This window comes from Sphingobium rhizovicinum (assembly GCF_042647625.1).
Taxonomy (GTDB): Bacteria; Pseudomonadota; Alphaproteobacteria; order Sphingomonadales; family Sphingomonadaceae; genus Sphingobium; species Sphingobium rhizovicinum.
In genome coordinates this window covers 3,492,492-3,606,055 of record NZ_JBHRVU010000004.1, presented here as the reverse complement: position 1 = coordinate 3,606,055, position 113,564 = coordinate 3,492,492, and the positions used below count along the sequence as shown (strand labels likewise).

Sequence of the window (113,564 nt, the reverse complement as noted above, 5' to 3'; positions counted from 1 at the left end):
TTGACGATGCCGCCCAGCAGATAGCCGCCGACCAGCAACAGCCGGGCGATGAACCATGTCGGCTTCCAGTCGAGGATAGCGTCGACAAAGCGGGGGTCGCGGACCGGGGCATGTCAGTTCGCCACGGAGCATGGACTTCGGCGATGTAACCGCCGGGAAGCGCAGGATCGCGCTCTGGCGGCCAGCGACGGTCTGCGGCGCGACCAGCGTTTCGACGCCGGCGCCTGTGCCTTGAGCAGAGTGGCATCAAGGTCGGCCACTTCATAGCCGGTCATGTCGCGGCCATAGGGCCAGGGCAATTGCCGTCCGAAACGAAGACGGTCATCTTGCCATAGCCGCTGTCGATGGCGACGCGGCGGATGGCCTTGCCGGGCTGGCCGATTTCTCGCCCTTGGCGGCGTGGTCGTCGGAGACGATCTTGCCATGGGCAAAGCCGGTCCAGTCGTGGATGAAGCGGTCGGCGACGTTGCGGTCAGGTAGATGCGATTTTCCGGCACCGTGCCGAGCGCGGGATAGTTGGGCTTGGCGGTGTGCCAGTAAAGCTGCATGTTCACGCCGCGGCCCATTGCACCACCACGTCGCGGCCGATGGGATCGGGGAAGGTGGCGATGCGGCGCACCGCGCCATGCTTCACGCCGAAGCGACGGCGGCGTCCATGTCGCTGACCAGATAGCCGGTGCGTTCATCGCCAAAGGGATAGGGGATCGGCGTCTTGAAGCCGAAGACCGAGACGGTGCCGGCCGGGGTCAGCGCCAGTTGCGATTTGGTCAAGCTGGGGGTGGGCGTCACCTGAAATTCGCCCTGTTTGGACGTCTTGCCGCCGAAGGTCGCGACGAAGCTGGCGACGAAGGCGTCGAACTGGCCTTCGGGCACATAGACATGGGTGGTGTCATATTGCGGACCGACGGAATAATCGGCGGTGGCGGCCGGCTTTGCGGTTACCGGCGCGGCGATCGGGGTGGCAGCGACCATCAGGGTCGCGAGGATCATGGTGAAGCGGGTCATGTCTGTGGCTCAATTGGTCAGGGGGCAAGACGGTTTTTAGGCGGGCCGCCATCGCTCGATCGATCCGAATAAAATCGACCGTCATGTTCGAAATAATGGAATAGATGGAAACCGGCCCCTTCGGTGAGGAAGGGGCCGGAACCGATCAGACAGCCAGCAACCGCAGCCCAGCGATCCCAGAAGGTCTGGACATCAGCGGGGGGACATTTGCGCCCAGGCAGCCGCATGGTCATGGCCATGGACGCCGCAAGCCGAATGGCAACCGCAGGCCGACGCCAGTTGCGCGCGGGCTTCGCGGGTCTTGTGGTATCCGCCAAAGGTGGCGACCGGCGACCAGTCGGGCATGGGCTTGGCAGGTCGGGGGCGAGCGGGGCGTAATCCCCCTCACCATGGACCACTTTGCCGCCAGAAGGGTCAGGACCGACCGGATATGGACGATCTGATCCTCCGCACGGCGAAATAGTCGGCGGACAGCAGGGCAAGATCGGCCAGCTGCCCGGCTTGATCTGGCCCTTCTTGCCGATCTCGTTGGAGAACCATGTGTTCTCATGGGTCCACATGGCCAGCGCTTTCTCGCGGCTAACGCGATTGTCGCCGCGATACAGCGCAAAGCCGCCAACGGTGCGCCGGTGACGAGCCAGCTCAAGGATACCCACGGATTATAGCTGGCGACGCGGGTCGCGTCGGTGCCCGCTCCACGGGTATGCCCGCGCGATCATACGGGCGATCGGCGGGGTGCGCTCGGCCGCCTTGGCGCCATAGCGTTCGACGAAATATTCGCCCTGATAGGCCATGCGATGCTGCACGCGATGCCGCCGCCCAGCGCCGCGATCCGGTCGATATTGCGGTCGTGATCGTTTCGGCATGGTCGAAGAACCAGTTGATGCCCTGAAGCGGGGTATCCCGGTTCACTTTCTCATAGACATCGAGCGCGCGGCCGATCGTTTCGTCATAGGTGGCGTGGAGACGCCAGGGCCATTTATGTTCGGCGAGCAGACGGATGACGGGTTCGAGGTCGCCTTCCATGCTCGGCGCATACCGGGCGAGGCTGGCGGAAATCCTCGAAATCCGCCGCCGAATAGACCAGCATTTCACCTGCGCCATTGTGGCGATAGTGTCGTCGCCCTGCCCCGGCGTCACCTGCTTCACCAGCCGGAGAAATCGGCAGCTCTTCCTTTGGCTTTTGGGTGAAGAGATTATAGCTGATGCGGACGGTCAGCTGATCGTCCTGATGCAGCTTCTCGATAATCTCATAATCGTCGGATAATTCTGGAAGCCGCCGCCTGCGTCGATCACGCGGTCACGCCAGCGATTGACGTCGCGCATGAAGTGGCGGGTGGAATTGAGCTGATAGTCCTGCGGCACTTCGGCCCCTTGGCTAGCGTCGAATAGAGGATCGTCGCATTGGGCTGCGCCAGCAGCAGGCCGGTCGGGTTGCCGGCGGCGTCGCGGACGATCTCACCGCCGGCGGGTTGGGTGTATCCTTGGTATAGCCCACCACGCGCAGCGCGGCGGCGTTGAGCAAAGCGCGGTCATAGAGGTGCAGGATGAAGACGGGGGTGTCGGGCGCAACGGCGTTGAGTTCGGCGATGGTCGGAGGCGCTTTTCGGCGAACTGATGTTCGGTGAAGCCGCCGACCACGCGCACCCATTGCGGTGTGGGGTGCGATCGACCTGGGCCTTCAGCATATCCATCGCTTCAGCCAGCGTCGGCACGCCGTCCCAGCGCAGCTCCATGTTGAAATTAAGGCCGCCACGGATGATGTGCATATGGCTGTCGATCAGGCGGGAATCAGGCGATGGCCCATGGCGTCGATGATGGTCGCGCGGGGGCTGCGGCGCGGACTTCGCTTCGCTGCCCACGGCAAGAAACCTGCCGTCGCGGATGGCGACCGCTTCCGCCACGGGATTGCTCCGGTCCAGCGTCGTCACCTTGGCATTGACGATGATCGTGTCGGTCATGGGGCGTTCTTGGCGTTGGCGGAGAAGGGGAGATGAGGGCGGAAGCGGCCACCCAGCCATGGCGTCGCGGCGGGTGATCATGCGTCGCCTTTTGATTGTTGGGCAAGCGACCCAGCACATGATCGCGGCATTCATTGCGCACGAAGCGGGCCAGTTCATGACCATCGGCCAGCGCTTGGCGAGTGGGACGACCTGTTCGCCCACAAGGATGCAAGCAGGCCGATCAGGGCCACCACGGGGGCGCGGGCGAGCGCACCCCCAGCAGCGAATAAACGATGGACCAGAAGACGGCGCCCAGAGAGAGAAGATAGACTTTCATCGCCGGTCTCCTGTTCAATGCATCAGTTCTGGATGAAGGCGAGGATGTCGGCGTTCAGCACGTCGGCATTCACCGTCAGCATGCCATGCGAATAATCTTCATAAATCTTCAGCGTCGCATTGGGCAGGATTTCCGCCTGCAACACGCCGGCATTCTTGTACGGTACGACCTGATCATCGTCGCCATGCAGCACCAGAGTCGGCACAGTGATGGCGACCAGATCGTCGGTCTGGTCGGTTTCGGAGAAGGCCTTGATGCCGTCATAATGGGCTTGGCGCTGCCATCATGCCCTGACGCCACAATTGTCGATAACGGCGGGCTTCACGTCGGCGCCTTCGCGGTTGAAGCCGTAGAAGGGGGCCGGCGACATCGCGGAAAAATTGCGCGCGGTTGGCGGCGAGGCCGGCGCGCAGGCCGTCGAAACATCCATCGGCAGGCCACCGGGATAGCGTTCGGTCGCCAGCATGATCGGCGGCACAGCGCTGACCAGCACGGCCTTGGCGACGCGGCCTTCGGGCAGGCCGTAAGGGCGACATAGGCCGCGACTTCACCGCCGCCGGTCGAATGGCCGATATGGAGGCGTTTTTGAGGTCGAGATGGCGGGCGACGGCAGCGGCGTCGGCAGCATAATGGGCCATGTCATGGCCTTCGCTCACCTGGCCGATCGGCCATGGCCGCGCGGTCATGGGCGATGACGCGATAGCCCTTGCCAAGAAGAACAGCATCTGCGCGTCCCAGTGTCGGACGAGAGCGGCCAGCCATGGTGGAACATGATCGGTTGGGCATCCTTGCTGCCCCAGTCCTTGTAGAAAATGTCGACGCCATCGTCGGTGGTCACGAAGCTCATGGGGATGATCCTTTTTGCGAGAAGCGGGGGAGGAGGCAGAGAGAAAACGGACGCGGTTAGGGGAGAGAGGGGGAGAAGCGCCGGCCCGACGCCAGACTTAGTGCCGCCTTCGGAGGCGCCGAACATGGTCTTGGCGTATTTGATGCCCAGGCCGTAAGCGCCCCACTGCTTGCGATACCGGTGGTCGAGTCGTAGGTTTCGGTGCGCGCCCAGTCGCGCTGCAGTTCCAGCATATATTGGAGCGAGGTCATCGGCTTGGCGCCAGTTGGATCATGCGCTGCACGGCGCGTTCATGGGCTTCTTCGCTGATGTCGCCGCAGGCGTCGGCGATGAAATAGGCGTCGAAACCCTGATCAATTGCGGAGGCGACGGGCGACGATGCAGACGCTGGTCCAAAGACCGGCGACACGATGCGTTCTTTGCCGATGCGGTTCACTTCTTCGATCACGCGGCATCTTCCAGGTGTTCATGCTGGTGCGATCCAGCAACGGCTGGTCGGGAAGCATCGGTAATTTCATCGAACATCGGGCCGGAAAAGCTTTTTTCGGCAACCGTGGTCAGGATGGTCGACACGCCGAACGACTTGGCGGCGCGGCTGATGAGGGCGGCATTGTTGCGCAGCAATTCGGGCGAGATCGACTTGGTCGCAAAGCTCATCTGCGACTGGAAATCGATCAGGATGAGGGTGTGGTCGGTCGGCGAGATCAGGGACTTGCCAGGGGTCGGGGTGGCGGTGATCGTCATGGGTCGGCTCCTTGGATGAGGCAGCGTCTCGCTGCTGTGGTTGCAGTGTTAGTCCGCATGAATGATCCGAAACATTCTGATAAAATCTGTCGGATCATTCTATAAAATAGAAATGTCGGAATTGCCGGCCCGGCGCATCGCATGCAGCATGGCAATGACGCGCGGAACCGGGTGCCCGACGCGCGCAATTCTATCGCTGGCCTGTGGCGGCGTATTGGATGGGGCTGATGCGATTGCGATCAATCGAACGCAAAACGGGCAAGCGCCCTTGCGATCAGGTGGGGTCAAAGGTCGATCAGGCCGCGCTTGATCGCCAGCGTCACCGATGAGTGCGGTCGGTCGCGTCCAGCTTGGCGAAGATGGACTTCATATGACCTTGACCGTTTCCTCGCTGATGTCGAGCCGGGCGGCGACCTGCTTGTTGCTGTTGCCCAGGCGGCGAGCGAGAGGACGGCGATTTCGCGATCGGTCAGGGGTCTTCCAGCACATGCAGCGCGATTGCGGTGGCGACGCTGGGTCCAGATGCTTGCCGCCCAGATGCACGGACCGGATCGCGTCGAGCAGTGCTTGCGCAGGCTGGCCTTGAGCAGATAGCCCGCGCGCCCGCCCGCAGCGCCTTGATCGCGCGGCCATCGCCGAATAAGTGGTGAGGACGATGATCCGCGCGTCCGGGTGCCGATTGCGGATCGCAGCAATCGCGTCCAGCCTGGCATGTCGGCCATTTGCAGGTCCATCAGCACGATGTCGGGACGCAGCCGGTCATAGAGGTCGACCGCCAGCCGACCATTGTCCGCCTCCCCACGATGCGCATATCGTCCTGCGTGGACAATACGGCGCGCACGCCTTCGCGCAGCAACGCATGATCGTCCACCACCAGCACCGATATGGGCGCCGCGGCGGGCTGCATATTGTGACTGAAGGCCGAGTCCGATTGCATCGGCGCAGCTAAGGCCGATCCCGCGCGAAGTCCATTGTCAATCCGGCCAATGATGCAGGATATGCGCGGATGCCGGGTCGGCCCGCTTTGCATCGGCCGCGCGCAGATCAAACAACCATTGCATGCCGACAAAGCGGGCGGGATCGGGATGCGCGTCCATCGCGCGCAGGACGCCGGCCATCATCGCCGGGCGGCCTGATCGATGCGGTCCGTCGGCCCTTCGGGCGCGGGAAAGCCAAGCAGACACGCGACCGAACAACAGTCCAGTTGCAACGCCACCCGCATGGCCACGCCGCCAGCAGGCCCAGTTGCGCAGGCCTATCGCCGCCCCATCGCCCATGCCGACGATCAGCAGCGACGCGCACCGGACGGGCGCCGGCGGCCGGGCCAGCACCAGCGTCTCGCCAAAGGCCCCGTCGAACAGCCCCCGGCCCGCAGACGCGACAAGGCGCCCTGCAAGGCCCGGTCCAGCGTAGAGTTTTCCATGATCGGCGCGGCCTTCCGACGATGCGGCATGCCACGATCAGCAGGTCGGCATCGACAGTGACCGGATCAACCTGCCCGCCCTGAAGCGCAGTCCGCGATAGACGCCCAGATCCCGCGCGTCCGTTCCTTCCATCAGCGCTTGTCCCTCCATCGGCGCATGCCAATTCGGTGCGCGCGCCGTGCTTGTAGGAGCATAGGACGAAGCTGCCCGACGTCGCGGCGAGGCCGACGGCTTTTGGACAATCCTGCGATATTCGAAGAGGCGGACAGGAGGTCGCCACCCGCAAGGCAAAAGAAAACGGCAAGAAAAACAGCGCAACACGCTCTTTTCCTTGCCGTTCTTTTTCTTCCGCAAGGGAAGAAAAATGGTGCCAGAAGAGGACTCGAACCTCCACGACCTTGCGATCGCCAGCACCTGAAGCTGGTGCGTCTACCAATTCCGCCATCTGGGCACGGGGTAGGAGTGCGCCTCTAACGGCGGCCTCCTATGCTGTCAACGCATTGTCCGCATTATTTTTTGGGTTTCGCAAAAAAGGGCGTTTTGGGGCAAAGGTGACGTCTTTTGCAGGATGAGCAAGCGCATGACCAATCCCTCCCTCACCTCGCCACCCCCACCCAGCTTCCTCGCCCGGCCGATGGGTTGCGGCTGGCCTATCGCCGCAGCGACGGGATCGGGCCGACGCTGGTCTTCCTGCGGGCTATATGTCCGACATGGAGGGCAGCAAGGCCGTGGCCCTGCATGACTGGGCATTGGCGCAAGGGCGCGCGATGCTGCGGCTCGACTATGCCGGCAATGGCGCGAGCGAGGGACGCTTTGCCGATGGCACGCTGGCCGTTGGCGCGACGATGCGCTGCTGGCGATGGATGCGCTGACGCAAGGGCCGGTGATTCTGGTCGGATCGTCGATGGGCGGGTGGCTGGCGCTGCTGGTCGCGCTGGCCCGGCCTGATCGCGTGGTCGGCCTGGTGGGCATCGCCGCCGCGCCGGATTTTACCGAATGGGCTTTACCGATGCGGACAAGGCGCTGCTGGCGACGAAGGCCGGATCGAGGAGCCGACCCCTATAGCGACGATCCCTATGTGACGACGCTGGGTTCTGGCAGTCGGGCCAGCGATTGCGCCTGCTGACGGGGGAGATCGCGATCGACTGCCCGGTGCGGCTGCTGCATGGTCAGGCGATGCCGACGTGCCGTGGGAGATCGCCGTGCAGACGGCGGCGCGGCTGCGTTCATCCGATGTGCAGACGCTGCTGATTAAGGACGGCGACCATCGCCTGTCGCGCGATCAGGACATCGCCCTGCTGATCCGCACCGTCGCCAGCCTGTTGGACCTTTTCTGATGCCCTTTTTCCTGCGATCCTGCTCAGACTCGATCCGAGATCGAGGCGGTGATGAAGCGCAGCCAGCAGCGCAAGCGGAGGAGCGCGCCGCCGCAGCAGCAGCAGCCGCAGCGCCCCGCCGCCGCCGCAAACGCCCGGTGCGGGAAGATGGCGCATCCCGGTGCCGGCCAAATTCGCCGCCCCTTTCCAGGTGCCTGATCAGGCGATGGAATCGCCCGACGCCGGGGTCGCCTTCGCCCAGAAATGGCGGATCGATGGCGGCAGCTTCTATGCCCGCCATTGCATGGGGTTCGCCTATGCCCGCGCCGAACGCTGGACGCGGCCATCGTCGCCTTCGAACAGCGGCGGAGGAGGCCGAGGCGGCAATGAATGGCGCAGAGTGCGCGGCTGTGGGCGCAGGCGGGCAATGCCGCGCTGGCAGGCGGCGACGCGCCAAGGCGCGCACCGATTTCGACGCAGCGCTGGCGCGTGGCCTGCCCGACGGCATGGAGAAGGGCGAGGTGCATCTGGACCGGGCGCGGGCGCTGGTCGCGCTGGGCGAGGTTGACGCCGCGCGCGATTCGATCGACATCGCACTGGCGCAGGCGCCCAAGGATCCGCTGGGCTGGCTGCTGTCCGCCACGCTGGCCGGCGATCGGGCGACATGCGGCTGGCGCAGGCGCACATCGCCCGCGCGGTGCAATTGTCGCCGACGATGCGTCGGTCGCGCTGGAGGAAGGCATGTCGCGATCCTGACCGATCATGCCGATATTGCGCGATCCGCTTGGGAACGGGCGGTCAGGCTGTCGCCGGAATCACCGGGGGAGGCGGCGGCGGACAATCTGACGCGCCTGCCAGCGGACAAGCCGGCGGGCTGACCTCCAGCAAGACTTTGTCACGGAACCCCTGCCCCCTGCGGCCGGTTCGCTTATCTGCGGCGGGCTGACAGGAGATAGCGACATCATGGACAGTAGAATCAAGAACGCGCTCGCCATCGGCTGCTGGTCGTCGGCGCGGCGGCACCAGCGCCTGTTCGCGCGGCGCGACGCGCGGCGGCCTGATCGGCGGCGCGGGCGGCGCGGTGGTTGGCAGCGCGACGGCCTTGGCACCGCCGAGGGGGCGATCATCGGCGGCGCGGCTGGCGCGATCATCGGCGACAAGGATCGCTGCACCCGCAAGGAGCGTCGCCGCGGCGGTGTTGAGCCGAGCGAAAGATCGACGGATTACTTCAGTAGAAGTCGACGGTCGTGACGACGCGCACCTTTTTGTAGGGGTGTCGCTGCCGCCGTCGCCGCCCCCTTCGCCATCGCGGGCGTCGATCGAGAAATAACCTGGGTCGCGCTCTTGATGCCGCCCACGCCTGCGCCTGAATCCTTGGCGAATTGTTCCGCCGCCGCGCGGGCATCCTTGGTGGCGGCGGCCACATCTGCGGTTGACGTCGTTCAGCTTCGTGAAGCTGTAGCGCATGCCGACTTCCTGAAGCGTGACCGCGCCGGACGAGATCGAACTGCTGCGCCACCGCCCGTTGCGCGCGGGCAATGTCGGTAGTGCGCAGCAACATCCGCTGGGTGATGGTGATGGTGTTGACGCCATTGTTGAGCCATTGGTTGACGCCGCGCCTACAGGTTTCAGGTCATCGGCGGGAAACCCAGACTTTTGAAATCCCTGCAATTCTTCGTATTGGCGTCGATTTCGCTGCGCACGGTGGGCAGGTGAAGCCGGTCGCGAGTAACTGATCGACCAGGTGGCAAGATCCTTGCCGGGATGCTGCCGCTCGATCAGCCGGAAATCACGCCACATCGCGAAAGGCGCGCTTGAGCAGGCTCGACTGTTGACCCATCGACAAATTCATGGTCCAATATGTCGGCGGAAAAGAGGCTGGCGGATCGTCACGGCTTCATGCCATAGACGGCCAGCGATAGTCGTTGGACACGAAGCCCAGCGGCATCAGCCCCTGACTTTCCATGGCCGGGTCAGCAACATGCCAGCGACTGGTGCGCATTCCAGCCTTCGAAACTGTAGCAGACCAGATAGTGCCGCCCCTCATGCGGGAAAGTCTCGATCAGCAGCTGGCCAGGCTGGGGCAGGGCGGAGCGCAGCTTCTGCATTTTAGCCATTCGCGCACATCGGCGGGGAAACGATGCCATTTGCGGTTCGGCAAGAAAGTGGGACCGGTCGGGAGCCGCGTCGACATGGCCATGCGGGTGCCGCCCCAACTGGGGATGCGCGCCTGTTTCGTGGTGGCGCGCACCACCAGATCGCTCGTGTCCATCCGCACCACCTCCAGCGCCATGCCGGAGAAGAAAAAACTGTCGCCCGGCCGCAGCGTGGCGGCGAACCCTTCCTCCACCGTGCCGAGTTTACGGCCATTGGCGAAGCGCACGGCGAGGGCGGGCTGATCGACGATGATGCCGGCGTTCAGTCGATGCTGCTGAATGAAGCGGGGATGGGAGACGCGCCAAAGCGTATTTCCCTGGCCATCCGCCTCCTGCGTCAGTCGCTTGAAACGATCATAGGCGCGCAGGGCGTAGCCGCCGCCCTCGATAAAGTGCAGCACGGCATCGAACGCTTCTGCCGTCAGCGCGCTATAGGGCGTTGCCGACCGCACCTCTTCCAGCAATTCTTCCGCCCGAAACGGCCCGGCGCAGGCAAGGCCCATGATATGCTGGGCCAGCACGTCGAGGCTGCCGGGGCGGAAATCATCGGCGTCCCGTTCGCCTGCCTCGACGGCATCCAGCGCCGCGCGCGCCTCCAGATATTCAAAGCGATTGCCGGGAATCAGGATCGCTTCGGACGCCATGTCGAGCCGGTGATTGGCGCGGCCGATGCGCTGGAGCAGGCGGGACGATCCCTTGGGCGCGCCCATCTGGATCACGCAATCGACATTGCCCCAGTCGACGCCCAGATCGAGCGAAGCCGTCGCCACCAGCGCACGCAGCTTGCCCGCCGCCATCGCCGATTCCACCTTGCGCCTCGCCTCGATCGACAGGCTGCCATGGTGGATGGCGATCGGCAGGTTAGCGTCATTGGCCGACCAGAGTTCCTGAAAGATGAGTTCGGCAAGGCCCCGCGTGTTGCAGAAGACCAGAGTCGTCTGCCGCGCCTCGATTTCCGCCATCACCTGTGCCGAGGCATATTTGCCCGAATGGCCCGACCAGGGGACGCGCCCTTCGGGAATGAGGATCGCGACATTGGGGTCCGCGCCCGCTTCGCCCAGCACTGGCGTCACCATGTCAATATCGCCATCGGGTGCCAGCCAGGCGCGATAGGCGTCGACATCGGCCACCGTGGCGGAGAGCGCCACCCGGCGCAGCGCGGGATTGATCGCCTGCAATCGCGCCATTGAAAGGTTGAGCAGATCCCCGCGCTTCTGCGTGGCGAAGGCATGGACTTCATCGACGATCACCGTGCGGAGACGATCGAACATCAGCGCCGCGTCGGGATAGCTGAGCAGCAGCGACAGGGATTCGGGCGTGGTCAGCAATATCTGCGGCGGCCGGCGCGCTGGCGCGCCTTCCGATCGGACGGAGTGTCGCCAGTGCGCGTCTCCACCCGGATCGGCAGCCCATTTCCTCGATCGGCGTCAGCAAATTGCGCCGCACATCGACCGCCAGCGCCTTCAGGGGCGAGACATAGAGGGTATGCAATCCGTCGACCGGCGCGTCGATCAGGTCCGCCAGCGTCGGCAGGAAGCCGGCCAGCGTCTTGCCCGCCCCGGTCGGCGCGACCAGCAAAGCATGCGCGCCCGCCTGCGCCGCCGCCAGCATATCCATCTGATGCCGGCGCGGCCGCCAGCCCCGCGCCGCGAACCAGCTTTCGATAGGATCGGGAAGGGCGGCCGGCATGCATCCGATGTAGGATGCCCTGTCGCCGCTGTCACGGCCCCCGCGCCTTAGGGCAATCCCCATGTTGGTGCCGCCGCTGCGTTCATGATAGAAATCGTCATTCCCCTCGCCCCGCGCAACCCCTGACGGAGTCGGGCGTAGTAGCCGTGGCAATGCAGGCGGGGCCGACATATGGAGAGGAAATACGGCCGATGAACGAGAAACAGGACATGCTGCCCCTGCCAGCATCGATGTTTGACGCCTGGTTCCTGCCCTTCGCCTTCTGGAGCGAGTGGTGGAATTTCTATGCTGAAACGCTGAATGTCGCTCATGCATGCCCGGTGCATGAGGGCCCCACACCGAATGACGCCAAAGTCCATGTCGAGGATGAAGAAGGGCTGGTCGCCTGACCCCAGCGGACAGGCTGCGGAATAATCATACAGGGCTGAGAAATATTGTTGCTCAGCCCTCTGGCTCTTTTCGGCAAGGCTGCGTTACACTCCTGCCCATGACAGCGACGCATCAGACGCCGCAAATAGCCAGGAGAAAAAAGATGACCGGCGAAACCCCGCCCCCGTCACCGAAGCCGAACTGACCGGGGTGGAAGCGCCCGGCAACCGCCGTCGCCCCAAGGCGCCGATCATGGAAATTGACGGCCGCAAGCTGAAGCCCGCCACCTTGATGATGGGCCATGGCTATGATCCGACCCTGTCCGAAGGATCATTGAAACCGCCTATCTTCCTCACCTCCACCTTCGCCTTCGAAAGCGCGGCTGCGGGCAAGCGCCATTTTGAAGGCGTGACCGGCATCCGGCCCGGCGGCGCAGAGGGGCTGGTCTATTCCCGCTTCAACGGTCCCAATCAGGAAATTTGCGAGGACCGGCTGTCCGTGTGGGAGGAGGCGGAAGATGCGCTGCTCTTTTCCAGCGGCATGTCGGCCATCGCCACCACCCTGCTGGCGCTGGTCCAGCCGGGCGACGTAATCGTCCATTCCGCCCCCTCTATGCCGCGACCGAATCGCTGATCGGGCGCATATTGGGCCGCTTTGGCGTGCAATGGCTCGATTTCCCGGCCGGCGCGACCGAGGCGGAGATTGGCGCGGTGATCGAAAAGGCCAGGGAGCTGGGCCGGGTCGCCCTGCTCTATCTGGAAAGCCCGGCCAACCCGACCAACGTGCTGGTCGATCTGGAGGCGGTGGTTGCGCGGCGCGACTCGCTGTTCGCAGGGGAGGCGCATGTGCCGCCGATCGCGATCGACAACACCTTCCTTGGCCCATTGTGGCACCGGCCAATCAAGCATGGCGCGGATCTCGTCATCTACAGCCTGACCAAATATGCCGGCGGGCATAGCGATCTGGTCGCGGGCGGGGTGCTGGGCAGCAATGCGCTGATCAACGCCATTCGCCTGATGCGCAACACGATCGGCACCATCCTCGATCCGCACAGCGCCTGGATGCTGCTGCGGTCGCTGGAGACGCTGGAACTGCGGATGAGCCGGGCGGGGGAGAATGCGGCGAAGGTCTGCGCCTGGCTGAAGGATCAGCCGCAAGTGGAGAAGGTCGTCTATCTGGGCTTCCCCGAAACGGAGCGACAGGCGGACATTTATCGCCGCCACTGCACCGGCGCGGGATCGACCTTCTCCCTCTATCTGAAGGGCGGGGAGGCGGAAGCCTTCGCCTTTCTCGACGCGCTCAAGATCGCCAAGCTGGCGGTCAGCCTGGGCGGCACGGAGACGCTGGCCAGCCATCCGGCGGCGATGACCCATTTGTCGGTGCCGGCCGAGCGCAAGAAGGCGCTGGCGATCGGCGACAATATGGTCCGCATCTCGATCGGGTGCGAAGACGCGGACGATCTGATCGCCGACTTCGCGCAGGCGCTGAGGCAGATCGGATGAGCGAAGCGCGCCCGGTCGTCCTGATCGCCCAGCCGCATCTGGCGCCCCTGCTGGCGGCGCTGGCGGCGGATTATGACGTCATGCCATTGTGGGAGGAGGCCGGGCGCATGCGCACAGCCGACACACAGGCGCTGGTGACGGCCGGGAGTTCCGGCTCGATCCGTCGCTGCTGGCGGCGATGCCGCGCCTTGGCCTGATCGCCTGCTTCACCGTTGGTTATGACGGGGTCGATCTGGACCGGGCGCGGGCGCGCAATATCGCCGTGAGCCATGCCGGGGACGCCAATGCGCAGGATGTGGCGGATCATGCGATCGGCCTGATTCTCGCGCATCGGCGCGGAATCGTGGCGGGCGACCGGCAGGTGCGGGCCGGTCAGTGGGTGGCGGGGGCCAAGACGATCACCCGGTCGCTGTCCGGCGCGCGGCTGGGCATCGTCGGCATGGGCGCGATCGGTCTTGCCACCGCCCAGCGAGCCGAAGTGATGCGGATGCCGGTGAACTGGTGGGGACCGCGCGCCAAGCCGGAATTGCGCTCGCCCCGCGCCGACAGCCTGATCGCGCTGGCGCAGGAAAGCGACATTTTGGTGGTGGCGGCGAAGGCCGATGACAGCAATCGTGGCATGATCGATAGGGCGGTGATCGACGCGCTGGGCGCGGGCGGTCTGCTGGTCAATGTCGCGCGCGGGCAATTGGTCGATGAAGACGCTTTGATTGCCGCCTTGCAGGACGGGCGGCTGGGCGGCGCGGCGCTGGATGTGTTCGCGCAGGAACCAACCGATGCGGCGCGCTGGGTCGATGTTCCCAATGTCGTGCTGACCCCGCACACCGGCGGCGCGACCGATGCCGCCGTGGCGCAGATGCTGGAGATGCTGCGCGCCAATCTGCGCGCCTATTTTGCTGGCGAAGCCTTGCCTTCGCCCGTGCCGGGCTTTGGATAAGCGATCAGACTGAGATGCGCCTACCTTCAACCGTTCGCCCTGAGCTTGTCGAAGCGCGAACGGAAATTGAAAATATCTGATTTAAAGCAAGATGCTCAAATCGATCAGAATTTGAAGATGGTGCCCAGATAGACGGCCTGGCTGTCCTGCCGTTCGTCGGTCATCGGCGTCAGGCGACCCGCAACGCTGTTATTATAGCGTAGGCCCGCCGTCACGTTCAGATTGCGCGTCAGCGAATAGGAGCTGGCGAGATCCAGCGAATAATCCTTGTCCGCGGACGGATTGCGCACCGTAGCGCCCGTACCGGCTTCGCGATGGCTCTCGATCAGCATCTTTGTGCTGAACCGATCCTTCTTGCCGTCATCCAGCGAGAAATTCTTGGCGTCGACCATCGTTTCGACCGGCACCGGGTCCAGCGCCTTGCGGCCGACCGAGTCGGGCAGGGCGAACTTGCGCCAGTTGTGCACGCCGTTCAGGCTGAAGGCGACCGGCTTGATGTCCACCGGCGTCAGCGTGCGGTTGACCGCAACGCGATCGTCCGCCGCGCGGACCATCACCGTGACCGAACGCTGGCCGCTCAATGAACCGCTGGTCGGCGTGAAGCGGAAGCCTTCGCTGCTCGCCTTGGCCGCGATGCGCGCATAAGCGGCGGCGAGGCGCGGATCCTTGATCGTCGGCGTAAAGGAGGAGATGCTGCCCAGTGCGCCGAGCGACACGGGCGCCTCCGCGCGCAGCCGAGCCAGTTCGGACACCGCGCCGATCGCAGGAGACAGCATAAAGCCAGCCACGGCAACCGCCGCGCTCGCCAATGCCAGATGTCCCCTATTCACGCGCATGATCCGACTCTGTCCCCACCGACTGATATTTAGAAACGCATTACACCCAGAAAACCGCCACAGGCTAGTGGTAGAACGCCTTTTTGTCGGAGCTGTTGCATCGAATACACAGGGTCGGATGGCCTGCGCGCGATCACCCCGTCGCGTGCGCGCGTCGCGCCCCCTTGCCCCATGGCGCATGACCACTATAGAAGCGGGCAGTTTCTCGTCTTTTTAAGCTAGGACATGCCCTGATGGTCCGCCTTCCCGTCTCCCTTTCTTCCGGCCTGTTGCTGGCTGCCCTCCTGCCGCTCGCGGCATGTGGCGGCGGCTCCAAGGACCGGCCCAAGGCGGACCTCGCCGCGTCGAAGGTGACGACCATCGGCGTCAACGCCTATCTGTGGCGCGCCTCGCTCGACACCCTGTCCTTCATGCCGATGGTGCAGACCGATTCTAACGGCGGCGTGATCGTGACCGACTGGTATGCCAATCCCAACAGCCCCAATGAACGGATGAAGCTGACCGTGTCGATCCTGGATCAGGATCTGCGCGCCGACGCGCTGCGCGTCGCCGCCAGCCGTCAGGTCAACCAGAATGGCCAGTGGGTCGACGCCCCGGTCAAGGCGGCGACCACGCAGAAGCTGGAAGAAGTGATCCTGACCAAGGCGCGCGACCTGCGCCGCATGGCGATCTCCGGCTAAAGCCCTCCCTTCGGGCGTGGATAACGTCCTGTTTTCACACCATTGGGGCTGGGCTTGTGACAAGCCCAGCCCGATCGCATTTGTAAGGAAGAAAGATGCAGAGGCGCTTCAACCCGCTGGAGGCCGACGCCCGCTGGCAGGCGACCTGGGACGAGCAGCAGAGCTTCAGGGCGGATGACGCCTCGACCAAGCCGCGCTCTTATGTGCTGGAAATGTTCCCCTATCCTTCGGGGCGCATCCATATCGGCCATGTCCGCAATTATTCGATGGGCGATGTGCTGGCGCGATTCCGCCGAATGACCGGCCATGAAGTGCTGCATCCGATGGGCTGGGACGCCTTCGGCATGCCAGCCGAAAATGCGGCGATGGAAAAGAAGGTCCATCCCGGCAGCTGGACCCGCGACAATATCGCCAATATGCGCGCGCAGCTGAAAAAGCTGGGCTTCGCGATCGACTGGAGCCGCGAACTCGCCACCTGCGAACCGGACTATTATGGGCAGGAACAGGCGCTGTTCCTGGACATGCTGGAAGCGGGTCTGGTCTATCGCAAGGAATCGGCGGTCAACTGGGATCCGGTCGACATGACCGTGCTGGCGAACGAACAGGTGATCGACGGGCGCGGATGGCGTTCGGGCGCACTGGTGGAGAAGCGCAAGCTGTCCCAGTGGTTCCTGAAAATCACCCAGTTTGCCGACGACCTGCTGGAAGGGCTGAAGACGCTCGACCAGTGGCCCGACAAGGTGCGCACGATGCAGGAAAACTGGATCGGCAAGTCGGTCGGCCTGCAATTCCGCTTCCGGCCGGTTGCGCCGTTTGACACGGACATCGAAGTCTATTCGACCCGCCCGGACACGATTTTCGGGGCGAGCTTCGTCGCGATTGCTGCCGACCATCCGGTGGCGCAGGCGGTGGCGGCGAACAACCCCGACGCGGTCGCCTTCATCGAAAAGTGCAAGGAAGGCGGCACCACGGCCGCCGAACTGGAAACGGCCGAGAAGCTGGGCTTCGACACCGGCCTGACGGTCGCGCACCCCTTCGATCCGGAATGGCATCTGCCGGTCTTCATCGCGAATTTCGTGCTGATGGACTATGGCACCGGCGCCGTCATGGGCGTGCCCGCGCATGACCAGCGCGACCTCGATTTCGCGCGCAAATATATGCTTCCCGTAGAGCGCGTCGTCGCGCTGGAGGGCGAGGCCGACAAGCCGATCCACAACGAAGCCTATACCGGCCCCGGCAATCTGGTGAACAGCCGCTTCCTCAATGGCATGGCCGTGGAAGAGGCCAAGGCCGCCGTCATCGCGCGCGCCGAATCCGAAGGCTGGGGCGCAGGCAAGACCGTGTTCCGCCTGCGCGACTGGGGCGTGTCGCGCCAGCGTTACTGGGGCACGCCGATCCCGGTCATCCATTGCCAGGGCTGCGGCGTGGTGCCGGTGCCCAAGGATCAGCTGCCGGTCGTGCTGCCCGAAGATGTCAGCTTCGACATTCCCGGCAACCCGCTCGATCGCCATGCGACATGGAAGCATGTCGATTGCCCGTCCTGCGGCAAGCCCGCCGTGCGTGAGACGGACACGCTGGACACGTTCGCCGATTCCAGCTGGTATTTCATCCGCTTCGCCAGCCAGCCCAAGGACAAGCCGTTCGATCGCGCCACGGTCGAGCAATGGCTGCCGGTCGGCCAATATATTGGCGGCGTGGAACATGCGATCCTGCATCTGCTCTATGCCCGTTTCTGGACCCGCGCGCTTCAGCATATGGGGCAGCTGGGCTTTGCCGAGCCGTTCACCGGCCTGTTCACGCAGGGCATGGTGACGCACGAAACCTATAGCCGCGAACAGGGCGAGGGGTTGCCCCCCGTCTATTTCGCGCCCGGCGAGATCGACCGGACGTCCGATGGCGCGACGCTGATCGCCGACAACGCCCCGGTCGAGGTCGGCCGGGTCATCAAAATGTCCAAGTCCAAGAAGAATGTCGTCGATCCCGACGACATCATCGGCCAATATGGCGCGGACGCGGTGCGCTGGTTCATGTTGTCGGACAGCCCGCCCGAGCGTGACCTGCCCTGGACCGAGGCTGGGATCGAAGGATCGTGGCGCTTCGTCAACCGCGTCTGGCGTCTGTTCGGCGAAGCCGATGCGTCAGCCGAGGGGCAGGACAAGGCGCTGGACCGCAAGCTGCACCAGACCGTCGATGGCGTGGCCAGGGATATTGAAGGACTGGGCTTCAACAAGGCCGTCGCCAAGATTTACGAGCTGGTGAACGCGATCGAGAAGGCCAAGCCTTCGGCCAGCCGCACCGCCGCGATCCGCGGCCTTGCGCTGCTGGTCGCGCCCATGACGCCGCATCTGGCCGAAGAAGGCTGGGCGGAAATGGGCGGAGAGGGGCTGATCGCCAATGCGGCCTGGCCGGTGGTCGATCCGGCGCTGCTGGTGGACGATGAAGTCACCATCGCCTGCCAGGTGATGGGCAAGCTGCGCGACACCATCACCGTGCCCAAGGGGACGCCGAAGGACGAACTGGAAAAGCTGGCGCTCGCCGCACCCAATGTCATTCGCACGCTGGATGGCGCGACGCCCAAGAAGGTGATCGTGGTGCCGGACCGGCTGGTCAACCTAGTGATCTGACAACATCCGTTCGCCCCTTCGACAAGCAAGGGGCGAACGGTTATGGAGGTCCGCATGAAGCGCATCCTTCCCCTGCTCGCCGTCCCCTTGCTCCTTGCCGGCTGCGGCCTGCGCCCGGTCTTTGGCGGGGGCGGGCATGGCGCGGTCGCGCAGGCGCTGGGCAATGTCGAAGTCGCCCCGATCGAGGGCAAGAATGGCTGGCTGGTGCGCAATGCGCTCAACGACCGGCTGGCCGCCATGCGGGGCGGCGATGGTCCGCGCTACAAGCTGGTGGTGAAGCTGGACGACAATATCAGCGGTTTCGGCCTGCGCTCCGACGCCGCCATCACACGCGAACGGCGCACCCTGCGCGCCCGCTATCAACTGGTCGATCAGGCCACCGGCGCGCAGGTGCTGGACGATACCGCCGGGTCCGACGCGGGCATTGACGTCACGTCGAGCGAATATGCCACGATCGCGGCCGAAGACACGGCGCTGGAACGGCTGTCGCAGACGGTGGCGGATCAGATCGTCACCCGGCTGGCCCTGTTTTCGCGCAAGGCCGCCCATCCTTGAAGGCCAATCGCGGCCAGATGGAAAGGGCGTTGGACGCGCCACCGACCGACATCCGCTTCTTCCTGCTCTATGGTCCCGATGAGGCCGGGAGTCAGGCGCTGGCGAAGCGGCTGGAGCGCGCCATGGGGCCGCAGGCGGAACGGATCGACCTGGACGGCGCCACGCTGAAGGATGATCCGGCCCGCCTGTCGGACGAAGCCGCATCCTTTTCCATGTTCGGCGATCGGCGCTGGGTGCGCATCAGCGGCATGGGCGAGGAATCCGTACCTGCGCTGACCGCCCTGCTGGAGGCGGAGGCGGCGGGCAATCCCGTGATCGCGGTCGCCGGCGCGCTCAAGGCGACGTCGAAGCTGGTCAAGCTGGCGCTGGATCACAAGGCGGCGATGGCGCTGATTTCCTATCAGCCCGACCCGCGCGAGGCGGAGCAGATCGCGATCGGCATCGCGCGCGAAAGCGGCCTGCGCCTGCCGACCGATCTTGCCCGCCGGATCGTGGACCTGGCCAATGGCGACCGCGCATTGATGGCGGGGGAGGTGGAGAAGCTGATCCTCTATCTCGACGCCGCGCCGGATCGCCCGCGTGAGGCCACGCAGGAAGCGCTCGACGCCCTGTCCGCCGACAATCCCGACACGGAGATCGGCCCGCTGGTCAACGCCGTGCTGGGCGGCGACCTGAAAGGGATGCACCGCGAACTGACCAGCCTGACCGAAACCGGCGCGGCCATGGCGTCGGTCATACGGCCGCTGCTGACCCGCGCCATGCTGATCGCCGCGATCCGCGACGCCTTCGACGCCAGCGGCAGGCTGGAAGCCGCCGTTGAATCGGCCGGCAAGGCGGTGTTCTGGAAGGAGAAGGGGCTGGTGACGCGGCAGGTACGCCTGTGGGACGCCACCGGCATCGCCCGCGTCATCCAGCGCCTGCTGGAGGCTGAACGCGCCAGTCGCGGCGGGCGGGGAACGGGCGACCTGATGGTGCGCCACGAATTGCTGGCAATCGCGCGACAGGCCGCGCGCGAGCGGGCTTGATAGACCCGTCCTGCGGGGCCATATTGCTCCCATGGAGAAGATCACTCTGACCGAAGCGGAATGGCGCGAGCGCCTGTCCCCCGAACAATATCATGTGCTGCGCGAAGCCGGCACGGAACGCGCCTTCACCGGCAAATATAACAGCAACAAGGCGGACGGCGTCTATTATTGCGCCGGCTGCGGCGCGGAGCTGTTCGATGCCGATGAAAAATATGACAGCGGTTCGGGCTGGCCCAGCTTCACTGCGCCGGTCGATATCGACGCGGTCGAGGAAATTCGCGACGCCAGCCATGGCATGATCCGCACCGAAGTGCGCTGTGCTGCCTGCGAAGGGCATTTGGGCCATGTCTTTCCCGACGGGCCGGGCGTGAACGGCCTGCGTTACTGCATGAACAGCGCCGGGCTGGATTTTAAGCCGCGCGAAAAGTAGTAGCGACGCCGCGTTGCCGGGCGGCCTTTTACCGGCCGGTGCATGCCAATTTCATCCGGCCTCGATCATGACTGCACACCCCTCGTTCATCGCGGGGTAAAGCGTCGTTCGCCATGGACGGCGCGACGGTCTTTTTCCGCGCCGGTTGCAGGATTTGCGCTGGCCGGGGCCGGGATTAGCGCGTATCCGGGGCGGCACAAATGGCAGGATCAAGCAAGAGCAAGAGCGCCCCGCGGGGTCGCGTGAAGACATGGGCGGTGCGCGGGCTGAAGATCGGCCTGGCGGCGGCAGTGGCTGGATTATTGGCGGTGGTCGTCGCGGTGGTGATCGCGATGCAATCGCTGCCCGACTATAACAGCCTCAAATCCTCCCCCAATGGCCAGATGATCCGCGTCCACGCCGCCGACGGCAGCGTCATCGTATCGCTCGGGCCGAGTTTCGGCCAGTGGCTGAGCTATGACCAGATTCCGCAGGTCATGGTCGATGCGATGGTGTCGACCGAGGACAGGCGTTTCTACCTGCACCCCGGCGTTGATCCGATCGGCATGGCGCGCGCCGCATGGGTCGCGGTGGAACGGCGCGGGCAGGGCCGGCGCTGGCAGGGGGCATCCACGATCACCCAGCAGGTGACGCGCAACATCTTCCTCAACAACAGTTACAGTTTCGGCCGCAAGCTGCGCGAAATGGTGCTGGCGCTGGCGCTGGAGCGGAAATTCTCCAAGCGGCAGATTCTCGAACTTTACCTCAACAAGGTGTATTTCGGCGGCGGCGCCTATGGCATTGATGCGGCCAGCCGCAAATTTTTCGGCCACCCCGCCACCAGCCTGGACCTGCCCGAAGCCGCGATCATCGCCGGTCTGGTCAAGGCGCCGTCCAGCTACTCCCCCACCGCCGACGCCGAAGCAGCCGTCGGTCGCGCCGGCGTGGTGCTGGACCTAATGCAGGAAAATGGCGCGATTTCGGCCAGTGAGCATGCCAATGCCAATCTGGCCGGCGTCCGCATGGCGCCCGAGCCGCCGCAGAACAGCGTGCGCTACTTCACCGATTGGGCGCTGCCGCAACTCGATGTGCTGATCGACGAGCCGAACGAACCGTTGGAAGTCTATACGACGATCGACCTTGGCATGCAGAATGCCGCAACCGCGGCGATCAAGGCCAATGTTCCGGCAGGCACGCAGGGCGCGCTGGTCAGCCTGGACCGCGACGGGGCGGTGCGGGCGATGGTCGGCGGCCTCGATTATGTGACGTCCAACTATAATCGCGCCACCACGGCGACGCGCCAGCCGGGGTCCGCCTGGAAGATCTTCGTCTATATGGCGGCGCTGGAGGCGGGCTATACCCCCGATACGGGCGTGACCGACGAACCAGTGACGATCAACGGCTGGTCCCCGCGCAACGCCAATGGACGCTTCGCCGGCGACATCGATGTGCGCACCGCCTTTGCCTATTCGATCAACACCATCGCCGCCAAGCTGGGCGTGGAAGTCGGCTTCCCGACCGTCGCCGACATGGCGCGCCGCTTTGGCGTGTCGACGCCGATCAACACCCATCCTTCGATGGTGCTGGGCACATCGGACGTGCGTCTGATCGACATGACGCGCGCCGCGGCCTCGATCGCGCGCAAGGGCATTGCCGTGGCGCCCTATGGCATCACCAAGGTCACGACCGCCGACGGACGCCTGCTCTACCAGCATCAGGACGATACCAGCCGCGTGCTGGTGGCCCCCTGGGTCGCCGCCGGCATGACGGACCTGATGCAGACGGCGGTCAGCACCGGAACCGGCAAGGCGGCGCAGATCGGCCGTCCGGTGGCGGGCAAGACCGGCACGACGACCAGCAACAAGGATGGCTATTTCCTGGGCTTTTCCAGCGGTATCACCACCGGCGTCTGGATGGGGCGTGACGATGCCAGGGCAGTTGGCGGGCTACAGGGTGGGCGTGCGCCGGCTCGGGCCTTTGCCGACTATATGAAAGTCGCCGTCGCCAAGCGCCCGGTCGAGCAATTCGAGACGGAAGTCACCCTACCCGAATGGCAGCTGGAGCCGGACGATGAAGCCTATTATGGCCAGCCCGACAACGGCATGCAGTCGGGCGGCATGATGGTCGATGAGAACGGCCTGCCGATTGATCGCGCCCGCCCCGGCGGATCGGATGCGGAAAGCGATGCCGACGAACAGCAGATGGAGGTAGACCCGCAGGATCGTCCCCAGCCGCCCAAGCTGGACCAGCAATGGATCGACAATGTGCTGGGCCGCGATCGGCAGCGCCAGCAACAGCCGCAGAACCGGCCGACGCAGGGGCAGTAAAACCTTATCCCTTGCCCTGATCGTTCGCGGCAAAGCGCGTCTTTTCCAGCGCGCTGGCGTCAGGCAGCAGGAAATCGACCTTGCCCCGGCCGAAATCGATCGCCACCCGATCGAATATCCGCAGCGCGCTGATCCCCAGCAGCAACGCCGGCTTGTCCTCCAGCCCCAGTTCCGCGAACGGACTGGCGTCGGCGAAGAGCACCGGCACCTCGATCAGGTTGACGCGCCCCATGCGCACCGACTTGATCCGCCCGACCTGCCCGGTCAGCGTGCCGCCAGTCACGCTGGTCAGCGTCGCTTCCATCATCGCCGGCGCGCGCTTCTTGGCGATCAGCCGGTCGCGCAGCGCCAGATTGCCGATGCTGAAATTGGTTCCGGTATCCAGCATGATATTGACCCGCATGCCGTTGACGTCGGAATCGAGCAGGATCAGCTGGCCGCGCTTGCGCCGCGCCTCCACGACGATCGTGTCGGGATCGACCGACACGCGCCGATTGGGTCCGCTATTGGCGATTTCCATCCGCCCGGTGCGGAAATTGAGCGTCACCCGCTTGGCATGCAGGCTGTCGAGGCCGAGCAGGCCCGGCGCGCCCAAATTCTCTCCCTCCAGCACCGGCGCCTGAATATCGTCGATCATGTTGCCGCCAAAGCCCAGCCGGGGCAGGGCGACGGTGTGCGCTTCCGACCGGCCAGTCATGCTGAGGATCGTGACCGTGTCCCGCGGCGGCAGCGCCAATTGCTGGGCCAGTTCGCGGGCGATGACGGTGCGCTGCGATCCGGTGTCGATGATGAAGTTCCACGGCCCCTTGCCGCCGATCGAGATGGGGATGGTGACGCGCGCATCGGGGTCCGTAGTCGTTCGGACGACCGAAGGCGGCTGGTCGGGGTCAAGCGCCGGGGCATCCTGCGCGGCCAGCGGGGATCCGCCGATCGCCAGCGCGATCCCCAGCGAGGCCCATGTCGAGACAGGGAAGCGTCCCATATCCTCGTCCTTCAAATTTTCTTATGCGCTTCTTATATCATGACAGCCGGCCATCGCGCCAGCGGCTCGACTGGCCGTCCAGGCGCGCTTTATGGCGATTTTCCGTTGAAATCCGTCATCATCCTGCCTTGACGAGACAGGCGACGGATCGCTAAACGCAAATCTATCTCTCCTCGCCCGTCCGGAGCGAGGGTTTCCGGCTTTCCTGTCCGGCTATCTCCTTCCTTTCCCATCATTTTTCTTTCCACCGCATCGGACCGACTCGCAAATGCACCTCAAGGACCTCAAAAAGACTGTTCCCGCCGACCTCGTCACCATGGCCGAGGAATTGGGCGTGGAAAGCGCATCGACGCTGCGCAAGCAGGACCTGATGTTCGCGATCCTCAAGGCCGAGGCGGAAAATGGCGAACAGATCATGGGCGAGGGCACGATCGAGGTGCTGCCGGACGGCTTCGGCTTCCTGCGCAGTCCCGAAGCCAACTTCCTGGCCGGTCCCGACGATATTTACGTCTCGCCCAATCAGGTCCGCAAATTCGGCCTGCGCACTGGCGATACGGTGGAAGGCGAAATCCGCGCGCCCAAGGATGGCGAGCGCTATTTCGCCCTGACCAAGCTGCTCTCGGTCAATTTCGACGATCCCGATGTGGTCCGTCATCGCGTCAATTTCGACAATCTGACGCCGCTCTATCCCGAACAGAAATTGCGCCTCGACACGCTGGACCCCACGGTCAAGGACAAGTCGGCCCGCGTCATCGACATCGTCAGCCCGCAGGGCAAGGGCCAGCGCACCCTGATCGTCGCGCCGCCCCGCGTCGGCAAGACCGTGATGCTCCAGAATATCGCCAAGGCGATCACCGACAACCATCCCGAAGTCTTCCTGATCGTCCTGCTGATCGACGAGCGCCCGGAAGAAGTCACCGACATGCAGCGCAGCGTGAAGGGCGAGGTCGTGTCCTCCACCTTCGACGAGCCGGCCACCCGTCACGTCCAGGTCGCCGAAATGGTGATCGAAAAGGCCAAGCGTCTGGTCGAGCACAAGAAGGACGTCGTGATCCTGCTCGATTCGATCACACGCCTCGGCCGCGCCTACAACACCGTCGTCCCTTCGTCGGGCAAGGTGCTGACCGGCGGTGTCGACGCCAACGCCCTTCAGCGCCCCAAGCGCTTCTTCGGCGCGGCGCGTAATATCGAGGAAGGCGGCTCGCTCTCCATCATCGCCACCGCGCTGATCGACACCGGCAGCCGTATGGACGAAGTCATTTTCGAAGAGTTCAAGGGCACCGGCAACTCGGAAATCGTGCTGGACCGCAAGGTCGCCGACAAGCGCATCTTCCCGGCGCTGGACGTCGGCAAGTCGGGCACCCGCAAGGAAGAATTGCTGGTGGAAAAGCCGACCCTCAGCAAGATGTGGGTGCTGCGCCGCATCCTGATGCAGATGGGCACGGTCGATGCGATGGAATTCCTGCTGGACAAGATGAAGGACAGCAAGACCAACGAAGATTTCTTCGCGACGATGAATCAGTAAAACGACCGGCGATGCTGCGGCATCGCCCGCCAACTGGTTTTTATGAAAGCCGGATCGGCCGACGCCCGCTCGTCTGCCGATCCGGCTTTTCCCTTATCGCAATGTCCGCTGTTGACGATGCCATCACATCTTCCCAGGCATCCTGGCATCCGCTCAACGCCAAAGATCTGCATCATCTCGGCTGCAATTTCTCCAGTAAACAGCGCATAGTAACCGCTTGTGATTGCTAACCTCAACGGTTAGCGTCGCCCGTCTCCAAAGGGGAAGGGGTCTCCATCAATGTCAGAATTATCGCACATCTTCGATCAGATGCGGGCCAGCCCGATGAATGATTGGGTGGGCGGGTCCGACCCCGAACTGGTGGGCGACGCATCGATCGGCATTCTCACCCGATTGCTGCCGCTACATAACCAGTCCCGGATTCTGGATTTTGGCTGCGGCATTGGCCGTGGTCTGGTGTCGCTGTGGAAGGCCGGGGTTCGCCCTGAACAGCTGATCGGCATGGACATCATGCCGCCGGTGATCGATTTCTGCGACCAGCAGATCGCGCCATATCTGCCCGGCACCAAATTCGAGCTGATCACCGGCGCCAATCATCATTATGACGCCTTCATCGATCGTCAGGCTGGCAAGTCGCAATCGGCGCTGAGCGAGCAATATCGCGACAATTTCACCGATGCCTATGCCTTTTCGGTCTTCACCCATGTCACCCAGGCCGATTTCCAGTCCTTGCTGCATTTCGTTTCGTCCATGCTGCGTCCCGGTGGGCGCTTCATGTTCACCTGCTTCGAACTGAACGACTTTTCCCGTCACATGGTCCTGTCCGGGCAAGCCCTTTTCCCGCTCGATCCCGAACGGATGCGGCGGGCGGGCGACGTCCTGACCGGTAATGACGCCGACCCCCTGGCCTTCATCGCCTTCGACCGGGCATTGATCCAGAAGATGGTGTGGAATGCAGGGATGGCGATCACCAAGGTGGATTATGGCTGCTGGATGGGCGGCGGGCTAGGCGGCGGTTTGCAGGACGCTATCGTCTGCACCAAATTGCCGCTGCTCCAGGCCGTCGACCAGATCCAGCACACGGCTCTGGTCGCGCGCGACGCGCCGGCAACCGAGCCTGCCGCCCCCATCGATCTGCCTCAGGATAGCGAGGCGCCGTCGCGTTTCCGCAAGATGATGCAGCATTGGCGCCCGCGCAAATGACATTGCGGTGGAGCGGAGGGGCAACGCTGCTCCGCTCAACCACCCCTGTCATGATGGGGCACTACCAGCACAGCAGCGAGCAGCGCCCTCATCGTCAGGGGATCAGCACCGTCGCCCCTGTCGTCTGGCGCGCCTCCAGCGCACGATGGGCCTGCGCTGCATCGGCAAGCGCGAAACGCTGGCCAATCTGCGCCTTCACCACCCCGTTCTGCATCCGGTCGAACAGCCGCCCGGCGGTGTGCGCCAGTTCATCCGCCGTCGCGATATAATCGAACAGGGTAGGGCGGGTAACGTAAAGCGATCCGCCACGGCTGAGGTCGAGCAGACTGACCGGCGGCACCGCCCCCGACGCATTGCCATAGCTGACCATCAGGCCGCGCCGCTTAAGACTGGCGAGCGAAGCGCCCCAGCTATCCTTGCCCACGCCGTCATAGACCACATCGACGCCCTTGCCCCCGGTCAGGTCGCGCACCGTTGCGGCCAGATCGTCAAACGCGCCGGACAGGCTGTGATCGGCCTCGACAGAGGCCGCCTTTGCCGCCGATCCGCAATGGGCGATCACGATCACGCCCTTGTCCCGCAGCCATGGCACCAGGATCGATCCGACACCGCCAGCGGCAGCATGGACCAGCGCCACCTGCCCGGCCTGTAGCGCGATCGTGTCTTCCGCCAGATAGCAGGCGGTCATGCCCTTGAGCATCATCGCGGCGGCGTCCTCGCTCGACACGGCGTCGGGGATTTTCACCGCCCGATCGGCCGGGACGATGCGATGCGTGGCATAAGCGCCCAGACCGCTGGCGCAGCCGACCCGATCGCCGACGGCAAAGCCGTCGACACCCGCGCCCACGGCGACGACCTGCCCGGCGCCCTCCGACCCCAGCGGGGTGGGCAGGGGGGCGGGGTAAAGGCCGGTGCGATAATAGGTGTCGATGAAGTTGAGGCCGACCGCATCCTGCGCGATCAGCACTTCGCCTTCGCCCGGTTGGCCCGGATCAAAATCCTCGCGCGCAATCACCTCCGGCCCGCCATGGCTGCGGGCCACCATCCGCCATGCGCCCGACATCAGGCAAGCGCCGCTGCGAAGAAGTCCGCGGTCCGCTGGTCCGCCAGTTGCGCGGCGTCCTCGACCCGGCGATTGCCCGTCTCGGCCGCGAAGCCATGGTCCAGCCCTTCATAATCATGCAGCGTCACATGGCGATTATCGGCCAGCCCGTCATGCATCGCCTTTTGCGTTTCGGGGGACACGAAACCATCATTGGTGGGAATATGCAGCATGGTCGGTTTGCCGATGGCATGCTGTTCCCCCAGAAGGCCATCGATGCCCACGCCATAATAGCCGACAAAGGCATCGCCATCGGTGCGGCAGGCGCTCATGAAGGCGATGCGGCCGCCCAGGCAATAGCCGACGACGCCCACCTTGCCTGCGCCGCCAAGGGCAGAGCGCGCCGCCTTGATGGTCGCCTCAATATCGCGGATGCCCTGATCCTGATTGAACTTCGGGATATAGGCCAGCGCCTGCTCCATTTCCGCCGGCACATCGGCATCCAGTTCGACATGCGGCTCCAGCCGCCAGAACAGATCGGGTGCATAGGCCAGATAGCCTGCCTTCGCCCAGCTCTCGCATTTATGGCGAATGCCTTCATTCACGCCGAAAATTTCCTGGATGACGATAATCGCCGCGCGCGCTTCGCCTTCAGGCTGCGCCACATAGGCGTCGAATTGCGCATCCCCTTCCAGAGTGTCGATCGGGGTGAAGCTGCCCATGCCATGATCCTTCCGCGGAGTGAGATTGGGTCGCATATTGGCCGATCCGGGAGTCGCGCAACCACCTGCCGCGTTTAAAATTTGCGTTGATGCGGCTATTTGCGGCATGACGGCACGACGCGATCAAACGGCCCCATGCGGCCGGCCGCCAACAGGGAAGAGCAGGGACATGAAAGTATCCGTCGACGTGGATTGCACGCCCGCCGAGGCCCGCGCCTTTCTGGGCCTGCCCGATGTCACGCCCATTCATGACAAATATGTCAAGACGATGCTCGACAGCTTTGATGGCGTCGGCAGCGTCGAGCAGATGGAAACGCTGTTCAAGAGCTTCTCGCCACTGGGCGATGCGGGCATGCGCCTGTTCCAGCAGATGATGAATGTCGGTCTGGCGGGCATCGGCGGCAAGGACGAGAAGAAATAAGGTCCGTGTCGAAGGGTCAAGACGACAGCATTTTTGCCCTGTCGAGCGGTGCGCCGCCAGCGGGGATCGCGGTTATCCGGATCAGCGGGCCACGGGCGCGCAGCGCGCTGGAGGCGCTGGCGCGGCGCATCCCCACGCCCCGCACCGCCAGCCTTGCCCTGCTGAAAGATCCGCGCGACGGCAGTCCGCTCGATCGCGCCCTGCTGCTCTGGCTGCCCGGTCCCGCAACCGTCACGGGCGAGGATATGGTCGAACTCCATTGCCATGGCGGCCGGGCCATCGTCGCGGCGGTGGAGGATGCGCTGGCCGCCATGCCTGGATTGCGCCGGGCGCAAGCGGGCGAATTCACTCGCCGCGCCTTTGCTCATGGGCGCATGGACCTGAACGCGGTCGAGGGTCTGTCCGATCTGCTCTCCGCCGAAACCCAGGGCCAGCGCCGCGCGGCGCTGCTGATGGCGGAGGGGCATTTTTCCCGCCGGATCAATGGCTGGCGCAATGAATTGCTGACCCTGTCCGCCATGGCCGAAGCGGCACTCGATTTCTCCGACGAGGATGATGTGCCCGATGACGCGATCGAGGCGCGGATAGGGCAGGGCATCGCCGCGCTGGCGCAGGATGTCGGCGCTATTCTCGCCGCGCCATCGGCCGAGCGTTTGCGCGACGGCGTTCGCGTGGTGCTGGCCGGCCCGCCAAATGCCGGCAAGTCGACCTTGCTCAATGCATTGGTCGGCCGGGACGCGGCGATCGTATCCGACATTGCCGGCACCACCCGCGACCGGATCGAAGTGCCGGCCGCGATTGGCGGCACCGCCTTTCTCTTCACCGATACCGCCGGCCTGCGGGACGAGACGAGCGACGCGATCGAGGCGATCGGCATCGACCGCGCCCATGCCGCGCTGGAGGCGGCGGACATCATCCTGTGGCTGGGCGAGGCCGATGCTTTGCCGCGCGCCGACGCGATCCTGATCGCCGCCCAGAGCGACCGCAGCGAAGCGGCGCGGCCCGGCCTATCCCTGTCGGCCCGGACGGGGGAGGGGATGGCGATCCTGATCGAAACCCTGCTCTCAAGCGCCGCCACCCTGCTGCCTGGCGAGGGGGATTATGCCCTGCATGCGCGACAGAGACAAGAAGTTGGACAGTTGTGCGCGCATCTTGATGCAGCCGCATCGACCGGCGATTTGCTGGTAGCTGCCGAGGAATTGCGCCTTTGCCGCCGCGCGATCGACGCGCTGACCGGGCAGGCCGGGACCGAGGATATGCTGGACCGGCTCTTTTCGGGATTTTGCATCGGCAAATAGATGCTGTTCCACGTGGAACAATTTTGACCACGATGCCCCAAATCTGATAAGGGCGCGTCATGCGAACAAGCTATGATGTGATCGTGGTCGGCGGCGGCCATGCCGGCTGCGAGGCAGCCGCTGCGGCGGCGCGCAAGGGCGCGTCGGTGGCGCTGCTGACTTTCGAGAAAGCGACGGTCGGCGCCATGTCCTGCAACCCGGCCATTGGCGGTCTGGGCAAGGGGCATTTGGTGCGCGAGGTCGATGCGCTCGACGGCCTGATCGCGCGCGCCGCCGATGCCGCAGCCATTCATTATCGCATGCTCAACAGCAGCAAAGGTGCGGCCGTACAGGGACCGCGCATTCAGGCCGACCGCAAACGCTATCGCGCCGCCATCCATGCGATGCTGGATGCGCAGGCTGGTCTGGATATTGTCGAAGGCGAAGCGGCGGCGCTGCTGCTGGAGGATGACGCCATTGCCGGGATCGCACTGGCGGATGGCCGTGCGCTTCAGGCGTCCTCCGTCGTTCTCGCGACCGGCACCTTTCTGGGCGGCAAGCTGTTTCGGGGCGATGAGCGCGAAACGGGTGGACGCGTCAATGAACGCGCTGCAACCGCGCTGGGCGTGCAGTTGCGCGAACTCGGCCTGCCGATCGCCCGGCTCAAGACCGGCACGCCGCCCCGGCTGGACGGGCGGACGATCGATTGGGCGCGCCTGGAAACCCAGCCATCGGACGGGGAGGGGTGGACCATGTCGCCGCTGTCCGACCATCGCCCGCTGCCGCAACTCGCCTGCGCCATCACCCGCACCAATGATCGCACGCATCAGATCATCCGCGACGGCCTTGGTCGATCGCCCCTGTTCAGCGGCGCGATCGAGGGGCAGGGGCCGCGCTACTGCCCGTCGATCGAGGACAAGGTGTTGCGCTTCGGCGATCGCGACGGGCATCAGATTTTCCTCGAACCCGAAGGGCTGGAGGATCATCTCGTCTATCCCAACGGCATCAGCACATCGCTGCCCACCGATGTTCAGATCGCTATGGTCCGGTCCATGCCCGGACTGGAGCAGGTCGACATTGTCGTGCCCGGCTATGCGGTCGAATATGACCATGTCGATCCGCGCGCGCTTGACGCTTCGCTGGAAGTGCGCGCGGTGCTCGGCCTGTTTTGCGCGGGCCAGATCAACGGCACGACCGGCTATGAGGAAGCCGCAGCGCAGGGCCTGATTGCCGGCGTCAACGCTGCCGCCCGCGCACGCGGCGAAGCGTCGATGATCCTGGACCGGGCCAGTTCCTATATCGGGGTGATGATCGACGATCTCGTCTTGCAAGGCGTGACCGAACCCTATCGCATGCTCACCGCCCGCGCCGAATATCGGCTGCGGCTGCGCGCGGACAATGCCGAAACGCGGCTCGGCCCGATTGGGCTGGCCCATGGCGTGATCGGACTCGATCGCGCGGCGCGACTGTCTGAACGGGCCGCCCTGCGCGCCACGATCGACGCGGAACTGGCGCGCGAGATGACCGCCAGTGAAATGGCCCGCGCCGGCGCGTCGGTGCGACAGGACGGCGCGCGCCGCAGCCTGTTCGACTGGGCGCGCTTCCCGGAGGTCGACCGCGCCCTGCTGCTCGATCTCGCACCGTCCCTGCGCGATGCGCCCGCCGACCTGCGCGACGAGATTTTGGAGGACGCCCATTATGCGCCCTATCTTCAGCGGCAGGACAGCGAGATTGCCGAACTGCGCCGCAATGAGCGCGTGCATATTCCGGCCGATTTCGATTATCGCGCCATTGGCGGCCTTTCGACCGAAATGATCGAGCGGCTCGACGCCGCCCGCCCCGATACGCTGGCCGCTGCCGGCCGCATTCGCGGCATCACCCCGGCGGCCCTTGCCGCCATCCTAGTCCATGTCCGGCGGGAGGCCGCGTGACCGAAGAAGAAGCCCGCGCCTGGCTCCAGGCGCAGTTCGAAGTTTCACGTGAAACATGGGACCAGCTGGAACGCTATGTCGCCATCCTGTCGTCGGCGATGGACGAACAAAATCTAATCGCGGAATCGACCCGTCCGCATATCTGGGCGCGACATATTGTCGATTCCGCGCAGTTGCTGACCATCGCCCCTAATGATGATGGGCGCGACTGGATCGACCTGGGGTCCGGGGCCGGGCTGCCCGGCATCGTCATCGCCTGTCTGGTCGATCGGCCGCTGATGATGGTGGAATCCCGCCGCAAGCGGATCGATTTTCTGAACGGCGTCATCGCCGACCTGGGCCTTGGCAATGCGCGCGTCTTTGGCGGTCGCGTCGAAAGCACGCCCGCGACCAAGGCGGCCGTCATCAGCGCGCGCGCTTATGCCCCGCTGCCCAAATTGCTCGCCTCCGCGCTGCACCTGTCCGATAAAAACACCGTCTGGGTGCTGCCAAAGGGACGAAATGCGCAAAATGAACTGGAGGCGGTGCGTCCTACATGGCAAGGTGCGTTTCACGTGGAACCGAGCGTAACGGATGCCGATAGCGCCATCATCGTCGCTCGATCCGTCACACCCGCTGGCAAGAAGAAAGGGCGCCCATGATCCGCATCGCCATCGCCAACCAGAAGGGTGGGGTGGGCAAGACCACGACCGCGATCAACCTCGCGACCGGCCTTGCCGCCACCGGCCTTCGGGTGCTGCTGGTCGATCTCGACCCGCAAGGCAATGCGTCGACCGGCCTTGGCGTGGGGCAGGCCGAACGCGCCCAGTCCAGCTATGACCTGCTGGTCGGCAATTGCGCGCTGGACGACACCATCGTCACGACCCGCGTGCCCAAGCTGGACCTGGTCCCCGCGACGCAGGATCTGTCGGGCGCGGAAATCGAACTGATCGAATATGAGGAGCGCACCCACCGTCTGGAGCGCGTCCTGTCCGAAGCGCAGTCGGGCCGCTGGGACATTTGCCTGATCGATTGCCCGCCCTCGCTGGGCCTGTTGACGATCAACGCCATGGTCGCCGCCCAATCGCTGCTGGTGCCGCTCCAGTGCGAATTTTTCGCGCTGGAAGGTCTGTCACAGCTGCTCCAGACGGTCGAGCGTATTCGCGGCCGCTTCAATCCCGGCCTGTCGATCATGGGCGTGGCGCTGACCATGTATGATCGCCGCAACCGCCTGACCGATCAGGTGGCCGACGATGTGCGCGCCTGCCTGGGCGATCTCGTCTTCTCCACCGTCATTCCCCGCAATGTCCGCCTGTCCGAAGCACCGAGCCATGGCGTGCCCGCCCTTATCTACGACTTCCGCTGCTCGGGATCGGAAGCCTATATGCGGCTCGCGCGCGAACTGATCGCGCGCCTGCCCCGACAGGAGGTTGCCGCTTGAGCGACGAAACGACTGACAAGCCCAAGATTGCCAAGCGTCCGCAGGGGCTGGGCCGGGGCCTGTCCGCCCTGCTGGGCGATGTGACCCGCGAAGAACCGATTGCCCCCAGCGCCGCGTCGGCCGCCAATGGCAAGACGGTGCAGAGCATCGAAGTCGCGCTGATCCATCCGCATCCTGAACAGCCGCGCCGCCATTTCGACGATGGCGCGTTACAGGAACTGGCCGACAGCATCGCCAAGCGCGGCGTGATTCAGCCGATCATCGTGCGTCCCCATGGCGGCGGGTTCCAGATCATTGCCGGCGAACGCCGCTGGCGCGCGGCGCAGCGGGCGCAGATGCACCGCATCCCCGCGATCGTCCGCGATTTCGATGAGCAGGAAACGCTGGAAATCGCGCTGATTGAAAATATCCAGCGCGAAGACCTCAATCCGATCGAAGAGGCGGAAGCCTATCGCAAACTGATCGCCGAATTTCATCATAGCCAGGAAGCGCTGGGCCGCATCGTCGGCAAATCGCGCAGTCATGTCGCCAATCTGATGCGCCTGCTGGAACTGCCGCAAACCGTGCAGCAACAGGTGATGCACAGCCGGATCAGCATGGGCCATGCCCGCGCGCTGATCGGCGTGCCCGATTGCGAGAAACTGGCGCAACAGGTTGAAGAAAAAGGGCTTTCGGTTCGCGATACCGAGCAGCTGGTGCGCCGGGTGAAAACCGGAGCGGAAGCGCCGGCCCCGCGCCGCGCCGCCAGCAAGCCGACGGAGAAAGACCCGGACATCGCCGCGCTGGAACAGCATTTGGCCGACATATTGGGTCTGAAAATCGAGATCGCGCATGAAAGCGCCGCCGCCGGCGGCACGCTGTCGATGCGCTATTCCAACCTCGACCAGCTCGACATGCTGTGCCAGCGCCTGTCGGGCGAGCGTATCTGAATATCGCCGAGTCTGGCGCGCAGGCGGGATGCAGGCGCGCCAGATTCCGCTGATCTTCCCATCAAGCCCACTGGCCTTTTGCCCGGCCGCTCCCTAGGTTGATCGCATGGCCGACATGCTCTCCACCACCGCCGCCGCTCCTGCCGTCATTCGCCGCGCCGACTATCGCGCGCCCGACTGGCTGATCCCGGACATCGCGCTCGATTTCGATCTCGATCCGGCGTTGACCCGGGTGGAGGCGACCCTGTCCGTCACCCGCAACGGCGACCATGATCGCCCCCTGCGGCTTGATGGCGATGGCCTTGTTCCGCTGGCGGTCAAGGTCGACGGCCGCACGCTGGAGGAGGCGGAATGGCATCTGGAGGCCGGCGCGCTGATCATCCCGCTTTCCGGCGACAGTCACCGCATTGAAACGCTGGTGGAGCTGGCGCCACAGAGCAACAGCAAGCTGATGGGCCTGTATGCCAGCGGCGGCCTGCTTTGCACCCAATGCGAAGCGGAAGGCTTCCGCCGCATCACCTTCTTCCCGGATCGGCCCGATGTCCTGTCGCGCTACAGCGTGCGGATGAGCGCGGACAAGGCGCGCTTCCCGATCCTGCTAGCCAATGGCGACCCGATTGAACAGGCTGACCTGCCCGATGGCCGCCACAGCGCGCTCTGGAACGATCCTTTCCCCAAGCCCTGCTATCTGTTCGCGCTGGTCGCCGGCGACCTCGCCTGCAACGCCGACAGCTTCGTCACGATGAGCGGGCGCGAAGTGCAGCTGGGCATCTGGGTGAAGGAAGCCGATCTGCCGCGCACCGCCCATGCGATGAAGGCGCTGAAAGACAGCATGGCCTGGGACGAGCGCGTCTATGGCCGCGAATATGATCTGGACGTGTTCAACATCGTCGCCGTGGCCGATTTCAATTTCGGCGCGATGGAGAATAAGGGCCTCAACATCTTCAATTCGCGCTACATCCTGGCCGACCCGGAAACAGCGACCGACATTGATTATGACGGCGTGGAAGGCGTGGTCGCCCACGAATATTTCCACAACTGGTCGGGCAATCGCGTCACCTGTCGCGACTGGTTCCAGCTGAGCCTGAAGGAAGGCTTCACCGTCTTCCGCGACCAGAATTTCTCCGCTGACATGGGCAGCCATGCGGTCAAGCGGATCGAGGACGTCCGCATCCTGCGCGCCGCCCAGTTTCAGGAGGATAGCGGCCCGCTCGCCCACCCGATCCGCCCTGAATCCTACATGGAAATCAGCAACTTCTACACGGCCACCATCTATAATAAGGGCGCCGAAGTCATCCGCATGATGGCGCTGATGCTCGGAGCCGAACGCTTCCGCGCCGGCAGCGACCTCTATTTCGACCGTCATGATGGCGAAGCAGCGACCTGCGAGGATTTTGTCGCGGCGATGGAGGAGGGCGGGCAGATCGACCTCGGCCAGTTCCGCCGCTGGTATGAACAGGCGGGAACGCCCCATGTCCGTGCGCTGCTGTCGCATGATCCGGTGGCGCAGAGCGTTGAACTGACGCTGGAGCAGACCGTGCCCGCCACGCCAGGCCAGCCCGACAAGCAGCCCATGGCCATCCCGCTGCGCACCGCTTTGTTCGATCCCGCCACCGGACAGCATCATGGCGACGAATTGCTGATGCTGACGGAGCCGAAGCAAAGCTTCACCTTCACTGGCTTTGCGGCCGCTCCGGTCCTGTCGATCAATCGCGGCTTTTCCGCGCCGGTGATCGTGGAAACCAACCGCAGCCAGGCCGATCTCGCCTTTTTGTCGGCGCATGATGACGATCCCTTCGCCCGTTATGAGGCGATGCAGCAGTTGATGGTCAATGTGCTGATCGGCCGTATCGCCGGGCAGGATACGGACGATGGCGCGGTGATCGACGCCATCCGCAATACGCTGACCGATCCCGCGCTCGATCCCGCCTTCGTCGCGGAAACGATCCGCCTGCCCAGCGAAGCCTATCTGGGCGACCAGATGAAGATCGTCGATCCCGATGCGATCCACGCCGCGCGCGATGCGCTCCAGACGAAAATCGGCGCCGAACTGATGCCGCTATGGCGCGACATCCATGCGAAGACGAAGGCGAACGCCTTCTCCATCTCGTCCGCGGCCAAGGGCGCGCGCAAGCTGCGCAATGCCGCGCTCCACTATCTGGTCGCCTCCGGCGCGCAGGATGGCCCCGCCATCGCCTTTGGCCAGTTCAGCGAAGCCGATAACATGACCGAGCGGCAGGCGGCGCTGGGGACGCTGGCGAACGGCAGCAGCCCGGAACGCGAAGCCGCGCTCGACATTTTCTACAACCGCTACAGCGCCGACGCGCTGACGCTGGACAAATGGTTCCAGACGCAGGCGTTCGCGCTGCATCCTGACGCGGTGGAGCAGGTGCAGGCGCTGGGCCAGCACAAGGACTTCACCCTGGCCAATCCCAACCGCGTGCGATCGCTCTACGGCGCCTTTGCGGGCAACCAGTGGGCCTTCCATCACGGGTCGGGCAAGGGCTATGCGCTGGTCGCCGATTGCATCATCGCGCTCGACAAGCTCAACCCGCAGACGGCGGCGCGTCTGGTGCCTCCGCTGGGCCGCTGGAAACGCTTCGATGAAGGGCGCGCCGCACTGATGCGGGCGCAATTGCAGCGCATCCTGGCCCAGCCCGGCCTGTCCAAGGACGTGACCGAACAGGCCAGCAAGAGTCTGGAGTGAGGCAGCCTGCTGGTTTCGTCACGAAATAGCGGGAGTTTGGTTTATAACCGTCATCCCAGCGTAGGCTGGGATCTGTCTTATCCTCAAGCTGCTTGTCATAAGAAGCGAGACGCCAGCCTTCGCTGGCATGACGTAATTTAGTCGAGACTGATCAGGGTCGTTTCAGACCCTGACCGTCATCAACTCTTTAGAGCATCATCCGATTAGATTGAATCGGATGATGCTCTAATTTTCTTTTGTTTTCCGTATTCTGCGAGCCGTCTGCTGTTCCAGCCGACTTCAGAATGCTCTAATCCTTCACCGCCGCCGCCCAGGCCGCAACGTCGCCTGCCACCTTGTTCGCCGCCGCGTTGAGCGGCGCGCCGACCGTGGTGGCGTCGATCTTGCCGGAAACCGGGGCGCTGGCGGTAAAGCGCTGCCGCGCAAGGGCCGCACCCGCTGGCGTGGTCAGCACCGCATCATAGGTCACAATCGCGCTATGGCTGGCGGCATCGATGGTGAAAGCCACCAGCTCGCCCGACAGGCGCTGCCCGCCATCGCCAGAGAATTGACCCGAATCCAGCACGACCCGATCGGTCGTCGCCGAAATCGTCTCCGCCAGCAGCCGGCGGAACAAATGGCGCGGCGTATCGGCCCATTGGACCTTGGTCACATAGGCGACCGACGTCGGCGCGGTCTGCACCGGCACGCGCACCGTGTCGAGCATGCGCGGCGCCTCCGGATCGGCGACGATCAGCGTGCGTCCGCCGCCCGCCACCCGCGCTGCGCCTGCCGGCACTTTCTGCATCGCATCCAGCGTCAGCAACTGCGCTGGCGGTTTCGCGCCGAACGACACGCATCCGGACAGCAGGAAGGCAATGCCAAGCGCGGCGATCGCGCTGCGGGGTTTCACGTGGAACATGGTCCGCATCTCTTTCTTCATGGCTTATAGTCCGGCAGCTTGGGCGATCCGACCAGCGAGCCTGCGCCCTGCTGGTCGAGCTTTTCGGCGACCCCGCGGAAGGACCGCGACATTTCGCGCAGGTCGCGCACCAGCTGGTTCACTTCGGGCATCGTCTGGGTGCTGAAGGCATGGACGCCCGGCTGGGCCTCACCGATGGTCTTGTCCAGCGTATCGATGCTGCGCGACGCCGCCTGAACGCTCTTGCGCAGGTCGGCCATCAGCGGGCGGCCTTCATCATTGATCAGCGAATCCGTCGTCGCAGCCAGCTTGCCAATCTGTTCGGCGGCAACGCCGGTGCGCTGCACGGCGATGCGCGCTTCGGCCAGCGTCGCGGCGATCTCAGGGCTGCGATCGGCCAGTGCGCCTGACACCCGCTCGACATTGGCCAGGATGCCGGCGATCGACTGCTGATTCTTGTCGTTGAGCAGCTCGGTCAGCCGCTCGGTCAGCGTCGACAGCCGCTCCAGCAGCTGCGGCGCATTGTTGAGCAACTCGCCCAGCGCGCCCGGCTTGGTCGGGATCACCGGCACGCCGTCCGGGCAGACAGCCAGCGTATTTTCCGCCGGACACACGATTTGCGGCGCGCCCTTGACCGCACCGTCCAGCACGATCTCGCTGACGCCGGTGAAGCCGACGCCCGAAATGGTCGCCGTCGTGCCCTGCAGGACGGGCGTGCCCTCCTTCACGGAAATGCGCACCTTCACGAAGCTCGGGTCGCGCTTCCACAATTCGATCTTTTCGACCTGTCCCGAAGGCACGCCGGAATAATTGACCGCCGACCCCTTCGCCAGCCCGTTGACCGACTGTTTGAAGAAGATGTCATATTCCATGCTGTCGCCCTGCGACAGGCGCGAGAACCAGAAGGCGGCGGCCATGATCGCCGCCAGCAGCAGCAGCGTCACCGTGCCCACCAGCACATGGTTGGAGCGGGTTTCCATATCCTATCGCCTTCCGTCCGACGGGGTCTGACCCGCCTTGTCCTTTTCGCGCGCGACCGCCGCCGTGGCGGCCCGGCCGCGCGGGCCGTTGAAATATTCCTGTATCCACGGATGGTCGGTGGCCAGCAATTCGTCGATCGTGCCGACCGCCGTCACCTTCCTGTCCGCCAACACCGCCACCCGGTCACAGATGGAATAGAGCGTATCGAGATCATGGGTGATGAGGAAGACGGTCAGGCCCAGCGTCTGCTGCAACTTGCGCGTCATCTCATCGAATGCCGCCGCCCCGATCGGGTCCAGACCCGCCGTCGGCTCGTCCAGAAACAGCAGGTCCGGGTCCAGCGCCAGCGCCCGGGCCAGACCGGCGCGCTTCTTCATGCCGCCCGACAGTTCGGACGGATATTTGGGTCCAGCCTCGGTCGGCAGGCCGGTCATGCGGATCTTGTAGGCGGCAATCTCATCCCGCAGTTCCGCGCCGATATTGGGATAATATTCGCGGATCGGCACTTCGACATTTTCGGCCACCGTCAGCGTCGAAAACAGCGCGCCGCCCTGGAACAGCACGCCCCAGCGCTTGCGGATCGACAGCGCCTCGTCATCCGACCGGCCGACCATGGACTCGCCAAAGACGCAGACTTCGCCCTCGTCGGGCATTTGCAGGCCGATGATCGATCGCATCAGCACCGACTTGCCGGTGCCCGATCCGCCGACCACGCCCAGAATCTCGCCCTTGCGCACATCCAGGTCCAGCCCCTCATGCACGACCTGATTGCTGAAGCTGTTCTTCAGGCCCCGCACCTTGATCGCAATGTCGCCGGACTCGATCGCCTCGTCGACGCGCCGTTCCTCGGCCTCGCGCAGTTCTTCCTCGCTCATCAGTTCCACCCCACCCAGGTGAAGAAGACGGCGAAGAAAGCGTCGATCACGATCACCAGGAAGATCGCCTGCACCACGGCGGCCGTGGTGCGCAGCCCGACTTCCTCGGCATTGGCCTTCACCTGCAATCCCTGATAGCAGCCCGACAGGGCAATGATGATGCCGAACACCGGCGCCTTGATCAGGCCGACCCACAGGTCATGGATCGGCACCACTTCGCGCAAGCGCTGAATGAAGGTGATGGGCGGGATTTCCAGCGCCACCGCGCACAGGAAGCCGCCGCCGATGATCGCCACGATGCAGGCATAAAAGGCCAACAGCGGCATCATCACCACCACGGCCAGCGTGCGGGGCAGAACCAGCGCCTCCATCGGCGACACGCCGATGGTGCGCATGGCGTCGACCTCCTCAGTCAGCTTCATCGTGCCCAATTGCGCGGCAAAGGCGGAACCGGACCGGCCCGCCACCATGATCGCCGTCATCAGCACGCCCAGTTCGCGGAAGGTGAGGCGTCCGACCAGATTGATCGTCAGCATCTCCATGCCGAACTGGCGCAACTGCACCGATCCCTGCTGGGCGATGACGATGCCGATCAGGAAACTCATCAGGCCGATAATGCCGAGCGCAGACACGCCCACCACTTCGAACCGCTGCACGACGGCATTGATGCGAAAACGGCCAGGATGGCGGATCACGCTCCAGCACGCCGCCAGCGTCGCGCCGAAGAATCCGACCAGCCCCACCAAAGTCCCGCCGGAATTGCTCACCGCCTCGCCAATCTGGCCGACCACACGGCGCAGCGGATGGACATGATCGGGGCGGATCGGCACCGGCTCGTCCAGCCCGCCGACCGCTTCGATCAGCCGGCGGCAATCGTCGCTGGCGCCAACAATATCGGCCTGCAATCGCTTGGCCGTGCGATGCACGGTCCAGGCGCCGATCGTGTCCATATGGTCCACGTCGGACAGGTCTATGGCGGCCATCGGCGGCTGCAACGCATCCAGCCGGTTGGGCAGTTCGCCCAGACAGGCGATGGCGAGCGACCCGGACAGCCGGACTACCGTTTCGCCGTCGCGCGTTTCTTCTGCAAGGTCGGCGACTTTATTCATCAAGGCGGTTTAGTGGTCCATTATCGGTTGCACGGCAAGCCGAAACGGCCCATCCGCAAGCCAGAACGAAGGGCATGGGCAAAAGTTTCGGACACGGCATGACTCAATATAGGCTGGCCATTTACGACATGGACCGCACGGTGACGTTCAGCGGCACCTATACCGGCTTCCTCATCCATGTCGCGCGGCGCATGGCCCCTTGGCGGCTGGCGCTTTTCCCCTGCGTCATCCTGCTGATGCTGGCCTATGTGCTGAAATTGCTGACGCGCAAGCGGCTGAAGGAGCTCAATCAGGCGTTGATGATCGGCGGCAATGTCGAACGCGCGAAATTATTGCCGCATATCGAAAGCTATGCCGACAAGGTGATGGCCACCAACCTGCGCGCCGGCGCGGTGGCGCAGATCGCGCAGGACCGGGCGGACGGATACAGGCTGGTGCTCGCCACCGCCTCCTACCGCCTCTATGTGGAGGCGATCGCCCGTCGGCTGGGCTTCGACGCGGTGATCGCAACCGACCATCTCAGCCAGGATCTGCGCTATGTCCGCGCGAAGATCGCCGGCGAAAATTGCTATGACACCGGTAAGCTGCGCATGATCAAGGCATGGATGGCGGCTGAAGCGATCGACCGCACCCAGGCGCATATCCGCGCCTATAGCGACCATGTGTCGGACGCGCCGATGCTGGAATATGCGGACATCGCCTTCGCCTCCAACCCCCACAAGCCGCTGGCGAAACTGGCGGCGGAACGCGGCTGGACGCGGGTGGACTGGGCATAGCATCGGTCTGCAAGAGGCCAGAGGCTGATGTCGGGTGTTCATTTTGGCCTGTCCCATAGCCGTCACCCCAGCGAAGGCTGCGGTCTCAGGCGGTAGTAGAATGAGGCCAGCCGTTTAGCGCTATCCGTTTACGCAGCGTGCGCCTGCCTGAGATCCCAGCCTTCGCTGGGATGACGGTATTTCATGCGTCCCGCTTGAAAGCAGCCAGTCCGGTCCGCCATCCGCCCGAAACTGCAATTTTACAGCATCCCACCTTTATCCCCGCCCCCTCAACTCATTAGCCCGTCGATCGCCGCCCAGCCATCCGCGCCAATCCCCCGCAGCATCCGCGCATGCGATCGTCTGACCCCGCCCAGCGCCATCACCGGCGCATCAATCCCGCCCGCCAGCATCGCAAAACGCACCCGGCCCAGCGCCGGCGCGCCCGGATGCGATCGGGTCGGGAAGAGGGGGGAGAGGAAGCACAGATCCGCGCCGCGCGCTTCGACAGCCTCACGCCGGTCATGCGCCGGGCGGCTGCGCAGCAAGGGCCGCGCCGACGCGCGCCGATCGCCGCCATGCACGCCATCGGCCTGCCACGCCGCCGCATCGCGCGCTGATCCCGCCAGCATCAGCACCAGCCTGCGCCGCCGCGCGATCGTCCGCAGCGCTTCGAACAGCACCCGCCGCTGCCGCGCCTGCGTGCGATAATGGCGAAAGACGATTCCCGCCCGCCCGCGCGGCAAGCGCGCCGCCGCCGCCAGCAGCGCGGCCTCGCTCACCCGCTCATCGGTCATCAGCCAGAGGCCGGGCAGCTTTTTGCGGTGGCGGCGGGACATGCCCCTGCCTATAGCAGCGCGCATGACGACCGCCATCACCCCTGCCAACACCCCGGACAGCATCGAAGCCGCCCAGCGTCTGGCCGCCGTGCGCGACAACATTGGCCGCGCCGCGCGCCTGACCGGCCGCACCGCCGACGATATCCGCCTGATCGCCGTATCGAAGACGCATGATGCCGACGCCATCCGCCCGTTGATACAGGCCGGCCAGCGCGTCTTCGGCGAAAATCGCGTGCAGGAAAGCCAGGACAAATGGCCGGCCCTGCGGGAGGAATATGCGGACATCGAACTGCATCTGGTCGGCCAGCTGCAATCGAACAAGGCGGCCGAGGCGGTCGCCCTGTTCGACGTCCTCCATGGCCTTGATCGCCCGTCGCTGCTGACCGCACTCGCCAAGGCGATGGACGCAGCGGGCAAGCGGCTTCCCTGTTTCATTCAGGTGAATATCGGGGCGGAGGAGCAGAAGGGCGGCTGCGCCATTGCCGATACGCCCGCGCTGATCGCCGCCGCGCGCGATGCGGACATTCCCTTGCTGGGCCTGATGTGCGTACCGCCGGCCGGCATCGAACCCGCACCCTTCTTTGCCCTGCTCGCCAAAATGGCGCGGGAAGAGGGCCTCCCGCGCCTATCGATGGGCATGTCCGGCGATTATGACACCGCCATCATGCTGGGCGCGACCGACATTCGCGTCGGCACCGCCCTGTTTGGCGATCGCACCGCGCCCGCCCGTCCCGATCCGACCAGCGGGCGCGGTATGCTCAGAAACTCCCGCGCAAGGTAATGCCGTAGGTGCGCGGCTCCGCCAGATAGGCGGAGATGAGCTGGTTCGCCATCGGCGCACCCGCCGCGAACTGGCCGGTTGTCGATGTCCCCGGGCTGCTCGACTGGAGCGGGCTGGAGAAAGCGACCTGCGTATAATTTTGGTTGAACAGATTCTGTCCCCAAAACTCCACCGACCAGCGCTTGTCGGGGCCGCGGATGCCAACGCGCGCATTGACGATGGCATAGCCGTCCTGCCGCTTTTCCGGGAACAGGTCCGACCCGGTATTATAATCGCTGGTCAAACGCCCATCGACATAGAAGAGCGCCGACAGGCCCGATGATCCGATGTCGGGCGTCCACGCCATGCTGGCGGTCGTCACCAGTTCCGGCGCGTTGGAATTGATCGATCCGGGCAGCAGGAACAGGGCCGGGTCCAGCGGCACGCTGCCGTCGCCGCTGCCGACCAGCCGGTTGGCGAATTTGGCGCGGGCATAGGTCAGGCCGCCCGATACGCGGAAATTGCGCACCGGCGTTGCCGTCAGCTCCAGTTCCACGCCCTGGCTGATCAGGCCCGGACCAACATCGCCGCTGTCGCAGGTCCGCGCGGCGGAGAGCGCGCTGTCGCATCCATTGATATTCTGCACGACGAAGCTGGTGCCGTTGAAGGTGTTCAGCTGGAAATTCTTGAACTCCTGCCGGAAGGCGGCGATGTTCGCGCTCCATTTGGGCTGCACATATTTCAGGCCGATTTCGAACGCATCGACCTTTTCGGCGGCAAAGCGCAGGCTGGCGGCATCCGCATTGGTGCGCGGAGCGAACACGGCGGGAATGGCGTTCAGCCCCGTCGATCCCAGCTGGAACCGATCCAGATTATAGCCGCCCGCCTTATAGCCTTTGGAATAGCTGCCATAGAGCAGCAGATCGTCGATCGGTTTCCACGACAGCACCGCCGTCCCGGAAAATTCGCCATCGCTGATCTTGTCGTTCAGGTTCAGCGCATTGAGCGTCGTGGACCCATTGCCCAGGCACCCCAGCGTCAGAATGCCGCCCGCCAGCGTCGCCGCACTGCCCAGCGCGGGATTGGTGGCGAGCGAGGGCAGGGACGAGGACTGAAGCGCCGCGCAGGTCGCGTTATTATTGTTCAGATCCGCCGAAAAACGCTTGCTCTCATGGGTGTAGCGCAGGCCCAAAGTCAGATCGAGCCGGTTGGTGATGTGAACGATATTATGGGTGAACAGCGCCCAATTCTCGCTCTTCTGGCGATAGAGCGATCCGACGTCGCCCGTACCGGCAGGAATGGCGGCCAGCGCCCGCAGCCCGTTGCCAAGCCCGGTGGAGATCGCCCCCGCCTGCGCCGCGGCCATCGCCGGCGGCACGCCCCGACCGATCAGCGCAGCGGTCAGCCCGGCATTCAGGTTCGCCTGCGTCCCCGTAATCAGCGCCTGCGTGGCAAGGCCGCTGCCACAGGCGGCCAGTTGCTGCGCGGAGAAATTGCTGGTCGCGCCCGCGCCGGCCATCAGGCGGCAGGCGGCAAAGCGGCCATAGTCCGCGCCGAACCGGATATTATCCTCCAGCGTCAGCCGCTCATTGGCGTAATAGCCGCCGACCAGCCAGTCCAGCTTGTCGGCAAAGGCCGATCCCTGCAGCCGCAATTCCTGCGTGAAGGTCTTGAACTGGCGATAGGTGTTGGGATCGCGATAGAGAAGGTCGGCGCGATTATAGTCATAATCGCCATAGTCGCGGGATTTATAGTCGCGATAGGCGGTGATGCTGGTCAGCTTCGCGCCGCCGAAATCATAGTTGATTTCGCCCGACACGCCCCAATCCTTGAGCTTGCTGACATAGTCGCGGCCCGGCGTGATCGCCAGTTCCCGGTCATAGGGGTCGGCCGGAATGACGCTGCCCTGACCCGCCAGGATCGCGGCGATGCGGTTGAAGGGCGCGGTGCCATAGCCGCCCCCCGCCACCGGCACGCGCTCGCGCGCCTCGATATAGGCCGCGCCGCAACAGCTTTCGTCGCGATTGGTATAATCGCCGATCAGGCGGATCGACAGGGCGTCGTTTGGCTCGATCAGCGCCTGACCACGCAGGAAATAACGGTCGCGGTCATTGGTATCACCCACCTTGGCGCCGGTGCCGTCGACCAGCTTGTAGAAGCCGTCGCGCTTGCTCCACACCCCGTCCAGCGACAAGGCGATGCCATCGGCCACCGGCCCGGTCACGCGACCCGCCAGCCGCCAATAATCATAATTGCCGTATGTCGCCTCGGTATTGAGGTGGAACGTCGTTTCCGGCGCCTTGCTAATGATGTTGATCAGGCCCGCCGACGCATTGCGCCCGAACAACGTGCCCTGCGGTCCGCGCAGCACCTCGACCCGCTCAATCTCGCCCAGTTCGTTCAGGCCCGCGCCGGTGCGCGATCGATAGACGCCGTCAATGAACACCGCGACCGAGCTTTCCAGCCCCGGATTGTCGCCCACCGTGCCGATGCCGCGGATACGGGCGGAGGCATTGGCTTCGGACCCGGTGGAGGACACCAGCAGGGACGGGGCAAGCTGGTTCAGAGTACGGATATCGCTCGCGCCGCTATTCTGCATCGCCTGCGCGCCCACGGCCGACACCGCAATCGGCACGTCGGACAGGGGGCTGGCGCGGCGGGTGGCGGTGACGATGATCTGGGCGTCATCCTGACCGGCGGCGGCCTGCGGCGCGGCATCCTCCTGCGCCAGCGCGGCGGGGGCAAACAGGCACAGCGCCAACGCGCCTACGGACGTCAGCAAGGGATTCTTGGCTGTCATGATGGCAATCCTCTCCTGGCCCGCACGACTTTTCGCCGCGTCGGGATGATCGTGATTATGCTTATGCAACAGGGTTCTGGCAAGAGAGGCACGCTTTTCTGCGCCTTTCGCCGATTCAGATGGTCGCATAATCAAGACCTGTTGCCTAATGGCAACGGCTTAAAATCCGGTTTCCGTAGCGTCCCCTTACGATAAGGGAAAGCGCAGCAAACGATCGGCGACCGGCACCATAGCGGCTGCCCCCGGTCCCACGACCCGACGAATCTCTCCATGGCCCGCATCCAGCCCCCCGGTCAGCGCCCCCAATGCCGGCAGAATCAGCTTGGTCGCCGATCCCACGAAGCAGCGTCGCGACACATGCCGGCCGCGCAAATTGAGGCGCAGCTTGGGGTGGAAATGGCCGGAAATTTCGGGCCGGGGATCATCCGCCTGCGCCTCATGCCGCAACCAGATCCCGCCCACCTCTGCCTCCGCCACGCGCCGTCCCCCCGGCATGGTCGTGACACCAACGTCATGATTGCCGGTAATCCAGGTCCAGTCCAGCCTTTCCGTAAGGGAAAGCAATCGCCCCCGCGCTTTTTGGTCCAGCCGGGCGGCGCCGTCGCTGTCATGGAAACTGTCCCCCAAAGACCAGACGGCCCGCGCGCCGGTGCGCGCCACCAGCGCCTCGATCACGTCCAGCGTCGCATCGCTGTCATGCGGGGGCAGGAACTGGCCGAAACGCGCATACCAGCTCGCTTTCTCGAAATGCAGGTCCGCGACCAGCAACGCGCCCCGGTCCGGCCAGAACAGCGCGGCTTCGGGCAGCGCCAGAAACTCATGACCTGCGAACGAAAGGGGAACCATGGCCCGGCTATGCGCCTCTACGCCCCGGCTTTCAAGAGGCGCGCGCAGCGCCTATAGGGGCGGCCATGTCCTATACCGTCGCCGCCCTCTATCATTTCACCCGCTTTGCCGATCCGCAGGCGATCGCCGCTGACTTGAAATCGCTCTGCGCCGATCTTGGCACCTGCGGCACGCTGATCGTCGCCGGGGAGGGGATTAACGGCACGGTTGCCGGCGACACCGACGCCATCGCCACTCTGGTTGCTCATATCCGCGCGCTGCCGGGCTGCGCCGATACCGACGTCAAATATGCGCAGGCTATGCAAGCCCCCTTCGCCCGGATGAAGGTGAAGGTGAAGGCGGAAATCGTGACGCTGGGCGCAGGCGATCTCGACCCGGCCAATCGCGCCGGCACGCATCTGGAACCGGCGGCATGGAACGCGCTGATCGCCGATCCCGACACCGTCGTCATCGACACGCGCAACGCCTATGAAGTCGCCTGCGGCACCTTCCAGAACGCGATCGATCCCGCGACCCGTTCCTTCCGCGACTTCCCCGACTGGTTCGACGCCTTCGCCGCCAACCTCAAGGCGCAAGGCCGCACCCCGAAGATCGCGATGTTCTGCACCGGCGGCATACGCTGCGAAAAATCCACCGCGCTGGTCAAGGCGCGCGGCTTTGACGATGTCTATCATTTGAAGGGCGGAATCCTGCGCTATCTGGAGGATATGCCGGAGGCCGACAGCCGCTGGCAGGGCGAATGCTACGTCTTTGACGAACGGGTGACGGTGGGTCATGGCCTGAAACCCGGCGACTATATCACCTGCCGCGCCTGCGGCCTGCCCCATCCGCGCGAAGCGGACCATGATTGCCCCGGCGACGAAAACGGCGTCTGGCCGCACCGGGGGTAGGGCGGCTGCAGGCGAGCCTCCCCCCTTACGTCTCCACCAGTTCCGCAATCTCGAACTGATAGCTTTTCCAGCCGCGCTTCTTCGCGCCGTCAGCGGCCGGGCCTTTCAGCTTCCTCGCTTCGGCCAGCGATTTGGTGTGGCCCCAGAACACCTCGGTCTTGCCATTGTCCAGCACGGCGACGATCCGCCAATAATGGGTGAAGGCGTCCGCCGTCGGGCCGATCGTCTTCACATAGCCGTCGGGCATGGTGGCGGTCAGATAGCGTTTGCGGCCCCGCGCCATGGCGTCAGGCCCGGTAACGGTGCAGGCCCGCGCCATGCACGCGCAGCCATTGCCGGGCAGGGCGGGGGTCCGCGCCATGGATGCGCCGGTGCGCGGCGTGGAAGGCGGGGCTATGGTCCATGTGCAGCAGATGGGCCAGTTCATGCGCCACGGTCGCCCGGCGCACCTCTGGCGGGGCCAGGATCAGCCGCCAGCTATAGCGGATCGCCCCGGAAGAAGCGCAACTGCCCCAGCGACTGCGCGTGTCGCCCACGCCCACCGACGCCACGATCAGCCCATGCTCGCGCGCCAGTTCATGACTCTCCGTCTCCAGCACCGCCCGCGCCCGGCTGACCAGCCAGCGCTGCACCCGCGCGCCCACCGATTCCGCCGCGCCGCCCAGCATCAGCCGGTCGCCCTCCAGCTTTATGGTGCGCGTCGCCCCCTCGACCCAGTGGATCTTCACATCGCGCCCCTCCAGCGGGAAGACCGCGCCATGCTCCAGCAGCGTAACGGCCGGCTGCCGCACCATCTGCGCGCGCACCCAGCCTTCATGGTCCTGCGCCCAGCCCAGCGCCTTCTTCAGGTTCGCCCGCACCGGCAGCGACAGGCGCAATTCGCCCCGCACACTGTCGATCGTCAGCCGATAGGCCCGCGCCCGCGCCGACCGGCGCACCCGCACCGGCATCGCCACGCCGTCGATCAGGATCGCCGCGTCGGGATCAGAGTTCGCGGTCGACAAGATGGTTTTCCCAGTCGCCCGCATCCGCTTCCGCCACGGTCCAGCCGCGCACGGACTCCCCGGCGCGATGCACCGCCTCCCGGTCGCCACAGATCAGATAATGCCATGCCGGCAGTGGCTGGCCTTCCTCGCGCAGGCGATAGGCGCAGGTGCGCGGCAGCCAGCTGATCTGCTTCACCTTGGCCGGGGTCAGTCGCACGCAATCGGGCACGAATTTGCGCCGGTCCTTGTAATTGCAGCATTGCCCGCTCTGCCGGTCGAGCAGGCGGCAGGCGACATTGGTGGGATAGATGCGCCCCGTATCCTCATCCTCGGCCTTGTGCAGGCAGCATTTGCCGCACCCGTCGCACAGCGCCTCCCACTGCGCGCGGTCGAGTTGATCGAGGGGCTTTTCCCAGAAATGCGTCACTTGATCCATTTTTCAAAGAAAGCCAGCACCTTATTCGGTGCGCCCTCATCCACATCCGGCGTGCCGGGATCATCCACCGGCACCAGCGCCAGCGGCTTGCCGTCCGGGTCGAACAGATAGGGCGTGCGGCTGTGGCTGACCAGATAGTCGCTCGCCCCGGCGCTCTTTTCGGGGTTGTAGATGACCACGAAATCCTTCGCGACCTTGCCGATCTGCTCTTTCGTGCCGGTCAGGCCGATCAGGCGCGGGTGGAAGGCGGCGACATAGGTTTTGAGCACCGCCGGCGTATCGCGCCCCGGATCGACGCTGATCAGCATCGGCTGCACCTTGGCGGCCAGCGCCGGATTCTCCTTCTCGAACGCCGCAAAGCCCTGCATGATGCGTTGCAGGTCGACCGGGCAGACATCCGGGCAATAGGTATAGCCGAAATAGACGATGCGGTATTGGCCCTTGAAGTCATCCCACTTCGTCGGCTTGCCATCCTGATTGGTCAGGGTGAAGGGCGCGCCGATCCGCGCGCCGACCAGTTCGCCCTGTTCGCTGCTTGATCCATCGCCCCCCGCGCCCATATTGCAGGCAGCCAGCAGGGCCAGAAAGGGCAAACCCAGAAAGGAGCGGGCCAGATAAGGCAGAACGGGGGCGGCGACGTCTTTGTTCATGGCATGGCCAGCCATGCCCTGCTAGGACGGGAATTGCAATGCAACGGGGCGCCAAGATGAAGACCAACCATGTTTCCGCAATCCTGGGCGCGGTGGCGCTCGCACTGCTGACGCCGACCGTGGCGCAGGCCCAGTTTTCGGACACCTATAATTTTCTCAAAGCCGTGAAGGACAAGGACGGGCAGAAAGTCACCGACCTGCTCCAGAAGCCCGGCTCCACCGTGATCAACAGCCGCGACGTCAACAGCGGGGAAAATGCGCTGCATTATATCGTGGCGCGGCGCGACGCCACCTGGCTGACCTTTCTGCTGGCCAAGGGCGCGAACCCCAACCTGACCGACAATGACGGCAATACGCCGTTGATGGATGCGGTGCAGGGCCGTTTCGAGGAAGGCGTGCGCACGCTGCTGACCTACAAGGCGCAGGTGGACAAGGTGAATGACAGCGGCGAAACCCCGCTGATCCGCGCCGTCCAGCTGCGCGACGTCCCCATCGTGCGCCTGCTGGTGGCGCAGGGCGCCAACCCCGACAAGCGCGACACCATGGCCGGCATGTCCGCCCGCGACTATGCCCAGCGCGACAACCGCACCCCCGGCCTGGTCGAGGCGCTGGACGCGGCCAAGACCGTGGCGAAGCCCACGGGTCCGGTGCAGGGTCCGGTCTTCTGAATGTCCGACCTATAAATATCACTACCGCAGCCCTCAGCTGGGGGCCTGCCCGGAATCATGCCTTAACTTCGCATATTTCCCGCCGAATGCGACATTTTGTTGCGCGGGCCTGATCCTATCTGCGCCCCGTACGAAGGGCAGGGCCGTTATCGCACCGGCCCGCCGGATAGGACAGGATGGTCAGAAGGGCTTCACGATCACGGCGATGACGATGACCGCCGCGGCGACGCCGGGAATCTCGTTCAGCATGCGCAACGTCTTGTCGCTCAAGGGGCGCTGTCCCTTCGCCAGTTTCTTCACATAGCCGGCGATCCAGCCATGATAGCCCGACAGGCCCAGCACGAAGAGCAGTTTCAGGTGGAACCAGCCGAAATGCCAGGCACCAATCTCCACCATCAGCATCAGCCCGAACAGCCAGACGAGGATGAGCGAGGGATTGAGGATGATCTTGAGCAACCGCCCCTCGCGCTCGATCCAGCGCAGATCCTCGGCCGATCCGGGGACGGTTTCCTGATGATAGACGAAGAAGCGCGGCATCATGAACAGCCCCGCCATCAGGAAGATGACGAAGATGACATGGGCGGCCTTCACCCAGAGATAGGCAGCGCCAAGATAGGCCATCAGACGGAAACTCCTTCCTTCCGCACATAGCTAAGAAGCGCTTCGACATGTGCAATGGGCGTGTCGGGCAATATGCCATGGCCAAGGTTGAAGATATGCGGGCGATCGGCAAAGGCGGCGCGGATCAGGTCGACCGCTTCCTCGACGGCGCGGCCCCCGGCGATCAGCGCCAGCGGATCGAGATTGCCCTGTACCGGCATGCCGGCCGGAAGGGCTCCGTTAGCCCAGCGGGGATCGATGGTTTCATCGACGCCCACGGCATCGACGCCGGTCTGCGCGGCATAATCGGCCAGCTTCGCGCCCGCACCCTTGGGGAATCCGATGACCGGAATGTCGGGGTGCAGCGCTTTTAGCTTCGCGACGATCGCCTTGTTGGGGTCTATGACCCAGCGCTGGAACTGGAGCGGCGACAGGCTGCCGGCCCAACTGTCGAACAGCTGCACCGCCTCCACCCCGGCATTGATCTGGCCGCACAGATAGATGACCGTCGCATCGACGATCGCATCGATCAGCGCGGCGAAGCGATCGGGTTCCTGATAGGCCATGCGGCGGGCGGCGCTATGATCCTTGCTGCCCTGACCCGCCACCATATAGGTCGCGATGGTCCAGGGGCTGCCCGCAAAGCCCAGAAAGGTGACATTGGGGTCGAGCGCGGCCTTCACTTGCCGCACCGTTTCATAAATGGCGTCAAAGCGGCTGTAATCGGGCGTGAGCGCCGACAGATCGGTTTCGGCCAATATGGGGGCCAGGCGCGGGCCTTCGCCTGCCTCGAACCAGAGATCCTGTCCCATGGCGTAGGGCACGATCAAAATGTCGGAAAAGAGGATCGCGCCGTCAAAGCCGAAACGGCGCAGCGGCTGGAGCGTGACTTCGGCCGCGGCGGCGCTGTCATAGACGAGTTCGAGGAAGCCGCCCTTGTCCGCCCGCAGCGCGCGATATTCGGGCAGGTAACGCCCGGCCTGGCGCATCAGCCACATCGGCGGCACGGCGGGTCGATCGCCCTGGAGAACGGCCATCAGCGGCTTTTCGGCCAGGTTTCGATCAGGGCGGAGCGGGGCGTCGAGGCGCATCACATCTCTCTTATATTTAGATTCAAAGGATGATGGAGATAGTAGGACCGTTGGCAGCGGGGTTTATGCGCTGTGCCCGCTTTTGCCAACAACTTGACTCAGGGGAGTCACGGAAGAGTCGGCGAGTCAGAGTCATTGTCCCCGTTATCCACAGGCTGTGGATGAAAATTCGGACCTGTTGGGGGCCTGTGGATAAGATTCAGGGCAATGGGGACGGGGAAAGGCGGCTATTTTATCCACAGATTCATCCCTTGCTTTATCCACATGCCTCCAACAGAGATGGACACATGGCGCGCATCCATCTTCATCTCCTGTCGGACTCCACCGGTGAAACGCTGGAGAATATCGCCAAGGCGGCGATCGGTCTGTTCGAGAATGTCGAGGCGATCCGCCATTTCTGGCCAATGGTGCGATCCGAAGTCCATCTGGACCGGATCATGGAGGAAATCGCCGCCAATCCGGGGCTGGTGCTGTTCACCCTGACCAATCACCTGCTGCGCCGCCGGCTGGAGACGCGCTGCCGCGCGCTGGGCCTGCCCCATGTCGCGGCGCTGGACAGCGTGGCCGATGCCCTGTCCAACATATTGGGGCAGGAGACGCGGACCCGGCCGGGGCGCAAACATATATTGGACGAAGCCTATTTCGCGCGGATCGAGGCGATCCAGTTCACCATCGCCCATGATGACGGCGTGGGGCATGAAAATTGGGAGGAGGCGGACATCGTGCTGGCGGGCGTGTCGCGCGCGTCCAAGACGCCGACGTCCATTTACCTCGCCAATCGGGGGTACAAGACCGCCAATATCCCGCTGGTGCCGGAATCGCCGCCGCCGCGCAGCCTGTACAAGCTGAAGCATCCGATGGTCGTGGGCCTGACCGTCAGCCCCGAACGGCTGATTCAGATCCGCCGCAACCGGTTGTTGTCGCTCAATCAGGCGCCCGAAACCGCCTATGTCGACAATGACAAGGTGCAGGAGGAACTGGCCTTTGCCCGGCGCATGTTTGCCGACAATGGCTGGCCGGTGATCGACATGACGCGCCGGTCGATCGAGGAGGCGGCCGCTGCCATCATCAACCTGTTCAATGACCGCGAACTGGCGGAAGGAAATGACGCATGATCGTGCTGGCGTCGCAGAGCGCGAGCCGCAGGGCGCTGCTGAGCGCGGCGCAGGTGCCGTTCGAGGCGCTGTCGCCCGGCGTGGACGAGGAGGCCGCCAAGGAGGCGCTGCGCGCCGATGGGCTGGACGCGCGGGCGCTGGCCGATGCGCTGGCGGAATTGAAGGCGCTCAAAGTGTCGCGCCGGGTGCCGGGCGCGCTGGTGCTGGGGTGCGACCAGACTCTGAGTCTGGCGGGCAGCATCGGCGAAGGCGAAGAGCGCGGCGCGATGATCGACAAGGCGGTCGACCGGGCGGATGCGGAGCGCATCCTGCGCCTGCTATCGGGCCGGGTGCATCATCTGCATAGCGCCGCGGTGATCGTTTTGAACGGCGAGCCGATCTGGCGCCATGTCGAGCGCGTTCGGATGACGGTGCGGCCGCTGTCCGACGCCTTCATCGCCTCCTATCTCGATTCCGACTGGGACGAATTGCGCTGGTGCGTGGGCTGTTACCGGATCGAGGGGCCGGGCGTGCAGATTTTCAGCAAGGTCGAAGGCAGCCAGTTTGCGATTCAGGGCCTGCCTTTGCTGCCTTTGCTTGACTTTCTGCGCGTGCGCGGCGTTTTGGCGGCATGACCGACGCCCTCCCCTATGCTGAAGTGATCGGCGACCCGATCGCGCACAGCAAATCGCCGCTGATTCACAATTTCTGGCTGAACGCGCTGAATATCGAGGCGGAATATAAGAAGACCCATGTGACGCCCGAGGGGCTGGCCGCCTATTTCCTGATGCGCCGGGCCGATCCCGACTGGCTGGGGTGCAATGTCACCATTCCGCACAAGATTGCCGTGCTGGACTTTGTCGACGATCCGGGCGGGGTGCGCGAACGGATCGGCGCGGTCAACACCATTGCGAGCGAAACCGGCGGGCCGCTGATCGGGACGAACACCGATGCGGGCGGGTTCCTCCAGCCGCTGCTGCGCGACAAGTGGAAGGGGCGGAGCGCCGTCATCGTGGGATCGGGCGGCGCGGCGCGGGCGATCCTGTTCGCGCTGACCAGCCTGGGCGTGCCGGACATCACCATCATGGCGCGCGACCGGGCGCGGGGACAGGCGCTGCTGGACTATGGCGGCACCAAGGGGCGCGTGATCGGCATGGGCGATCCGCTGCCGGCGGCCGATCTGTTGGTGAATAGCACCTCTCTGGGCATGGTGGGGCAGCCGTCGCTGACGCTGGACCTGACGCCGCTGGCGGCGGGCGCGACCGTCTATGACATTGTCTATGCGCCGCTGGAGACGGAATTGCTCAAAGCGGCGAAGGCGCGGGGCCTGAAGATTCTCGACGGGCTGGAGATGCTGATCGGGCAGGCCGCGCTGGCGTTCGACATTTTCTTCGATGCGCAGGCGCCGCGCGAACTGGATGCGGAGCTGCGCGCGCTGCTGATCGCCGCCGATTGATGCGCGTCTATGGCCTGACCGGGTCGATCGGCATGGGCAAGTCGGCGGTGGCGGCGATGTTGCGCAAGGCTGGCGTGCCCTTGTTCGATGCGGATGCGGAGGTGCATCGCCTTCAGGGACCGGGCGGCGCGCTGCTCCCGGCGATCGAGGCGCGCTTTCCCGGCACCACCGGGCCGAAGGGCGTCGACCGGACGAAGCTGGGCGCGGCGGTGTTTGGCAACCCCACCGAGCGCAAGGCCCTGGAAGCGATCGTCCACCCCGCCGTGCGGCATGCGCGCGGGCGATTCCTGCAACGGCATCGATCGCGCCCGTTCGTGATTCTCGACATTCCGCTGCTGTTCGAGAGCAAAGCGCAGAAAAAGGGGCTGGCCGGCGTCATCGTCGTCAGCGCGCCGGCGTGGAAACAGCGCAGGCGAGTCCTGGCCCGGCCGGGCATGACTGCGGCAAAATTTCGCCAGATTGTCCATCTGCAAACACCCGATGCTGAAAAGCGCGCTCGCGCCGACTATATCATCGATACGGGCGCGACATTCACCGCGACCCGGGCACAGGTCAGGCGTCTGGTCGCTTGCCTTGGAGCCAAGACAGGCAGATAAGGGTTGGCCCACAGAGTCGATGCGAAGAGGGCGATGCGCGAGATTATATTCGATACCGAAACGACGGGATTCGATCCCGCATCCGGCGACCGGCTGGTCGAAATCGGCTGTATCGAACTCATCAATCGCGTACCCAGCGGCCGGACCTTCCACGCTTATTATAATCCGCAGCGCGACATGCCGGCGGCCGCCTTCAACGTGCATGGCCTGTCGAGCGACTTTCTGCGCGACAAGCCGCTATTTGCGGACGGGGCGCAGGCGTTGCTCGACTTTATCGAGGACAGCCCGCTGGTCGCGCATAATGCGCGTTTCGACTTCGGCTTCCTCAATCACGAATTGAAGCTGTGCGGCCATGCCGATGTGTCGATGGACCGGATGATCGACACCGTCGCCATCGCCCGCACGCTGCATCCCGGCGCCAAGCATAGCCTGGACGCGCTGTGCACCCGCTATGGCATCGATCGCAGCCATCGCGTGAAGCATGGCGCGCTGCTCGACGCGGAATTGCTGGCGCAACTCTATATCGAACTGACCGGCGGCCGGCAGATCGGCCTGGGTCTGGCACAGGAGGAAGCAAAAGAGATCGTCAGGGCGGAACTGACGGAAACCACCGTGGTTCGCCCTGTTCGTCCCGCGCGGGTCTTTACGGCCAGCGCGGCGGAACTGGAACGGCACGCAGCGTTCGTCGCGACGCTCAAAGAGCCGCTCTGGTTGCAGGAGGCATAGACCGCAAACGGCCTATGCCCTCCACGCCCACCGGACCGCTTTCCTGGCGGCCCGGCAAGAATAAGGAGAAGGCATATGGATATTCGTGTTTCCGGGCATCAGGTCGAAACGGGCGACGCGCTCAAGCAGCATGTCTATGACCGTTTGGAGGCCGTGGCCGAGAAATATTTCTCCCGCACGATTTCCGCCCAGGTGACGTTTCGCAAAGCGCCGCATGGAGCCTTTCATTGCGACATCGTCTGTCATGTCATGACCGGCCTGATCCTGAAGGGCGCGGGCGAGGCGCAGGAGGCGCATCCCGCCTTCGATCAGGCGTCCGACCGCATCGAAAAGCAGCTGCGCCGTTATATGCGCCGCCTCAAGGACCGCAGCGTTCAGGCTGCCGCCGCCGAAGCGCAGCGCGCCAATGGCTATAGCGTCGATGATATTGACGGCGCGGGCTACACCATCTTTGCCTCCAGCACGGATGAAGAGGAAGAACCGGCCGACGCGCCCCTGATCGTGGCGGAAACCCGCGTCGATATTCCGCAGGCGAGCGTGTCCGACGCGGTGATGATGCTGGACCTGCGCAACACCAACGCGCTGCTGTTCATGAATGCCGGCACGTCCGCCTATAATATGGTCTATCGTCGCCATGACGGGACGATTGGTTGGGTAGAACCGCGCGCCTGATCGGCTGAAAAGGCAGGAAGCCGGGCCATCGATCTGCGCTTGCCTGCCTTAAACGCCCGGCCCCTCGCCTTGACCTGATGATGCAGGCGGCTTATGGGGCCGGGCTTTCATTGTCCGAGCACAAGCGCGATGACTTGGCCTGCGCGGCTCGGCCGTTTCGGATAGATCATGGTTAACTTCAACGACATCGTTTCGCCCGACGCGCTGGCGACGGGGCTGGCGGCGAACGGCAAGAAGGCGCTGTTCCAGAAGATCGCGGCTCTGGCCGCCTGCGCCTATGATCTGGACGCCGACGAAGTGGGCGACGCCCTGTTCGAACGTGAGCGACTGGGATCGACCGGGTTCGGCGGCGGCGTCGCCATTCCGCATGCCAAGATTGCGGGTCTGACCAGAATGTGCGGCGTGGTCGTGCTGCTCGATCCGGCGGTGCCGTTCGACGCCGTGGACGAAGCGCCGGTCGATGTCGTGTTCGCGCTCCTCTCCCGGTGGACAGCGGTGCGGAACATTTGAAGACGCTGGCGCGCGTGTCCCGCTATCTGCGCGATGAAAATAATGTGGCGCGGCTGCGCGGGGCGCAATCGACCGAGGCGCTGCATGCGTTGCTGGCGGGCGGCGGGGCGCGTGACGCAGCCTGACGGCCTGAGCGGCGCTGACAGCCCGAGTGGCGAAGCGGCGCATTTCCGCGCGCTGGAGCGACTCTATGCCTCCGCGCCGATCAACCGGCTGTTTCCATCGGCGCTGACCATCAGCGCACCGGGCCATTCGGTCATCGATTTCGAGGTCGATGAAGGGCAGTTCCATGCCGCCGGCGCGGTGCATGGCACCGTCTATTTCAAGATGCTGGACGATGCGGCCTTCTACGCCGCCAACAGTCTGGTTAGCGATCGGTTTCTGCTGACCACTGCCTTCAACCTGCTGTTCACCCGCCCGATCGGGCCGGGCCGCATCCGCGCCGAAGGGCGGTGGATCAGCGGCAAGCGCCGTGTCTTCGTGGCCGAAGCGAGTCTGATCGATTCGGACGGGGAAGAGGTGGGACGCGGCACCGGCACCTTCATGCGGTCGCAATTTCCGCTGTCATCGCTACCGGGATATGGGGGCTGATCCCTACGCCGCGCCGCGCCTGACCAGTGCGATGCTGGTGGGCGCGCTGCGCCGCCGGGTGGCGGCCGAGGGCGGCTTTGCCACCATATTGGTCAAGGGCGACGAGATCAGCGGCGTCATATTGGTCCAGACGCTTGAAAAGGGACAGGAATCGGGTCTTTTTGAACGGGTGCCGAACCTTGACGGCGGTTATGCGTTGATGCGCTGTGGACCCGCCCCGGAGGAGGGTCCGGAGGCGATGACCCAATATATGGCGCGCCGTCGCAGGTCGGACCCCGACCTGTGGGTCGTGGAACTCGACGTCCCGGAAGCGGAACGGTTCGCCGCTGAAACGATCTGCTGATCGTTGACTCCTTGTCCTGCGCCGTGCAGAGGCCCCAAACGCCAACGCGCAGGTTGCCGCAATCGTCCACGGGGGGCGGGCGCGGTAAACACGCAGACGGGGGGCGGCCGGTCGTTGCAGCGAATTTGGGTTAAAAACGCGACGCCCAGGCCAAGAACCGCATGTTTTTGAACCCGAATGAGTTTTCGTCTGAAAGCTGCCATTGCCGCAGCCTTTGCCCTGTCCGCCGCCGCTGCGGTCACGGCCTCTGATATGTCGGTTGCCAGCGAGACGCTGGGATCGGCTACCGTGCTTCCGATCGAAGCCGGGACGGCATCCAAGCCCGTCATTTTCGCCACGCCGCGCGAAGTTTCGCAGCCGCTGGCTTCCGCCCCCCAGGGCGACACCGTAATTTCTCCTGACTCCGACGTGCAGGCAACCAGCCTCGCTGCTCTGGTCGACGCCCAAGGCGCGCCCGAGGAGCTGGACGGCGACATGAAGTGCCTGGCCGGAGCAGTCTATTTCGAATCCAAGGGCGAAAGCCTGGAAGGCCAGCTGGCCGTCGCGCGCGTAATCATCAACCGCGCCAGGTCCGGCCGTTTCGCCGACAGCCTGTGCGGCGTGGTGTATCAGCCCAGCCAGTTCAGCTTCGTGCGCGGCCATGGCATGCCGCCGATCCGCGAACAAAGCCGCAGCTGGCGCGAAGCCGTCGCCATCGCCCAGATCGCCACCGATGACAGCTGGGACAGTCTGGCCGAAGGTGCGCTCTATTTCCATGCCCGCCGCGTTTCGCCGGGTTGGGGCAAGGCCAAGCTGGCGTCGATCGACAATCACATCTTTTATCGTTGATTGGCCTGCGCTTCGGCGCGCAATCGCGGCAAAAATCCAGGGCCGGTTCGGAATGTCCGAATCGGCCTTTTCTTTTGTTCCTGAATTGTTCTAAGGTTCGCGCCATGAGCACCGCTTCCGACGATGTCTGTTCACCGCTGACCGATGGCACCGCGCTGGCGGTGGCGCGGGGCACGCTGCGTCTGTTCTTCCGGCATGACATGAGCGGCATATTGGAAGTGCCGCTGCCCAATGGCCGGCGCGCGGACATCATGGCGATCGACAGCGCCGGGCGGCTGACCATCGTGGAGATCAAGTGCAGCCGCGCGGACCTGCTGGGCGACAATAAGTGGACCGACTATTTCGATTATTGCGATCGTTTCTTCTGGGCGGTGCCGGCCGGGTTCGACCTCGGGCCGTTCGACAGCGAGGCGTTATGGCCGACGCGCACCGGATTGATCGTGGCGGACCAATATGACGCCGAACTGGTGCGCCCCGCCCCGGTCGAACCGCTGGCGGCCGCCCGGCGCAAGGCGGAGACATTGCGCTTCGCCCGGCGCGCTGCACGCCGCTTGACCGCACTCAGCGACCCGGACCATGCTGCCGAACTGGGCTGGTAACGAACAGAGACAGTGATGCGGTCGCATCTGGAATTTCGATCCGGCGCGCTGCGCGACCCGCCCCATGTCCGGCCGGGCGGCGAGACTGTGGCCCGTTTGCTGACGACGGCGTTGCCGGCCCATGGCTATCGCATCGAGCGCATGGTGGCGGAAGATTGGGGATGGTGCGTGAAGATCGCGCAGGATTGCTTCCCGCTGTGGATAGGTTGCGGTGCCTATGCGGAGTATCCCGACGGGCATTTATGCTTCATCACGCCGTCGCGGCCCCGGATCTGGCGCTGGCTGCGCCGGATCGACACCCGCGAGACGGTGGAGCGGCTGGCCGATGCGCTGGAAGCCTGTGTACGGCAGAGCGGCGTTGCCCATCATCTGCGCTGGTGGAGCGACGAAGAAGTGCGGGCTGGTTAGCGGCGCGGCACTTTCACTGCACCGAAAATACGCTTCTTCACAATTTCCAGACAGATTTTCAGGCGGGGTCGACGGCGATGTTGTCGATCAGCCGGGTCTTGCCCAGCTTCGCCGCGCCCAGCAGCCGGGCCGGGCGATCCAGCACCATCATCGGCTCCAGCGTCGCCGCGTCGCACAGCGCGACATAGTCGATCGGGTCAAAGCCCTGCGCCGCCAGCGTCGCGATCGCCTTGGCCAGCGCGCCTTCGACCGGCTCGCCCTTCTCGATCTGCCGCTTCGCCTCGCCCAGCGCGCGGGGCAGCGCCAGCGCCGCCTTGCGCTCCTCGTCGGTCAGATAGGCGTTGCGGGAGGAGAGGGCCAGGCCATCCTCGGCCCGCTGGGTCGGCATGCCGACAATCTCGATGGGCAGATTGAGGTCGGCGACGAAGCGGCGGATCACCGCCAGTTGCTGATAATCCTTCTCGCCAAAAATCGCGACATCGGGCCGCACCTGATTGAACAGCTTCGTCACCACCGTTGCGACCCCGTCGAAATGGCCCGGCCGCGCCGCGCCGTCCAGCCCGTCGCTAATTCCCGACACGCTAATGTTGGTGGCGTATCCGGCCGGATACATGACGTCGACGGTGGGCATCCAGAGAATGTCGACGCCGGCGGACTGGAGCATCTGCGCATCCTTCGCCTCGCGCCGGGGATAGGCGGCCAGATCCTCGTTCGGACCGAATTGGCGCGGATTGACGAAGATTGACACGACGACATGCCGTCCGTGCCGCCGCGCTTCTTCCACCAGCGCCATATGCCCGTCATGCAATGCGCCCATGGTCGGCACCAGAACCAGCGGCTTTCCATCGCCCTTCAGGGCATCGACGGCAGAGCGAAGGGAAGGCAGGTCACGCAGCGTTTGCACGGAAGTCATGGCTCCGATAAGGGCGACAGGATATTGCAGTCCTGCTAGGCTGGGGCCGGCGCGACCGTCAACATGCATTGCGACAATCAACGGGGTTTACAGGGGCCAATGGCTAATCCGCAGCCGCATCTCATCGTTTTCGCCAATGAGAAAGGCGGGACCGGCAAGTCGACCACAGCGGTGCATACGGCGATCGCTTTGTCTGCGCTGGGCCATAAAGTCGGCATGATCGACCTTGACCCGCGCCAGCGCACCGTCACCCGTTACATGGAAAATCGCCAGGAAACCGCCCGGCGGCGCGGCATCGACCTGCCCATGCCCGATTTCGACGTCTTCACCGGCGACAGCATCGATGCGCTGGACGATCAGGTCATCATGCTGGCGCAGGGCAAGGATTTTCTGGTCGTAGACACGCCCGGCCGCGACGACGTCTATGCCCGTCATCTGGCGCCGCACGCCAATACGCTGGTCACGCCGATGAACGACAGTTTCGTCGATTTCGACCTCATTGGGCAGGTCGATCCCGAAACCTTCAAGGTGCGCCGCCTGTCCTTCTATTCCGAACTCATCTTCGACGCGCGCAAGACGCGGGCGAAGGTCGATGGCGTGACGATCGACTGGGTCGTGCTGCGCAACCGCGTCCAGCATCATGACGCCCGCAACAAGAAGCGGGTGGGCGACGCGCTGATGGAATTGTCCCGCCGCGTCGGCTTCCGCGTCATTCCCGGCCTGTCGGAGCGCGTCATCTTCCGCGAACTCTTTCCCTCGGGCCTGACCTTGCTGGACAAGGGGCATCTGGGCGAACTGGGCGTCAGCCACATCGCCGCGCGGCAGGAATTGCGCGAAATGGTGTCGGGCCTGGCGCTGCCCACCGATGATGGCGCGGTGTCGCTGGACCTGCTCGGCGCCGCCTGATGGGGGGGCTGACGCTGCTGCTGGCTGGCCTGGCGGTCTGGCTGATCTGGACGGGAAGGCTGCAACGCATGACGGCAAAGGATGGCATGGCGCTGGGCGCGGCCCTGGTTGGCGCGGTGCTGGCGGCCAAGGGCAAGCCGGTGATCGGCGCGCCGCTGCTGATCGGCGCGGCGCTCTTTTTCGCGAAACAGGGCAATGCCCGCACCAAGGCGCGCAAACGCCCCGCCGCCCCGCCAGCGCCGCCCCGCGCCGATGATGTGGCAAAGGCGCGCGCCCTGCTCGGTGTCGCGCCCGATGCCGATGCCACGGCGATCCGCGCCGCCCATCGCCGCCTGATCGCCTCCGTCCATCCCGACAAGGGCGGCACCGAAGCGCTCGCCGCCCAGATCAACGCCGCGCGCGACCTGTTGCTGGACGAACGGAAACAGGGGTAAGCCACTGTTGAGTCATCGCTTCGACCTGACGCTGCTGCGCGACTATGATCTGCGCGGCACGGTGGGCGATACGCTGCATGCAGCCGATGCTTATGCGCTTGGCCGCAGTTTCGGCACGGTCATCGCCCGGTCTGGCGGCCGGCGCATCGCGGTGGGCTATGACGGACGGCTCAGTTCGCCAATGCTGGAGGGCGCGCTGATCGACGGGCTGGTCGCCACCGGCATAGACGTGCTGCGCATCGGCCTTGGCCCCACACCCATGCTATATCATGCCGAAGCGACGCAGGATGTAGATGGCGGCATCCAGATAACCGGCAGTCACAATCCCGGCGATCAGAATGGCTTCAAGCTGGTGAAGCATCATGCGCCCTTCTTTGGCGCGGACATCCAGATGCTGGGCGCGATGGCGGCGGCGGGCGACTGGGAATCTGGTGCGGGAAGCGTCGAAACCATCGACCTGATGGGCGCCTATGTCGCGCGGCTGATGCAGGGGTTCGACGGCCCGGCCTGCCGCATCGGCTGGGATGCGGGCAATGGCGCCGCCGGCCCGGTGGTGGAGAAGCTGGTCCAGTTGCTCCCTGGTGAGCATCATCTGCTCTTCACCGATGTAGACGGCCATTTTCCCAACCATCATCCCGATCCTTCCGATGAGAAGAATCTGGCCGATCTGCGCGCGCTTGTCCGCGACAGACAGCTCGATTTCGGTGTGGCTTTCGATGGCGATGGCGACCGGATCGGCGTGATCGACGGGCAGGGCAGGGCGATTGCAGGCGACCAGTTGCTGATGCTGTTCGCCCGGCAACTGCTGAAAAGCCATCCCGGCGCGCGCATTATCGCCGATGTGAAGGCTAGTCAGACCATCTTCGACGCCATCGCCGCGCTGGGCGGGCAGCCGGACATGGCAAAGACCGGCCATAGCCATATCAAGTCCAGAATGAAGCAGACTGGCGCCCTGCTGGCCGGCGAAACCACCGGCCACATCTTCTTCGCCGACGATTATCCCGGCTATGATGATGGCCTCTACGCCGCCGTGCGCCTGATCCGCCTCGTCACCGCGCTCGGCCGCAGCGTTACGGCTCTTTGCGACGATCTGCCGGCCAGCATCATCACCCCGGAACTGCGTTTCGCCGTGCCCGAAGCGCGCAAGTTCGCGGTAATCGACGAAGTCCTCGCCCGCTTGCGCGCTGCGGGAGCGGAATTGTGCGATATTGACGGCGCGCGCGTCCGCACCGCCGACGGCTGGTGGCTGTTGCGCGCGTCGAACACGCAGGCGGCGCTCGTTGCGCGGGCGGAGGCGCACGACGAATCGGCGTTGATGCGGCTGATCGCGCAGCTTGATTCGCAATTGGCTGATTCGGGTGTGCAAAGGTTGGAAAATGGCTGAGCAAGCGCGTCCGCATTGGAGCATGTGACAGCGCTAACATTTTTTTTCGCTACCTTTCCCTTACGGAAATCGTGATTTCTGACAACGATTGCAGAAAACGCAATCGGACCGCCATGTTTCGCATTTGCGACAATCGTCACTGCACCGCAAAAGGAACTCGCCTTTCAGGCATCCTCTCCTAAAAACTAAACGCCGCCCCTCCGGGCGGCTTTTTTTTGTCCTTCTTTCGTCGCCTGCTTTGCGTCGTCGCCGTAGCGTCCACGGGACGACCAACCAGCCAGAACCGCCGGAAAACGCGTGTTTCTTCGGTCAGTGCACTGGAAATTAACCGCATCTTTGATAAGCCGCTTGGCTCATAAGCCTGGTTTGCGCGTTGGAGCAGCGCCAGCCGGCACCAGAAGAGTCGCCAAACAAGTAGAGGATTTGCCATGTTCCCCAGCCGCCGTCTTACCCATATCCTGCTGGCTGCGGGCGCCATCAGCGCGCCGCTCCCTGCCTTTGCCGGCGGATTCTATCTTCAGGAACAATCGCCGATCGAAATCGGCCGCGCTTTGTCCGGCGGCGCCGCGGCCGGTGATGATCCTTCGACCATCTATTTCAACCCGGCCGCGATGACGCAGTTGCAGGGTATTCAGGTTTCTGCCGGCGGATCGGCGCTGATGGCCTCCGCGCACCAAACCAATCGTGGTTCCTATCGCTCGATCCCCGGCTCCACCGTGCGCGTGCCGATCAGCGGCAATGATGGCGGCCAGCCGTTCGAAAGCGTGATCCCGATCCCCAGCTTCTACACCAGCGCGCAGGTCAGCGACCGGCTGTGGGTCGGCCTGGGCGTCAACGCGCCTTTTGGCCTGAAGCTGGAATATGACGACGGCTTCTTCGGCCGCTATGACTCGCTCTACACCGACCTTAAAACCTATAATATCCAGCCCTCCGCCGCCTATAAGCTGACCGACAATCTGTCGATCGGCGGCGGCGTGGACGTGCAATATGTGAAGGCCACGCTGACCAACGCGCTGCCCCAGCTTTCGCCGCTCGTCCCCACGGACGGCTTCGCTAGCCTGAAGGGCGACGACTGGTCGGTCGGCTGGAATGCCGGGCTGTTCTACACCACCGGCGACACCAATTTCGGCGTGCATTATCGCTCGGGCGTCAGCCACAAATTGCAGGGCACGCAACTGGTGTCCGGTCTGGTCGGACCGATCGCGGCGGGCAATGGCGAATTTGACGCCAGCGCGCCGCTCAACTTGCCCGACATCGTCACCGTCAGCATGATGCACAAACTGACCCCCAATCTGCGCGCCATGCTGACCGGCAAATGGTATAACTGGTCGCGGTTCAAGGGGATCGCCGTCACTTCCGCCACCGGCACGACCAACAAGGAACTGGACTATAGGGACAGCTATTCGGTCAGCGTCGGCGGCGAATATGATGTCAGCCCGGCGCTCACCCTGCGGGCGGGCACCATGTTCGATCGCTCGCCCACCAATCCGCAGCATCTGACGACGCGCGTGCCCGATGGCGATCGCGTTTGGCTGACTGGCGGCGCGACCTTCAACATTTCGTCCGCCGCCGCACTGAACCTCAGCTACGCCCACACCTTCGTGGAAAAGGCGAACATCATCCGCCCCGACAGCTATTTTCCCTCGCCCGCGACCGTCACCGCGACCACGCTGGCGCAAACCAGCGGCAATGCCGATCAGGTCGCCGCATCGATGACCCTGCGTTTCTGAAGCCAGCGCTTCTAACCGTCATCAAAAATCCCTATAGGGGCTTCGTACCAACGGAGCCCCTTTTTTCATGTCCGAACATAATCCCGGCCTGCGTCCCTGGCGCGACATTGCCCGCCGCCAGTGCCGCCAGATCATGGTCGGCAATGTGCCCGTCGGCGGCGACGCGCCCGTCAGCGTCCAGACCATGACCAACACGCTGACCCACGACGTCAAGGCGACGATCGACCAGATCCGCCGGTGCGAGGATGCCGGCGTCGACATCATTCGCGTGTCCTGCCCCGACGAGGAGTCGACCGCCGCGCTCGGCCAGATCGTGCGCGCCGCACGCGTGCCGATCGTCGCCGACATTCATTTCCATTATAAGCGCGCGCTGGAGGCGGCGGACGCCGGCGCGGCGTGCCTGCGCATCAATCCGGGCAATATCGGCAGCGAAGCGCGCGTGCGCGAAGTGGTGCAGGCGGCCAAGGCGAATAATTGTTCGATCCGCATCGGCGTCAACGCCGGGTCGCTGGAGCGCGATCTGCTTGAAAAATATGGCGAACCCTGCCCCGAAGCACTGGTCGAAAGCGCGCTCGACCATATCAAGCTGCTCCAGGATCAGGACTTCCACGAATATAAGGTGGCGGTGAAGGCCAGCGACGTGTTCCTTGCCGTCGCCGCCTATATGCAACTGGCCGACGCGGTCGATTGTCCGCTGCATCTTGGCATCACCGAAGCGGGCGGCCTGATCGGCGGCACGGTGAAGAGCGCCATCGGCATCGGCAATCTGCTTTGGGCCGGGATCGGCGACACGATCCGCGTATCCCTGTCGGCCGAACCTGAAGAAGAAGTGCGCGTCGGTTACGAGATGCTCAAGACGCTGGGCATCCGCACCCGCGGGGTGAAGGTCATTTCCTGCCCCTCCTGCGCGCGGCAGGGTTTCGACGTGATCCGCACCGTGCAGGCGCTGGAGGAACGGCTTCAGCACATCAACACGCCGCTGTCGCTCTCGGTGCTGGGCTGCGTGGTCAACGGCCCTGGCGAAGCGCGCGAAACCGACATCGGCCTTACCGGCGGCGGCAATGGCAAGCATATGGTCTATCTGTCGGGCGTGACCGACCACACGATTCAGGATGCCGACATGGTCGACCACATCGTCCGTCTGGTCGAAGCCAAGGCGGCCGAGATCGAAGCAGCCAAGCTGGAAGCGGAAAGCACCGACGCAGGGAAGGTCGCGGCGGAGTAAGCTTGGCGCTTCAGGACCAATGCGCTATTCAGGTCTTGGAGATCAGACATGACCTACAGCGGCAAAATGATTGCAGGGGGCAAGGCCGTCTTCCCGGCGGAGTTGCGCCGGGAGTTTGGCCTGCAGGATGGCGACCGGATCATTTTCGAACGCCATGGCGACGGAATATTGGTCAAAAGCTATGATCAGATGTTGCGAGAGGTGCAGTCCAATCTCAAATCGCTGATCAAACAGCCTTTCACCGTGGACTCTTTCATTGCCGAACGGCGCGCTGAAGCGGATCGTGAATGACCGTCATCCTCGATACATCGGCCTTGCTGACGGTGTTGCTGGACGAACATGGGGCAGACAAGGTTCGACCGCACATGGCGACAGCGCAGATGTCGATCATCAACCTGTGTGAAACCTACACAAAGCTGATCGAGGCCGGACTGGCGAAGGATGATGCGGAGGATCAGGTGATGCGGCTGGGGCTGCGCATTCGATCCTTTCGGGAAGCTCATGCACTCGAAACAGCAGCTTTGCGGCCGTTGACCAGACATTTGGGCCTGTCTCTGGGCGATCGCGCCTGTCTTGCCCTGGCGCGACTGAACGACCTGCCGGTCATGACGGCCGATCGACTCTGGGCGGAACTGGACATCGGTATCGACATTCGGTTGATCCGCTGACTCGCAATGGCTGAAAACCGCGCCTTCGCGATTCCCTTTGCCGTCTGCTGCGCCGGCGTTGCGCTCTTCTCCGTCATGGACGCCGCGATGAAGGGGCTGAGCCTTTCCATCGGCCTTTATAATGCGCTTTTCTGGCGGGCGGTGACGGGGACTGTCCTCGGCCTCGCGCTGATGCTGCTGTTGCGCCAGCGCTGGCCCGATCGGGCGGTCCTGCGGCTCCATCTGCTGCGCGGCACGGTCGTCGCGCTGATGGCGGGGCTGTTCTTCTGGGCGATCATGCGCCTGCCGCTGGCCGAAGCCATTGCGCTCTCCTTCATCGCGCCGCTCGTCGCCCTGTACCTCGCCGCCTGGCTGCTCAAGGAAAAGGTCGGGCGCGAAGCGATCGGCGCGTCGCTGCTGGGGCTGGTCGGCGTCGGCGTGATCCTGTCGGGCCGGCTGCGCGGCGATTATGACGCCGATGCCCTGCTGGGCGCGCTGGCGGTGCTGGCCTCCGCCATGCTCTTCGCCTGGAACCTCATCCTCCAGCGGCAGCAGGCGCAGCGCGCCTCTCCGGTGGAGGTCGCCTTCTTCCAGCATCTCGTCATGCTCGGCGTCTTCGCGCTGGGCGCGCCATGGCTCGCCACATTCCCGCCGCTCACCGCCGCGCCGCTGGTGCTGCTTGCGGCGACGCTGGCCTTCACTTCGCTCGCCGCGCTCGCCTGGGCCTATGCCCGGGCGGAGGCGCAGCGGCTCATTCCGGTCGAATATAGCGCCTTCGTCTGGGCGGCGATCATCGGCTGGCTGGCCTTTGGCGAGGCGGTGACGCTGACCACCGTGGCCGGCGCATTGCTGATCGTTATCGGCTGCCTTATCGCGGCGCGCGCAAAACGGGCCGATTTGGCGCATGTGGAGGCAGGCATAGCATGAGCGGGATCATCATTCGGGACGCGGTGGCGCAGGACATCGACGTCATCCTCACCTTCATCCGCGCGCTGGCCGACTATGAACGGCTGGCCCATGCGGTGAAGGCCGATCGCGATACGCTGGCCCGCTATCTGTTCGGCCCGCGCCCGATGGCGGAGGTGCTGATTGCCGATCATGACGGCGCGTCCGTCGGCTTCGCGCTTTTCTTCCACAATTTCTCGACCTTCGAAGGACGGCCGGGCCTCTATCTGGAGGATCTGTTCGTCCTGCCCGAAGCACGCGGCCTTGGCGCGGGCAAGGCGCTGCTGGCGCGTTTGGCCGGGCTGGCGATCGAACGCGATTGCGCGCGCCTGGAATGGTCGGTGCTCGACTGGAACGCACCCTCGATCGCCTTCTACCGCGCGCTGGGCGCCCGGCCGATGGACGAATGGACGGTGCAGCGGGTCGATGGCGACGCGCTGGTGGCGCTGGCCCGCGCCTGATTTCCCCGACGCTTCGGGACGAGCCGATCGGCCGCGCCCTTGACCGGGACTCCCCGCTTGGCGCATTGTGCCGATCTGGAACATTTGGGGGACATTGAAGAATATGGCCGTCGGCCGCACCGTGAAACGATCGCCGGAATGGCGCGAAATGCTCAAGCGCAGCCTCCTTCGCAGCGGCGCGCTGATCGGCGCGATCGCGCTCATGCTGGCGACCCTGTTCCTGGCGCTGGCGCTTTTGAGCTATGCGCCCAGCGATCCGTCTATGAACACGGTGGCGGGCGATCATGTGTCCAACATCATGCGCGCGCCCGGCGCTTTCACGGCTGACTTCCTGCTCTGGCTCCTCGGCGTGCCGGTGGCGCTGATCCTGCCGCTGATGGCCATCACCGCCCGCCGCCTCTGGGGCGATCAGGACATGACCGGGTGGAAGGGGCAATTTGGCAAATGCCTGTTCGGCATATCGCTGATCGGCATCGCGCTGGCCCTGTTCCAGATCGAACCTCTGGTCGGCCTGCCCGCCGGCTGGGGCGGGGTCATCGGCCTCGTCACGGCCAAGGGCGTCGCCAGCCTGACCGCGCAGGTTCCGGTCGCCGCGCCCTGGATCAAGGGCGTGCTCATTTTCGTGGCGGTGATCGCTGGCCTCTTCACCTGCTATCGCAGTCTGGCGCTGGAAAAGCCGATCATTGCGCTGCGCCGCCCCACGCTGCCCCGGCTCAGCCTGCCGCGCCCCAACCTCAGCCTCAGCTTTGCCGGCGCCGCCGCGCCAGCCGACAGCGACGATAGCGAGGATGAACCGTCCGAGCGCGTCATCGCCCCGCGCAAGCAGGTGTCGAACGAACCCAAGCCGCCCATCACCATCCAGACGCCCAAGCCCGCGCCGGTGCAGCGGTCGATGGCGCCCGTCAGTCAGGATGATCTGTTCGGCAACAGCTCGCTGCCGTCGCCCGACCTGCTCAACCCCATTCCCGCCAGCCAGGGCGGCAAGATCGACAAGGCCGCGCTGGAGCGCAACGCCCGCCTGCTCGAATCCGTGCTCGACGACTTCCATGTGAAGGGCAATATTGTCGAGGTTCGGCCCGGCCCGGTCGTGACCATGTATGAGCTGGAGCCGGCCCCCGGCATCAAGGCCAGCCGCGTCATCGCGCTGGCGGATGACATCGCCCGCAACATGTCGGCGCTTTCGGCCCGCGTCGCGACCATCCCCGGCCGCACCGTGATCGGCATCGAACTGCCCAACGCCAACCGCGAAGGCGTGTCCTTCCGCGAACTCATCACGTCGGAACAGTTTGCGCAGGAAGCGACCCTGCCGATCATTCTAGGCAAGAATATCTCGGGCGAACCGATCATCGCCGATCTTGCGCCGATGCCGCATCTGCTGATCGCGGGCACCACGGGTTCGGGTAAGTCGGTGGGCCTGAACGCGATGATCCTGTCGCTGCTCTACCGCATGACGCCCGACCAGCTGCGCCTCATCATGATCGATCCCAAGATGCTGGAATTGTCGACCTATGACGATATTCCGCATCTGCTCGCCCCGGTCGTCACCGAACCGAGCAAGGCGATCCGCGCGCTCAAATGGGCGGTGGAGCAGATGGAGGACCGCTATCGCATGATGGCGTCCATCTCGGTCCGCAATCTCGCCAATTATAATGAGAAGGTCCGCGCGGCGAAGGCCAAGGGCAAGCCGCTCGGCCGCCGGGTCCAGACCGGCTATGATCCCGACACCGGCAAGCCCATCTATGAAGAGGAGCAGCTGGATTTCCAGCCGCTGCCGCAGATCGTGGTGGTGGTCGACGAACTCGCCGACCTGATGATGACGGCGGGCAAGGAAGTCGAATTCCTGATCCAGCGCCTCGCGCAAAAGGCCCGCGCCGCCGGCATTCACCTGATCCTGGCGACGCAGCGCCCCTCGGTCGACGTCATCACCGGCGTCATCAAGGCGAACCTGCCGACCCGCATCAGCTTCTTCGTCACGTCAAAGATCGACAGCCGCACCATCCTGGGCGAACAGGGCGCCGAACAGCTGCTGGGCAAGGGCGACATGCTCTACATGCATGGCGGCAAGGGGCTGACCCGCGTCCATGGTCCCTTCGTCAGCGATGACGAGGTGCGCGTGGTCGCCGATCATTGGCGGGCGCAGGGCCAGCCCGACTATATCTCCGCCGTTACCGAAGAACCGGAAGAGGGCAGCTTCGCGCTTGACGGCGTCGATCTGGGCGACGACAGCCCCGACGCCCAGCTGTTCCGCAAGGCGTGCCAGCTGGTGTTCGAAAATCAGAAGGCGTCGACCAGCTGGCTGCAACGCCAGCTGCGCGTCGGCTATAATTCGGCCGCGCGCCTGATCGAACGCATGGAGGAGGAAGGGCTGGTCGGTCCGCCCAACCATGTCGGCCGCCGCGAAGTGCTGCGCGACGAAAATGGGAATCCGATCTGAATCGACGGAAAGGGGGAACGATTGCGCATTATGCAATCGTCGTTTCGCCCTTCGCATTTGCGGCAAACAAGCGGTCAGGACATAGAGAGCAGGCCTTTCAGGCATCCTCTCCTAAAAACTTTCAGGGCTGATCGTCAGATCGGCCCTTTTTTTTGTCTTCAGAAGGGTCTAGGGGTCTGCCTGCTGCTGCCGCGCCGATAACATAATTGGAGCGGTGCCGCCGGAAAGACCGGCATGGCGAGGCGGGAGCATGGGGGATTGAGCATGGCTGCAATCCGTGCCGGCTGATCGCATATGCTCTCCCCCATCACCCTTCCTTCCTTACATTTTGGGAACAGCCGGGTTCACAGCGGGTTCAAGCCCCGCCGCCTACATCCATCGTCCCTGAACAACCGGAGTTGAACGCCATGAAGCGCATGATTGCGCCCCTCGCGCTGGTCCTTGCCGCCGCACCGCTGGTCGTGCCGGCCCTGCCTGCCGCCGCGCAGCAGGAACAGTCCGATCTTGCCAAGGTCAACGCCTATATCCGCGCCGTCACCACCATGACCGCCGATTTCAGCCAGACGGACCGCAATGGCCAGACACTGACCGGCCAGCTGACCATCAAACAGCCCGGCAAGATCCGCTTCCAATATCAGAAGGGCGTGCCGCTGCTGATCGTGGGCGACGGCAAGGCGCTGACCATCATCGATTATGAAGTGCGTCAGGTGCAACGCTGGCCGATCGGCAATTCCCCGCTGGGCGCACTGGTCGATCCGTCAAAGGATCTGTCCAAGCTTGGAAAGATCGTGCCGACCGGCGATCCGTCGATCCTGAGCGTGCAGGCGCGCGATCCCAGGCGGCCCGAATTCGGCACCATATCGATGATCTTCAAGCGCGATCCGGGCAGTCCGGCGGGGCTTCAGCTTTATGGCTGGGTGGCGCTCGATTCGCAGAATAATCGCACCGCGGTGCGCCTGACCAACCAGCGCTATGGCGTGCCGGTCGCCGATTCCGCCTTCCGCTGGGTCGATCCGCGGCCCAAGGGGCGGTCCGCTGGCGGCTGATGATGGTGCAGTGCAGGACGGCCCGAGCAGCCTGTCGGACGGATTGAAAAACTTTCCTTTCCGTTCATCTGCGGCTCATATGAAGGGCGCTATCCAGTAACTCACGGCGGAGGACAATACCGGGATTTCCCCCCTGTTACCCGGTCCCCACCCTTCGCCGCGAAGCGCTTCAAGGGCGCGATCGAGACCCCCGTTCCACGCCCCCGGAGCGGGGGTCTTACTTTGCCTGCTGTATCCTGCTGCCGCTTGCGCAACGCCGCGCGGACTCCTAGTTGGCGTAGCATGGCCGACACTCTTTCCATTTGCTCCTGGAACATCAACTCCGTCCGCGCGCGCATCGACATCGTCGAACAGTTGCTGCGTCAGGAAGCGCCCGACATTCTCTGCCTTCAGGAAACGAAGGTGGTGAACGAGATTTTCCCGACCGACATGTTCAAACGGCTGGGCTATGTCCATCAGGTGCTGAACGGTCAGCGCATGCACCATGGCGTCGCGATCATGAGCAAGGTGCCGGTGCATGAGGATGATCGGTTCGACTGGCAGGCCAATGGCGAAGCGCGCCATGTCGGCGTGCGGCTGGATAACGGCGTGCGGATCGAGAATGTCTATGTCCCCGCCGGCGGCGATGTGGCCGACCGGGACGTGAATCCCAAATTCGGCCAGAAGCTCGATTTCCTCGAACGCATGATTCAATGGTCGTCGGCGCTGGATAACAAGCCGACCATCCTGACCGGCGATTTCAACATCGCCCCGCTCGAATCCGACGTGTGGAGCCACAAGCAACTGCTCGACGTCGTCAGCCACACGCCGGTCGAGTGCGAGATACTGGGCCGTTTGCAGGCGTCGAACGACTGGGTCGACATTGGCCGTCATTTCCATCCCGCCCCGGCGCGCCTCTATACCTGGTGGAGCTATCGCGCGAAGGACTGGCTCGCCTCCGATCGCGGTCGGCGCCTCGACCATATGTGGATGACGAAGGATGTGGCGGACAAGGCGACCAGCCATCGCGTGGTCGAACCTGCACGCAGCTGGGGCAAGCCGTCCGATCATATTCCGATCATCACCGAGTTCGCCTTCTGATGAACGGACGCAATGCGGCTCGCGCCATTGACGCGCTGCGACGCGGCTGGGCGATCCGCCTGACCGCTGCGGACGGCGCGATCCGCCTGATGGCGGTCGAGGGGGCGGACGCGGTGACGCTCGCCGGCTTCGATCCCGATGCGAAGGCGGACATTCTCATTTCCGCCGCCCGCGCCGAAACATTGAAGCTCGCCAACCAATTGGCGGCGGCTGACCCCGAACTGCCGGTGCTGGTCGATCGCACCCCCTGGATCGACGCCGATGTCGCGACCGCCATCGCCGATCCGGTGCTGGACCTCGCCTCGCCGCTCAAGGGACCGTTCCGCGCGCGTGCGCTGCCCGCGCCGCAGGCCGCCAAGGCGGCGCTGCGCCTTGCCCGGCTCGCCGGCATCCTGCCCGCCTATTTCCTGATGCAGGATGACGCCCCGGTCGAAGCGGTGGTCAGCGCCGATGACATCGCCGCCTATGACGATGCTGTCCATCTCGCTGTCGCCACCCGTGCGCGCCTGCCCGTGTCGGCCAGCGAGAGCGCGGAGATTGTCGCCTTCCGCAGCCCGGACGAACCGCGCGAGCATGTCGCGCTGATCGTGGGCAAGCGCGATTCCTCGCCGCCGGTCATCCGCCTGCACAGCGAATGCCTGACCGGCGATGTTCTGGGCAGCCTGAAATGCGATTGCGGCCCGCAACTGCATGAGGCGTTGCACCAGATTGCCGACGCGCCCTGGGGCATCCTGCTCTATCTGCGGCAGGAAGGACGCGGCATCGGCCTCGTCAACAAATTGCGCGCCTATGCGATGCAGGATCAGGGTTTCGATACAGTCGACGCCAATGTCCGGCTGGGCTTTGCCATCGATGCGCGCGATTTCTCGGTCGCGGCGCGGATGCTGGATCTGCTGGGCGTCGGGGCGGTGCGGCTGCTCACCAACAATCCCAACAAGGTGACGGGGCTGGAAGCGGCGGGAATCAAGGTGACGGAGCGCCTGCCCATCATCCTGCCGACCAACCCGCATAATGAACGCTATCTCGCCACCAAGCGCGACCGCACCGGCCATCAGCTATGAGTGATTTCAAGTCAGATGGGACATCTGGCGGCGCGAAAATCACGCAAAAGAAAGACAGGGCTTTCATCCGCGTCGACAGCGGCGCGGGCCGCCTGACCTTCGGCGATCTGACCATGGCCTGCACCATCGGCCGTGGCGGTGCCTGCGCGGCGGCGGACAAGCGGGAAGGGGATGGCTGCACGCCGATCGGCACATTGCCCCTGCGCGGCGTCCTGCTGCGCCCCGGCAAGGTCACGGCGACCGGCATCCGCTTGCCATGGCGCTGGGTGCGCGCCAATGACGGCTGGTCGGACGATATTGCTGACCCCGCCTATAACCGGCCCGTCCGCCTGCCGCGCGCCTTTTCCGCTGAAAACCTGATCCGCAGCGATGACGCCTATGACGTCATTGTCATACTGGGGCATAATGATGCGCCGCCGGTGCCGGGGCAGGGCAGCGCCATCTTCTTCCATCTGTCCGAAGGCCGACCGACGGCGGGCTGCGTCGCCGTCGATCGCGCCGACATGCTGCGCCTGTTGCCGCTTCTGTCCCCCGGCGACGCGATGGAGATAGCATAAAATCAATGTGCTCCTGCGAAAGCAGGAGTCCAGAGTCTCACGGGCAGACTCTTGAACCCTGGGCTCCTGCTTTCGCAGGAGCACCTTATCCCGTTACGCCATCTCCAGCGCTTCGCCGACCTCGCCGCCGGCCGCCTCCAGCAACCGCCGCTCCAGAGTCTGCAACCGCGCCTTGCTCTCTATTTTTCCGCCCAACAGGTCGGTGATGTAGAATGTGTCGACCGCGCGCTCGCCATAGGTGGCGACATGGGCGCTGTGCACCGTCACTTTTGACTGGAACAGCGCATTGGCCAGGCTGAACAACAGCGCCGGCCGGTCGCGGGCGTTCACCTCGACCACGGTGAAGCGGTTCGACGCCTTGTTGTCGATCAGCACATTGGGTTCGATGCGGAAGGCTTCGGCGCGGGTGCGGGTCAGCGGGCGGGCCGCCAGCTTGGTGATCAGCCGGTGCCGGTTGGACAGCGAATCCTCGATCGCGTTGCGGATGCGGGTCAGCTGTTCGGGGCTGTGGAATGCGCCGCCCAGTGGATCCTGCACCAGGAAATTGTCGATCGCCACGCCGTCGCGCGTCGTGTGGATGCGCGCGTCGATGATGTTGCCGCCAGCCAGATGGATCGCCCCGGCGATGCGGTAGAACAGGCCCGGATGGTCGGTGGCATAGACCGTCACCAGCGTCGCGCCGCGCTGCGGATAATATTGCGCGGCGATCGACAGCGGGGAATCGCCCGATTCCAAGATATGCTGGGCGTTGTGGACCAATATGTCTTCGGGCTCGGCGATCCAGTAGGATTCGGGCAGGCGGCGGCTGAACGCTTCGAACGCGGCGTCGTCCATGCCCATCGCCCGCTGGAGCGCGGCCTGCTTGGCGGCGACGCGCTCGCTGCGCCCCTTCTGCTTGTGGCCCAGCCGCAGCACTTCTTCCGCCGCGTCATACAGGTCGCCCAGTAACTGCCGTTTCCAGCTGTTCCATACGCTAGGTCCAACGGCGCGAATGTCCACCACCGTCAGGCACAGCAGCAGGCGCAGCCGTTCCGGGCTTTGCACCACATCGACGAAATCGAGGATCGTCTTGTAGTCGGCCAGATCGCGTTTGAAGGCGGTGGCCGACATCAGCAAATGATAGCGCACCAGCCAGGCGACCGTTTCGGTCTCCGCCGGGGTCAGGCCCAGGCGCGGGCAGAGATGCTCCGCCACTTCCGCGCCCAGCAGGCTATGGTCGCCGCCGCGCCCCTTGGCGATGTCGTGCAGCAGCACCGCGACATAGAGCACGCGCCGCGACAAAATCTTGCCCATCAGTTCGGTCGCCAGTGGATGGTCGCCGGGCAATTCGCCCTTCTCGATGCGCGCCAGTAGCCCGACCGCGCGGATGGTATGCTCATCGACCGTATAATGATGATACATGTCGAACTGCATCTGCGCGACGACGCGGCGGAAATCGGGAATGAAGCGGCCGAACACGGTCGATTCATTCATCCAGCGCAGCACCGTCTCGGGATCGCGGGGGCTGGTCAGCACCTCCATGAAGGCGGCGTTGGCGCGGGCGTCCTTGCGCACCTTGGCGGTGATCAGCCCGGCGTCGCGGCTGGCGGCGCGCATGGCGCTGGGATGAATCTGAAGGCCATGCTTGTCCGCCACGGCAAAGATTTCCAGCAGCCGCACCGGGTCCGCCTGAAAGAAATCGTCGCTCGGCAAGCTGAGCCGCCCACGATCCAGCACGAACCCGTCCAGCTTTTTGGGCCGGCGGAAGATGGACGGGATATAGCGCCGTCCCTTCGGTCCCATCTGGTCGTCCAGATGGGCCAGGAACACGGCGGTCAGGTCGCCGACCGTCTTCGCGTTCAGGAAATAATAGCGCATGAAGCGCTCGACCCCGGACCGCCCGGCGCGGCCGGTAAAGTGCATCCGGGTCGCGGTTTCCAGCTGAAGGTCGAAGGTCAGCCGGTCCTCGGCCCGGCCGGTGATGGTGTGCAGGTGGCATCGCACCGCCCACAGGAAATCCTCGGCCTTCTGGAACTGCCGCAATTCGGCCTGCGTCAACAGGCCGACATCGACCAGTTCAGCGACCGACCGGACCCGGTTCACATATTTGCCGATCCAGAACAGCGTATGCAGGTCGCGCAGCCCGCCCTTGCCTTCCTTGACGTTGGGTTCCACGACATAGCGGCTGTCGCCCATGCGCTTGTGCCGCTCGTCGCGCTCCTCCAGTTTCTCGGTGACGAAGGCGCGGGCATTGCCCTGCATCACCTCGGCATCGAAGCGGACGGAGGTTTCTTCATAGAGTGCGCGATCGCCCCACACATAGCGCGCCTCCAGCAACGCCGTGCGCACCGTCAGGTCGCTCTTGGCCATCCGCATCGTCTCGTCGACCGACCGGCTGCTATGCCCGACCTTCAGCCCCAGATCCCACAGCGAATAGAGCATGGATTCAATCACCTGCTCGGTCCAGCCGGTGGGCTTCCAGGGGGTGATGAAGCCGATGTCGACGTCACTGTGCGGGGCCATTTCGCCCCGGCCATACCCGCCCACGGCAATCAGCACGATCCGCTCGCCGGTGCTGCGATTGCCGGCCGGATACAGATGATGGGTGGTCGCATCGTACAGGATGCGCAAAATCTGATCGACCAGAAAGGCGAAGGCGGTCACGCTTTCCCGCCCGCGCGTGGGCTTGGCCTCCAGCCGCTTGGCCACCTCGCTCCGGCCCTGATCCAGCGCGGCCTTCAGTTCCTTGACGATTCCGCCGCGCAGCCGCATGGCGTCGCCCCGATGCTCTTGCGCCAGGGCGTTGATCCTGTCGGAAATGGCGCGCCGGTCGATGATCGCGCGGCGCGATCCCAGGGCGGGGATTTGCATGACCATGGCTGTTCTCTAGTCGTGCTGCGTCTGCGCGGCCAGTTGTTTCAATCGATAAAGCTGGTCGAGCGCCTCACGCGGGGACAATGTGTCGGCGTCGATAGCGTCGATCGCCGCGCGCAGCGGATCGATCGTCTCCTCCTCGGGCATTGCGACTGCCGCGAACAGCGGCAGATCTTCCAGCCCCGCCGCAATCCCGCCGGTCTTCGCCTTGCCGGCCTCCAGCCGCGCCAGCACATCTTTCGCGCGCTTCAGCACGGCAGGCGGCAGCCCGGCCAGCCGCGCCACGGCCAGACCATAGCTGCGATCGGCCGGTCCCTGCGACAATTCGTGCAGCAGGATCAGGTCGCCCTTCCATTCGCGGGCGCGGACATGGTGGAGCGAGAGCGAGGCGAGGCTTTCGGCCAGCCGGGTCAGCTCATGATAATGGGTGGCGAACAGGCAGCGGCAGCGATTGACCTCATGCACCGCCTCCACCACCGCCCAGGCGAGCGCCAGACCATCATAGGTGGATGTGCCGCGCCCGACCTCGTCCAGAATGACGAAGCTGCGCGGCGTCGCCTGCGCCAGGATCGCGGCGGTTTCGACCATTTCGACCATGAAGGTCGACCGGCCTTTGGCCAGATTGTCCGATGCGCCGACCCGGCTGAACAGCCGGTCGACCAAAGTCAGGCGCGCCGATTGCGCCGGCACATAGCCGCCCGCCTGCGCCAAGATGACGATCAGCGCATTTTGCCGCAGGAAGGTCGACTTGCCGCCCATGTTCGGGCCAGTGACGAGCCACAGCCGGTCCGCTTCGTTCAGCCGGCAATCATTGGCGACGAAGGGCTGGCCATCCTTGCGCAGCGCATCCTCGACCACCGGATGCCGCCCGCCCACGATGTCCAGGCACTGGCCGGCGCTGTCGTCGGCAACGAAATGCGGCCGCTGCCATCCGCCCTCGGCCGCCCGTTCGGCCAGCGCGGCGGCAACGTCCAGCCGGGCGAGCGCGTCGGCGGCGCGGGCAATGTCGGCCTTGCGGTCCAGCACCGCCTCGATCAGCCCCTCCAGATGCGCGGCTTCGGCCACCAGCGCATGGGCGCCCGCCTGCGCGACGCGCCCGGCTTCCTCATGCAGGTCGATCGAATTGAAGCGCACCACGCCGGCCAGCGTCTGGCGATGGGTGAAGCCGCTGTCGGGCGCCATCAGCGCGTCGGCCGCGCGGGCGGGCACTTCGACATGATAGCCCAGCACGCCATTATGCCGGATCTTGAGCGAGGAAATGCCGGTCTGTTCGCGATATTTCGCCTCCAGCGCGGCGATGGCGCGGCGGCCGTCGCCCGCCATGCGGCGCAGTTCGTCCAGCGCGGCGTCATAGCCATCGGCAATATAGCCGCCGCTCGCCGTCTCCGTCGGCGGCGCGGGCACCAGCGCGCGCGCCAGCGCATCGACCAGCGCGCCATGGCCGTCCAGCGCCGGCAGCAATTGCAGCAACAATTGCGGCGTTTCGCTCAGCCGCCCCAGCCGTTCGCGCAGCAACCGCGCTTCACCCAGCCCGTCGCGCAACTGCCCCAGATCGCGGGGTGATCCACGCCCCACCGCCACGCGCCCCAGCGCGCGGCCAATGTCGGGCAACGCCCGCAACGCACCGCGCAACTGATCGCGCAGGATCGAATCGTCATGGAACAGCTGCACCAGCCCCAGCCGCGCTTCGATTCCCGCCAGATCCATCAGCGGCGCCGACAGATCCTGCCCCAGCAACCGCGCGCCCGCGCCCGTCACCGTGCGGTCGATCGCGCCCAGCAGGCTGCCCGCCCGTGCGCCCGCCATCGTCGCGACGATCTCCAGACTTTCGCGCGTCGCCGCGTCGATCGCGACATGGCCGCCGCTGGTCTTGCGCAGCGGCGGGGCGAGGAAGGGCAATGTGCCCTTGCCGGCATGGTCGAGATAGGCGATCAGGCCTCCCATCGCCGCCAGCTCGGCGCGCCCGAACTGGCCGAATCCGTCGAGCGTCGCCACCCCGAACAGGCGCTTCAGAGCCTCTTCCGCGCGCGCGCTGGAGAAAGCAGCGCGATCGAACGGATGGCAGTCGGCCAGATCGAGCGGCGAACCTTCGGCCACCACCGTCTCGCTCGGCCGCAACCGGGCCAGTTCGGCAGGCAGGTCGCCGATCGGACAGGTCATGGTTTCGAACCGGCCGGTCGAAATGTCGGCAGCCGCAATGCCGATCTCACCCGCGCCCCCATTCTCCGATGCTCCGCCGACCTGCGCCAGCGCGACCAGCATATTGTCGCGCCGGCTGTCGAGCAGAGTTTCTTCGGTCAGCGTGCCGGCTGTCACATAGCGGACGATCGCGCGCGCCACCAACGTCTTGCCGCCGCGCGCCTTGGCCTGTGCCGGGGTCTCGGTCTGTTCGGCGATGGCGACGCGATGCCCGCCCTTGATCAGCCGCGCCAGATAGCCTTCGGCGCTGTGCACTGGCACGCCGCACATCGGGATCGGCGCGCCGCCATGTTCGCCTCGGCTGGTCAGCGCGATGTCCAGCGTCGCCGCCGCCATTTTCGCGTCATCGAAAAACAGCTCGAAAAAATCGCCCATGCGGTAGAAGAGCAGGCAATCCTGCGCTTCAGCCTTCAGCGCCAGATATTGCGCCATCATGGGGGTCGGTTGGGTGTTGCCATCGGTCGAACTAGCCATGGGGCCAGCGGATAGCCTGAACCCCGCGCTGAAACCAGAGCTTCGCAAAAGGGCAGTAAAATTGCGCTTCTCGCACTTGCCCCCAAGATAATCTTGCCGCTAGGGCCGACTTATTGTTCCAAAATATGGGTGTTCCGATGACCGATAAACCGAGCGTGGAATTTTCCGAGCGCGAGGCGCTGTTCTTCCACTCGACTGGACGCCCCGGCAAGATCGAGATCATCGCGTCGAAGCCGATGGCGACCCAGCGCGATCTGTCGCTTGCCTATTCGCCCGGCGTCGCGGTGCCGGTGCGCGCCATCGCCGCCGATCCGGCGACCGCCTATGACTATACGGCCAAGGGCAATCTGGTCGCGGTCATCTCCAACGGCACGGCGATTCTGGGCCTGGGCAACCTCGGCGCGCTCGCGTCCAAGCCGGTGATGGAAGGCAAGGCGGTCCTCTTCAAGCGCTTCGCCGACGTCGATTCGATCGACATCGAACTCAAGACCGAGGATGTCGACCGCTTCATCGACGCGGTCGAACTGATGGAACCCAGCTTCGGCGGCATCAATCTGGAAGACATCAAGGCGCCAGAATGTTTCGTAATCGAAACTACATTGAAGGAACGGATGAACATTCCGGTCTTTCATGACGATCAGCATGGCACCGCGATCATCGCGGCGGCGGGCGTCATCAACGCGGCACTGCTCACCGGCCGCGACATGAAGGACATGAAGGTGGTGGTGAACGGCGCGGGCGCCGCCTCCATCAGCTGCACCGAACTGATCAAGGCGCTGGGCGTCCCGCACGAAAACGTGATCATGTGCGACAGCAAGGGCGTGATCTATCAGGGCCGCACCGAGGGCATGAACCAGTGGAAGTCGGCCCATGCGGTCAAGACTGATGCGCGCACCCTCACCGAAGCGGTGAAGGGCGCGGACGTGTTCCTAGGCCTGTCGGTCGCCGGCGCGATGAGCCAGGACATGGTGAAATCGATGGCGGCCGATCCGATCATCTTCGCCATGGCCAACCCGGACCCGGAAATCCTGCCGCCCGACGCGCATGCCGTGCGCCCCGACGCCATCGTCGCCACCGGCCGGTCGGACTTCCCCAATCAGGTCAATAATGTCCTGGGCTTCCCCTTCATCTTCCGCGGCGCGCTCGACGTGCGGGCGACCGGCATCAACGAAGCGATGAAGCTGGCGGCGGCCAAGGCCATTGCCGATCTGGCGCGCGAACAGGTGCCCGAAGAAGTGGCCAAGGCCTATGGCCGTTCGCACAGCTTTGGTCCCGACTATATCATTCCCGCGCCGTTCGACCCGCGCCTGATGGAAGTGGTGCCCGCCGCCGTCGCCCAGGCGGCGATGGAAACCGGCGTCGCGCAAAAGCCGATCGAGGACATGGACGCCTATCGCCAGTCCCTCAAGGCCCGGCTCAACCCGACCACCACCGTCCTCACCACCGCCTATGAAGTGGCGCGCGCCAATCCCAAGCGCGTCGTCTTTGCCGAAGCGGAGGAGGAAGTGGTGCTGCGCGCCGCGATCCAGTTCCGCGAACATGGCTATGGCATTCCGGTGCTGGTCGGCCGCGATCATGTGCGCGACAAGCTCAAGGAACTGGGCGTGCGCGATCCCGAAAGCTTCGAACTGCACAACAGCGTCAATTCGCCGCTGGTGCCCGATATGGTCGACCAGCTTTACGCCCGCCTCCAGCGTCGCGGCTATCTGCGCCGCGATTGCGAGCGGATGGTCAATCGCGATCGCAACATTTTCGGATCGCTGCTGGTCAAGATGGGCGTTGCCGATGCGATGATCACCGGCGTCACCCGCCCCTATGGCCAGACCCTGCGCGAAGTGAAGCGGGTGATGGACCCGGCGGCCGGCCGCACCCCCTTTGGCATCCATGTCATGGTGACGAAGGACAAGACCGTGTTCCTGGCCGACACCACCGTCCATGAACGCCCTTCGGCCGTGGAACTGGCGGACATTGCGGAAGGCACGGTCGCCGTCGCCCGCCGCATGGGCCATGATCCGCGGGTCGCCTTCCTCTCCTATTCCAACTTCGGCAATCCGCCCGGCGCCTATCTGGACAATGTCCGCGATGCCGTGAAGGTGCTGGACGAACGCGACGTCGATTTCGAATATGAAGGCGAAATGACGCCCGACGCGGCGCTCAACCCGGCGGTGATGAAGAATTATCCGTTCAGCCGCCTGTCCGGCCCGGCCAATGTGCTGGTCATGCCGGGGCTGCAATCGGCCAATATCTCGGCCAAGCTGCTGCGCGAACTGGGCGGCACCTCCACGATCGGGCCGGTGCTGGTCGGCATGGAAAAATCGGTGCAGATCGCCACTATGTCGTCCAATGCTTCGGAACTGCTGACGCTGGCGGTTCTGGCCGCAGGCGGCGTAGCGCTCTGACGCGAAGCGCGCCCATCGCCGAGTTTTTCTCGTCGATGCGGCGCGTTTTTTCACTTGCAACTGTCATGACCGGCGTCGCAGGGCAGTGCGGATGAAGCGTTTCGGGAGCAATCGGGCATGAGCGTCACCAGTTTCGACAATGCGACCTTCCGGCGCGTCCTTGGCCATTATCCGACCGGCGTCTGCGTCGTCACTGCGGTGGAGGCGGATGGCGCGCCGATCGGCATGGTCGTCGGCTCCTTCACCTCCGTCTCGCTCGATCCGCCGCTGGTCGCCTTCTTCCCGGCCAAAAGTTCCAGCAGCTGGCCGCGTCTTCAGGCGGTCGGCAAATTCTGCGTCAATGTCCTCGCCAGCGATCAGCAGCCGCTTTGCCGCCAGATTGCCGGCCCCGGACCGGACAAGTTCGCCGGCGTGACTCATCGTGTTTCGGCCAATGGGTCGCCGATCCTCGACAATGTCGTCGCCTGGATCGATTGTACGCTGGACGCCGTGCATGAAGCGGGCGATCATTATATCGCGCTTGGCCGGGTGGTTGCGTTGGAAGTGGAGCGGCCCGACCGGCCCTTGCTCTTCTTTCAGGGCAGTTATGGCGAATTTTCGCTGATCCAGTGACGGCGTGGCGCGGGGCGCGTCGTCAAAAACAGTGATGACGGATTGACGATGGGTCGCCGTCTTTCCAATATGTGTCGAGCCGGACATTCAGGGGACATAATACGGCTCCTTAACCCATGGTGCCTAATCAGGCTTCTTGCCCCTGACCGGATCGCTGCATGACCGCGCTGCTCATCACCGTCGACACGGAACTCTCCTCCTCGCTGCACCAGCGGGGCGTTGGCCTTGACGATAATGTGCGCCGCTCGATCTGGGCGGAGGCGCAGGGGCGGCCTTGCGGCATTGGCTGGCAGATGGATGTGCTGGACCGGCATGGGCTGAAAGGGGTTTTCTTCCTCGATCCGCTGCCGGCGCTGGTTCATGGCGCTGCCTTCCTCAAACCCATCGTCGGCGCGATCGTCGGGCGCGGCCATGAAGTGCAGATGCATATCCACACCGAATGGCTGGCCGCGGCGAAGGATTCGCCGGTCGGCGGACGGCAGGGGCGCAATATCGGCGACTTCACCCTGGACGATCAGATCATCCTGCTTGGCCTTGCCAAAGCCCTGCTGGAGGATGCCGGCGCGCCGCCCATCACCGCCTTTCGCGCCGGCAATTTCGGCGCCAATGACGATACGCTGCGCGCGCTCGCGGCCATCGGCGTCACCTGGGACAGCAGCGTCAATCCCGCCTATCTTGGCCATGGGTGCGACATCACGGTGGACGCTGCCCAGATTGGCGCGGTCCGCCATCTGGGCGTGATCGAATTGCCCGTGTCGGGCATCGCGGATCGACCCGGCGGCTTTCGCCCGGCCCAGATTTGCGCCATGTCGGCAGCAGAGATGCAGGCGGGCCTGCGCCATGCCGCGCGGGAAGGGCATGACGCCTTCGTCGTCGTCACGCATAGTTTCGAAATGCTCTCGCGCGATCGGATGCGGCCCAATGGCGCGGTGATCGCGCGCTTTGAACAGCTCTGCCGCGCCGCCAGCCGACTGCCGCAGGTCCGTGGCGCGGGCTTCAACGATCTGCCGCTGGACCTCCCCGATCGTCCGGCGCGCGCGCTCAGCCGTGTCGCGCCCAGCCGGCTGCGCACCAGCCTGCGCATGGCGGAACAGGCCTGGGCGACATGGCGCTACGAACATCGGCTGATTCCTGCGTGAAGGCGCTCTCCGGCGCGATCGTCCTGGGTCTGGAAAACGCCATCGGCCTGACGGTCGTGCGCGAACTGGGCCAGCATGGCGTGCCTGTGCATGGCGTGGCGCGCGATGCCGGCGCGGTCGCCATCGCATCGCGCCATTGCGCCAGCTGGTCGCCGCGCCCGGCTGGCCCGGTCGCCGACTGGCTGCCCGATCTGATCGCGAGCACCGGCGCGCGCGCCGTGCTGGCGATTTCCGAAACCGACCTCATCGACCTGTCGGCCCTGCCGGCGCGCATCGGCGATTGCCATATCCTGACGCCCCGGCCCGATCCGCTGGCGAAGGTGCTCGACAAGCTGCGGACGCTGGAAGCGGCGCAGGCCATCGGGCTGCTGGTGCCGCAGACCTGGCAGCCGCTGGCGGGCGAGGACTTCGCCGCGCGCGCCGCCGACATGCCCTATCCGCTGGTCGCCAAATGGGCCAATCCCCCCGAAGTGCAGCCGGTACTGGAGCGCGCCGGGCTTGCATGGATCAAGACGGATTATGTCCGCACGCCCGAACAGCTGATCGCCCTGCTGGACCGCTATGCGCCCATCGGGCGATGGCCGCTGATCCAGCAATATTGCGCGGGTGTCGGGCTGGGGCAGATGCTGCACATGGCCGATGGCCGCGCGACGCTGCGTTTCCAGCATCGCCGCCTGCACGAATGGCCGCCCGAAGGCGGGGTGTCGACCTATTGCCGGGCGGAACCGGCCGCCGCCCATGCGCGCCAGATGGACTTGTCAGAGGCCTTGCTGCGGGCGCTGGACTGGGAAGGGCCGGCGATGGTCGAATATCGCCATGAACCGGACAGTGGCCGTTATTGGCTGATGGAGGTCAATGGCCGTTTCTGGGGCAGCCTGCCGCTGGCATGGCATTGCGGCGCGCATTTCGCCTGGGAATCCTATCGCCGCGCGGTGCTGGGCCAGACCGACGCTGCTCTGCCCGCGCGCGATGATCTGCGCGCGCGCTATATGGTGCCGGAAACCAAGCGGCTGTTGCGCATCCTGCTGGCGCCGGGGCGCATCGGCGATCCCTTCTTCCGGCGGCGTCCTCTGGCCGATCTTGCCGCCTGGCTGCTCGACTTTCTCGATCCGCGCACCCGCTATTATGTGTTCAGCCGGTCCGATCCGCGCCCATGGCTGCGCGACATGGGGCAGATGATCAGGAAGGCCGTGCGCCGGGATAGGCGCTGACCAGCCTCTTCACCGCCTGTTCCACCCGGATCAGGCATTGCAGCATATAGCGATCGTCCAGCTGATAGGGGTCGTGCAGATGCGGCAGCATCGGCCGGGTCCAGCGCCCCAGCAGCATCCGGGGCAGATGCCGCACGCGCCGATCGGCGGCCAGCCGGTGCATCTGCCGCACTTCCATCGCCAGCAGCAGATCGCCTGCCTGCGGCGCATAATCCTTCAGGTCGATCGCGACATGGCTCGACAGGTCATGCCCCAGTATCTGCGCGGCGGCGATGGCCGGGCCGTGCGCCGGGCGGCCGGTGGTCGTGGACAGGCCGAAGGACGCGCTGGCCGCGCCGGCCTGCCGCGCGACGATGTCGGCAAAGGCGCTGCGGCAAATATTGCCCTGGCACACGAAGACCAGCCGCCGGACCTTGGCCGGATCGGGCGCAACGCTGGCTGATCGGCCGAGCGCCAGTTGCGGATAGGACAGCGCAAGCCGCACAAGGCCGCGAAAGGTGCCGAAGCGGGATCGGATCATGGCGCATCCTGAAGCATGGCGGAGAGGCAGAATGATAGCGGCTGAGGCATGAAGCAATGGTTGCGCTTGTCGATCCGCATCATCATCGCAGCGGACCGGGCGGCATCTACCGGCCCGCAGCCATGAAAGCCGTGGGATCGATCGCCTGTCCGCGCAGCCGGACTTCATAATGAAGATGCGGGCCGGTCGATCGTCCGGTCGATCCGACATAGCCGATCAGCCGGCCGCGCCGCAGCGTCTGGCCCGGTGCGACGGCAATGCGCGACATATGGGCGTAGCGCGTTTCATAGCCGGACGGGTGGCGGATCGTCACCAGCAGGCCATAGCCCCGCACCCATCCGGCGACGCCAACCTGTCCATCGGCGGTCGCATGAACCGGAACGCCGGTCGCTTCGGGCAGGTCGACCCCGGCATGGTAGCGCGGCCGATGCAGGATCGGATCCATCCGCATGCCCATGCCGCTGCGGCCGCTCGACATATTTTTTCGAGCGGGCGCGGCGCCGCGGCGGGGCAGCGGGGCGATTGTCGATCGCTTCCGGTCCTGCGCCTTCTTCCATGCGCCGAACAGGGTGCGGAACGCCTGCGGATCACCGTTAGTCGTGGCCGCATGCAGCGGCATCATGGCTGGAACCAGCATAGCGATCGTCAGGAACAGGCGGCGCATCATGGCCGGGGGAACGCCACGATCGTCACCATCCGCCCGCCAATCTCACCCTTGACGGGCGCGATGCGCGCCACGATCCGGCCCCGGCCGATCAGATCGCGATAGGCGGCATATTCGGCCGGGAAGGCCGCCTGTTCCTGGCGGTAACGGTCATATTGGGTCAGGATGGCGAAATCGGGCCGGCATTGCGCCCGCCTGCCCGGCGCCATGGTGCCATAATCCAGATTGGACCGGCTGCCGCGCGCCTGATCGATCGATCCATAGCCGGTGCGGCCGCGCAGCAATTGCTTTGCGTCCACGCATCCGGCGTCGCCGATGGGGAACAGGAACTGCCAGGGCTGCTGGATCAGGTCGAAGGCGAAATGTTCGATCAGGACGGTGCTGCCCGGCGGGATATGCGCCCGCGCCCAGGCGGCGGCGACCTGCCGGGTGTCGTTCATCCGCTCCCGCGCGTCGGCGCGCGCCTCAATCAGCATCGGCGCGATCATCGCCGCCATGGCGATCGCCGTCACGGGCAGGGACAGGCGCGGCCCCGCCCGGTCGGCCAGCGCGCAGACCGCCGCCGCAATGGGGATGGCGCAGAGCGGCAGCAGCGGCAGCGCCCAGCGTTCCCAGAGGATCGTCTGGCTGCAAAAGAGCAGGACAAATCCGGCGATCAGCGGCCCCAGCAAAAACCGGGCGTTTTGCTTCCGCCAGGCCAGCAGCGCGCCCGGCAGCAGCAGCGCCAGTCCCGCCATGCTCAGCCCGCCCATCAACGGCCCGGTCAGATACCAGCGCGCATTGTAGAGGAAGTCGCCGCCCGTCGATCCCAGATGACGGGCCTGTCCTTCACCGCTCAAATTGCGCAGCACGGTCGGGTAATCGAGCAGCAGATAGGGCGATAGCAGCAGGATGAAGGCCATCGTCGCCGCCCCGAACAGCGCAAGCCGCGCCATCGCCTGTCGTGCGTCGATCCGCCGGTCCAGCAGCAATTTGCCGATGCCGGCGGCAACAGCCAGTCCCGCCAGGGCGAAGGGCCATTTGGTTGTGACCGCCAGCGCGGTCCATAATGCGGCGCGCAACAGGTCGCCGCGCCTGTTCCGCTCCATCATGTCCAGCGTCGCCAGCAGCACCAGCAACAGGAAGAAGCAGGCCATCATGTCCGACCGGATGATCTGCGAATAGGTGATATGGACCGGGCTGGCCGCGAGCAGGGCCGCGGCGATCAGCCCGGCGCGGGGCGAAAACAGCCGCGTGCCCAGCCGGCAGGTCAGGACCAGCGTGCCGATGGCAAAGCCCGCCATCGCCAGCCGGCCGGGCAGGATCACCCAACTGGGATCGGCATAGATGGCCGCGCCGAACGCCTTGATCGTGGGAAACCATCCCGCCAGCCATCCGGTCGCGAACACGGCCATGTCGATCAGCGCCAGCACATACATGGTGGTCGTCGCCGGATGGCCGAACCAGCCCGGATTGAGGGTGGGGCCACGCAGCATCCGCACCGCGCCCAGTTCGAACATCAGCTCGTCGGGATCGTTGAGGCCGGGCAGGCCGAAACGGATGGACGCCAGGCGCACCCCCAGCGCCGCGACCAGGATCAGCCCCAGAATCCAGATATGGGCGCGGCGCAGGCGGGGCATCAGCCGCCGTCAGACTGCGCGGCGCTCGCTCCGGGCAGAGGCGCGCGGGGGCGCCGGATGCCGGGCAGCAGCGGCCAGTCGCGCCGGAAGCGCCAGCGGCTCTGCCAGCCCTGTTCGCGGATGTCGGCCCAGACCGCGCGCAGCGTGACCACTGCCAGACAATTGCACGCGGTGAAGATCAGCACCGGCCGCATCAGCGACAGCGCGCCGATCCCGAATTGGGCGGACACTTCCCGTCCGCCCAGGAAACTGTCGCGCAGCAGCGGCGGGAAGCCTGCGGGAATGATCAGGTCGTCGGGTATGCAGGCGATATAGGCCAGGACGATCGCGGTCGGCCGCGCCCAGCCGCGCCATCTTTCCATGAAGATCGACATCAGCAGGAACACTTCGGTGTAGCCGCCGGCTTCCTTGGCCGACAGCGCCACGATCGCGCCGAACAGGATGACGCGATGATTGGGAACGACTTCGGGCCGCAGGAAGGTCGCGGCGACGGCGGTCACGGCCAGACCCTGCGTGATATAGGTCAGCGCCGCAGCGATCACGGATATGGCCTCCACCTGCGCGGAGCTGAAGGCGGAATAGAGCGGAAACTCGCTCTCCATCAGCGTGCGGATGGGAACGAGGCTGGAGGCAAACCACATGTCGAGCAGGCGCTGGGCGCCAAAGCCCGAGGAATAGTTTACGAGGTTGCGCACGATCTGCGTCGGGCTGCCTTCGCCGATGATCATCCAGCTGATCAGATAGATGCCCAGCGTCGCGAGCAGCGCGCCTTCCACCGGCATCCAGCGCCGCTTGGCCAGCGGCGCCAGCACGGCGGCGATCATATAGACTTTGAGGTTGACGACCATGCCCGCCGCCAGCCAGCGCAGCCGGGCCGAATGGACCAGCGGGCCATAGGCGATGATGTAGAAGCTGAATGCGATGAAGACGAAGTTGCCGCGTTCAAAGCCATAGAGCATCGGAAAGCCGAAGGCGACGGCGATGGAGCGCGGAATCCAGGTGAAACGGTCGACCTTGCGGAAATGAAGGAAGGTCATCACGACCGCGAGCAGATAGAATCCGCACAGCCCAACGATCCCCAGCCAGTCGCAATAGCGCACCTGCTCGGAAAAATTGTTCGCATAGCATTGCTTGATGCTGAAGATCTTCATCAGCACGAACGACAGCGGCGGATAGATCGTCAGTTCGACATCATAGGCGCCGCGCTGATGGCCGTATCGGCTGAGCGAGAACCAGTCCATCCACGTCCCGGAAGGTTCGTAGAAGAAGGGCTGGCGAAGATAGCCATATTCGATGAAGAACCACACCATATGGCCGATCGCGGCCAGGATCGCGAGCACGAACCCATATTCGATCCACAGATGCCAGCTATGCGCGCGCTTGGCCGGGGTCATGTGGACCTGCCGCGAAAGACCAGATGCTTGAGCGCGAAATAATTGATGACGGACACGATCACCGTCGACGCAAGGCCCGCCAGATAGGGCGACGCAATGACCCGCGAACAGAGATACAGCATCGCCAGCCCGACGACATAATTGCCGGCATAGGACAGGATGAAGCGCAGCCGGGCCGGCGCAGCGCCCCGGAACACATGGCGGCTATAGGTCAGATAGTTGAACGCCATCCCGGCCAGATGCGCGATCAGTTGCGCGGCGAACAGGTTGAGGCCCAGCCACACGAGCAGGGAAAAGGCGCCAAAGCCGAAGGCCGTGTTGATGAGGCCCGCCTGATAATAGCGCCAGATTTCGGCGATGCGCTCCCGCGACAGGGTCATAGACGGCCTCAATAGTCCGCCGGGAAGTTGATGCGTTCGCGCTCCAGCACCAGCGGCGTGCGCCGGGTCCGCTCCGACACGATCCGCAGATTGTCGCCCAGCAGCCCCAGGAAACCGAACAGCATCGCCAGTTCCGCCTGCACCACCGCCGCAATGAACCAGCCCGCGATGGGCTTGCCCAGGAAGAAGGCGGCAGTGCCGCCCACCAGCATCAGCAGCGTCATGATCGCGCCGAAGACGCCGATATAGAGGGGCAGGCGCAGCAGGCGCTTGGACGATCCCGCCAGCGCCGACATGGCGAAGTCGAGCAGGGCGAAGAAATTATTCTTTGACTTGCCCGCCGCACGCGGTGGTCGCGGATAGGACAGGGTTTCCAGCCGATAGCCGGTTTCCACCAGCATGCCGCGGAAAAAGGGTTCCGGTTCCGCCAGCATCCGCGTGGCGTCCACCACGCGGGCGTCATACAGGCCAAAGCCGGTGGCGTTGGGGATGATTGGATAGTCGCCGAAATTGCGGGCGAGCCAGTAGGACAGGCGGCGGAACACGCCCAGCACCGGCCCGGTCGCCTTTTCCGCTTCCCGTACGCCCAGGATGATGTCCACGCCAGCGCGCCAGCGTTCGACAAAATGGGGCAGCAAGGCCGGCGGATCCTGAAAATCGGCGCACATGCCCACCACGGCGCGGCCGCGCGCCTGATAGATGCCGTGCGTCGGGCTGCGCATCTGGCCGAAATTGCGGCTGTTGACGATCAGCCGGGTGCGCGGGTCGCGTGCGCAAATGTCCCGGATGATGTCTACCGTCCGGTCGGTGGAATCATTGTCGATGAAGATGATGTCGAAATCGATCCCGATCGGCGCCAGCTGCTCGGTCACCGCAGCATGGATGGCTGCGGCATTGTCTTCCTCATTATAGCAAGGGATGACGACCGACAGGTCGGGCCGCTTGCTCCCCCCCTGATCGCTCATGCGGCTTTCGCTCCGTCCAGCGGCGGCCGGATCAGATAGACTTCGATCGTCAGGCCCAGCAGCAGGACAAGGATCGCGCCGATCAGCGCCAGCCAGTTATATTGCCGCTGGGAATCGATATAGGCCGGCTCCAGGATGCGGATATTGGCGGTCGAGGTCAGATTTTCGACCGACGTGCCCTGCAAATAGCGCTTGTAATTGTCATACAGCCCCTGGGCGAGGTCCAGGTCGCGGCGCAGCCTGTCGGCCTGCGTCGATTGCTGGACGACTTGTCCCACCGAGCTTTGCTGCTGCGGCGAAACCGACCGCGCCTCGGTCAATTGCCGCTGGAGCGCCTCCATCTCGGCCAGTCGCTGGCGAACGGAGAAATTGTCGTCGGTGGCGAACTGGCGGGCGGCATTGAGTTCGACATCCTTGGCGCGGATCAGCGCCTCCAGTTCGGGGATGCGATCGCCCGCGGCATAGATGGCCGCCTGCGGGCTGCTGTAGCGGGTCTTGAGGCGGAAGGAGTCATAGGCTGCCTGCGCCTTGGCCAGCCGTTCGTTGGATTCGTCCACCAGCCGCAGCAGGATGTCGCGCTTGTAGGATGTCTGCGTGCGCGAAATGGTGGCCAGCTGCGCCCGGACCGCCTCGCCATAGGCGCGGACGATATCCATCGCCAGACTGGCGTCCTTCAGCTTCACCTCAAACTCGATGATGCCGCCGCGCAACACCGCGACATCGACTTTCCGGTCGAGCCAGCGATGCGTTTCCACCGGCGTCAGGCCCAGCCGCTTGTCCAGCTTCAGCTTCTGCATGACGACCTCGCGCACATTATCGCTGTGCGCCACCTTCATGCTGACTTCTACGGCGGCCTGATTGCCGAACACGCTGCCCACTGCACCCAGCTGGCCCAACGTGCCGCTCAGGCCCAGGCTTGCGGGGTCGGTCGGCGTCAGGCTGGACGCCACCCGATATTTTTCCGGGAAGAAGGTCAGGACCGCGAAAATCGCGATCAGGATGACCACAACGGTGCGACGCAACGCGGCGTTGCGCACCAGCGGGGCATGAGCGATCATGCCGACGATGCTCCGACGCGGGGTCATCAGTTGATCGCTGCGATGGCGGCGGCGGTCAGGCCGAACTGCGCCACGATCTGGGCGATGTCGCGCACCTTGGCCCAGGCCGAAGAGGACTGGGTCTTGATCGGCACGAACACCGTGTCGCCCGGCAATACCTGCGCGTTCATGCCGCCGCGGCTGCGGGTCAGGACCGATCCGTTGGCGCGCACGACGAAGATATTGCCCTTGTCCGCGCCCCGGATCGGGCCGCCGGCCTGTTCGACATAATCCTTCACGCGCAGCGGCTTGCCGCCGTCCAGCAGGAAGGAGGCGGGGCGATAGACCGCGCCGAACACGCCCACCGTCTTCACCAGCGGCGGGATGACGATGCGGTCGTTATTTTCCACCAGCAAGCTGCCCGGCAGCGATGCCGACTGCGGTTGCAGGTCCAGCACCAGCCGGCCATCCGGCTCCTTCTGGCGCAGCCGGTCGAGGAAGGTGCGGGCCGATGCGATCTGCGTCTGCCGGTCGCCGCTATCGCCCCCCAGCCGGGTGCCGGTCAGCGGCGCGGCCGCCAGCGACACTTCCATCTGCTCCACGGCCTCCAGGAAGCTGCGGCGCTGCTGCGACCGCACCGATTCCCGGAAGAAGCGGGTGCCATAGACGGACGCGCGCGGCGTCAGGCCGCCGGCCATTTCCAGCACCTGCGACAGCGGCGTGTTGGGCGGCACATAATAGTTGCCCGGCTTGTTCACCTCGCCCTCGATCCGCACGATCGCCTGCTGCTTGTCCAGCGACCGGGCCAGCGTGCCCTGCGGCAGGATCTGGACGATGTCGCCGCCTTCCGCCTTTTCGGCATTGGCCAGCGCACGGTCGATCTGGCGGCTGCCCACGCTGTCCTGATCGTCCAGACGATAGAGGATCAGGCGCGACGCGTCGGCCACATTGGTCGGCCCGCCGGCCAGCGCCAGCACATCGGCCAGATTTTCGCCTTCGCGGGTTTCGTAGATCGCCTCTTCATTGACGCTGCCGATCACCGCGACCTGCTTGCCCACCGGGGGGATGAACAGCACATCTTCATTCTGCAGCAGCGGATCGAGCGAACGGTCGCCCTTGCGCAGCAGCTGGTAGAGATCGAAGTCCGCGACTTCCGCGCCATTGCGATACAGCTTGACCGACCGGAAGCTGCCGCCGGCCGAAGGGCCGCCTGCGGCCAGCACGGCATTGACCAGCGTCGACAGGCTGTTGATCGAATAGGCGCCCGGATTATTCGCAAAGCCGGTCACATAGACGCGGACGCCGCGCAGCCGCTTCACGCTGACCGACACGTCATAGCCGCGATATTGGCGGCCGATGGCGACCGCAAGACGATCCTTGAGGTCGCGATAGCGCACGCCGATCAGGCTGATGGACCCGACATTGGGCAGGAAGATGCGGCCGTCCCGGTCGATTTCGGCGTCAACGCTGCCCTCGATCGATCCGGTCAGCGCGATCGACACCGTATCGCCGACATTCAGCGCATAGTCGGGCGGAATGGTCGCCGTCGCCGGCACGGCAAAGTCCCGCGCGCTGGCGATCAGCAGGTCCGACCCATAGCGCTTGAGCTTGCGCCCGGTGACGTCCTTCACCCAGGTTTCGAACTCGCCGGGCGTGGCCGGGCGCTTGACCTGAAGATTGTCGACATCCAGCAGGCCGTTCTGGCCGACGCGCTGGCCATAGCCCGGCATGGTCAGATTGGTGCCGTTCGTATCGCTGGTGGACGAACCGCCCACCGATACCGGCTGGTAGGCGTCGCTGGTGGTGGTCGCCGTGCTTTGCGTGGTCGCGCTGCTGCTCTGGCCGGTGCGGCCATATTGGCCGTCCGACGCGGTGCTCTGGCCCGTGCCATAGGGATCGACCGGCGATCCGCGCGGAATGGCGCTCGGGTCAATGGCCTGCGCGGCGAGCGGAGTGGCTGACAACAGGGCCGCGATCGACGCGGACGCGGTCAAATGGCGCAGTCCGGTCAGCAAGGCGGCAGAGCGAACAGTCGTACCCATCATCAACTTCCGTTTCCTTATAAATCTCAGTGCGCCGCTTGGGCGCGCCCCTATCATGGGCCTCGGGTGGAGGCCAGTTTCTGTGCGCGTCAGCCGGTGGATTCGCGCATATAGTCGGCCGTCTCGGCGATTTGCCGGTCCAGCGGAACCGCCTCTATGCCTTCCCGCGCCAGCAACTGCGCATAGGTCGCGGCGTCGCCGACATAGCGGTCCGCCACCGGATCGGTCACGCCGGCCCGGCTGACCGATCCTGCGCCCAGCGTCTGCGCCACGGCCTGCGCCACGGCTTCCAGTTCCAGTTCCTGCCCGCCGGTGTCGAACCGCGTGACGCCGCCACCGGTCTCCCCGCCCGTCTGCGCCATCAGCGCGAAGACCAGCGACATCAGTTCCCGAATGGCGACATAGGCGCGGAACACCTGGCGCGGCGCGCGCACCTCGATCGTCCGGTCGTTCAGCACGTCCAGGATGAAATTGGCGATGGCATAGGCATTATGCTTGTTGATGTAGGGGCCGGTGATGTTGAAGATCCGGCCGATCACGGCGCGTCGGCCGCTCTCCTGCGCCCAGGCGGCGAAGCGCGCCTCATCGTCCAGCTTCATCTGGCCATACAGGCGCATCGCCGGGCTGGCGAGCGGGTCTGACGCCTTGGTTGCGGCCCCCGATGAGGCGACGAACAGCGCCTCGACCGGCAGCGTGCGCGCCGCGTCCAGCACGGTGGCGCTGATCGCGTCGTTGACCGCGCGATAGTCCGCTTCGCTCATCGCTTCCGCCCGGTCCTTGGTCTGGAAGGCGAAATGGAGCAGCCAGACGGCATCGGCCTTCAGCAACGGCAGATCGGTCAGCGGCAATTGTGGAACTTGCCGGCCGCTGCGCAGCGTCAATGTCCGCGCGGCGCTGCCATAGCAGGAAACGCGCTGCGTCAGATCGTCGCCCAACGCCTGTTCCAGCAGGTCCAGCGTCGCTAGGCCGATCCATCCGCCCGCGCCGGCGATGGCGATATGCTGTCTGCCCTGCGCGATCAGCCGGGCGATCGCGGGTTCAAGCATGGTCCTGCATCGTCCGCGCGGCGATGGCGGTCGTCAGCGAAGGGAAGCAGTCAAAGCTCTCTCCCGCTTCCGGCGCCCAGAAAGGTTCGGCATAGCCATAGGTCATGAAACAGAAAGCCATGCCGGCCGCACGCGCGACGTCATGGTCCAGATCGCTGTCGCCGACATAGACGCACTGTTCGGGCGCACAGCCCAGCCGGTCCGACACGGCGGTCAGCAGGTCGGGCGCGGGCTTTGGCAGCAGGCCGGGTTGCCCGCCCACCACGACGCGGAAATAGGGGGCCAGCCCCGTATCCTCCAGCACCTTTTCGCACAGGCCCTGCGGCTTGTTGGAACAGATCGCCAGTTCCAGCCCCATGCCGTGCAGTTGCGCCAGACACTCCGCCACGCCGGGATACAGGCTGTCCGCAGGCGTCGGCAGCGCCGAATAGCGGGCGCGAAAATCGGTCAGGTCCGCGTCTGGATCGACGCCGGCCGGGCCGAGCAGGGCCGACACCATGTCGCGTCCGCCCCGGCTCATATGCTGGCGCGCGCCGACCGGGTCGATTGCATGCGCGACGCCCCGTTCCGCGATCATCGTCGACAGGATCGACACGCATACGCCGCAACTGTCGACCAGCGTGCCGTCCAGATCGAAGATGACGTAACGGATCAAGACGCGATCCCGCACGGCTCCATCGCCTCGGCCAGTTCGTCACGCGGCAGGAAGGGCGACAGGTCTTCCAGCGTGGGAGACACCATGGTCCCGTCCTCCAGCCGGCGTGAAGACAGTTTGGGCGCGAATTCCTGCCTTTTGTCGATCATCACCTCGCACAGTTGCGGCCCTTCGGCGTCCAGCGTCGCGCGGATCGCCGCGGACAGGTCGCCATGGGTCGCGACATTGCGCGACGCCAGACCAAAGCCGCTTGCCAGCTTCGCGAAATCGGGGAAGCTCAGGCCGCTGTCCGGGCCGCAACCGACGATATTGTCGGGGAAGTGGTTCTGCTGCGACTGGCGAATCGAATGATAACCGTCATTGTTGAGGACGAAGATCTTCACCGGCAGCGCCTGCCCGACGATGGTCTGCAATTCCTGAAGGTTCATCATGATGCTGCCGTCGCCGGCCAGACAGATGATGCGGCGGCCGCCGGCGGCATGGAAGGCGCCGATCGCGGCGGGCAGGTCGTACCCCATCGAGGCGCAGCCCGAATTGGTATAGAGCCGCTGGCCCGGTTTCAGGTTCGCCGCCTGGAACATGGTGACGCAGGCCGTGCCGTCGCCCGACACGATGATGTCGTCCTCCTCCAGTTCGTTGAACAGCAATTCGCCGAACACATAAGGGTTGATGACGCCCTGGGTTTCCCAATATTCCGGCAGCACCACCGGATAGCGGGCCGCGCGCTCGCGGCTGCGCGCCAGGAAAGCGGCGCGCGCGTCGGCCTGATCGGCGTCGGGCAGCGGCAGCGCGGCGGCGGCGGCAAAGAAGGCGCGCAGGTCGGCGTGCACCGGGCGGTGCAGGCTCAGCGTCGGCTTGTCCAGTTCGGCCCGGTCGATCTCGACCATGGCGACCTTCGCATTGCGGGCAAAGCTCTGCCAGTTATAGCTGATCTGGCGGATGTTCAGGCGCGATCCCAGCACCAGCACATAGTCCGCCGTCTGCACCGCGAAATTGCCGCCGCGATCGCCGACCGTGCCGGGGCGCCCGATATAGAGCGGATGGCTGTTGGGGATGGCGTCATGCGCGTTCCAGCCGGTGACGACGGGGATTCCCAGCCGTTCGACAAAGGACAGGAACTGGTCATGCTGCCCGGAAATGCGGACGCCAGCGCCGGCCAGCACCACCGGGCGCTGCGCGGCGCACAGTTCGGCCAGCAGCGCCTCGACCTCGGCGGTCAGCGCATCGCCTTCCAGCAGGTTCAGTTCGGCCTGATTGTTCGCCGCTTCATTCGCATCCTCGTCCAGGCTGGCGGGATCGAACGGCTCCAGCGCGTCGAAATCGACCGGCGCGGCCTGCACGTCGATCGGCACGTCGATCCACACCGGGCCGGGGCGGCCGCGGCGGCACAGGTGGAGCGCCTTTTCCACCACCTTGCGCGCATCCAGCGGATCGTTCAGCACGACGGCATATTTGGTGATGCCGCGCACCATCGACACGATGTCGACTTCCTGATCGCCCAGCTGGCGCAGGGGCAGGGGGTAATTGGGGGCGCAGGTTTCGCGCTTCACCTGCCCCGACACCACGACCATGCCGATGGAATCGACATAGGCGCCATAGACGCCGTTCAGCGCATTGACGCCGCCCGGCCCCGTGGTGACGTTCACCGCCGCCGGCCGCCCGGACAGGCGGCAATAGCTTTCGGCGGCGATCGCAGCGGCCTGTTCATGATGGGTGAAGACCTTCTTCAACCCCTTCTCGCGCCCGAACGCATCGTTCAGGTGCATGGCCCCGCCGCCGGTCAGCATGAAGCAATCGGTGATGCCATGCTCAACCAGCAGGCGGGCGATCAGGTCCGCTACGCGCATTTTCGTCATGTCAGGTCAGGCTGCCTTCTTGGCCGCGGTCGTCTGGCGCGCTTCCATCATGGCGATGCGCGCTTCGTCTTCGGCCGAAATGCCGCGATAATAGTCGCGCTTGTTCTTCAGCCAGAGCAGTTCGAACTCGATCGCCAGCTCCATGCCGGCTTCGGCCGTGCCATTTTCCAGAACCGCGCCGTCGAAGATCACCTTGCGGGTTTCGAAACGGTCCAGGCGACGCTTGCGCGCGCCGCTCAGCAGCGGCACCGACGCGGGGCTGACGCCGCCGCCGACGACCAGCTCCAGGTTCCGGTCGCGGCAGACATCGGCCACGGCGTTGACATAGCCGGCCATGTCGTCGCTGTTCACGAAATCACGCGTATGGCCCATAGATCCGGCGAAATCGACGCGGCCAAAGACCATGCCGACGCCGCCCTGCTGCGCCACTTCGCCCATTTCGGCGAGCTGGTCGAAGGTCTGGCGGGTTTCGACGTTGAACAGGAAGCTGACATCGGCCTGTTCGTCGGCCGGATAGACCTTGTTCTTCGCATCGACGAACTTCTTGAGCGCATAGGGCGTCTCGACCATCGGCGCGATGATATAGTCGACGCCATAGAGGCGGCATTCGATCAGGTCGCGAATGGCTTCGCAGCCGCCGATCTTGATGGCGACCTTCACGCCGGCGCGGCGGGCGATTTCCAGCAGGCGCAGCAGTTCGTCGACGCGCGTGCCTTCCGCTTCGAACTCGGCCTTGACCGCCAGGACGCCGTAATTGGCCTTTGCCTCTTCCAGGATGGCCAGCATCCGCTTTTCATGCTTGTTCACTTCGATTCTCCCGAAAATTCTTCGCGCGCGCGTCTCAGGCGCGCTTGTGCAGGAACGCGCCGAGCATTTCGGCCATATAGTCGAGGTGATCCGGGGTAAGGCCCGGATAGAGACCGATCCAGAAGGTGTTGGTCGTCACCAGATCCGCATTGGTCAGGTCGCCCACGACCCGGTAATTGCGACCCTTCATATAGGGCTGGCGGAGCAGATTGCCGCCAAACAACAGCCGCGTCCCGATCTTCTTGTCGTTGAGGTAGCGGACCAGCTCCTCGCGGTTGATATTGGCTTCGGGCCGGATGGTGATCGGGAAGCCGAACCAGGACGGCTCGCTGTTGGGCGTCGCCTCCGGCAGGATCAGCATGTCCTCATATTGCCGCAGCCGTTCGGTCAGCCCCGCAAAGTTGCGCGCGCGCGCGCCGATGAAGCCTTCCAGATGGCCCAGCTGCGCCAGGCCGACGGCGGCCTGCATGTCGGTGATCTTCAGATTATAGCCGGCATGACCATAGGTATATTTATGGTCATACCCCATCGGCAGAGACCCCAGCTTGCGTCCGAAACGCTTGCCGCAGGTATCGTCCATGCCCGGCGCGCACCAGCAGTCCCGGCCCCAGTCGCGCATCGATTCGATGACGCGCTTCAGGCGCGGCTTGTCGGTGAAGACGGCGCCGCCTTCGCCCATGGTGATGTGGTGGGCGGGGTAGAAGCTCAACGTGCCGATATGGCCGAACGTGCCCACGCCCTTGCCGTCATAGGTCGCGCCCAGCGCGTCGCAGCAATCTTCCACGACCCAGAGATTATATTTCTCTGCAACGCGCATCACTTCGGCCAGGTCGAACGGGTTGCCCAGCGTGTGCGCGATCATGATCGCGCGGGTCTTGTCGCTGACCGCCGCCTCGATCATGTCGGGCTTCACATTATAGGTCGGAATGTCGACGTCGACAAAGACCGGCGTCAGCCCATATTGCAGTGAGGGATTGACCGTCGTGGGGAATCCGGTGGCAACCGTGATGACCTCATCGCCCGCTTTCAGCGCATCGCCGCGGAAATAATGCGACGTCAGCGTGGAAAGCGCCAGCAGGTTGGCCGACGATCCGCTGTTGGTCGTCAGCGCATGGGCGACGCCCAGCCGCTTGGCCAGCTTTTCCTCGAATTCCGTATTGAAGCGCCCCGTCGTCAGCCAGAAATCCAGCGAGGAATCGACCAGGTTGCGCATGTCGGTCTCGTCATAGACCTTGCCCGACACCGGAACGGGACTTTCACCGGGGATGAAGGTCTTGGGCGCATGGAAGCGCCGCGCATATTCGCCCGTGAGGTCGAGGATGAGCGCGCGCAGCTGCGCCTCATCACAGTCATCGGCCAGCATAGCCGGATTGGCCACGGCCTGTTCAACAGTCATTTACCCATTCTCCCCCGATAGGGCGTTATCAAGTTGCTTACGATAGGCGTCCAGCTGTGCAAAGGATACTTGCGCAGCGTCGCCGCCATTTGCGACATGCTGATGCCAGGCGACGATATAATCCAGCGCTTCGCGTAGACGAAGTGCCGGCCGCCAGCCCAGTTCGTTCCGCGCCTTGGAACAATCCAGCTTCAATATCTTGGCTTCATGCGGCTGCGCCTGCGGCTCGGTATGCCAGGCGGGGCCGCCCCAGCCGGCGCACATGCGGTCCGCGATCCAGTCCACCGGACGGGTGTCGTCGTCGGCCGGGCCGAAATTCCATCCCGTCGCCATCGCCGCATTGCCGTCCGCCAGTTGCTGCGCGATCAGCAGATAGCCGCCCAGCGCCTCCAGCACATGCTGCCAGGGGCGCACGGATGCGGGCGACCGGATGAAGGGCGATTCCCCGGCGATCAGCGCGCGCACGATGTCCGGGATCAGCCGGTCCGCCGCCCAGTCGCCGCCGCCAATGACATTGCCCGCGCGCACCGACGCCAGCAACGGACCGCCGTCGCTGAAGAAGCTGCGCCGGTAGGAAGCGATCACAATCTCCGCCGCGCCCTTGCTGGCGCTATAGGGATCATGCCCGCCCATCGGGTCGCTTTCGCGATAGGGCCACACCCATTCGCGATTTTCATAGCATTTGTCGCTGGTGACGCAGACGATCGCCTTCAGGTCGGCGGCGCGGCGGCAGGCGTCCAGCACATGGGCCGTGCCCTGCACATTGGTCGCGAAGGTTTCGGTCGGACAGGCGTAGGACAGGCGCACCAGCGGCTGGGCGGCCAGGTGGAACAGGATGTCCGGCTTCGCTTCCGCAACGGCGGCTTCCACGGCCGCCATGTCGCGAATATCGCCTTCCTTGTGGGTGACGAGATCGGCGACGCCGGCCTGCCGGAACAGGCTTACGTCCTCTGCGGGCAGGGAAAAGCCCGTGACGTCCGCGCCCATGCGCGTCAGCCACATCGCCAGCCAGCTGCCCTTGAACCCGGTATGGCCCGTCAGGAAGACGCGGCGGCCCTGCCAGAAATCATTTCTTACCATGATTTCCACGGCGCGCCCGCGCTCCACAGCTTTTCCAGATGCTGCTTGTCGCGCAGCGTGTCCATCGGCTGCCAGAAGCCCTCATGGCGATAGGCGGCCAGGTCGCCCGCCGTGGCCAGGCGTTCCAGCGGCTCCTGTTCCCAGATGGTGTCCGGCGCGTCGATCAGGTCGATCACCGACGGATCGAGCACGAAGAAACCGCCGTTGATCAGGCCGCCGTCGCCAGCCGGCTTTTCCTTGAAGCTGCGCACCAGATCCCCTTCAAACTCCAGCGCGCCAAAGCGCCCCGGAGGAGAAACGGCGGTGATGGTCGCTTTCCGTCCATGTTTCTTGTGAAAGGCCAGCTGGGCGGAAATATCGATGTCGGCAACGCCGTCACCATAGGTGAAGTAGAAGGGCTGGTCCGGCTCCAGATAGCGGCGCACCGCCTTCAGTCGTCCGCCCGTCATCGCTTCCGTGCCGGTTTCCACCAGAGTGATGCGCCACGGCTCGCTCCAGTTTTCGTGGATTTCCATGCTGTTCTTGGCAAGGTCGATCGTCACGTCGGCGGTATGCAGGAAGTAGTTGGCGAAAAACTCCTTGATCATATAGCCTTTGTAACCAAGGCAGATCACAAAATCCTTCACCCCATGGCTGGCATATATCTTCATGATATGCCACAAAATGGGCATCCCGCCGATTTCTACCATAGGCTTGGGACGGACGGATGTTTCTTCGCCAAGGCGCGTGCCAAGGCCGCCAGCAAGAATGACTGTCTTCACGCTTACGCTATTCCGTTCGATTACTTATTGTTTCATGGTTAACCCGCGCATTGCAGCAGGGGTGTCCATCCATATTTGTTGGCCCGGCTTGTTGCACAGCCATACGATGGCAATCAAGTAGCCAAACGCTATCTGTCTTGCGAAAATTGCAAATATATTTCGGTTTTTCGCCATTTATTTCATACGGAAAGATGGCGTTGGCGACGTCCGCCGCCGATTACTTCAGACGGGGTTTGGCCGGCAGGCGGCGTGCGCCGCTATGGGAGCGTCCTCACCCCTTGATGTCGATGGTGGCGACGAGGCCGCCTTCCTCCGCGTTGCGCAATCGCACCGACGCCTCGAAACTCATCGCCAGCGACCGGGCGATGGTGAGGCCGATGCCGGTGCCGTTGCGGCCGCCCGGCTGACCGCTGGGGCCGCGGGTGAAGGGTTCGAACATCTGGTCGATCTGGTCGGCGGGAATGCCGGGACCAGTGTCGCGCACATGGATCAGCAGCCGGCCGTTCGCACGCGCGCAGGATACGTCCGCGCTGCCGCCATATTTGACCGCATTGTCGACCAGATTGCCGATGCAGCGGGTCAGCGCATTGGGCTTGACCCGAACGGTGCCGCCGCATCCCGACGCGAAGCGGACCGGCTGGCCCAGATCCTGCGCATCCTCCGCCATGCTGGCGAGCAGCGAGTCGATGTCGATCTGCGACCATTCTTCGCGCGCTTCGGTGCTGCTGGCGAGGTCCAGCCCTTCGCGCACCAGCGTCTGCATCGCCTGATGATCGGCCAGCAGCCGTTCGCGCAGGTCGGCATTCTCCACCAGTTCCAGCCGCAGCCGCAGCCGGGTGAGGGGGGTTTGCAGGTCATGGCTGATCGCGGCGAGCAATTGCGTGCGTTCGGCAAAGCCGGCGCGGGCGCGGCGCTGCATCAGGTTGAAGGTGGACAAGGCGGCGCGCACCTCCTCCGGCCCGGTTTCGGGCACATCCTCCGGGTCGAGCGACAGGGAGAAGGCTTCGGCCGCGCGCTCCAGCCGGCGCAGCGGCTTGGCTACGAAGCGCGCGACCAGGATGGCCAGGCCCGCCGACGCGGCGATGATGACCAGCAGATAGAGCGGGTTGAAAATGGTGCTGGGCGGCTTGGCGATGCGTGGGAAGGTGAGCGCCATGGCGCGGCGCTGGCCGCCAATGTCGGTGAAGCGCACGATCCAGCAATCCGGGCGCGGCGCGCCGATCAGGCCGGCGGCGCGGTCCTTCTGTCCTTCATGGCCGGGGAAGCAGAGGCCGACGGGCACTTGCCCCGCCTCCGGCTGCGATTGTGGGCCGATGCGGTCCGTCAGCGCGGCTTCCAGATCGGCGTCGGCATCGCTCAGCGCCACGCCTTCTGGCGCGGGATAGGCGCCGATGATGTTGTGCGCGGCCATCATCGCCTCGACCTTTTCCGGGTCGCGCCGCAGCCGGGTGGCGATGTCGAGCGCGCTGGCCACCACGCGCTGGCGCCGGACCCGTTCGAAATCATGATGGCGCGCCTGTTCGGCGACCAGCAAGGCGATGATCGCGGCGACCGACATGCCGACCGTCAGGATCAGGAAAATCTGGCCCGCCATCGTCCCGAAAAAGGCGCGCATGCGCCGCGCCCTGTGCAACAGCGTCATGAATAAGCGACCCCGCTGGCCAGCACATAGCCTTCGCCCCGGACGGTCAGGATCAGTTCGTCGCCGCCGGGGATCGCCGCCAGCTTCTGCCGCAGGCGGCTGACCTGAAGGTCGATCGAACGGTCGAAGGCGGCGGTGGCGCGTCGTTCGGGCAATAATGTTTCGCGCGCCAGCACGACATTGGGTTCTTCCAGAAAGCGGTTGAGCAGGCGAAATTCGGCCGAAGACAGCATCACCAGCCGATCGTCGGGCGCGATCAGCCGGCGTTGCTGGAGGTCCAGCCGCCACGGCCCGAACTGGGCGTAGCGCATCGTGGCCGTGCGCGGGGCGGGGTCATGACGGCCACGCCGCAGCAAGTTGCGGATGCGCACCAGCAATTCGCGCGGTTCGAACGGCTTGGTCAGATAATCGTCGGCTCCCAGCTCCAGCCCCAGCACCCGGTCGATCGCGCTGCCCCGCGCCGTCACCATGATGATCTGCACGTCCGATCCGTCGGCGCGCAATTCCCGGCACAGCGACAGGCCGTCGCCATCGGGCAGGTTGAGGTCCAGCACGATCAGGTCGATCGGCTCCTCCTTCAGATAGCGGCGCAGCTCCGCCAGGTTGGCCGCGCCCAGCAGCCGGTAATTTTCCTGCTGCAACTGGCCGACGATGAGGTCGCGTATGTCCGCGTCATCATCGACCACCAGGATCGTCGCGCCATGGGGGGGGGCAAGGTCGGGCATGACTAAGTCCTAGCGTCGCAACAATGGAAAGTCTGTCCCGAACCGGGGCTGATACAGGCTGATACAAAGCGATACCCGTGGAAAGCCCCCCGCGACAGATTGACGACAAGTTGCTCTTTCCTGTGACGGGCAAAGCCGGGAAGAGGGCAGGGTCGGCAGCCCCCGCCGACGCCAGCCGGAGCCATCGCCAAGCGTCCCCGTCGCACGGCCCCTCCCCCCCAAGCCCTGTTGCGGGACATGTGGCGAGGCTCCGTCTGGTTCACCAAGGATATGCGCCGGACCATGTTTTCGCCCTCTTCCCGTCAGAGCCTTCGGGTCGCGCCGCTGGCGCTCTGCATTTTGGTCGCCGCCTGCGGACAGCAAAAGCCGCCGCAAAAAGGCCCCGTGGAAGTGGGCGTCGTCACGCTGACGGCGCAGAATACGACCGTTTCGTCCGAACTGCCGGGCCGCACCGTATCGACCATGATGTCGGAAGTGCGGCCGCAGGTGGCGGGGCTGATCCAGAAGCGGCTGTTCACCGAAGGGGCGATGGTGACGGCGGGGCAGCCGCTCTATCAGATTGACGCGCGCCTCTATCGCGCATCGCGCGACGAGGCGGAAGCGACGCTGGCCAGCGCGCAGGCGACCGCCGCCGCCGCGCAGGCCAAGGCGCAGCGCTATCGCAGCCTTGGCGATACGGAGGCAGTCAGCGCGCAGGACCGCGACGATGTGATCGCCACCGCGCGTCAGGCGCAGGCATCGGTGCAGCAGGCGCGCGCCAGCCTGCAAACCACCAACGTCAATCTGCAATTCACACTGGTCCGTGCGCCGATCAGCGGCCGCATCGGCCGCACCCTCTTCACCCCCGGCGCGCTGGTGACGGCCAGCCAGGCCGACCCGCTGACCACGATCCAGCAGCTTGATCCCATCTATGTCGACGTCACTCAGTCCAGCGCGCAACTGTTGCAATTGCGCCGGTCGCTGGCCAGCGGCAAGACTTTGCCCGCCAGCGCCACCATCCGGCTGAAGCTGGACGACGGCACCGAATATCCGCAGAGCGGGCAGATCGAGTTCGCCGAACCGATCGTCGACGTAAACAGCGGTACGGTGACGCTGCGCGCGCGCTTCCCCAATCCCGACGGCCTGTTGATGCCGGGCATGTTCGTGCGCGTCGTCGCGCCGCAATCGGTGGTGCCCGGCGCCATCCTGGCCCCGCAACAGGGGATTAACCGCGATCCCAAGGGCAATGCGACCGCGCTGGTCGTGACGAAGGCGAACAAGGTCGAACGCCGCATCGTCACCGCCGGACAGGCGATCGGCGACAAATGGCTGATCACCGCAGGCCTGAAGGCCGGCGACCGGCTGATCGTGGAGGGCACTGACAAGGTGAAGCCCGACGATCAGGTCAAGCCCGTCGCCGTCGCAGCGTCGAAGTAGGAGCCGCGCCTTGCTGAGCCGCTTTTTCATCGACCGGCCGATCTTCGCCTGGGTCATCGCCATCGGCATCATGCTGGCGGGGCTGGGGGCGATGCTGTCGCTGCCGATCGCCCAATATCCCGACATCGCGCCGCCGGGCGTCGGCATCAACGCGACCTATCCCGGCGCGTCGGCCGAAACCGTGGAAACCAGCGTCACGCAGGTCATCGAACAGCAGCTGACCGGCATTGACGGGCTGATGTATTTCTCCTCCTCCTCGTCCGCCACCGGGCAGGCGCGGATCAGCGTGACCTTCCAGAAGGGCACCGATCCCGATACGGCGCAGGTGCAGGTGCAGAACCGCGTGCAGCAGGCGCTGAGCCGCCTGCCCAATGCGGTGCAGCAACAGGGCCTGACCGTCACCAAGCAGCAGACCGACTTCCTGATGCTGGTCGGCCTGTATGACGAAACGGACACCGCGACCCAGGCGGACATCGCCGACTATCTGGTCAATAATTTCCAGGATTCGATCGCGCGCATCGAAGGGATCGGCGCGACCCAGATTTTCGGATCGCAATATGCGATGCGCATCTGGCTGGACCCCTATAAGCTCGCCGCCGTCAAGCTGATGCCGTCCGACGTGGAAACTGCGATCCGGGCGCAGAATATCGAAGTGTCGGCTGGCCAGATCGGCGCGGACCCGGCCCCCGCCAACCAGCAGATCAACGCCACCGTCACGTCGCGCGCGCGGCTCCAGACGCCCGAACAGTTCCGCGCCATCATCGTCAAGACGCAGAGCGACGGGTCGATCGTCCACCTGTCCGATGTGGCGCGGGTCGAACTGGGCAATGAAAGCTACACCACCTCCGCCCGGCTGAACGGCCATCCCGCATCCGGCATGGCGTTGCAGCTGGCGCCCGGCGCCGACGCGCTCAAGACCGCTGAACTGGTCAAGGCCCGTGTCGCCGAACTGTCGGGCAGCCTGCCGCACGGCTACAAGGTCGTCTATCCCCGCGACACCACGCCCTTCATCAAATTGTCGGTCGAGGAAGTCATCCAGACGCTGGTCGAGGCGGTGATCCTGGTGGTGATCGTGATGTACGTCTTCCTCCAGAGCTGGCGCGCGACTCTGGTCCCCGCGATCGCCGTGCCGGTTGTGCTGCTGGGGACGTTCGGCATTCTTGCCCTGTTCGGCTATTCCATCAACACGCTGACCCTGTTCGGCATGGTGCTGTCGATCGGCCTGCTGGTGGATGACGCGATCGTCGTGGTCGAAAATGTCGAGCGCATCATGGCGGAGGAAGGGCTTTCGCCGCGCGACGCGACGATCAAGTCGATGGAGGAAATCGGCAGCGCCCTGATCGGCATCGCGCTGGTGCTGTCGGCGGTGCTGCTGCCCATGGCCTTTTTCGGCGGGTCGACCGGCGTCATCTATCGCCAGTTTTCGATCACCATCGTATCGTCCATGCTGTTGTCGGTCGTGGTCGCGCTGATCCTGTCGCCGGCGCTGTGCGCCACCTTGCTCAAGGCGTCCGACGAGGAAAAGCGGCACAAGGGCTGGGCGGGCAAGTTCAACCGCTGGTTCGAACGCATGACCGGCGGCTATATGCGCCGCACCGAAACGGTGATGCGCAAGCGGACCCTGTTCTGGATTCTCTATGTCGTCACGCTGGGCGCGCTGGTGCTGCTGTTCGTGCGCCTGCCCTCCAGCTTCCTGCCGGTTGAGGATCAGGGGCAGGTGATGGTGCAGGTGACATTGCCGGCCGGCGCCAAATCCAGCCGCACCAATGCGGCGATCGACCATATGCAGAATTATTTCCTGAGCGATGAAAAGGACAATGTCGCCTTCGCCTTCATCATGACTGGCTTCAGTTTTCAGGGGCAGGGCGAAAATGTGGGGCAGGGCTTCATCAACCTGGCGCCATGGGATGATCGCAAGGGCGCGGCCAACGCCGCCGGCGCGATCGCCGGGCGCGCAACCAAACAGCTCGCCGCGCTGCGCGACGCCAAGGTGCTGGCCATGACGCCGCCCGCCATTCGTGGTCTGGGCCAGTCCAACGGCTTCACCTTCGAACTGCTGAACAGCGGCGGCCTGCCCCGCGATCGCTTCCTAGAACTGCGCAACCAGTTGCTGGCCGCCGCCGCCAAGGATCCGATGCTGGCCGGCGTGCGCGCCGCCACGCTGGAGGATACGCCCCAGCTCAAGGTCGACATCGATTCCGAAAAGCTGGCCGTGCTGGGCCTGACGCAGGCGGACGTGGATGACGTTCTCAGTTCCGCCTGGGGCAGCACCTATGTCAACGACTTCGTCGATCGCGGCCGCATCAAGCGCGTCTATATGCAGGCCGATGCGCCCTATCGCGCGCTGCCGACCGATCTCGACAACTGGATGGTCCGATCGAGCAGCACCGGCGAAATGGTGCCCTTCTCCGCCTTCGCCACCACCCACTGGACCATGGGGCCAAGCACGGTGTCGCGCTTCAACGGCCTGTCCTCGTTCGAGATTCAGGGGCAGGCGGGCGATGGCGCCAGTTCGGGCGACGCCATGAACCGGATGGTCGAACTGCAAAAACAGCTGCCCGCCGGCACCAGCTATGCCTGGAGCGGCCTGTCCTATCAGGAACAGATTTCCGGCGGGCAGGCGCCTCTGCTCTATGCGCTGTCGGTGCTGGTCGTGTTCCTGTGCCTTGCCGCTTTGTATGAAAGCTGGTCGATCCCGCTGGCGGTGCTGCTGGTCATTCCCCTGGGCCTGATCGGCGCGGTGCTGGCCGTGACGCTGCGCGGGCTGGAGAATAATATCTTCTTCCAGGTCGGGCTGCTCACCACCATGGGTCTGGCGGCGAAGAACGCCATCCTGATCGTCGAATTTGCCGAACTGGCGCATCATGAAGGGCGCAATGCCTGGGATGCCGCGCTGGAGGCTGCGCGGCTGCGCTTCCGTCCGATCCTGATGACGTCGCTGGCCTTCATCGCGGGCGTGATCCCGCTGGCGATCGCCACCGGCGCGGGCGCGCAGAGCCGCGTCGCCATCGGTACGGCGGTGGTCGGCGGCATGACGACGGCGACCCTTCTCGCCATCTTCTATGTGCCGCTCTTCTTCCTCACCATCGCCCGCCTGTTCGGCAGCGACAAGACCAAGGAAGCGCCGCCCCCCGCCGCCGCGCCCGACGCAGGAGTCCCGGCATGACGCGCATTCTTCTTCCGTTGGGCGGCGCGCTGCTGCTGGCCGGGTGCAATATGGCGCCTAATTATGTGCGGCCGGCGCCGCCAGTGCCCGCCGCGTTGCCGACCGGGGAAGCCTATGCCGCCCGGTCGGAAGGTGCGGCAGGGCTGCCCTGGACGCAGCTGGTGCAGGACGCAAAGCTGCGCACGGTGATCGAGCGGGCGCTGGCCAATAATCGCGATTTGCGCGCGGCCATCGCCAACGTCCAGTCGGCGCGGGCGCAATATAGGGTGCAGCGCGCGGCGCAGCTGCCGACGCTGACCGCCGACGCCGCGGCCAGCTTTGCGCGGCAGAATGACGCCCGGCAGAATAGTTACAGCGCCGATCTGGGCTTCAGCGCGTTCGAGATCGATCTGTTCGGGCGGGTGCGCAACCTGACCGAGTCCGCGCTCGAATCCTATCTGGCGACCGAAGAGGGCGCGCGGTCGACACGCATCACGCTGATCGCGGAAACCGCGACCGCCTATGCCACGCTGGCGGCGGATCAGGAATTGCTGGCCCTGTCACGCCAGACGCAGGCGAGCGCGCAGCGCACGCTGGACCTGACCCGATCGCTGAACGCCGCGGGCCTCGCCGGCAAGCTGGACGTGCATCAGGCGCAGACGGTGGTGGAGCAGGCCGCGTCGGATGTCGCCGCCAATGTCACCCAGGTCGCGCAGGACCGCAATGCGATCGACCTGCTGGTCGGCGCCCCGATCGAGGACGCGCTGTTGCCCGGATCGCTCGACAGCCTGATCGCGGGCGTCGCCAAGGTGCCGGCCGGCCTGTCATCCGACATATTACTGCAACGCCCCGATGTGTTGCAGGCCGAACATCAGCTCAAAGCCGCCAATGCCGATATCGGTGCGGCGCGCGCAGCGATGTTCCCGCGGATCAGCCTGACGTCGGCGATCGGGGTGGCAAGTTCGGCGCTGTCCTCGCTGTTCACCGGCAACGCCTTCAGCTGGTCAGCCAGCCCGTCCGCCAGCCTGCCAATATTCGGCGGGGCGAACCGGGGCAATCTGGAATACAGCAAGGCGCAGCGCGATCTGTATGTCGCGCAATATGAGAAGGCGATCCAGACCGCGTTTCAGGAAGTGTCCGACGGTCTGGCGCGCGACGGAACGATCGACGCGCAGCAGGCGGCGCAGCGGCGGCTGGTGACGGCGAGCGCCCTGGCCTATGATCTGTCCGACCAGCGCTATCGCGCGGGGATCGACACTTTCCTCAATGCGCTCACCAGCCAGCGCAGCCTGTACAGCGCGCGCCAGTCGGCGATCGCAACCGATCTGGCGCTGATCAACAATCGTATCCTGCTGTATCGGGTGATTGGCGCGGACCAGTAACGCCCGGCTCCGTACCGCATCGTATCATTTCACGCGGCGCTGCTTCCCCCTCTTCTCTGCATTCTGGCTTGTGATAAGCTGGGCGCAGAGAAAATATGGGAGAGGGCCATGCTGCTTCTGGCACGGTGTCTGGACTGGATCTGTCAGGCTTTTGCGTCTGGCGCGCAGGATGAGATGCGCCTTAATCAACTGATTTGCCCGCTGGCGGCGCATCGCCATCAACTGAGCCGGCAAAGCGATGGTGCAACGCATCATCGCTGATTGCGGCATGCGGATGGCTGTTCCGGTCGCAGGCAGCCGCGCGCTCGCCTGAATCAACGGCATAAAAAAAAGGGCCGATCCGAAGACCAGCCCGTAAAAGTTTTAGGAGAGGATGCCTGAAAGGCAGGCTTCTTTTGCCTTGGTCGCATCCTTGCTGCAAGTGCGAAACAGATTTTCGCGGTTGCAAAATGTGCATGCGTAGCGACGTGCAACGCTTTCCGTAGCGTCAACCATACGCGCCATCGTCAGGACGATGGAGAAAAATGGCCTTCTTGCGGCGAATCACGCCCGGATGTCAGGCCCTGATTCGCAGGGACGCCAGCGCAGCCACCATCAGGGTCGCAGCGGCAAAGGCCATGGTCCAGATCGGATCGCCGGGGAAGAACGCCTTCATGATCGATCCCATCGCGGTCGCCACCAGCAATTGCGGCACCACCACGAAGATGTTGAACAGACCCATATAGACGCCGATCTTGGCCGCCGGCAGGCTGGACGCCAGCATCGCATAGGGCATGGCGAGGATGGAGGCCCAGGCGATGCCGATGCCCACTTCGCTCAGCAACAGCCAGTGGGGATCGCGCAGCAGCAGAAAGCTGCCAAAACCGGCGGCCCCGGCCATCAGGCACAGGGCATGGGTGCGCGCCTGCCCCAGCCGCCGGGAGACCCAGGGCAGCAGCGTCAGCGCAGCGACCGCAGCGACGCCATTATAGACCGAAAAGAGCACGCCCACCCAGTTGCCGCCGGCCTGATAGGCGGCGCTGGCCGGATCGGCCGATCCGAACATATATTGGGCGACGACCGGCGTGGTGTGAATCCACATGATGAACAGGGCGGACCAGCTGAAAAACTGGATGACGGCCAGCCGCCGCATGATCGGCGGCATGCCCGCCACATCGCCGACGATATGGGCCAGCATGCTGTCCGCCCGCCCGGCGCGCGCCAGCAGGATCGCCGCCAGGCTGGCGAGACCATAGCCGGCCAACAGCGCGCCCAGCAGATAGACTTCCTTCTGCATCGCCATATGGTCGACCATCAGGGCGACGACCGCGCCCGCGCCCATCCATGCGAAACAGGGCAGGATCGATCGCCCCGCCAGATCGGGCGCGACGATCGCTTCGTCGCCACCGGCAAAGGCGCGCATTTGCGCCGGGGCATATTCGCGCGTCGTCAGCACCGTCCAGAGCACGGCGGCCAGCAGCGCCACGCCGCCCGCCCAGAAGCTGTAGCGCACCGTGTCGGGCACCCTGCCCGCCGGCGCGACATTCGCCACGCCCAGATGATCGAGCAGATAGGGGAAGAGCGACCCCACCACCGCGCCCGCGCCGATGAAGGCGGTCTGCACCGCATAGCCGGCGACATGCTGATCCTTGCGCAGCATGTCGCCGACGAAGGCGCGGAACGGCTCCATCGAGATATTGAGGCTGGCGTCCAGCATCCAGAGCAGCAGCGCCGCCATCAGCAGCGCGTCGCTGCCCGGCATGGCAATGAGCGCGATCGCCGCAAAGATCGCGCCGAGCAGGAAATAGGGCCGCCGACGCCCCAGTCGCCCCAGCCAGGTCCGGTCGGACAAATGGCCGATCACCGGCTGGACCAGCAGGCCGGTCAGCGGCGCGGCGATCCACAGCGCGGACAGATCATCAATATTGGAGCCGAGCGACTGGAAGACGCGGCTCATATTGGCGTTCTGCAACGCAAAGCCGATCTGGATGCCGAAGAAACCGAAGCTGATATTCCATAGCCCGGCAAAGCCCTGACGCGGCTTTTCCATGCCCTTCCTCCTTACCGCGCGACTGGCCTGCCGCCTGCCTGCGCCCTGTCGCCAGCGCTGGCATGGGGCGACGCGCGGAGCAAGTCACGCATACGAATACATCGGGCGGTTTTGCGCCCGATCGATCGTGGAAAGGAGAAGGATGGGGGATCGGGAAGCCGGCGCTCCCCGATCGATCAGAAGGGCAGCCAGTTCCGCTTTTCGGTGAATTTCATATAACCCGCGTTGATGCCCAGCCGATAGCCCACGCCCAGCCGGATCGGGATCAGCACGACATTGCCCCAGCGCAGATAGCTGGCGGTAAAGCCGCCCACCAGATAGGCGGTGCCTTCGGCCGCGGGAAAGCGGTGATACAGATCCTGCGTATCATAGAGATTATAGACCAGGACGAAGGTGTTGGCCGCATTGCCGCCCACGTCGAAACCGATCGACGGGCCGGTCCAGTAAACCTCGCGCTTGCCCTCTATCTTGTGGTTGAGCGTGCCCGATCCATAACGCAGGCCCACGACGAACGCGCCCGAGGCTTCACGACCGGCAATATAGGCGTTGGGCCGGCCCTGATCCTTCAGGATTTTCTCGATGATGCCGGCCAGCCCTTCCGCGCCCTTGCCGAACACGCCTTCGGCCGCGCCGATCAGATCATCTTCCTGATAGGATTCGCCCGGCGACAGGGCGGCGGGCGGCGAATTGGGCGTGACGGGCGCGCCGGTGGCGGTCGCCCCGTTCGAAGCGGGCGGCAGCGGATTGTAGGGCGTGCCGCTATCCTGGCCGGCGCTGCCCTGAACCGCGCCGGACTGGCCGACGCTGGCGTCCACGCCCGGATCGGTCGGCGCGCTATTGGCCGGCGGGGGCGGGGCGAGATCGGAATCGATCGCCGTATTGGGGTCGATCGTGCGCACCTGCGCCGACGCAGCGGCAGGCGTCAACGCCATGCCCGCCAGCGCGGCCGCCAGCGCGGTGATGCGCCCGATGCGCACGCCCATGCGTCCGTTGATGCCGATCATGCCCGATACTCCCCGAAATCCGACGGGCGCAAATCCCGCAGGTAAAATCATCCCGCCCCATTAACCGGCGTGAAGCTGAAACGACAATGAACGAACGGCCATGCGAGTCGATTCCGCGCCGGAATGAATCCGATAATCGTGCGGCCATGTAAAATTTCCGCGCACAGGACCGTTGCCATGCTGCAAAGGCCTCGCTATAGCCCCGGCCAGCCACTGCTCACCTCTCCGGTGGGCAAATTCGTGCGGAGACGTGGGTGAGTGGCTGAAACCAGCGGTTTGCTAAACCGTCGTGGCCTTAAGGGGCCACCGAGGGTTCGAATCCCTCCGTCTCCGCCACTTTTCTGCCGTTTATAGAGTAATTTCCGCTTCGGCGGGACGTCGGCTAGTCAGAAGGC

Annotated in this window: 98 protein-coding genes, 2 tRNA genes and 11 pseudogenes (2 of these 111 cut by a window edge); 60 read left to right on the top strand and 51 right to left on the bottom strand. The window is 64.8% G+C overall.

All coding sequences use genetic code 11. The annotated features are described in order from the left end of the window. The 9 genes and pseudogenes from ACFOKF_RS18860 to ACFOKF_RS18820 all read right to left on the bottom strand — a co-directional run. Positions 1-38, bottom strand: partial view of a DoxX family protein gene (locus tag ACFOKF_RS18860; RefSeq protein WP_380797593.1) — the 5' end (the start) only. 517 nt of this gene lie to the left of the window's left edge; 38 of the gene's 555 nt are visible here — the first part of the coding sequence; its start codon is at positions 36-38; its stop codon lies beyond the left edge, outside the window. Positions 39-127: 89 nt separating this feature from the next. Beyond that, positions 128-1,005: pseudogene (locus tag ACFOKF_RS18855) on the bottom strand (glyoxalase); the annotation flags it as partial. 153 nt (positions 1,006-1,158) lie between these two features. Next, positions 1,159-2,966: pseudogene (locus ACFOKF_RS18850) on the bottom strand (amidohydrolase); the annotation flags it as partial. A 91-nt stretch (positions 2,967-3,057) separates the two neighbouring features. After that, positions 3,058-3,285 (bottom strand): annotated as a pseudogene (locus ACFOKF_RS18845) (DUF1427 family protein); the annotation flags it as partial. 22 nt (positions 3,286-3,307) lie between these two features. Continuing rightward, positions 3,308-4,132, bottom strand: a pseudogene (locus ACFOKF_RS18840) (alpha/beta fold hydrolase). Positions 4,133-4,234: 102 nt separating this feature from the next. After that, positions 4,235-4,876: pseudogene (locus tag ACFOKF_RS18835) on the bottom strand (hydrolase); the annotation flags it as partial. A gap of 733 nt (positions 4,877-5,609) precedes the next feature. Beyond that, positions 5,610-5,783, bottom strand: coding sequence for a hypothetical protein (locus tag ACFOKF_RS18830; RefSeq protein ID WP_380797592.1), 174 nt, complete (start codon positions 5,781-5,783; stop codon positions 5,610-5,612). A 67-nt stretch (positions 5,784-5,850) separates the two neighbouring features. Then, a complete protein-coding gene (locus tag ACFOKF_RS18825; RefSeq protein ID WP_380797591.1) occupies positions 5,851-6,207 on the bottom strand; it encodes a hypothetical protein in 357 nt (118 codons plus the stop codon). Between the two features lie 458 nt (positions 6,208-6,665). Next, positions 6,666-6,751 (bottom strand) — tRNA-Leu (locus tag ACFOKF_RS18820). 188 nt (positions 6,752-6,939) lie between these two features. Between ACFOKF_RS18820 and ACFOKF_RS18815 the strand changes: the two are divergent. The 4 genes and pseudogenes from ACFOKF_RS18815 (at position 6,940) to ACFOKF_RS18800 (ending at position 9,352) form a co-directional block, all read left to right on the top strand. Continuing rightward, positions 6,940-7,637 (top strand): annotated as a pseudogene (locus tag ACFOKF_RS18815) (alpha/beta fold hydrolase). A gap of 51 nt (positions 7,638-7,688) precedes the next feature. Continuing rightward, positions 7,689-8,494: pseudogene (locus tag ACFOKF_RS18810) on the top strand (tetratricopeptide repeat protein). A gap of 85 nt (positions 8,495-8,579) precedes the next feature. After that, a complete protein-coding gene (locus ACFOKF_RS18805) occupies positions 8,580-8,867 on the top strand; it encodes a hypothetical protein (protein ID WP_380797895.1) in 288 nt (95 codons plus the stop codon). Positions 8,868-9,154: 287 nt separating this feature from the next. Continuing rightward, positions 9,155-9,352 carry a hypothetical protein gene (locus tag ACFOKF_RS18800; RefSeq protein WP_380797893.1) on the top strand — a complete coding sequence of 66 codons (198 nt, stop codon included), beginning with the start codon at positions 9,155-9,157 and terminating at the stop codon, positions 9,350-9,352. On the opposite strand, the pseudogene ACFOKF_RS18795 reads toward ACFOKF_RS18800, so the two are convergent. After that, a pseudogene (locus ACFOKF_RS18795) lies at positions 9,342-11,461 on the bottom strand (ligase-associated DNA damage response DEXH box helicase); the annotation flags it as partial. The gene ACFOKF_RS18800 and the pseudogene ACFOKF_RS18795 sit on opposite strands and share 11 nt — an antisense overlap. A 191-nt stretch (positions 11,462-11,652) precedes the next feature. On the opposite strand from ACFOKF_RS18795, the gene ACFOKF_RS18790 reads away from it, so the two are divergent. From ACFOKF_RS18790 to ACFOKF_RS18780, 3 genes and pseudogenes are all read left to right on the top strand, one after another. Next, complete coding sequence (locus ACFOKF_RS18790) at positions 11,653-11,850, top strand: hypothetical protein (protein WP_380792412.1); 198 nt, start codon at positions 11,653-11,655, stop codon at positions 11,848-11,850. Between the two features lie 143 nt (positions 11,851-11,993). Further along, positions 11,994-13,332 (top strand): annotated as a pseudogene (locus ACFOKF_RS18785) (cystathionine gamma-synthase family protein). Beyond that, positions 13,329-14,269 (top strand): annotated as a pseudogene (locus tag ACFOKF_RS18780) (2-hydroxyacid dehydrogenase). Before ACFOKF_RS18785 ends, ACFOKF_RS18780 begins: the two co-directional pseudogenes overlap by 4 nt. A 104-nt stretch (positions 14,270-14,373) precedes the next feature. Here the strand turns inward: ACFOKF_RS18780 and ACFOKF_RS18775 are convergent. After that, complete coding sequence (locus tag ACFOKF_RS18775; RefSeq protein WP_380792403.1) at positions 14,374-15,105, bottom strand: hypothetical protein; 732 nt, start codon at positions 15,103-15,105, stop codon at positions 14,374-14,376. A 230-nt stretch (positions 15,106-15,335) separates the two neighbouring features. Between ACFOKF_RS18775 and ACFOKF_RS18770 the strand changes: the two genes are divergently transcribed. The 6 genes from ACFOKF_RS18770 to ACFOKF_RS18745 all read left to right on the top strand — a co-directional run bounded on the left by ACFOKF_RS18770 (position 15,336) and on the right by ACFOKF_RS18745 (position 22,725). Beyond that, complete coding sequence (locus ACFOKF_RS18770) at positions 15,336-15,785, top strand: DUF3576 domain-containing protein (RefSeq protein ID WP_298400077.1); 450 nt, start codon at positions 15,336-15,338, stop codon at positions 15,783-15,785. 95 nt (positions 15,786-15,880) lie between these two features. Further along, positions 15,881-18,409, top strand: a complete 2,529-nt coding sequence (leuS, locus tag ACFOKF_RS18765) for a leucine--tRNA ligase (protein ID WP_380792400.1) — start codon at positions 15,881-15,883, stop codon at positions 18,407-18,409. Positions 18,410-18,463: 54 nt separating this feature from the next. After that, on the top strand, positions 18,464-18,964 hold the full coding sequence (gene lptE / locus ACFOKF_RS18760; RefSeq protein WP_380792397.1) for an LPS assembly lipoprotein LptE: 501 nt from the start codon (positions 18,464-18,466) through the stop codon (positions 18,962-18,964). After that, a complete protein-coding gene (gene holA / locus ACFOKF_RS18755) occupies positions 18,961-19,989 on the top strand; it encodes a DNA polymerase III subunit delta (RefSeq protein ID WP_380792394.1) in 1,029 nt (342 codons plus the stop codon). Before lptE ends, holA begins: the two co-directional genes overlap by 4 nt. 31 nt (positions 19,990-20,020) lie before the next feature. After that, complete coding sequence (gene msrB, locus ACFOKF_RS18750; RefSeq protein WP_380792391.1) at positions 20,021-20,419, top strand: peptide-methionine (R)-S-oxide reductase MsrB; 399 nt, start codon at positions 20,021-20,023, stop codon at positions 20,417-20,419. 200 nt (positions 20,420-20,619) lie between these two features. Further along, positions 20,620-22,725, top strand: coding sequence for a transglycosylase domain-containing protein (locus ACFOKF_RS18745; RefSeq protein WP_380792388.1), 2,106 nt, complete (start codon positions 20,620-20,622; stop codon positions 22,723-22,725). Positions 22,726-22,729: 4 nt separating this feature from the next. Here ACFOKF_RS18745 and ACFOKF_RS18740 read toward each other — a convergent pair whose 3' ends face one another. Then, positions 22,730-23,707, bottom strand: coding sequence for an aspartyl protease family protein (locus tag ACFOKF_RS18740; RefSeq protein ID WP_380792385.1), 978 nt, complete (start codon positions 23,705-23,707; stop codon positions 22,730-22,732). Between the two features lie 268 nt (positions 23,708-23,975). On the opposite strand from ACFOKF_RS18740, the gene rho reads away from it, so the two are divergent. Beyond that, positions 23,976-25,232: a transcription termination factor Rho gene (gene rho, locus ACFOKF_RS18735; RefSeq protein ID WP_298400045.1), complete on the top strand. Its 1,257-nt coding sequence runs from the start codon at positions 23,976-23,978 to the stop codon at positions 25,230-25,232. Positions 25,233-25,511: 279 nt separating this feature from the next. Beyond that, positions 25,512-26,435, top strand: a complete 924-nt coding sequence (locus ACFOKF_RS18730; protein WP_380792381.1) for a methyltransferase domain-containing protein — start codon at positions 25,512-25,514, stop codon at positions 26,433-26,435. Between the two features lie 94 nt (positions 26,436-26,529). Here the strand turns inward: ACFOKF_RS18730 and ACFOKF_RS18725 are convergent, their stop codons facing one another. Together ACFOKF_RS18725 and ACFOKF_RS18720 are read right to left on the bottom strand one after the other, a co-directional pair. After that, on the bottom strand, positions 26,530-27,498 hold the full coding sequence (locus tag ACFOKF_RS18725; protein WP_380792378.1) for a quinone oxidoreductase family protein: 969 nt from the start codon (positions 27,496-27,498) through the stop codon (positions 26,530-26,532). Continuing rightward, complete coding sequence (locus ACFOKF_RS18720; protein ID WP_380792375.1) at positions 27,498-28,199, bottom strand: dienelactone hydrolase family protein; 702 nt, start codon at positions 28,197-28,199, stop codon at positions 27,498-27,500. Before ACFOKF_RS18720 ends, ACFOKF_RS18725 begins: the two co-directional genes overlap by 1 nt. Before the next feature lie 169 nt (positions 28,200-28,368). Between ACFOKF_RS18720 and ACFOKF_RS18715 the strand changes: the two genes are divergently transcribed. The 7 genes from ACFOKF_RS18715 (at position 28,369) to pepN (ending at position 36,884) form a co-directional block, all read left to right on the top strand. Next, on the top strand, positions 28,369-28,620 hold the full coding sequence (locus ACFOKF_RS18715) for a DUF6489 family protein (protein ID WP_380792372.1): 252 nt from the start codon (positions 28,369-28,371) through the stop codon (positions 28,618-28,620). 5 nt (positions 28,621-28,625) lie between these two features. Further along, the gene (gene mnmE, locus ACFOKF_RS18710) at positions 28,626-29,918 is read left to right on the top strand and encodes a tRNA uridine-5-carboxymethylaminomethyl(34) synthesis GTPase MnmE (protein WP_380797590.1); all 1,293 of its coding nucleotides are present in this window, start codon (positions 28,626-28,628) and stop codon (positions 29,916-29,918) included. A gap of 59 nt (positions 29,919-29,977) precedes the next feature. Then, complete coding sequence (gene mnmG / locus ACFOKF_RS18705; RefSeq protein ID WP_380797589.1) at positions 29,978-31,828, top strand: tRNA uridine-5-carboxymethylaminomethyl(34) synthesis enzyme MnmG; 1,851 nt, start codon at positions 29,978-29,980, stop codon at positions 31,826-31,828. Beyond that, complete coding sequence (gene rsmG / locus ACFOKF_RS18700; RefSeq protein WP_380797588.1) at positions 31,825-32,469, top strand: 16S rRNA (guanine(527)-N(7))-methyltransferase RsmG; 645 nt, start codon at positions 31,825-31,827, stop codon at positions 32,467-32,469. The genes mnmG and rsmG overlap by 4 nt, the downstream gene beginning before the upstream one ends. Beyond that, positions 32,466-33,248, top strand: coding sequence for a ParA family protein (locus ACFOKF_RS18695; protein WP_380797587.1), 783 nt, complete (start codon positions 32,466-32,468; stop codon positions 33,246-33,248). The genes rsmG and ACFOKF_RS18695 overlap by 4 nt, the downstream gene beginning before the upstream one ends. Then, on the top strand, positions 33,245-34,177 hold the full coding sequence (locus tag ACFOKF_RS18690; RefSeq protein ID WP_380797585.1) for a ParB/RepB/Spo0J family partition protein: 933 nt from the start codon (positions 33,245-33,247) through the stop codon (positions 34,175-34,177). Before ACFOKF_RS18695 ends, ACFOKF_RS18690 begins: the two co-directional genes overlap by 4 nt. A gap of 106 nt (positions 34,178-34,283) precedes the next feature. Further along, on the top strand, positions 34,284-36,884 hold the full coding sequence (gene pepN, locus ACFOKF_RS18685; protein ID WP_380797584.1) for an aminopeptidase N: 2,601 nt from the start codon (positions 34,284-34,286) through the stop codon (positions 36,882-36,884). Positions 36,885-37,173: 289 nt separating this feature from the next. Here the strand turns inward: pepN and ACFOKF_RS18680 are convergent, their stop codons facing one another. From ACFOKF_RS18680 to ACFOKF_RS18665, 4 genes are read right to left on the bottom strand one after another with little or no spacing between them, the layout of a single operon-like run. Then, positions 37,174-37,785 (bottom strand): ABC-type transport auxiliary lipoprotein family protein, encoded by a 612-nt coding sequence (locus tag ACFOKF_RS18680; RefSeq protein WP_380797583.1) that lies wholly within the window; start codon positions 37,783-37,785, stop codon positions 37,174-37,176. A 17-nt stretch (positions 37,786-37,802) separates the two neighbouring features. Continuing rightward, positions 37,803-38,765, bottom strand: coding sequence for an MlaD family protein (locus ACFOKF_RS18675; protein WP_380797581.1), 963 nt, complete (start codon positions 38,763-38,765; stop codon positions 37,803-37,805). A gap of 3 nt (positions 38,766-38,768) precedes the next feature. Next, positions 38,769-39,641 carry an ABC transporter ATP-binding protein gene (locus tag ACFOKF_RS18670; RefSeq protein ID WP_380797579.1) on the bottom strand — a complete coding sequence of 291 codons (873 nt, stop codon included), beginning with the start codon at positions 39,639-39,641 and terminating at the stop codon, positions 38,769-38,771. Continuing rightward, positions 39,641-40,750 carry an MlaE family lipid ABC transporter permease subunit gene (locus tag ACFOKF_RS18665; RefSeq protein WP_380797577.1) on the bottom strand — a complete coding sequence of 370 codons (1,110 nt, stop codon included), beginning with the start codon at positions 40,748-40,750 and terminating at the stop codon, positions 39,641-39,643. The genes ACFOKF_RS18670 and ACFOKF_RS18665 overlap by 1 nt, the downstream gene beginning before the upstream one ends. A gap of 98 nt (positions 40,751-40,848) precedes the next feature. Here ACFOKF_RS18665 and ACFOKF_RS18660 point away from each other — a divergent pair, with 98 nt between their 5' ends. After that, positions 40,849-41,526, top strand: coding sequence for an HAD family hydrolase (locus ACFOKF_RS18660; RefSeq protein ID WP_380797575.1), 678 nt, complete (start codon positions 40,849-40,851; stop codon positions 41,524-41,526). 269 nt (positions 41,527-41,795) lie between these two features. On the opposite strand, the gene ACFOKF_RS18655 is transcribed toward ACFOKF_RS18660, so the two are convergent. Next, complete coding sequence (locus tag ACFOKF_RS18655; protein WP_380797573.1) at positions 41,796-42,344, bottom strand: thiamine phosphate synthase; 549 nt, start codon at positions 42,342-42,344, stop codon at positions 41,796-41,798. Between the two features lie 22 nt (positions 42,345-42,366). Between ACFOKF_RS18655 and ACFOKF_RS18650 the strand changes: the two genes are divergently transcribed. Beyond that, a complete protein-coding gene (locus ACFOKF_RS18650) occupies positions 42,367-43,125 on the top strand; it encodes a YggS family pyridoxal phosphate-dependent enzyme (RefSeq protein WP_380797572.1) in 759 nt (252 codons plus the stop codon). On the opposite strand, the gene ACFOKF_RS18645 is transcribed toward ACFOKF_RS18650, so the two are convergent. Together ACFOKF_RS18645 and pdeM are read right to left on the bottom strand one after the other, a co-directional pair. Further along, complete coding sequence (locus tag ACFOKF_RS18645) at positions 43,103-45,904, bottom strand: TonB-dependent receptor (protein WP_380797570.1); 2,802 nt, start codon at positions 45,902-45,904, stop codon at positions 43,103-43,105. The genes ACFOKF_RS18650 and ACFOKF_RS18645 overlap by 23 nt on opposite strands. Before the next feature lie 186 nt (positions 45,905-46,090). Next, entirely contained in the window at positions 46,091-46,750 is a 660-nt protein-coding gene (gene pdeM, locus ACFOKF_RS18640) for a ligase-associated DNA damage response endonuclease PdeM (RefSeq protein ID WP_380797568.1), read from the bottom strand. A 65-nt stretch (positions 46,751-46,815) separates the two neighbouring features. On the opposite strand from pdeM, the gene trhO reads away from it, so the two are divergent. Then, positions 46,816-47,640, top strand: coding sequence for an oxygen-dependent tRNA uridine(34) hydroxylase TrhO (gene trhO, locus ACFOKF_RS18635; protein ID WP_380797566.1), 825 nt, complete (start codon positions 46,816-46,818; stop codon positions 47,638-47,640). Between the two features lie 25 nt (positions 47,641-47,665). Here the strand turns inward: trhO and ACFOKF_RS18630 are convergent, their stop codons facing one another. The 4 genes from ACFOKF_RS18630 to ACFOKF_RS18615 are packed head-to-tail and all read right to left on the bottom strand — an operon-like array spanning position 47,666 to position 49,727. Beyond that, a complete protein-coding gene (locus tag ACFOKF_RS18630) occupies positions 47,666-47,923 on the bottom strand; it encodes a hypothetical protein (protein WP_380797882.1) in 258 nt (85 codons plus the stop codon). Positions 47,924-47,927: 4 nt separating this feature from the next. After that, positions 47,928-48,668, bottom strand: a complete 741-nt coding sequence (locus tag ACFOKF_RS18625; protein ID WP_380797565.1) for a M48 family metallopeptidase — start codon at positions 48,666-48,668, stop codon at positions 47,928-47,930. Continuing rightward, positions 48,625-49,062, bottom strand: coding sequence for a YcgN family cysteine cluster protein (locus tag ACFOKF_RS18620; RefSeq protein ID WP_380797564.1), 438 nt, complete (start codon positions 49,060-49,062; stop codon positions 48,625-48,627). The genes ACFOKF_RS18625 and ACFOKF_RS18620 overlap by 44 nt, the downstream gene beginning before the upstream one ends. Continuing rightward, complete coding sequence (locus tag ACFOKF_RS18615) at positions 49,050-49,727, bottom strand: SCO family protein (RefSeq protein WP_380797562.1); 678 nt, start codon at positions 49,725-49,727, stop codon at positions 49,050-49,052. The genes ACFOKF_RS18620 and ACFOKF_RS18615 overlap by 13 nt, the downstream gene beginning before the upstream one ends. A gap of 41 nt (positions 49,728-49,768) precedes the next feature. Here ACFOKF_RS18615 and ACFOKF_RS18610 point away from each other — a divergent pair, with 41 nt between their 5' ends. Beyond that, positions 49,769-50,380, top strand: coding sequence for an ankyrin repeat domain-containing protein (locus tag ACFOKF_RS18610; RefSeq protein ID WP_380797560.1), 612 nt, complete (start codon positions 49,769-49,771; stop codon positions 50,378-50,380). 180 nt (positions 50,381-50,560) lie between these two features. Here the strand turns inward: ACFOKF_RS18610 and ACFOKF_RS18605 are convergent, their stop codons facing one another. Beyond that, positions 50,561-51,001, bottom strand: coding sequence for a CopD family protein (locus tag ACFOKF_RS18605; protein WP_380797558.1), 441 nt, complete (start codon positions 50,999-51,001; stop codon positions 50,561-50,563). Next, positions 51,001-52,071, bottom strand: a complete 1,071-nt coding sequence (gene hemE, locus ACFOKF_RS18600; RefSeq protein ID WP_380797557.1) for a uroporphyrinogen decarboxylase — start codon at positions 52,069-52,071, stop codon at positions 51,001-51,003. The genes ACFOKF_RS18605 and hemE overlap by 1 nt, the downstream gene beginning before the upstream one ends. A 287-nt stretch (positions 52,072-52,358) precedes the next feature. Here hemE and ACFOKF_RS18595 point away from each other — a divergent pair, with 287 nt between their 5' ends. The 12 genes and pseudogenes from ACFOKF_RS18595 to ACFOKF_RS18540 all read left to right on the top strand — a co-directional run bounded on the left by ACFOKF_RS18595 (position 52,359) and on the right by ACFOKF_RS18540 (position 59,894). Then, positions 52,359-53,186, top strand: coding sequence for a pyruvate, water dikinase regulatory protein (locus ACFOKF_RS18595; protein WP_380797556.1), 828 nt, complete (start codon positions 52,359-52,361; stop codon positions 53,184-53,186). Next, positions 53,183-53,800 carry a Maf family protein gene (locus tag ACFOKF_RS18590; RefSeq protein ID WP_380797554.1) on the top strand — a complete coding sequence of 206 codons (618 nt, stop codon included), beginning with the start codon at positions 53,183-53,185 and terminating at the stop codon, positions 53,798-53,800. Before ACFOKF_RS18595 ends, ACFOKF_RS18590 begins: the two co-directional genes overlap by 4 nt. Next, positions 53,797-54,621: a shikimate dehydrogenase gene (gene aroE / locus ACFOKF_RS18585; RefSeq protein ID WP_380797553.1), complete on the top strand. Its 825-nt coding sequence runs from the start codon at positions 53,797-53,799 to the stop codon at positions 54,619-54,621. Before ACFOKF_RS18590 ends, aroE begins: the two co-directional genes overlap by 4 nt. After that, positions 54,621-55,217: a dephospho-CoA kinase gene (coaE, locus tag ACFOKF_RS18580; protein WP_380797552.1), complete on the top strand. Its 597-nt coding sequence runs from the start codon at positions 54,621-54,623 to the stop codon at positions 55,215-55,217. Before aroE ends, coaE begins: the two co-directional genes overlap by 1 nt. Before the next feature lie 33 nt (positions 55,218-55,250). Beyond that, the gene (dnaQ, locus tag ACFOKF_RS18575) at positions 55,251-55,943 is read left to right on the top strand and encodes a DNA polymerase III subunit epsilon (protein ID WP_380797551.1); all 693 of its coding nucleotides are present in this window, start codon (positions 55,251-55,253) and stop codon (positions 55,941-55,943) included. Positions 55,944-56,018: 75 nt separating this feature from the next. Continuing rightward, complete coding sequence (gene hpf, locus ACFOKF_RS18570) at positions 56,019-56,615, top strand: ribosome hibernation-promoting factor, HPF/YfiA family (protein ID WP_380797549.1); 597 nt, start codon at positions 56,019-56,021, stop codon at positions 56,613-56,615. Positions 56,616-56,783: 168 nt separating this feature from the next. After that, positions 56,784-57,250, top strand: a pseudogene (locus tag ACFOKF_RS18565) (PTS sugar transporter subunit IIA). Then, a complete protein-coding gene (locus ACFOKF_RS18560) occupies positions 57,210-57,716 on the top strand; it encodes a PaaI family thioesterase (RefSeq protein ID WP_380797548.1) in 507 nt (168 codons plus the stop codon). The pseudogene ACFOKF_RS18565 and the gene ACFOKF_RS18560 overlap by 41 nt, the downstream one beginning before the upstream one ends. Beyond that, positions 57,706-58,059: a DUF1491 family protein gene (locus ACFOKF_RS18555; protein ID WP_380797547.1), complete on the top strand. Its 354-nt coding sequence runs from the start codon at positions 57,706-57,708 to the stop codon at positions 58,057-58,059. The genes ACFOKF_RS18560 and ACFOKF_RS18555 overlap by 11 nt, the downstream gene beginning before the upstream one ends. 177 nt (positions 58,060-58,236) lie before the next feature. Continuing rightward, positions 58,237-58,887 (top strand): cell wall hydrolase, encoded by a 651-nt coding sequence (locus tag ACFOKF_RS18550; RefSeq protein WP_380797545.1) that lies wholly within the window; start codon positions 58,237-58,239, stop codon positions 58,885-58,887. Between the two features lie 104 nt (positions 58,888-58,991). Beyond that, the gene (locus ACFOKF_RS18545) at positions 58,992-59,486 is read left to right on the top strand and encodes an MmcB family DNA repair protein (RefSeq protein ID WP_298400019.1); all 495 of its coding nucleotides are present in this window, start codon (positions 58,992-58,994) and stop codon (positions 59,484-59,486) included. 15 nt (positions 59,487-59,501) lie between these two features. Beyond that, on the top strand, positions 59,502-59,894 hold the full coding sequence (locus tag ACFOKF_RS18540) for a hypothetical protein (RefSeq protein ID WP_380797541.1): 393 nt from the start codon (positions 59,502-59,504) through the stop codon (positions 59,892-59,894). Between the two features lie 58 nt (positions 59,895-59,952). Here the strand turns inward: ACFOKF_RS18540 and panC are convergent, their stop codons facing one another. After that, positions 59,953-60,798, bottom strand: coding sequence for a pantoate--beta-alanine ligase (gene panC / locus ACFOKF_RS18535; protein WP_380797880.1), 846 nt, complete (start codon positions 60,796-60,798; stop codon positions 59,953-59,955). 108 nt (positions 60,799-60,906) lie between these two features. On the opposite strand from panC, the gene ACFOKF_RS18530 reads away from it, so the two are divergent. The 14 genes from ACFOKF_RS18530 (at position 60,907) to ACFOKF_RS18465 (ending at position 74,717) form a co-directional block, all read left to right on the top strand. After that, positions 60,907-61,713, top strand: coding sequence for a division plane positioning ATPase MipZ (locus ACFOKF_RS18530; RefSeq protein ID WP_298400005.1), 807 nt, complete (start codon positions 60,907-60,909; stop codon positions 61,711-61,713). Continuing rightward, on the top strand, positions 61,713-62,147 hold the full coding sequence (locus ACFOKF_RS18525; RefSeq protein ID WP_380797539.1) for a J domain-containing protein: 435 nt from the start codon (positions 61,713-61,715) through the stop codon (positions 62,145-62,147). Before ACFOKF_RS18530 ends, ACFOKF_RS18525 begins: the two co-directional genes overlap by 1 nt. 7 nt (positions 62,148-62,154) lie before the next feature. After that, the gene (gene pgmG / locus ACFOKF_RS18520; protein WP_380797537.1) at positions 62,155-63,531 is read left to right on the top strand and encodes a phosphoglucomutase/phosphomannomutase PgmG; all 1,377 of its coding nucleotides are present in this window, start codon (positions 62,155-62,157) and stop codon (positions 63,529-63,531) included. A 428-nt stretch (positions 63,532-63,959) separates the two neighbouring features. Further along, positions 63,960-65,261, top strand: coding sequence for an OmpP1/FadL family transporter (locus tag ACFOKF_RS18515; RefSeq protein WP_380797535.1), 1,302 nt, complete (start codon positions 63,960-63,962; stop codon positions 65,259-65,261). Between the two features lie 67 nt (positions 65,262-65,328). Further along, entirely contained in the window at positions 65,329-66,486 is a 1,158-nt protein-coding gene (ispG, locus tag ACFOKF_RS18510; RefSeq protein WP_380797533.1) for a flavodoxin-dependent (E)-4-hydroxy-3-methylbut-2-enyl-diphosphate synthase, read from the top strand. A 48-nt stretch (positions 66,487-66,534) separates the two neighbouring features. After that, a complete protein-coding gene (locus ACFOKF_RS18505; RefSeq protein WP_380797531.1) occupies positions 66,535-66,777 on the top strand; it encodes an AbrB/MazE/SpoVT family DNA-binding domain-containing protein in 243 nt (80 codons plus the stop codon). After that, positions 66,774-67,154: a type II toxin-antitoxin system VapC family toxin gene (locus ACFOKF_RS18500; RefSeq protein WP_380797528.1), complete on the top strand. Its 381-nt coding sequence runs from the start codon at positions 66,774-66,776 to the stop codon at positions 67,152-67,154. The genes ACFOKF_RS18505 and ACFOKF_RS18500 overlap by 4 nt, the downstream gene beginning before the upstream one ends. Positions 67,155-67,160: 6 nt before the next feature. Further along, positions 67,161-68,060 carry a DMT family transporter gene (locus ACFOKF_RS18495; protein WP_380797526.1) on the top strand — a complete coding sequence of 300 codons (900 nt, stop codon included), beginning with the start codon at positions 67,161-67,163 and terminating at the stop codon, positions 68,058-68,060. Then, on the top strand, positions 68,057-68,539 hold the full coding sequence (locus ACFOKF_RS18490; protein ID WP_380797525.1) for a GNAT family N-acetyltransferase: 483 nt from the start codon (positions 68,057-68,059) through the stop codon (positions 68,537-68,539). Before ACFOKF_RS18495 ends, ACFOKF_RS18490 begins: the two co-directional genes overlap by 4 nt. A gap of 103 nt (positions 68,540-68,642) precedes the next feature. Next, positions 68,643-70,973 (top strand): FtsK/SpoIIIE family DNA translocase, encoded by a 2,331-nt coding sequence (locus tag ACFOKF_RS18485; RefSeq protein WP_380797524.1) that lies wholly within the window; start codon positions 68,643-68,645, stop codon positions 70,971-70,973. Between the two features lie 407 nt (positions 70,974-71,380). Further along, positions 71,381-72,019 carry a LolA family protein gene (locus ACFOKF_RS18480; RefSeq protein WP_380797522.1) on the top strand — a complete coding sequence of 213 codons (639 nt, stop codon included), beginning with the start codon at positions 71,381-71,383 and terminating at the stop codon, positions 72,017-72,019. A gap of 282 nt (positions 72,020-72,301) precedes the next feature. Next, positions 72,302-73,099 (top strand): exodeoxyribonuclease III, encoded by a 798-nt coding sequence (locus ACFOKF_RS18475; protein ID WP_380797521.1) that lies wholly within the window; start codon positions 72,302-72,304, stop codon positions 73,097-73,099. Then, on the top strand, positions 73,099-74,160 hold the full coding sequence (gene ribA / locus ACFOKF_RS18470; protein ID WP_380797519.1) for a GTP cyclohydrolase II: 1,062 nt from the start codon (positions 73,099-73,101) through the stop codon (positions 74,158-74,160). The genes ACFOKF_RS18475 and ribA overlap by 1 nt, the downstream gene beginning before the upstream one ends. A 113-nt stretch (positions 74,161-74,273) precedes the next feature. Then, entirely contained in the window at positions 74,274-74,717 is a 444-nt protein-coding gene (locus ACFOKF_RS18465; protein WP_380797879.1) for a L,D-transpeptidase family protein, read from the top strand. 93 nt (positions 74,718-74,810) lie between these two features. Here the strand turns inward: ACFOKF_RS18465 and ACFOKF_RS18460 are convergent, their stop codons facing one another. Next, positions 74,811-77,573, bottom strand: a complete 2,763-nt coding sequence (locus tag ACFOKF_RS18460) for a [protein-PII] uridylyltransferase (protein ID WP_380797518.1) — start codon at positions 77,571-77,573, stop codon at positions 74,811-74,813. A 9-nt stretch (positions 77,574-77,582) separates the two neighbouring features. Then, complete coding sequence (gene mutS, locus ACFOKF_RS18455) at positions 77,583-80,243, bottom strand: DNA mismatch repair protein MutS (RefSeq protein WP_380797517.1); 2,661 nt, start codon at positions 80,241-80,243, stop codon at positions 77,583-77,585. Positions 80,244-80,380: 137 nt separating this feature from the next. On the opposite strand from mutS, the gene ACFOKF_RS18450 reads away from it, so the two are divergent. The 4 genes from ACFOKF_RS18450 (at position 80,381) to ACFOKF_RS18435 (ending at position 85,604) form a co-directional block, all read left to right on the top strand. After that, positions 80,381-82,642: an NADP-dependent malic enzyme gene (locus ACFOKF_RS18450; protein WP_380797515.1), complete on the top strand. Its 2,262-nt coding sequence runs from the start codon at positions 80,381-80,383 to the stop codon at positions 82,640-82,642. Positions 82,643-82,759: 117 nt separating this feature from the next. Further along, on the top strand, positions 82,760-83,254 hold the full coding sequence (locus ACFOKF_RS18445; RefSeq protein WP_380797514.1) for a flavin reductase family protein: 495 nt from the start codon (positions 82,760-82,762) through the stop codon (positions 83,252-83,254). Positions 83,255-83,412: 158 nt separating this feature from the next. After that, on the top strand, positions 83,413-84,393 hold the full coding sequence (locus ACFOKF_RS18440) for a polysaccharide deacetylase family protein (protein ID WP_380797512.1): 981 nt from the start codon (positions 83,413-83,415) through the stop codon (positions 84,391-84,393). Continuing rightward, positions 84,390-85,604: a carboxylate--amine ligase gene (locus tag ACFOKF_RS18435; protein WP_380797511.1), complete on the top strand. Its 1,215-nt coding sequence runs from the start codon at positions 84,390-84,392 to the stop codon at positions 85,602-85,604. Before ACFOKF_RS18440 ends, ACFOKF_RS18435 begins: the two co-directional genes overlap by 4 nt. Here the strand turns inward: ACFOKF_RS18435 and ACFOKF_RS18430 are convergent. From ACFOKF_RS18430 to ACFOKF_RS18350, 17 genes are all read right to left on the bottom strand, one after another. Then, positions 85,573-86,124, bottom strand: a complete 552-nt coding sequence (locus ACFOKF_RS18430; protein ID WP_380797510.1) for an arsenate reductase/protein-tyrosine-phosphatase family protein — start codon at positions 86,122-86,124, stop codon at positions 85,573-85,575. The two genes, ACFOKF_RS18435 and ACFOKF_RS18430, sit on opposite strands and share 32 nt — an antisense overlap. Positions 86,125-86,230: 106 nt before the next feature. Beyond that, positions 86,231-86,791, bottom strand: coding sequence for a M23 family metallopeptidase (locus ACFOKF_RS18425; RefSeq protein ID WP_380797508.1), 561 nt, complete (start codon positions 86,789-86,791; stop codon positions 86,231-86,233). Next, the gene (locus tag ACFOKF_RS18420) at positions 86,788-88,407 is read right to left on the bottom strand and encodes a glycosyltransferase family 39 protein (protein WP_380797507.1); all 1,620 of its coding nucleotides are present in this window, start codon (positions 88,405-88,407) and stop codon (positions 86,788-86,790) included. Before ACFOKF_RS18420 ends, ACFOKF_RS18425 begins: the two co-directional genes overlap by 4 nt. Further along, on the bottom strand, positions 88,407-89,801 hold the full coding sequence (locus tag ACFOKF_RS18415) for a hypothetical protein (RefSeq protein ID WP_380797506.1): 1,395 nt from the start codon (positions 89,799-89,801) through the stop codon (positions 88,407-88,409). Before ACFOKF_RS18415 ends, ACFOKF_RS18420 begins: the two co-directional genes overlap by 1 nt. Further along, complete coding sequence (locus ACFOKF_RS18410; RefSeq protein WP_380797504.1) at positions 89,798-90,181, bottom strand: GtrA family protein; 384 nt, start codon at positions 90,179-90,181, stop codon at positions 89,798-89,800. Before ACFOKF_RS18410 ends, ACFOKF_RS18415 begins: the two co-directional genes overlap by 4 nt. Before the next feature lie 8 nt (positions 90,182-90,189). Next, positions 90,190-91,146: a glycosyltransferase family 2 protein gene (locus tag ACFOKF_RS18405; protein ID WP_380797502.1), complete on the bottom strand. Its 957-nt coding sequence runs from the start codon at positions 91,144-91,146 to the stop codon at positions 90,190-90,192. Beyond that, a complete protein-coding gene (locus ACFOKF_RS18400) occupies positions 91,143-92,231 on the bottom strand; it encodes a hypothetical protein (protein WP_380797501.1) in 1,089 nt (362 codons plus the stop codon). The genes ACFOKF_RS18405 and ACFOKF_RS18400 overlap by 4 nt, the downstream gene beginning before the upstream one ends. Further along, a complete protein-coding gene (locus ACFOKF_RS18395) occupies positions 92,231-94,228 on the bottom strand; it encodes an SLBB domain-containing protein (protein WP_380797500.1) in 1,998 nt (665 codons plus the stop codon). Before ACFOKF_RS18395 ends, ACFOKF_RS18400 begins: the two co-directional genes overlap by 1 nt. An 86-nt stretch (positions 94,229-94,314) precedes the next feature. After that, entirely contained in the window at positions 94,315-95,271 is a 957-nt protein-coding gene (locus ACFOKF_RS18390) for an NAD-dependent epimerase/dehydratase family protein (RefSeq protein WP_380797498.1), read from the bottom strand. Then, a complete protein-coding gene (locus ACFOKF_RS18385) occupies positions 95,264-95,941 on the bottom strand; it encodes an HAD family hydrolase (RefSeq protein ID WP_380797496.1) in 678 nt (225 codons plus the stop codon). The genes ACFOKF_RS18390 and ACFOKF_RS18385 overlap by 8 nt, the downstream gene beginning before the upstream one ends. Then, a complete protein-coding gene (locus ACFOKF_RS18380) occupies positions 95,923-97,782 on the bottom strand; it encodes a thiamine pyrophosphate-binding protein (protein ID WP_380797494.1) in 1,860 nt (619 codons plus the stop codon). The genes ACFOKF_RS18385 and ACFOKF_RS18380 overlap by 19 nt, the downstream gene beginning before the upstream one ends. 6 nt (positions 97,783-97,788) lie before the next feature. Then, positions 97,789-98,589 carry an aldolase/citrate lyase family protein gene (locus ACFOKF_RS18375; protein ID WP_380797492.1) on the bottom strand — a complete coding sequence of 267 codons (801 nt, stop codon included), beginning with the start codon at positions 98,587-98,589 and terminating at the stop codon, positions 97,789-97,791. 34 nt (positions 98,590-98,623) lie between these two features. Continuing rightward, on the bottom strand, positions 98,624-99,985 hold the full coding sequence (gene rfbH, locus ACFOKF_RS18370) for a lipopolysaccharide biosynthesis protein RfbH (protein ID WP_380797490.1): 1,362 nt from the start codon (positions 99,983-99,985) through the stop codon (positions 98,624-98,626). Next, on the bottom strand, positions 99,986-101,065 hold the full coding sequence (gene rfbG / locus ACFOKF_RS18365; RefSeq protein WP_380797489.1) for a CDP-glucose 4,6-dehydratase: 1,080 nt from the start codon (positions 101,063-101,065) through the stop codon (positions 99,986-99,988). After that, the gene (gene rfbF, locus ACFOKF_RS18360) at positions 101,059-101,826 is read right to left on the bottom strand and encodes a glucose-1-phosphate cytidylyltransferase (protein ID WP_380797487.1); all 768 of its coding nucleotides are present in this window, start codon (positions 101,824-101,826) and stop codon (positions 101,059-101,061) included. The genes rfbG and rfbF overlap by 7 nt, the downstream gene beginning before the upstream one ends. Positions 101,827-102,097: 271 nt before the next feature. Beyond that, a complete protein-coding gene (locus ACFOKF_RS18355; RefSeq protein ID WP_380797486.1) occupies positions 102,098-103,441 on the bottom strand; it encodes an ATP-binding protein in 1,344 nt (447 codons plus the stop codon). Positions 103,442-103,464: 23 nt separating this feature from the next. Continuing rightward, positions 103,465-104,193: a response regulator gene (locus ACFOKF_RS18350; RefSeq protein WP_380797485.1), complete on the bottom strand. Its 729-nt coding sequence runs from the start codon at positions 104,191-104,193 to the stop codon at positions 103,465-103,467. A 270-nt stretch (positions 104,194-104,463) separates the two neighbouring features. Here ACFOKF_RS18350 and ACFOKF_RS18345 point away from each other — a divergent pair, with 270 nt between their 5' ends. From ACFOKF_RS18345 to ACFOKF_RS18335, 3 genes are read left to right on the top strand one after another with little or no spacing between them, the layout of a single operon-like run. Further along, positions 104,464-105,609 (top strand): efflux RND transporter periplasmic adaptor subunit, encoded by a 1,146-nt coding sequence (locus ACFOKF_RS18345; protein WP_380797484.1) that lies wholly within the window; start codon positions 104,464-104,466, stop codon positions 105,607-105,609. A 10-nt stretch (positions 105,610-105,619) separates the two neighbouring features. Continuing rightward, the gene (locus ACFOKF_RS18340; protein ID WP_380797482.1) at positions 105,620-108,775 is read left to right on the top strand and encodes an efflux RND transporter permease subunit; all 3,156 of its coding nucleotides are present in this window, start codon (positions 105,620-105,622) and stop codon (positions 108,773-108,775) included. Next, entirely contained in the window at positions 108,772-110,136 is a 1,365-nt protein-coding gene (locus ACFOKF_RS18335) for an efflux transporter outer membrane subunit (RefSeq protein ID WP_380797481.1), read from the top strand. The genes ACFOKF_RS18340 and ACFOKF_RS18335 overlap by 4 nt, the downstream gene beginning before the upstream one ends. A 24-nt stretch (positions 110,137-110,160) precedes the next feature. On the opposite strand, the gene ACFOKF_RS18330 is transcribed toward ACFOKF_RS18335, so the two are convergent. From ACFOKF_RS18330 to ACFOKF_RS18320, 3 genes are all read right to left on the bottom strand, one after another. After that, positions 110,161-110,460, bottom strand: a complete 300-nt coding sequence (locus tag ACFOKF_RS18330; RefSeq protein WP_380797480.1) for a hypothetical protein — start codon at positions 110,458-110,460, stop codon at positions 110,161-110,163. Between the two features lie 232 nt (positions 110,461-110,692). Then, entirely contained in the window at positions 110,693-112,165 is a 1,473-nt protein-coding gene (locus tag ACFOKF_RS18325) for an MFS transporter (RefSeq protein ID WP_380797479.1), read from the bottom strand. Positions 112,166-112,341: 176 nt separating this feature from the next. Next, entirely contained in the window at positions 112,342-113,169 is an 828-nt protein-coding gene (locus ACFOKF_RS18320) for a DUF1134 domain-containing protein (protein WP_380797478.1), read from the bottom strand. A gap of 244 nt (positions 113,170-113,413) precedes the next feature. Here ACFOKF_RS18320 and ACFOKF_RS18315 point away from each other — a divergent pair. After that, positions 113,414-113,505: transfer RNA gene (locus tag ACFOKF_RS18315), tRNA-Ser, on the top strand. Between the two features lie 50 nt (positions 113,506-113,555). On the opposite strand, the gene ACFOKF_RS18310 is transcribed toward ACFOKF_RS18315, so the two are convergent. Next, positions 113,556-113,564: the end of a DUF3325 family protein gene (locus ACFOKF_RS18310; protein WP_380797477.1), read on the bottom strand. Its footprint extends 318 nt past the window's final position; the window shows 9 of its 327 coding nt (coding positions 319-327); the start codon falls outside the window, past its right edge — the gene reads right to left on this strand; it ends in the stop codon at positions 113,556-113,558.

Excerpts from the sequence above, each read along its gene's own strand:
- ACFOKF_RS18345 (WP_380797484.1), top strand. The coding sequence starts at position 104,464 with ATGCGCCGGACCATGTTTTCGCCCTCTTCCCGTCAGAGCCTTCGGGTC.
- trhO (WP_380797566.1), top strand. The coding sequence starts at position 46,816 with ATGTCCTATACCGTCGCCGCCCTCTATCATTTCACCCGCTTTGCCGAT.
- ACFOKF_RS18665 (WP_380797577.1), bottom strand. The coding sequence starts at position 40,750 with ATGAATAAAGTCGCCGACCTTGCAGAAGAAACGCGCGACGGCGAAACG.
- ACFOKF_RS18465 (WP_380797879.1), top strand. The coding sequence starts at position 74,274 with ATGGCCTGCACCATCGGCCGTGGCGGTGCCTGCGCGGCGGCGGACAAG.
- ACFOKF_RS18605 (WP_380797558.1), bottom strand. The coding sequence starts at position 51,001 with ATGGCCTATCTTGGCGCTGCCTATCTCTGGGTGAAGGCCGCCCATGTC.
- ACFOKF_RS18380 (WP_380797494.1), bottom strand. The coding sequence starts at position 97,782 with ATGACGAAAATGCGCGTAGCGGACCTGATCGCCCGCCTGCTGGTTGAG.
- ACFOKF_RS18390 (WP_380797498.1), bottom strand. The coding sequence starts at position 95,271 with ATGCTTGAACCCGCGATCGCCCGGCTGATCGCGCAGGGCAGACAGCAT.
- mnmG (WP_380797589.1), top strand. The coding sequence starts at position 29,978 with ATGCGAACAAGCTATGATGTGATCGTGGTCGGCGGCGGCCATGCCGGC.
- ACFOKF_RS18645 (WP_380797570.1), bottom strand. The coding sequence starts at position 45,904 with ATGACAGCCAAGAATCCCTTGCTGACGTCCGTAGGCGCGTTGGCGCTG.
- ACFOKF_RS18495 (WP_380797526.1), top strand. The coding sequence starts at position 67,161 with ATGGCTGAAAACCGCGCCTTCGCGATTCCCTTTGCCGTCTGCTGCGCC.
- ACFOKF_RS18415 (WP_380797506.1), bottom strand. The coding sequence starts at position 89,801 with ATGACCCCGGCCAAGCGCGCGCATAGCTGGCATCTGTGGATCGAATAT.
- ACFOKF_RS18630 (WP_380797882.1), bottom strand. The coding sequence starts at position 47,923 with ATGGCGCGGGGCCGCAAACGCTATCTGACCGCCACCATGCCCGACGGC.
- ACFOKF_RS18475 (WP_380797521.1), top strand. The coding sequence starts at position 72,302 with ATGGCCGACACTCTTTCCATTTGCTCCTGGAACATCAACTCCGTCCGC.
- rfbG (WP_380797489.1), bottom strand. The coding sequence starts at position 101,065 with ATGGTAAGAAATGATTTCTGGCAGGGCCGCCGCGTCTTCCTGACGGGC.
- ACFOKF_RS18660 (WP_380797575.1), top strand. The coding sequence starts at position 40,849 with ATGACTCAATATAGGCTGGCCATTTACGACATGGACCGCACGGTGACG.
- ACFOKF_RS18485 (WP_380797524.1), top strand. The coding sequence starts at position 68,643 with ATGGCCGTCGGCCGCACCGTGAAACGATCGCCGGAATGGCGCGAAATG.
- ACFOKF_RS18430 (WP_380797510.1), bottom strand. The coding sequence starts at position 86,124 with ATGATCCGATCCCGCTTCGGCACCTTTCGCGGCCTTGTGCGGCTTGCG.
- ACFOKF_RS18325 (WP_380797479.1), bottom strand. The coding sequence starts at position 112,165 with ATGGAAAAGCCGCGTCAGGGCTTTGCCGGGCTATGGAATATCAGCTTC.
- ACFOKF_RS18335 (WP_380797481.1), top strand. The coding sequence starts at position 108,772 with ATGACGCGCATTCTTCTTCCGTTGGGCGGCGCGCTGCTGCTGGCCGGG.
- ACFOKF_RS18330 (WP_380797480.1), bottom strand. The coding sequence starts at position 110,460 with ATGCCGTTGATTCAGGCGAGCGCGCGGCTGCCTGCGACCGGAACAGCC.
- ACFOKF_RS18320 (WP_380797478.1), bottom strand. The coding sequence starts at position 113,169 with ATGATCGGCATCAACGGACGCATGGGCGTGCGCATCGGGCGCATCACC.
- lptE (WP_380792397.1), top strand. The coding sequence starts at position 18,464 with ATGAAGCGCATCCTTCCCCTGCTCGCCGTCCCCTTGCTCCTTGCCGGC.
- ACFOKF_RS18480 (WP_380797522.1), top strand. The coding sequence starts at position 71,381 with ATGAAGCGCATGATTGCGCCCCTCGCGCTGGTCCTTGCCGCCGCACCG.
- ACFOKF_RS18590 (WP_380797554.1), top strand. The coding sequence starts at position 53,183 with ATGATCGTGCTGGCGTCGCAGAGCGCGAGCCGCAGGGCGCTGCTGAGC.
- ACFOKF_RS18400 (WP_380797501.1), bottom strand. The coding sequence starts at position 92,231 with ATGACCCCGCGTCGGAGCATCGTCGGCATGATCGCTCATGCCCCGCTG.
- ACFOKF_RS18720 (WP_380792375.1), bottom strand. The coding sequence starts at position 28,199 with ATGGGCAGCTTCACCCCGATCGACACTCTGGAAGGGGATGCGCAATTC.
- ACFOKF_RS18505 (WP_380797531.1), top strand. The coding sequence starts at position 66,535 with ATGACCTACAGCGGCAAAATGATTGCAGGGGGCAAGGCCGTCTTCCCG.
- hemE (WP_380797557.1), bottom strand. The coding sequence starts at position 52,071 with ATGCGCCTCGACGCCCCGCTCCGCCCTGATCGAAACCTGGCCGAAAAG.
- ispG (WP_380797533.1), top strand. The coding sequence starts at position 65,329 with ATGTCCGAACATAATCCCGGCCTGCGTCCCTGGCGCGACATTGCCCGC.
- ACFOKF_RS18550 (WP_380797545.1), top strand. The coding sequence starts at position 58,237 with ATGAGTTTTCGTCTGAAAGCTGCCATTGCCGCAGCCTTTGCCCTGTCC.
- ACFOKF_RS18350 (WP_380797485.1), bottom strand. The coding sequence starts at position 104,193 with ATGCCCGACCTTGCCCCCCCCCATGGCGCGACGATCCTGGTGGTCGAT.
- ACFOKF_RS18515 (WP_380797535.1), top strand. The coding sequence starts at position 63,960 with ATGTTCCCCAGCCGCCGTCTTACCCATATCCTGCTGGCTGCGGGCGCC.
- ACFOKF_RS18670 (WP_380797579.1), bottom strand. The coding sequence starts at position 39,641 with ATGAGCGAGGAAGAACTGCGCGAGGCCGAGGAACGGCGCGTCGACGAG.
- ACFOKF_RS18790 (WP_380792412.1), top strand. The coding sequence starts at position 11,653 with ATGAACGAGAAACAGGACATGCTGCCCCTGCCAGCATCGATGTTTGAC.
- ACFOKF_RS18725 (WP_380792378.1), bottom strand. The coding sequence starts at position 27,498 with ATGTCGGGCGCATGGCGGATGGTGGCCCGCAGCCATGGCGGGCCGGAG.
- aroE (WP_380797553.1), top strand. The coding sequence starts at position 53,797 with ATGACCGACGCCCTCCCCTATGCTGAAGTGATCGGCGACCCGATCGCG.
- ACFOKF_RS18695 (WP_380797587.1), top strand. The coding sequence starts at position 32,466 with ATGATCCGCATCGCCATCGCCAACCAGAAGGGTGGGGTGGGCAAGACC.
- ACFOKF_RS18555 (WP_380797547.1), top strand. The coding sequence starts at position 57,706 with ATGGGGGCTGATCCCTACGCCGCGCCGCGCCTGACCAGTGCGATGCTG.
- ACFOKF_RS18450 (WP_380797515.1), top strand. The coding sequence starts at position 80,381 with ATGACCGATAAACCGAGCGTGGAATTTTCCGAGCGCGAGGCGCTGTTC.
- ACFOKF_RS18650 (WP_380797572.1), top strand. The coding sequence starts at position 42,367 with ATGACGACCGCCATCACCCCTGCCAACACCCCGGACAGCATCGAAGCC.
- ACFOKF_RS18610 (WP_380797560.1), top strand. The coding sequence starts at position 49,769 with ATGAAGACCAACCATGTTTCCGCAATCCTGGGCGCGGTGGCGCTCGCA.
- ACFOKF_RS18800 (WP_380797893.1), top strand. The coding sequence starts at position 9,155 with ATGTCGGTAGTGCGCAGCAACATCCGCTGGGTGATGGTGATGGTGTTG.
- ribA (WP_380797519.1), top strand. The coding sequence starts at position 73,099 with ATGAACGGACGCAATGCGGCTCGCGCCATTGACGCGCTGCGACGCGGC.
- ACFOKF_RS18355 (WP_380797486.1), bottom strand. The coding sequence starts at position 103,441 with ATGCGCGCCTTTTTCGGGACGATGGCGGGCCAGATTTTCCTGATCCTG.
- ACFOKF_RS18625 (WP_380797565.1), bottom strand. The coding sequence starts at position 48,668 with ATGCGGGCGACTGGGAAAACCATCTTGTCGACCGCGAACTCTGATCCC.
- ACFOKF_RS18445 (WP_380797514.1), top strand. The coding sequence starts at position 82,760 with ATGAGCGTCACCAGTTTCGACAATGCGACCTTCCGGCGCGTCCTTGGC.
- ACFOKF_RS18440 (WP_380797512.1), top strand. The coding sequence starts at position 83,413 with ATGACCGCGCTGCTCATCACCGTCGACACGGAACTCTCCTCCTCGCTG.
- ACFOKF_RS18680 (WP_380797583.1), bottom strand. The coding sequence starts at position 37,785 with ATGTTCCACGTGAAACCCCGCAGCGCGATCGCCGCGCTTGGCATTGCC.
- ACFOKF_RS18675 (WP_380797581.1), bottom strand. The coding sequence starts at position 38,765 with ATGGAAACCCGCTCCAACCATGTGCTGGTGGGCACGGTGACGCTGCTG.
- rho (WP_298400045.1), top strand. The coding sequence starts at position 23,976 with ATGCACCTCAAGGACCTCAAAAAGACTGTTCCCGCCGACCTCGTCACC.
- ACFOKF_RS18395 (WP_380797500.1), bottom strand. The coding sequence starts at position 94,228 with ATGATGGGTACGACTGTTCGCTCTGCCGCCTTGCTGACCGGACTGCGC.
- ACFOKF_RS18775 (WP_380792403.1), bottom strand. The coding sequence starts at position 15,105 with ATGCGCGTGAATAGGGGACATCTGGCATTGGCGAGCGCGGCGGTTGCC.
- ACFOKF_RS18540 (WP_380797541.1), top strand. The coding sequence starts at position 59,502 with ATGCGGTCGCATCTGGAATTTCGATCCGGCGCGCTGCGCGACCCGCCC.
- ACFOKF_RS18405 (WP_380797502.1), bottom strand. The coding sequence starts at position 91,146 with ATGAGCGATCAGGGGGGGAGCAAGCGGCCCGACCTGTCGGTCGTCATC.
- ACFOKF_RS18525 (WP_380797539.1), top strand. The coding sequence starts at position 61,713 with ATGGGGGGGCTGACGCTGCTGCTGGCTGGCCTGGCGGTCTGGCTGATC.
- ACFOKF_RS18740 (WP_380792385.1), bottom strand. The coding sequence starts at position 23,707 with ATGGGACGCTTCCCTGTCTCGACATGGGCCTCGCTGGGGATCGCGCTG.
- ACFOKF_RS18420 (WP_380797507.1), bottom strand. The coding sequence starts at position 88,407 with ATGCCCCGCCTGCGCCGCGCCCATATCTGGATTCTGGGGCTGATCCTG.
- ACFOKF_RS18490 (WP_380797525.1), top strand. The coding sequence starts at position 68,057 with ATGAGCGGGATCATCATTCGGGACGCGGTGGCGCAGGACATCGACGTC.
- ACFOKF_RS18655 (WP_380797573.1), bottom strand. The coding sequence starts at position 42,344 with ATGTCCCGCCGCCACCGCAAAAAGCTGCCCGGCCTCTGGCTGATGACC.
- ACFOKF_RS18830 (WP_380797592.1), bottom strand. The coding sequence starts at position 5,783 with ATGCAGCCCGCCGCGGCGCCCATATCGGTGCTGGTGGTGGACGATCAT.
- coaE (WP_380797552.1), top strand. The coding sequence starts at position 54,621 with ATGCGCGTCTATGGCCTGACCGGGTCGATCGGCATGGGCAAGTCGGCG.
- ACFOKF_RS18595 (WP_380797556.1), top strand. The coding sequence starts at position 52,359 with ATGGCGCGCATCCATCTTCATCTCCTGTCGGACTCCACCGGTGAAACG.
- hpf (WP_380797549.1), top strand. The coding sequence starts at position 56,019 with ATGGATATTCGTGTTTCCGGGCATCAGGTCGAAACGGGCGACGCGCTC.
- ACFOKF_RS18560 (WP_380797548.1), top strand. The coding sequence starts at position 57,210 with ATGCGTTGCTGGCGGGCGGCGGGGCGCGTGACGCAGCCTGACGGCCTG.
- pepN (WP_380797584.1), top strand. The coding sequence starts at position 34,284 with ATGGCCGACATGCTCTCCACCACCGCCGCCGCTCCTGCCGTCATTCGC.
- ACFOKF_RS18805 (WP_380797895.1), top strand. The coding sequence starts at position 8,580 with ATGGACAGTAGAATCAAGAACGCGCTCGCCATCGGCTGCTGGTCGTCG.
- pdeM (WP_380797568.1), bottom strand. The coding sequence starts at position 46,750 with ATGGTTCCCCTTTCGTTCGCAGGTCATGAGTTTCTGGCGCTGCCCGAA.
- msrB (WP_380792391.1), top strand. The coding sequence starts at position 20,021 with ATGGAGAAGATCACTCTGACCGAAGCGGAATGGCGCGAGCGCCTGTCC.
- ACFOKF_RS18500 (WP_380797528.1), top strand. The coding sequence starts at position 66,774 with ATGACCGTCATCCTCGATACATCGGCCTTGCTGACGGTGTTGCTGGAC.
- ACFOKF_RS18425 (WP_380797508.1), bottom strand. The coding sequence starts at position 86,791 with ATGATGCGCCGCCTGTTCCTGACGATCGCTATGCTGGTTCCAGCCATG.
- ACFOKF_RS18745 (WP_380792388.1), top strand. The coding sequence starts at position 20,620 with ATGGCAGGATCAAGCAAGAGCAAGAGCGCCCCGCGGGGTCGCGTGAAG.
- ACFOKF_RS18410 (WP_380797504.1), bottom strand. The coding sequence starts at position 90,181 with ATGACCCTGTCGCGGGAGCGCATCGCCGAAATCTGGCGCTATTATCAG.
- ACFOKF_RS18530 (WP_298400005.1), top strand. The coding sequence starts at position 60,907 with ATGGCTAATCCGCAGCCGCATCTCATCGTTTTCGCCAATGAGAAAGGC.
- ACFOKF_RS18545 (WP_298400019.1), top strand. The coding sequence starts at position 58,992 with ATGAGCACCGCTTCCGACGATGTCTGTTCACCGCTGACCGATGGCACC.
- ACFOKF_RS18615 (WP_380797562.1), bottom strand. The coding sequence starts at position 49,727 with ATGGCTGGCCATGCCATGAACAAAGACGTCGCCGCCCCCGTTCTGCCT.
- ACFOKF_RS18620 (WP_380797564.1), bottom strand. The coding sequence starts at position 49,062 with ATGGATCAAGTGACGCATTTCTGGGAAAAGCCCCTCGATCAACTCGAC.
- leuS (WP_380792400.1), top strand. The coding sequence starts at position 15,881 with ATGCAGAGGCGCTTCAACCCGCTGGAGGCCGACGCCCGCTGGCAGGCG.
- rfbH (WP_380797490.1), bottom strand. The coding sequence starts at position 99,985 with ATGACTGTTGAACAGGCCGTGGCCAATCCGGCTATGCTGGCCGATGAC.
- ACFOKF_RS18460 (WP_380797518.1), bottom strand. The coding sequence starts at position 77,573 with ATGGTCATGCAAATCCCCGCCCTGGGATCGCGCCGCGCGATCATCGAC.
- ACFOKF_RS18715 (WP_380792372.1), top strand. The coding sequence starts at position 28,369 with ATGAAAGTATCCGTCGACGTGGATTGCACGCCCGCCGAGGCCCGCGCC.
- ACFOKF_RS18730 (WP_380792381.1), top strand. The coding sequence starts at position 25,512 with ATGTCAGAATTATCGCACATCTTCGATCAGATGCGGGCCAGCCCGATG.
- dnaQ (WP_380797551.1), top strand. The coding sequence starts at position 55,251 with ATGCGCGAGATTATATTCGATACCGAAACGACGGGATTCGATCCCGCA.
- mutS (WP_380797517.1), bottom strand. The coding sequence starts at position 80,243 with ATGGCTAGTTCGACCGATGGCAACACCCAACCGACCCCCATGATGGCG.